This is a genomic window from Pseudomonas sp. ARP3, from assembly GCF_001029595.1.
GTDB lineage: Bacteria > Pseudomonadota > Gammaproteobacteria > Pseudomonadales > Pseudomonadaceae > Aquipseudomonas > Aquipseudomonas rhodesiae.
In genome coordinates, this window is the sequence record NZ_LEKF01000010.1 from 55,926 (window position 1) to 164,544 (window position 108,619).

127 protein-coding genes and 5 tRNA genes (2 of these 132 only partly in view) are annotated in these 108,619 nt (G+C 59.0%); 86 read left to right on the forward strand and 46 right to left on the reverse strand.

Translation table 11 applies throughout. The features are described 5' to 3' along the window. The 5 genes from ABX75_RS13550 to ABX75_RS13570 all read left to right on the forward strand — a co-directional run. A protein-coding gene (locus tag ABX75_RS13550; protein ID WP_034099189.1) for an alpha/beta hydrolase crosses the window boundary here: on the forward strand, positions 1 to 785 show its 3' portion. Its footprint begins 49 nt before the window's first position; the window shows 785 of its 834 coding nt (coding positions 50-834); the start codon falls outside the window, past its left edge; it ends in the stop codon at positions 783 to 785. 41 nt (positions 786 to 826) lie between these two features. Beyond that, positions 827 to 1,261, forward strand: a complete 435-nt coding sequence (locus ABX75_RS13555; RefSeq protein ID WP_034099188.1) for a thioesterase family protein — start codon at positions 827 to 829, stop codon at positions 1,259 to 1,261. Positions 1,262 to 1,316: 55 nt separating this feature from the next. Continuing rightward, positions 1,317 to 2,282, forward strand: a complete 966-nt coding sequence (locus ABX75_RS13560) for a tRNA-dihydrouridine synthase (protein ID WP_034099186.1) — start codon at positions 1,317 to 1,319, stop codon at positions 2,280 to 2,282. Positions 2,283 to 2,817: 535 nt separating this feature from the next. Continuing rightward, entirely contained in the window at positions 2,818 to 3,972 is a 1,155-nt protein-coding gene (locus tag ABX75_RS29405; RefSeq protein ID WP_177329683.1) for a hypothetical protein, read from the forward strand. Between the two features lie 87 nt (positions 3,973 to 4,059). Then, positions 4,060 to 5,004, forward strand: a complete 945-nt coding sequence (locus ABX75_RS13570) for a hypothetical protein (protein WP_177329684.1) — start codon at positions 4,060 to 4,062, stop codon at positions 5,002 to 5,004. 34 nt (positions 5,005 to 5,038) lie between these two features. Here the strand turns inward: ABX75_RS13570 and ABX75_RS13575 are convergent, their stop codons facing one another. Further along, positions 5,039 to 8,317, reverse strand: a complete 3,279-nt coding sequence (locus ABX75_RS13575) for an EAL domain-containing protein (RefSeq protein ID WP_047882086.1) — start codon at positions 8,315 to 8,317, stop codon at positions 5,039 to 5,041. A gap of 70 nt (positions 8,318 to 8,387) precedes the next feature. Further along, positions 8,388 to 9,278 (reverse strand): LysR family transcriptional regulator, encoded by an 891-nt coding sequence (locus ABX75_RS13580; protein ID WP_034099178.1) that lies wholly within the window; start codon positions 9,276 to 9,278, stop codon positions 8,388 to 8,390. Positions 9,279 to 9,426: 148 nt separating this feature from the next. On the opposite strand from ABX75_RS13580, the gene leuC reads away from it, so the two are divergent. The 19 genes from leuC (at position 9,427) to ABX75_RS13675 (ending at position 28,335) form a co-directional block, all read left to right on the forward strand. Further along, positions 9,427 to 10,845: a 3-isopropylmalate dehydratase large subunit gene (leuC, locus tag ABX75_RS13585; protein ID WP_034099176.1), complete on the forward strand. Its 1,419-nt coding sequence runs from the start codon at positions 9,427 to 9,429 to the stop codon at positions 10,843 to 10,845. A 10-nt stretch (positions 10,846 to 10,855) separates the two neighbouring features. Continuing rightward, on the forward strand, positions 10,856 to 11,500 hold the full coding sequence (leuD, locus tag ABX75_RS13590; protein WP_034099174.1) for a 3-isopropylmalate dehydratase small subunit: 645 nt from the start codon (positions 10,856 to 10,858) through the stop codon (positions 11,498 to 11,500). Between the two features lie 136 nt (positions 11,501 to 11,636). Beyond that, positions 11,637 to 12,401, forward strand: coding sequence for a class I SAM-dependent methyltransferase (locus ABX75_RS13595; RefSeq protein WP_034099172.1), 765 nt, complete (start codon positions 11,637 to 11,639; stop codon positions 12,399 to 12,401). Between the two features lie 53 nt (positions 12,402 to 12,454). Then, a complete protein-coding gene (gene leuB / locus ABX75_RS13600) occupies positions 12,455 to 13,537 on the forward strand; it encodes a 3-isopropylmalate dehydrogenase (protein ID WP_034099170.1) in 1,083 nt (360 codons plus the stop codon). Positions 13,538 to 13,601: 64 nt separating this feature from the next. Beyond that, positions 13,602 to 14,714 (forward strand): aspartate-semialdehyde dehydrogenase, encoded by a 1,113-nt coding sequence (gene asd / locus ABX75_RS13605; RefSeq protein WP_034099168.1) that lies wholly within the window; start codon positions 13,602 to 13,604, stop codon positions 14,712 to 14,714. Positions 14,715 to 14,951: 237 nt separating this feature from the next. Beyond that, entirely contained in the window at positions 14,952 to 15,962 is a 1,011-nt protein-coding gene (locus ABX75_RS13610; protein WP_034099166.1) for an aspartate-semialdehyde dehydrogenase, read from the forward strand. Between the two features lie 164 nt (positions 15,963 to 16,126). Beyond that, on the forward strand, positions 16,127 to 18,664 hold the full coding sequence (locus ABX75_RS13615; protein ID WP_047882087.1) for a FimV/HubP family polar landmark protein: 2,538 nt from the start codon (positions 16,127 to 16,129) through the stop codon (positions 18,662 to 18,664). A gap of 158 nt (positions 18,665 to 18,822) precedes the next feature. Next, a complete protein-coding gene (gene truA, locus ABX75_RS13620) occupies positions 18,823 to 19,647 on the forward strand; it encodes a tRNA pseudouridine(38-40) synthase TruA (protein ID WP_034099162.1) in 825 nt (274 codons plus the stop codon). A 63-nt stretch (positions 19,648 to 19,710) separates the two neighbouring features. Then, a complete protein-coding gene (locus ABX75_RS13625) occupies positions 19,711 to 20,343 on the forward strand; it encodes a phosphoribosylanthranilate isomerase (protein WP_034114430.1) in 633 nt (210 codons plus the stop codon). 244 nt (positions 20,344 to 20,587) lie between these two features. Next, positions 20,588 to 21,508, forward strand: coding sequence for an acetyl-CoA carboxylase, carboxyltransferase subunit beta (gene accD, locus ABX75_RS13630; RefSeq protein WP_034099158.1), 921 nt, complete (start codon positions 20,588 to 20,590; stop codon positions 21,506 to 21,508). Further along, positions 21,505 to 22,812: a bifunctional tetrahydrofolate synthase/dihydrofolate synthase gene (folC, locus tag ABX75_RS13635; RefSeq protein WP_047882088.1), complete on the forward strand. Its 1,308-nt coding sequence runs from the start codon at positions 21,505 to 21,507 to the stop codon at positions 22,810 to 22,812. Before accD ends, folC begins: the two co-directional genes overlap by 4 nt. Then, positions 22,796 to 23,464: an SPOR domain-containing protein gene (locus ABX75_RS13640; RefSeq protein ID WP_034099155.1), complete on the forward strand. Its 669-nt coding sequence runs from the start codon at positions 22,796 to 22,798 to the stop codon at positions 23,462 to 23,464. The genes folC and ABX75_RS13640 overlap by 17 nt, the downstream gene beginning before the upstream one ends. A 218-nt stretch (positions 23,465 to 23,682) precedes the next feature. Beyond that, positions 23,683 to 24,240 (forward strand): CvpA family protein, encoded by a 558-nt coding sequence (locus ABX75_RS13645; protein WP_034099153.1) that lies wholly within the window; start codon positions 23,683 to 23,685, stop codon positions 24,238 to 24,240. A 41-nt stretch (positions 24,241 to 24,281) separates the two neighbouring features. Then, on the forward strand, positions 24,282 to 25,787 hold the full coding sequence (gene purF, locus ABX75_RS13650; protein WP_034099151.1) for an amidophosphoribosyltransferase: 1,506 nt from the start codon (positions 24,282 to 24,284) through the stop codon (positions 25,785 to 25,787). Between the two features lie 65 nt (positions 25,788 to 25,852). Continuing rightward, positions 25,853 to 27,064, forward strand: a complete 1,212-nt coding sequence (locus ABX75_RS13655) for an O-succinylhomoserine sulfhydrylase (protein WP_047882089.1) — start codon at positions 25,853 to 25,855, stop codon at positions 27,062 to 27,064. Between the two features lie 11 nt (positions 27,065 to 27,075). After that, on the forward strand, positions 27,076 to 27,840 hold the full coding sequence (locus ABX75_RS13660; protein WP_034099148.1) for an SDR family oxidoreductase: 765 nt from the start codon (positions 27,076 to 27,078) through the stop codon (positions 27,838 to 27,840). Between the two features lie 107 nt (positions 27,841 to 27,947). Beyond that, a tRNA-Val gene (locus ABX75_RS13665) sits at positions 27,948 to 28,023 on the forward strand. A gap of 55 nt (positions 28,024 to 28,078) precedes the next feature. After that, a tRNA-Asp gene (locus tag ABX75_RS13670) sits at positions 28,079 to 28,155 on the forward strand. A gap of 103 nt (positions 28,156 to 28,258) precedes the next feature. Then, positions 28,259 to 28,335, forward strand: a tRNA-Asp gene (locus tag ABX75_RS13675). Positions 28,336 to 28,490: 155 nt separating this feature from the next. On the opposite strand, the gene ABX75_RS13680 is transcribed toward ABX75_RS13675, so the two are convergent. After that, entirely contained in the window at positions 28,491 to 29,774 is a 1,284-nt protein-coding gene (locus tag ABX75_RS13680; protein WP_034099147.1) for an FAD-binding oxidoreductase, read from the reverse strand. A 184-nt stretch (positions 29,775 to 29,958) separates the two neighbouring features. On the opposite strand from ABX75_RS13680, the gene ABX75_RS13685 reads away from it, so the two are divergent. The 7 genes from ABX75_RS13685 (at position 29,959) to ABX75_RS13715 (ending at position 35,444) form a co-directional block, all read left to right on the forward strand. After that, a tRNA-Val gene (locus ABX75_RS13685) sits at positions 29,959 to 30,035 on the forward strand. A gap of 158 nt (positions 30,036 to 30,193) precedes the next feature. Beyond that, a complete protein-coding gene (locus ABX75_RS13690; RefSeq protein ID WP_034099146.1) occupies positions 30,194 to 30,619 on the forward strand; it encodes a hypothetical protein in 426 nt (141 codons plus the stop codon). Positions 30,620 to 30,741: 122 nt separating this feature from the next. After that, positions 30,742 to 32,355 (forward strand): histidine kinase famiy protein, encoded by a 1,614-nt coding sequence (locus tag ABX75_RS13695; protein WP_040268871.1) that lies wholly within the window; start codon positions 30,742 to 30,744, stop codon positions 32,353 to 32,355. Between the two features lie 254 nt (positions 32,356 to 32,609). Continuing rightward, positions 32,610 to 33,326 (forward strand): DUF969 domain-containing protein, encoded by a 717-nt coding sequence (locus ABX75_RS13700; RefSeq protein ID WP_034099143.1) that lies wholly within the window; start codon positions 32,610 to 32,612, stop codon positions 33,324 to 33,326. Then, entirely contained in the window at positions 33,323 to 34,273 is a 951-nt protein-coding gene (locus ABX75_RS13705) for a DUF979 domain-containing protein (protein WP_034099141.1), read from the forward strand. The genes ABX75_RS13700 and ABX75_RS13705 overlap by 4 nt, the downstream gene beginning before the upstream one ends. Positions 34,274 to 34,280: 7 nt before the next feature. Further along, positions 34,281 to 34,910, forward strand: a complete 630-nt coding sequence (gene pcp / locus ABX75_RS13710; protein ID WP_034099139.1) for a pyroglutamyl-peptidase I — start codon at positions 34,281 to 34,283, stop codon at positions 34,908 to 34,910. A 75-nt stretch (positions 34,911 to 34,985) separates the two neighbouring features. Further along, positions 34,986 to 35,444, forward strand: a complete 459-nt coding sequence (locus ABX75_RS13715) for an anti-virulence regulator CigR family protein (RefSeq protein WP_034114424.1) — start codon at positions 34,986 to 34,988, stop codon at positions 35,442 to 35,444. On the opposite strand, the gene ABX75_RS13720 is transcribed toward ABX75_RS13715, so the two are convergent. From ABX75_RS13720 to ABX75_RS13730, 3 genes are read right to left on the reverse strand one after another with little or no spacing between them, the layout of a single operon-like run. Further along, positions 35,445 to 36,848 (reverse strand): heavy metal sensor histidine kinase, encoded by a 1,404-nt coding sequence (locus ABX75_RS13720; protein ID WP_047882090.1) that lies wholly within the window; start codon positions 36,846 to 36,848, stop codon positions 35,445 to 35,447. It abuts the gene before it with no gap. Next, positions 36,845 to 37,516 (reverse strand): heavy metal response regulator transcription factor, encoded by a 672-nt coding sequence (locus ABX75_RS13725; protein ID WP_034136881.1) that lies wholly within the window; start codon positions 37,514 to 37,516, stop codon positions 36,845 to 36,847. Before ABX75_RS13725 ends, ABX75_RS13720 begins: the two co-directional genes overlap by 4 nt. A 42-nt stretch (positions 37,517 to 37,558) precedes the next feature. After that, positions 37,559 to 37,810: a DUF2790 domain-containing protein gene (locus ABX75_RS13730; RefSeq protein WP_034099132.1), complete on the reverse strand. Its 252-nt coding sequence runs from the start codon at positions 37,808 to 37,810 to the stop codon at positions 37,559 to 37,561. A gap of 200 nt (positions 37,811 to 38,010) precedes the next feature. On the opposite strand from ABX75_RS13730, the gene ABX75_RS13735 reads away from it, so the two are divergent. Further along, positions 38,011 to 38,688, forward strand: a complete 678-nt coding sequence (locus ABX75_RS13735; protein WP_034099131.1) for an HAD-IA family hydrolase — start codon at positions 38,011 to 38,013, stop codon at positions 38,686 to 38,688. Positions 38,689 to 38,707: 19 nt separating this feature from the next. On the opposite strand, the gene ABX75_RS13740 is transcribed toward ABX75_RS13735, so the two are convergent. Beyond that, complete coding sequence (locus ABX75_RS13740; RefSeq protein WP_047882091.1) at positions 38,708 to 39,004, reverse strand: hypothetical protein; 297 nt, start codon at positions 39,002 to 39,004, stop codon at positions 38,708 to 38,710. Between the two features lie 551 nt (positions 39,005 to 39,555). Continuing rightward, entirely contained in the window at positions 39,556 to 39,750 is a 195-nt protein-coding gene (csrA, locus tag ABX75_RS13750; protein ID WP_003192511.1) for a carbon storage regulator CsrA, read from the reverse strand. Between the two features lie 262 nt (positions 39,751 to 40,012). Between csrA and ABX75_RS13755 the strand changes: the two genes are divergently transcribed. Further along, positions 40,013 to 40,378, forward strand: coding sequence for an SPOR domain-containing protein (locus ABX75_RS13755; protein ID WP_047882151.1), 366 nt, complete (start codon positions 40,013 to 40,015; stop codon positions 40,376 to 40,378). A 32-nt stretch (positions 40,379 to 40,410) separates the two neighbouring features. Here the strand turns inward: ABX75_RS13755 and ABX75_RS13760 are convergent, their stop codons facing one another. The 3 genes from ABX75_RS13760 to ABX75_RS13770 all read right to left on the reverse strand — a co-directional run bounded on the left by ABX75_RS13760 (position 40,411) and on the right by ABX75_RS13770 (position 42,612). Beyond that, a complete protein-coding gene (locus ABX75_RS13760) occupies positions 40,411 to 41,100 on the reverse strand; it encodes an endonuclease (RefSeq protein ID WP_034099128.1) in 690 nt (229 codons plus the stop codon). A 4-nt stretch (positions 41,101 to 41,104) separates the two neighbouring features. Next, positions 41,105 to 41,356, reverse strand: a complete 252-nt coding sequence (locus tag ABX75_RS13765) for a DUF1654 domain-containing protein (protein ID WP_177329685.1) — start codon at positions 41,354 to 41,356, stop codon at positions 41,105 to 41,107. Between the two features lie 167 nt (positions 41,357 to 41,523). After that, positions 41,524 to 42,612 carry an asparaginase gene (locus tag ABX75_RS13770; RefSeq protein ID WP_034099126.1) on the reverse strand — a complete coding sequence of 363 codons (1,089 nt, stop codon included), beginning with the start codon at positions 42,610 to 42,612 and terminating at the stop codon, positions 41,524 to 41,526. A gap of 543 nt (positions 42,613 to 43,155) precedes the next feature. On the opposite strand from ABX75_RS13770, the gene ABX75_RS13775 reads away from it, so the two are divergent. Genes ABX75_RS13775 through ABX75_RS13805 form a run of 7 tightly spaced genes read left to right on the forward strand, consistent with a single transcriptional unit; the run spans position 43,156 to position 50,125 of the window. Beyond that, on the forward strand, positions 43,156 to 44,115 hold the full coding sequence (locus ABX75_RS13775) for a sugar ABC transporter substrate-binding protein (protein ID WP_034099124.1): 960 nt from the start codon (positions 43,156 to 43,158) through the stop codon (positions 44,113 to 44,115). A 59-nt stretch (positions 44,116 to 44,174) separates the two neighbouring features. Further along, the gene (locus ABX75_RS13780; protein WP_047882093.1) at positions 44,175 to 45,728 is read left to right on the forward strand and encodes a sugar ABC transporter ATP-binding protein; all 1,554 of its coding nucleotides are present in this window, start codon (positions 44,175 to 44,177) and stop codon (positions 45,726 to 45,728) included. Further along, positions 45,725 to 46,702, forward strand: coding sequence for an ABC transporter permease (locus ABX75_RS13785; RefSeq protein ID WP_003174987.1), 978 nt, complete (start codon positions 45,725 to 45,727; stop codon positions 46,700 to 46,702). Before ABX75_RS13780 ends, ABX75_RS13785 begins: the two co-directional genes overlap by 4 nt. 3 nt (positions 46,703 to 46,705) lie before the next feature. After that, a complete protein-coding gene (locus ABX75_RS13790) occupies positions 46,706 to 47,728 on the forward strand; it encodes a LacI family DNA-binding transcriptional regulator (protein ID WP_034114417.1) in 1,023 nt (340 codons plus the stop codon). Positions 47,729 to 47,751: 23 nt separating this feature from the next. Further along, positions 47,752 to 48,669, forward strand: coding sequence for a ribokinase (rbsK, locus tag ABX75_RS13795; RefSeq protein WP_047882094.1), 918 nt, complete (start codon positions 47,752 to 47,754; stop codon positions 48,667 to 48,669). Then, positions 48,666 to 49,070, forward strand: coding sequence for a D-ribose pyranase (gene rbsD / locus ABX75_RS13800; RefSeq protein ID WP_034099117.1), 405 nt, complete (start codon positions 48,666 to 48,668; stop codon positions 49,068 to 49,070). Before rbsK ends, rbsD begins: the two co-directional genes overlap by 4 nt. A 26-nt stretch (positions 49,071 to 49,096) precedes the next feature. Then, a complete protein-coding gene (locus ABX75_RS13805) occupies positions 49,097 to 50,125 on the forward strand; it encodes a nucleoside hydrolase (protein WP_047882095.1) in 1,029 nt (342 codons plus the stop codon). A 33-nt stretch (positions 50,126 to 50,158) separates the two neighbouring features. Here ABX75_RS13805 and ABX75_RS13810 read toward each other — a convergent pair whose 3' ends face one another. Further along, positions 50,159 to 50,371 (reverse strand): hypothetical protein, encoded by a 213-nt coding sequence (locus ABX75_RS13810; protein ID WP_034099115.1) that lies wholly within the window; start codon positions 50,369 to 50,371, stop codon positions 50,159 to 50,161. 171 nt (positions 50,372 to 50,542) lie between these two features. Between ABX75_RS13810 and ABX75_RS13815 the strand changes: the two genes are divergently transcribed. Then, positions 50,543 to 50,851 carry a hypothetical protein gene (locus ABX75_RS13815; RefSeq protein WP_034099113.1) on the forward strand — a complete coding sequence of 103 codons (309 nt, stop codon included), beginning with the start codon at positions 50,543 to 50,545 and terminating at the stop codon, positions 50,849 to 50,851. 146 nt (positions 50,852 to 50,997) lie between these two features. After that, a complete protein-coding gene (locus tag ABX75_RS13820) occupies positions 50,998 to 51,318 on the forward strand; it encodes an I78 family peptidase inhibitor (RefSeq protein ID WP_034099112.1) in 321 nt (106 codons plus the stop codon). Between the two features lie 72 nt (positions 51,319 to 51,390). Here ABX75_RS13820 and ABX75_RS13825 read toward each other — a convergent pair whose 3' ends face one another. Both ABX75_RS13825 and ABX75_RS13830 read right to left on the reverse strand, forming a co-directional pair. Continuing rightward, positions 51,391 to 51,603: a cold-shock protein gene (locus tag ABX75_RS13825; RefSeq protein WP_003234260.1), complete on the reverse strand. Its 213-nt coding sequence runs from the start codon at positions 51,601 to 51,603 to the stop codon at positions 51,391 to 51,393. 289 nt (positions 51,604 to 51,892) lie between these two features. Continuing rightward, complete coding sequence (locus tag ABX75_RS13830; RefSeq protein WP_021491187.1) at positions 51,893 to 52,207, reverse strand: hypothetical protein; 315 nt, start codon at positions 52,205 to 52,207, stop codon at positions 51,893 to 51,895. Between the two features lie 366 nt (positions 52,208 to 52,573). Between ABX75_RS13830 and thrS the strand changes: the two genes are divergently transcribed. The 9 genes from thrS to ABX75_RS13875 all read left to right on the forward strand — a co-directional run bounded on the left by thrS (position 52,574) and on the right by ABX75_RS13875 (position 60,030). Continuing rightward, entirely contained in the window at positions 52,574 to 54,496 is a 1,923-nt protein-coding gene (gene thrS / locus ABX75_RS13835) for a threonine--tRNA ligase (RefSeq protein ID WP_034114413.1), read from the forward strand. Further along, positions 54,496 to 55,047, forward strand: coding sequence for a translation initiation factor IF-3 (gene infC, locus ABX75_RS13840; protein WP_169850653.1), 552 nt, complete (start codon positions 54,496 to 54,498; stop codon positions 55,045 to 55,047). The genes thrS and infC overlap by 1 nt, the downstream gene beginning before the upstream one ends. A 60-nt stretch (positions 55,048 to 55,107) precedes the next feature. Then, positions 55,108 to 55,302 (forward strand): 50S ribosomal protein L35, encoded by a 195-nt coding sequence (gene rpmI / locus ABX75_RS13845; RefSeq protein WP_002553160.1) that lies wholly within the window; start codon positions 55,108 to 55,110, stop codon positions 55,300 to 55,302. Between the two features lie 30 nt (positions 55,303 to 55,332). Beyond that, a complete protein-coding gene (gene rplT / locus ABX75_RS13850; RefSeq protein ID WP_002553161.1) occupies positions 55,333 to 55,689 on the forward strand; it encodes a 50S ribosomal protein L20 in 357 nt (118 codons plus the stop codon). A gap of 109 nt (positions 55,690 to 55,798) precedes the next feature. Continuing rightward, the gene (pheS, locus tag ABX75_RS13855; protein WP_034099107.1) at positions 55,799 to 56,815 is read left to right on the forward strand and encodes a phenylalanine--tRNA ligase subunit alpha; all 1,017 of its coding nucleotides are present in this window, start codon (positions 55,799 to 55,801) and stop codon (positions 56,813 to 56,815) included. Between the two features lie 26 nt (positions 56,816 to 56,841). Beyond that, the gene (gene pheT, locus ABX75_RS13860) at positions 56,842 to 59,220 is read left to right on the forward strand and encodes a phenylalanine--tRNA ligase subunit beta (RefSeq protein WP_047882096.1); all 2,379 of its coding nucleotides are present in this window, start codon (positions 56,842 to 56,844) and stop codon (positions 59,218 to 59,220) included. A 3-nt stretch (positions 59,221 to 59,223) separates the two neighbouring features. After that, positions 59,224 to 59,526 (forward strand): integration host factor subunit alpha, encoded by a 303-nt coding sequence (ihfA, locus tag ABX75_RS13865; protein ID WP_002553164.1) that lies wholly within the window; start codon positions 59,224 to 59,226, stop codon positions 59,524 to 59,526. Beyond that, on the forward strand, positions 59,507 to 59,863 hold the full coding sequence (locus ABX75_RS13870; protein WP_003174972.1) for a MerR family transcriptional regulator: 357 nt from the start codon (positions 59,507 to 59,509) through the stop codon (positions 59,861 to 59,863). The genes ihfA and ABX75_RS13870 overlap by 20 nt, the downstream gene beginning before the upstream one ends. A 90-nt stretch (positions 59,864 to 59,953) precedes the next feature. Then, positions 59,954 to 60,030, forward strand: a tRNA-Pro gene (locus tag ABX75_RS13875). A gap of 69 nt (positions 60,031 to 60,099) precedes the next feature. Here ABX75_RS13875 and ABX75_RS13880 read toward each other — a convergent pair. The 3 genes from ABX75_RS13880 to ABX75_RS13890 all read right to left on the reverse strand — a co-directional run bounded on the left by ABX75_RS13880 (position 60,100) and on the right by ABX75_RS13890 (position 62,113). Continuing rightward, on the reverse strand, positions 60,100 to 61,281 hold the full coding sequence (locus ABX75_RS13880) for a tyrosine-type recombinase/integrase (RefSeq protein WP_256203860.1): 1,182 nt from the start codon (positions 61,279 to 61,281) through the stop codon (positions 60,100 to 60,102). Beyond that, complete coding sequence (locus ABX75_RS29695; RefSeq protein WP_238560692.1) at positions 61,167 to 61,568, reverse strand: hypothetical protein; 402 nt, start codon at positions 61,566 to 61,568, stop codon at positions 61,167 to 61,169. The genes ABX75_RS13880 and ABX75_RS29695 overlap by 115 nt, the downstream gene beginning before the upstream one ends. Before the next feature lie 83 nt (positions 61,569 to 61,651). Further along, on the reverse strand, positions 61,652 to 62,113 hold the full coding sequence (locus tag ABX75_RS13890) for a hypothetical protein (RefSeq protein ID WP_047882099.1): 462 nt from the start codon (positions 62,111 to 62,113) through the stop codon (positions 61,652 to 61,654). A gap of 181 nt (positions 62,114 to 62,294) precedes the next feature. On the opposite strand from ABX75_RS13890, the gene ABX75_RS13895 reads away from it, so the two are divergent. Continuing rightward, a complete protein-coding gene (locus ABX75_RS13895; protein ID WP_221440259.1) occupies positions 62,295 to 62,486 on the forward strand; it encodes a hypothetical protein in 192 nt (63 codons plus the stop codon). 33 nt (positions 62,487 to 62,519) lie between these two features. On the opposite strand, the gene ABX75_RS13900 is transcribed toward ABX75_RS13895, so the two are convergent. The 21 genes from ABX75_RS13900 to ABX75_RS13985 all read right to left on the reverse strand — a co-directional run bounded on the left by ABX75_RS13900 (position 62,520) and on the right by ABX75_RS13985 (position 72,107). Then, positions 62,520 to 62,843: a hypothetical protein gene (locus ABX75_RS13900; RefSeq protein ID WP_047882101.1), complete on the reverse strand. Its 324-nt coding sequence runs from the start codon at positions 62,841 to 62,843 to the stop codon at positions 62,520 to 62,522. Between the two features lie 49 nt (positions 62,844 to 62,892). After that, positions 62,893 to 63,081: a hypothetical protein gene (locus tag ABX75_RS29035; RefSeq protein ID WP_144419299.1), complete on the reverse strand. Its 189-nt coding sequence runs from the start codon at positions 63,079 to 63,081 to the stop codon at positions 62,893 to 62,895. Between the two features lie 87 nt (positions 63,082 to 63,168). Continuing rightward, positions 63,169 to 63,696, reverse strand: coding sequence for a hypothetical protein (locus ABX75_RS13905; RefSeq protein WP_047882102.1), 528 nt, complete (start codon positions 63,694 to 63,696; stop codon positions 63,169 to 63,171). 10 nt (positions 63,697 to 63,706) lie between these two features. Further along, positions 63,707 to 64,291 carry a hypothetical protein gene (locus ABX75_RS13910; protein ID WP_047882103.1) on the reverse strand — a complete coding sequence of 195 codons (585 nt, stop codon included), beginning with the start codon at positions 64,289 to 64,291 and terminating at the stop codon, positions 63,707 to 63,709. Between the two features lie 44 nt (positions 64,292 to 64,335). Continuing rightward, the gene (locus tag ABX75_RS13915; protein WP_047882104.1) at positions 64,336 to 64,527 is read right to left on the reverse strand and encodes a hypothetical protein; all 192 of its coding nucleotides are present in this window, start codon (positions 64,525 to 64,527) and stop codon (positions 64,336 to 64,338) included. A 289-nt stretch (positions 64,528 to 64,816) separates the two neighbouring features. Continuing rightward, positions 64,817 to 65,305 (reverse strand): hypothetical protein, encoded by a 489-nt coding sequence (locus ABX75_RS13920; RefSeq protein WP_047882105.1) that lies wholly within the window; start codon positions 65,303 to 65,305, stop codon positions 64,817 to 64,819. A 69-nt stretch (positions 65,306 to 65,374) separates the two neighbouring features. After that, complete coding sequence (locus ABX75_RS13925; protein ID WP_047882106.1) at positions 65,375 to 65,845, reverse strand: hypothetical protein; 471 nt, start codon at positions 65,843 to 65,845, stop codon at positions 65,375 to 65,377. Next, complete coding sequence (locus ABX75_RS13930; RefSeq protein ID WP_047882107.1) at positions 65,842 to 66,084, reverse strand: hypothetical protein; 243 nt, start codon at positions 66,082 to 66,084, stop codon at positions 65,842 to 65,844. Before ABX75_RS13930 ends, ABX75_RS13925 begins: the two co-directional genes overlap by 4 nt. Beyond that, entirely contained in the window at positions 66,081 to 66,947 is an 867-nt protein-coding gene (locus tag ABX75_RS13935; protein ID WP_047882108.1) for an ATP-binding protein, read from the reverse strand. Before ABX75_RS13935 ends, ABX75_RS13930 begins: the two co-directional genes overlap by 4 nt. A gap of 10 nt (positions 66,948 to 66,957) precedes the next feature. After that, entirely contained in the window at positions 66,958 to 67,098 is a 141-nt protein-coding gene (locus ABX75_RS29410; RefSeq protein ID WP_154670146.1) for a hypothetical protein, read from the reverse strand. Next, positions 67,095 to 67,589, reverse strand: a complete 495-nt coding sequence (locus ABX75_RS13940; RefSeq protein WP_047882109.1) for a hypothetical protein — start codon at positions 67,587 to 67,589, stop codon at positions 67,095 to 67,097. The genes ABX75_RS29410 and ABX75_RS13940 overlap by 4 nt, the downstream gene beginning before the upstream one ends. A gap of 53 nt (positions 67,590 to 67,642) precedes the next feature. Continuing rightward, on the reverse strand, positions 67,643 to 67,870 hold the full coding sequence (locus ABX75_RS13945; RefSeq protein ID WP_047882110.1) for a hypothetical protein: 228 nt from the start codon (positions 67,868 to 67,870) through the stop codon (positions 67,643 to 67,645). Beyond that, a complete protein-coding gene (locus ABX75_RS13950; RefSeq protein WP_047882111.1) occupies positions 67,867 to 68,115 on the reverse strand; it encodes a hypothetical protein in 249 nt (82 codons plus the stop codon). Before ABX75_RS13950 ends, ABX75_RS13945 begins: the two co-directional genes overlap by 4 nt. Positions 68,116 to 68,134: 19 nt before the next feature. Then, positions 68,135 to 68,569, reverse strand: coding sequence for a hypothetical protein (locus ABX75_RS13955; RefSeq protein ID WP_047882112.1), 435 nt, complete (start codon positions 68,567 to 68,569; stop codon positions 68,135 to 68,137). 20 nt (positions 68,570 to 68,589) lie between these two features. Further along, entirely contained in the window at positions 68,590 to 68,769 is a 180-nt protein-coding gene (locus tag ABX75_RS13960; RefSeq protein ID WP_047882113.1) for a hypothetical protein, read from the reverse strand. Between the two features lie 169 nt (positions 68,770 to 68,938). Continuing rightward, the gene (locus ABX75_RS29415; RefSeq protein WP_158619143.1) at positions 68,939 to 69,082 is read right to left on the reverse strand and encodes a hypothetical protein; all 144 of its coding nucleotides are present in this window, start codon (positions 69,080 to 69,082) and stop codon (positions 68,939 to 68,941) included. 236 nt (positions 69,083 to 69,318) lie between these two features. Continuing rightward, positions 69,319 to 69,567, reverse strand: coding sequence for a hypothetical protein (locus ABX75_RS13965; protein WP_256203858.1), 249 nt, complete (start codon positions 69,565 to 69,567; stop codon positions 69,319 to 69,321). 653 nt (positions 69,568 to 70,220) lie between these two features. Further along, a complete protein-coding gene (locus ABX75_RS13975) occupies positions 70,221 to 70,436 on the reverse strand; it encodes a hypothetical protein (protein WP_047882116.1) in 216 nt (71 codons plus the stop codon). Between the two features lie 78 nt (positions 70,437 to 70,514). Continuing rightward, complete coding sequence (locus tag ABX75_RS13980; protein WP_053060088.1) at positions 70,515 to 71,021, reverse strand: hypothetical protein; 507 nt, start codon at positions 71,019 to 71,021, stop codon at positions 70,515 to 70,517. After that, positions 71,014 to 71,286 carry a hypothetical protein gene (locus ABX75_RS28085; protein ID WP_053060089.1) on the reverse strand — a complete coding sequence of 91 codons (273 nt, stop codon included), beginning with the start codon at positions 71,284 to 71,286 and terminating at the stop codon, positions 71,014 to 71,016. The genes ABX75_RS13980 and ABX75_RS28085 overlap by 8 nt, the downstream gene beginning before the upstream one ends. Before the next feature lie 35 nt (positions 71,287 to 71,321). After that, a complete protein-coding gene (locus ABX75_RS13985) occupies positions 71,322 to 72,107 on the reverse strand; it encodes a LexA family transcriptional regulator (protein WP_047882117.1) in 786 nt (261 codons plus the stop codon). Positions 72,108 to 72,215: 108 nt separating this feature from the next. On the opposite strand from ABX75_RS13985, the gene ABX75_RS13990 reads away from it, so the two are divergent. The 34 genes from ABX75_RS13990 to ABX75_RS14150 all read left to right on the forward strand — a co-directional run bounded on the left by ABX75_RS13990 (position 72,216) and on the right by ABX75_RS14150 (position 99,884). Continuing rightward, complete coding sequence (locus ABX75_RS13990; protein ID WP_040267806.1) at positions 72,216 to 72,410, forward strand: Cro/CI family transcriptional regulator; 195 nt, start codon at positions 72,216 to 72,218, stop codon at positions 72,408 to 72,410. Positions 72,411 to 72,439: 29 nt separating this feature from the next. Beyond that, a complete protein-coding gene (locus ABX75_RS13995; RefSeq protein WP_040267807.1) occupies positions 72,440 to 72,634 on the forward strand; it encodes a hypothetical protein in 195 nt (64 codons plus the stop codon). A 19-nt stretch (positions 72,635 to 72,653) separates the two neighbouring features. Next, on the forward strand, positions 72,654 to 72,899 hold the full coding sequence (locus tag ABX75_RS14000; RefSeq protein WP_047882118.1) for a hypothetical protein: 246 nt from the start codon (positions 72,654 to 72,656) through the stop codon (positions 72,897 to 72,899). A gap of 87 nt (positions 72,900 to 72,986) precedes the next feature. Then, a complete protein-coding gene (locus tag ABX75_RS14005) occupies positions 72,987 to 73,208 on the forward strand; it encodes a hypothetical protein (protein WP_047882119.1) in 222 nt (73 codons plus the stop codon). Beyond that, positions 73,205 to 74,002: a replication protein gene (locus ABX75_RS28440; RefSeq protein WP_082136157.1), complete on the forward strand. Its 798-nt coding sequence runs from the start codon at positions 73,205 to 73,207 to the stop codon at positions 74,000 to 74,002. The genes ABX75_RS14005 and ABX75_RS28440 overlap by 4 nt, the downstream gene beginning before the upstream one ends. Continuing rightward, the gene (gene dnaB / locus ABX75_RS14015; RefSeq protein ID WP_047882120.1) at positions 73,995 to 75,377 is read left to right on the forward strand and encodes a replicative DNA helicase; all 1,383 of its coding nucleotides are present in this window, start codon (positions 73,995 to 73,997) and stop codon (positions 75,375 to 75,377) included. Before ABX75_RS28440 ends, dnaB begins: the two co-directional genes overlap by 8 nt. Next, on the forward strand, positions 75,377 to 76,027 hold the full coding sequence (locus tag ABX75_RS14020; protein WP_047882121.1) for a hypothetical protein: 651 nt from the start codon (positions 75,377 to 75,379) through the stop codon (positions 76,025 to 76,027). Before dnaB ends, ABX75_RS14020 begins: the two co-directional genes overlap by 1 nt. Then, positions 76,027 to 76,392, forward strand: coding sequence for a hypothetical protein (locus ABX75_RS14025; RefSeq protein ID WP_047882122.1), 366 nt, complete (start codon positions 76,027 to 76,029; stop codon positions 76,390 to 76,392). The genes ABX75_RS14020 and ABX75_RS14025 overlap by 1 nt, the downstream gene beginning before the upstream one ends. Then, on the forward strand, positions 76,389 to 76,865 hold the full coding sequence (locus ABX75_RS14030; RefSeq protein WP_047882123.1) for a hypothetical protein: 477 nt from the start codon (positions 76,389 to 76,391) through the stop codon (positions 76,863 to 76,865). The genes ABX75_RS14025 and ABX75_RS14030 overlap by 4 nt, the downstream gene beginning before the upstream one ends. Beyond that, a complete protein-coding gene (locus tag ABX75_RS14035) occupies positions 76,862 to 77,278 on the forward strand; it encodes a recombination protein NinB (protein WP_047882124.1) in 417 nt (138 codons plus the stop codon). Before ABX75_RS14030 ends, ABX75_RS14035 begins: the two co-directional genes overlap by 4 nt. Further along, entirely contained in the window at positions 77,278 to 77,445 is a 168-nt protein-coding gene (locus tag ABX75_RS29420) for a hypothetical protein (protein ID WP_177329686.1), read from the forward strand. The genes ABX75_RS14035 and ABX75_RS29420 overlap by 1 nt, the downstream gene beginning before the upstream one ends. Further along, positions 77,442 to 78,044 (forward strand): recombination protein NinG, encoded by a 603-nt coding sequence (locus ABX75_RS14040; RefSeq protein ID WP_047882125.1) that lies wholly within the window; start codon positions 77,442 to 77,444, stop codon positions 78,042 to 78,044. Before ABX75_RS29420 ends, ABX75_RS14040 begins: the two co-directional genes overlap by 4 nt. After that, the gene (locus tag ABX75_RS14045; protein ID WP_047882126.1) at positions 78,041 to 78,403 is read left to right on the forward strand and encodes an antiterminator Q family protein; all 363 of its coding nucleotides are present in this window, start codon (positions 78,041 to 78,043) and stop codon (positions 78,401 to 78,403) included. Before ABX75_RS14040 ends, ABX75_RS14045 begins: the two co-directional genes overlap by 4 nt. Beyond that, a complete protein-coding gene (locus ABX75_RS14050; RefSeq protein WP_047882127.1) occupies positions 78,400 to 78,579 on the forward strand; it encodes a hypothetical protein in 180 nt (59 codons plus the stop codon). Before ABX75_RS14045 ends, ABX75_RS14050 begins: the two co-directional genes overlap by 4 nt. Positions 78,580 to 78,853: 274 nt before the next feature. Continuing rightward, positions 78,854 to 79,138 (forward strand): holin, encoded by a 285-nt coding sequence (locus tag ABX75_RS14055; RefSeq protein ID WP_053060090.1) that lies wholly within the window; start codon positions 78,854 to 78,856, stop codon positions 79,136 to 79,138. Then, a complete protein-coding gene (locus tag ABX75_RS14060) occupies positions 79,135 to 79,653 on the forward strand; it encodes a glycoside hydrolase family protein (RefSeq protein ID WP_047882128.1) in 519 nt (172 codons plus the stop codon). Before ABX75_RS14055 ends, ABX75_RS14060 begins: the two co-directional genes overlap by 4 nt. Next, entirely contained in the window at positions 79,650 to 80,114 is a 465-nt protein-coding gene (locus tag ABX75_RS14065; protein ID WP_047882129.1) for a lysis system i-spanin subunit Rz, read from the forward strand. The genes ABX75_RS14060 and ABX75_RS14065 overlap by 4 nt, the downstream gene beginning before the upstream one ends. Beyond that, positions 80,104 to 80,730 (forward strand): hypothetical protein, encoded by a 627-nt coding sequence (locus ABX75_RS14070; protein ID WP_047882130.1) that lies wholly within the window; start codon positions 80,104 to 80,106, stop codon positions 80,728 to 80,730. The genes ABX75_RS14065 and ABX75_RS14070 overlap by 11 nt, the downstream gene beginning before the upstream one ends. Then, positions 80,693 to 82,153 (forward strand): terminase large subunit domain-containing protein, encoded by a 1,461-nt coding sequence (locus tag ABX75_RS14075; protein ID WP_047882131.1) that lies wholly within the window; start codon positions 80,693 to 80,695, stop codon positions 82,151 to 82,153. The genes ABX75_RS14070 and ABX75_RS14075 overlap by 38 nt, the downstream gene beginning before the upstream one ends. Position 82,154: 1 nt before the next feature. Beyond that, a complete protein-coding gene (locus ABX75_RS14080) occupies positions 82,155 to 82,508 on the forward strand; it encodes a hypothetical protein (protein WP_047882132.1) in 354 nt (117 codons plus the stop codon). A 1-nt stretch (position 82,509) separates the two neighbouring features. Continuing rightward, on the forward strand, positions 82,510 to 84,204 hold the full coding sequence (locus ABX75_RS14085; protein WP_047882133.1) for a portal protein: 1,695 nt from the start codon (positions 82,510 to 82,512) through the stop codon (positions 84,202 to 84,204). Further along, on the forward strand, positions 84,204 to 84,497 hold the full coding sequence (locus tag ABX75_RS14090) for a hypothetical protein (protein ID WP_047882134.1): 294 nt from the start codon (positions 84,204 to 84,206) through the stop codon (positions 84,495 to 84,497). Before ABX75_RS14085 ends, ABX75_RS14090 begins: the two co-directional genes overlap by 1 nt. Further along, on the forward strand, positions 84,494 to 85,204 hold the full coding sequence (locus ABX75_RS14095; RefSeq protein ID WP_053060091.1) for a hypothetical protein: 711 nt from the start codon (positions 84,494 to 84,496) through the stop codon (positions 85,202 to 85,204). Before ABX75_RS14090 ends, ABX75_RS14095 begins: the two co-directional genes overlap by 4 nt. 18 nt (positions 85,205 to 85,222) lie before the next feature. Beyond that, complete coding sequence (locus tag ABX75_RS14100; RefSeq protein WP_047882135.1) at positions 85,223 to 86,215, forward strand: major capsid protein; 993 nt, start codon at positions 85,223 to 85,225, stop codon at positions 86,213 to 86,215. 34 nt (positions 86,216 to 86,249) lie between these two features. Then, positions 86,250 to 86,690: a Bbp16 family capsid cement protein gene (locus ABX75_RS14105; protein ID WP_047882136.1), complete on the forward strand. Its 441-nt coding sequence runs from the start codon at positions 86,250 to 86,252 to the stop codon at positions 86,688 to 86,690. A 9-nt stretch (positions 86,691 to 86,699) separates the two neighbouring features. Next, on the forward strand, positions 86,700 to 87,080 hold the full coding sequence (locus tag ABX75_RS14110; RefSeq protein WP_053060092.1) for a hypothetical protein: 381 nt from the start codon (positions 86,700 to 86,702) through the stop codon (positions 87,078 to 87,080). Between the two features lie 59 nt (positions 87,081 to 87,139). Beyond that, positions 87,140 to 87,739: a hypothetical protein gene (locus ABX75_RS14115; RefSeq protein ID WP_047882137.1), complete on the forward strand. Its 600-nt coding sequence runs from the start codon at positions 87,140 to 87,142 to the stop codon at positions 87,737 to 87,739. Further along, positions 87,736 to 90,081: a hypothetical protein gene (locus ABX75_RS14120; protein ID WP_047882138.1), complete on the forward strand. Its 2,346-nt coding sequence runs from the start codon at positions 87,736 to 87,738 to the stop codon at positions 90,079 to 90,081. The genes ABX75_RS14115 and ABX75_RS14120 overlap by 4 nt, the downstream gene beginning before the upstream one ends. Continuing rightward, the gene (locus ABX75_RS14125) at positions 90,068 to 90,535 is read left to right on the forward strand and encodes a phage protein Gp13 family protein (protein WP_047882139.1); all 468 of its coding nucleotides are present in this window, start codon (positions 90,068 to 90,070) and stop codon (positions 90,533 to 90,535) included. Before ABX75_RS14120 ends, ABX75_RS14125 begins: the two co-directional genes overlap by 14 nt. 11 nt (positions 90,536 to 90,546) lie before the next feature. Next, on the forward strand, positions 90,547 to 91,008 hold the full coding sequence (locus tag ABX75_RS14130; protein WP_232566321.1) for a hypothetical protein: 462 nt from the start codon (positions 90,547 to 90,549) through the stop codon (positions 91,006 to 91,008). After that, a complete protein-coding gene (locus ABX75_RS14135) occupies positions 91,009 to 93,102 on the forward strand; it encodes a hypothetical protein (RefSeq protein WP_047882140.1) in 2,094 nt (697 codons plus the stop codon). Beyond that, positions 93,099 to 94,856 carry a hypothetical protein gene (locus ABX75_RS29425; RefSeq protein WP_256203859.1) on the forward strand — a complete coding sequence of 586 codons (1,758 nt, stop codon included), beginning with the start codon at positions 93,099 to 93,101 and terminating at the stop codon, positions 94,854 to 94,856. Before ABX75_RS14135 ends, ABX75_RS29425 begins: the two co-directional genes overlap by 4 nt. Beyond that, entirely contained in the window at positions 94,853 to 97,402 is a 2,550-nt protein-coding gene (locus ABX75_RS14145; protein WP_144419301.1) for a hypothetical protein, read from the forward strand. Before ABX75_RS29425 ends, ABX75_RS14145 begins: the two co-directional genes overlap by 4 nt. A gap of 70 nt (positions 97,403 to 97,472) precedes the next feature. Next, positions 97,473 to 99,884 (forward strand): hypothetical protein, encoded by a 2,412-nt coding sequence (locus tag ABX75_RS14150; RefSeq protein WP_047882142.1) that lies wholly within the window; start codon positions 97,473 to 97,475, stop codon positions 99,882 to 99,884. A 31-nt stretch (positions 99,885 to 99,915) separates the two neighbouring features. Here ABX75_RS14150 and ABX75_RS14155 read toward each other — a convergent pair whose 3' ends face one another. From ABX75_RS14155 to ABX75_RS14190, 8 genes are all read right to left on the reverse strand, one after another. Beyond that, positions 99,916 to 101,097, reverse strand: a complete 1,182-nt coding sequence (locus tag ABX75_RS14155) for a hypothetical protein (RefSeq protein ID WP_047882143.1) — start codon at positions 101,095 to 101,097, stop codon at positions 99,916 to 99,918. Between the two features lie 42 nt (positions 101,098 to 101,139). Beyond that, positions 101,140 to 102,339, reverse strand: a complete 1,200-nt coding sequence (locus ABX75_RS14160; protein ID WP_047882144.1) for a hypothetical protein — start codon at positions 102,337 to 102,339, stop codon at positions 101,140 to 101,142. Positions 102,340 to 102,861: 522 nt separating this feature from the next. Next, positions 102,862 to 103,776 (reverse strand): transporter substrate-binding domain-containing protein, encoded by a 915-nt coding sequence (locus tag ABX75_RS14165; protein ID WP_034099846.1) that lies wholly within the window; start codon positions 103,774 to 103,776, stop codon positions 102,862 to 102,864. A gap of 95 nt (positions 103,777 to 103,871) precedes the next feature. Further along, complete coding sequence (locus tag ABX75_RS14170) at positions 103,872 to 105,263, reverse strand: aldehyde dehydrogenase family protein (protein ID WP_034114364.1); 1,392 nt, start codon at positions 105,261 to 105,263, stop codon at positions 103,872 to 103,874. Positions 105,264 to 105,324: 61 nt separating this feature from the next. Beyond that, entirely contained in the window at positions 105,325 to 106,140 is an 816-nt protein-coding gene (locus tag ABX75_RS14175; RefSeq protein ID WP_034099100.1) for a CoA ester lyase, read from the reverse strand. Further along, the gene (locus ABX75_RS14180; RefSeq protein ID WP_034099098.1) at positions 106,137 to 106,982 is read right to left on the reverse strand and encodes a MaoC family dehydratase N-terminal domain-containing protein; all 846 of its coding nucleotides are present in this window, start codon (positions 106,980 to 106,982) and stop codon (positions 106,137 to 106,139) included. The genes ABX75_RS14175 and ABX75_RS14180 overlap by 4 nt, the downstream gene beginning before the upstream one ends. Before the next feature lie 25 nt (positions 106,983 to 107,007). Next, positions 107,008 to 107,937 carry an electron transfer flavoprotein subunit alpha/FixB family protein gene (locus ABX75_RS14185; RefSeq protein ID WP_034099096.1) on the reverse strand — a complete coding sequence of 310 codons (930 nt, stop codon included), beginning with the start codon at positions 107,935 to 107,937 and terminating at the stop codon, positions 107,008 to 107,010. A gap of 16 nt (positions 107,938 to 107,953) precedes the next feature. After that, positions 107,954 to 108,619: the 3' portion of an electron transfer flavoprotein subunit beta/FixA family protein gene (locus ABX75_RS14190; protein ID WP_034099095.1), read on the reverse strand. It continues 84 nt past the right edge of the window; 666 of the gene's 750 nt are visible here — the last part of the coding sequence; its start codon lies off the right edge, out of view; the stop codon is at positions 107,954 to 107,956.

Below are 108,619 nucleotides of genomic sequence, written 5' to 3' on the forward strand. Positions count from 1 at the left end.
TGGCGCCGCGAACGGTGGCCAACAGAATGCGGCGTGTGTTCATGACCCCGCGCGAATTGCCGCCCCGTGATTGGGAGTTGCCGCTGCTGGCGCAGGCGCAGCGTGTCACGTTGCGTTTCGGTTTGTCGGCGCTGCGCTGGGGCGAAGGGCCCGCCGTGCTGCTGATGCACGGCTGGGAAGGCCGGCCAACCCAATTCGCCAGCCTCATCAATGCACTGATCGACAACGGCTACTCCGTGATCGCCCTGGACGGCCCGGCCCATGGCCATTCGCCGGGGCGTGAAGCCCATGTGCTGCTGTTTGCCCGAGCCATGTTGGAGGCGGCCGCCGAGTTGCCGCCGCTGCACGCGGTTATCGGCCATTCCATGGGCGGGGCGAGTGCCATGCTCGCCGTGCAATTGGGATTGCGCACCAATGCGTTGGTAAGCATTGCTGCGCCGTCGCGCTTTCTGGATGTGCTGCGCGGCTTTACCCGTATGGTGGGCCTGCCGACGCGGGCGCGGCTGGCATTTATCCAAGAGGTCGAACTGACGTTTGGCATGCCGCTCAAACATCTGGATGTCGCTCACTACGATATGGCTATTCCCGGGCTGATTGTGCACGCCGAGGACGATACGTTTGTGCCTGTCAAGGCCGCCAAGGCCATTCACGAGGCCTGGTTCGACAGCCGCTTGCTGCAACTGGAGCAGGGTGGGCATCAGAAAGTACTGGCCGATCCACGGGTGATCGACGGTGTGCTGACGTTGTTGGCCGGCGCTCGGTTACAGGAGCGACAAAGCGCCTGATACACTGCTGCCCCCTGACATTAATCGACCGGGAGCAGCGCATGGGCTGGGATTTGGCAACGCCGTTTATCATCGACCTGCAGGTCGCCCCTGAAGACATTGACGGTCTGGGGCACGCCAACAACGCAGTGTATGTCGCCTGGCTCGAACGCTGCGCCTGGCGCCATTCGCAGCGCTTGGGGTTGGACCTTGCCGAGTACCGTCGATTGGATCGTGCCATGGCGGTGGTGCGTCATGAAATCGACTACCTGGCGGCCGGGTACGAAGGCGATGAGTTGCAGTTGGCCACTTGGATCGTCGATTGGGATCAGCGTCTGAAGATGACCCGCCGTTTCCAACTGGTCCGCCCCCGGGATGGCGCCACCTTGCTGCGGGCGCACACCACATTCGTCTGCATTGAGCTGTCCAGCGGCAAGCCCAAGCGCATGCCGGCGGAGTTTCTCGATGGCTATGGCCCCGCCCTGACAGGGGGTTAACGGTTGCAGTGGGAAACCCAGTAAACTGCGCCACGATTTTTCTTGAGTGTTTTCCATGCAAATTGCTTTGGCGCCCATGGAGGGGCTGGTCGATAACATCCTGCGTGACGTGCTGACCCGCGTCGGCGGGATTGACTGGTGCGTGACCGAATTCATCCGCGTCAACGACCGCCTGCTCACCCCAGCCTATTTCCATAAGCTCGCGCCTGAACTGCTGCACGGTGCCCACACCGCAGCGGGTGTGCCATTGCGTGTGCAATTGCTCGGCTCCGACCCGGTTTGCCTGGCGGAAAACGCCGCGTTGGCCTGTGAACTGGGCTCCGAAGTGATCGACTTGAACTTCGGCTGTCCAGCCAAGACCGTCAATAAATCGCGCGGCGGTGCCGTGCTGCTCAAGGAACCAGAGCTGCTTAACCAGATTGTCGAGCATGTGCGCCGCGCGGTGCCGGCGCATATCCCGGTGACTGCCAAGATGCGCCTGGGCTTCGACAGCCCCGACGGTGCGCTGGTATGCGCCACAGCCCTGGCCGAGGGCGGCGCCGCCCATATCGTGGTGCACGCCCGTACCAAGACCGATGGCTACAAGCCGCCCGCGCATTGGGAGTGGATTCCTCGTGTGCAGGACGTGGTCAAGGTGCCGGTGTTTGCCAATGGCGATATCTGGAGTGTTGAAGACTGGCGGCGTTGTCGCGAAGTCAGCGGCGCCGAAGACATCATGCTCGGCCGTGGCTTGGTGGCGCGTCCTGATCTCGCGCGGCAAATCGCGGCTGCTCGCGCAGGTGAGGACGTGGTTGAGATGACTTGGGCACAGCTGCAACCGCTGCTGCAGGATTTCTGGGTGCAATGCGTGGCGCAATTGACCGAGCGCCAGGCGCCAGGTCGCCTGAAGCAGTGGCTGGCGATGTTGACGCGTAACTACCCCGAAGCGGTGGCGTTGTTTGCCGCCTTGCGGCGTGAGACATCGCTGGAGCAAGTCAGTCTTTTGCTCGGTGTGGCTCATCCGCCGGTTTATCAGCCCTGACGGAGGAGTGGGTCGGCGGTATGGCGTGAATGGCTGCATGTTTCCAGGAAATGCTCCGTATCGAAAGATGCGGGGCATTTTTTGTTTATGGGCGGCATCAGTGGGGCGGCGTCAAGTGAGATGTATTTTTTATATTTAACCAAGCTGATGTATCGCCGGGTGTCTTTTTATTTAAGTTCATACACATGTGTCAGTTTGTCTTGATTTGTTTCTTGCGAGGCTGTTAGCAGAATCAATTACTGGGCGGTATCCGGAATTATTTCGCTGAGTTGCGCGCGCGTCGATTTATTAATATGTATTTCCGTTAATGCCTTCGCTTGGCGGCTTGATTCGCGGACTTCCGATAAAAGCCATGAGGCATTATCTGAAAATTCGGTTTGATTTCCTTATATGAAATGCGATTCAAGGAACCCGACAGCGTTATTTTCCACGAAAGTAGGGACTGTGAAGCAGCCTTGTTGCTTGCTGGTCAATAAGACTATTGCTTTCCTGTTCCTATAACGGGGTCAGGTTGCGTTAATTGAGGAATTTATGAATGTCTCTAACGATCAATAATCCTACTTTTGTAAAACCTGATACATCGATTCTCGATCAACCGTCGTCCAAGCCGACGAGCGCTGATGCTAAATCCACCCCGCCTAGTAGCACTTCCCGTTCCGATGTTTCGACGACGCGCTTTGAAAATTCTAGCGTTAAAAATAACGAGTTGATGTTCAGTGCGGGTGCACTCTCTAAGATGTTTGACATGATCGAACAGTTCTTTAGGTCTATGCGGGAAGTGTTTGTTGGGCGAAATAATGCGCCTGATCTTATGTCTGGTTTGAAGCATTCGCCGGGTCTTACGCCGGACGTCACCAAAGCGCCTGTGAAGCCGGATGCTGCTGACCAACCGGCGACGCCAGGCGCAGATAAGCGATTGGTAAAGCCGGATATGGAAAAGCAATCGGTGAAGCCGGATGCTGCCGCCCCATCCGTGACACCAGGCTTGGAAAAGCGTCGGGTAACCCCTCAGACAACGGACCTCTCCGGTAAGGCTGACGCAGAGAAGTCGATGGTTTTAGCGGACGCCCGCAACACCCCAACACCGGTGATGCCGCAAGTGCCCCGGCCTGAGGTCGCAGTGACCAACGATGCAAAGGCGAACGTACAGGTGAATGTCAACGTCAGCCATTGTCACTGCCCCGACCACGGCGTATTGCCTGATAGTGGGATCAGGCCAAGGGTTGTCCCAGGCGTGCGCGTTGGGCCCAATCCCGATGTAACGCCTGGCGTAACGCCAAAACCCGCGCCGAGAGTTAAGCCTGAGGTGAAACCGGACACGAAGCCAGACGTGAAGTTGGAAGTGAAACCGGACACGAACCCGGCCGTGAAGTTGGATGTGAAACCGGACACGAACCCGGCCGTGAAGTTGGATGTGAAACCGGACACGAACCCGGCCGTGAAGTTGGATGTGAAACCGGACACGAATCCGGCCGTGAAGTTGGATGTGAAACCGGACATGAAGCCGGCCGTGAAGTTGGATGTGAAGCCGGACGCGAAACCCAATGTGACGCCACCCGTCAAGCCGGACACCCTCGTCGAAGTTAAACCTGACAAAACGGAACCTGATTTGACCAGCCCTGGCCCAGCGGAAAATACATTCGATAACAGGGACTGGCGTTTCAATAGGCGGCCTGCATTCAGGCGTTGAAAACAACAGGCTAGGATCGTTCACGTAAAACAATGACTTCTCCGGTGTCGGCTCGGTTCGGTGAGGTCATTGTTCAAGGAGTCAGTTATGCCATGTCCTTTAATTAATAATGTTGCGCGTGTGATAGATGTGCGTCAGGTCCTTGGTGTTGATACTTTCAATGCAGTGAATGAAGACGTCTCGCACGGTTCTTCCAGAAATAACATAAAGTTTGATGCGTCGCCCAGCGCCGTCGCGAATGTAAAAAATAGTGCTGTCCAAAATGCGGATGCGGTCAATTCATTGGTGGCATTGTTTGCTTCATTTTTTAACCAATTAATTGGCTTGATATCCAATAAAAAAGAAACAGCCGTACCTGACGTTCCACGTCCCCCTGACGTTCTGCCAAAGGTCGTACCTGATCCGACACCGCCCGCTCCCGGACCCGCCACGGATATCCCGGGTCTTTCAAGCAAGCGTAATGGTGCCAAGCCGGAGAATATTTGGAGTGGTTTTCGTCAGGGCCCCGATGGCAATTGTGTCACTGTCTCGGCGATTAAGGCGGCGATGCATCGCTTCGGTCAAAGCCCAACGGATATTTATAAAGAGGTGAAAAAAACCAGTACGGGTTATCACGTGGTCATGCGGGACGGCTATGAACTGACCTTGAGCGACCAAGAGTTGAGAGAGGGCGCACAAGGCGCGAAGTTTATTGGCCCGGACAAAGGAATGCTCAAGGATGCGCAGTTTCTGTTTGCGGTGAGCGCCAAGCGTGCTCAACGGGACAATAACGACGGCACGGCGGGCAGGAGTTACCGTGCAGCGATCCACAGCTTGAACAACGGTGAGGATGAAACCATGGCAGGTGAGGGGTTTGAACGGCTTGGATTGAAAAAGCACATGAAAAGAGTCTCCGTGCGTGAGCTCGCCCGTGGACAAATAGGCATGTGTAATCGAGCCGGGCATTCGGTGGCGGTTATCAACGGACGTGAAGAGTTGTGGGGGCGACAGGGTTCGACACCGAGACGGGGCGTTGCAGTAGCCTTGGTCTAGGGGTCGCTTACCTGCGCTGAAGGGCGGGTGTCGGCTATACCAGCAGCCGTCTGAAGCCTTCGATCGGCAGCGGACGACTGTGTAAATACCCCTGGTACAAATGGCAGCCCAGCATCTGCAGGAATGCCAGTTGTTCAGGGGTTTCCACTCCCTCGGCAATCACCTCCAGATTCAAACTGCGCGCCATGGCCACAATGGCGCGGATGATTTCGGCATCGTTGGGATCGTGGGTGGCATCGCGGACAAACGATTGGTCGATTTTCAGCGCGTCCACCGGCAAGCGCTTGAGGTAAGTGAGGGATGAATAGCCGGTGCCGAAGTCATCCATCGCAAAGCTCACGCCGAGTTTTTTCAGGCGGCGCATCTTGCTGATGGTGTCGTCGAGGTTCTGGATCACGATGCCTTCGGTGATTTCCAGTTTCAGCAGGCTGCAGGGCAAGGAGTGCTGCTGCAGACTGCGCTCCACCCGCTCGACAAAATCGCTCTGGCGGAACTGCCGCGGGCTGATGTTCACGCACAGGCTGAAGTCCAACGGGTCGATCTTGCCCTCCTGAAGCAATTGCCCGAACGCCGCGCAGGCCTCGTCGAGAATCCAGGTGCCGACTTCAAGGATCAAGCCACTGTCTTCCAATACCTTGATAAATTCCGCCGGCGACTGCGCGCCCAATTGCGGGTGCTGCCAGCGCACCAAAGCTTCGGCGCCGACGATACGGTTGCCGCGCGCGTCCACTTGCGGCTGGTAATGCACGCTGAACTCGCCGCGGGAAAGGGCCAGGCGCAGGTCGGTTTCCATGCGCAGCCGTTCGCTGGCGGTCTTCTGCATGCTGTTGTGGAACATTTGCGTGGTGTTGCGCCCCGAGTCCTTGGCGCGGTACAGCGCGATGTCGGCGCGCTTGAGCAGGTCGGCCGGGGTCGAACCGTGGTCGGGGATCAGCGCCACGCCGATGCTGGGAGTGACTTGCAGGCGGTGACCGTCCAAAAACATTGGCTCCGAGAGCAACTCACGCAGGGTATTGGCCAGGTTCTGAACCTGATGGCTGACTTCGTTGCGTGAGCCTTCCAGACCGCTAAGCAACACCACGAACTCATCGCCGCCCAGGCGCGCTACGGTGTCTTCCATGCGCACGCTGGCTTCAAGCCGCGCGGTGACGATTTTCAACACGGTGTCGCCCACCGGGTGGCCGAGGGAATCGTTGATGTGCTTGAAATGGTCCAGGTCCAGAAACAACAGCGCTCCGCGCAGGTTGTGGCGCTTGAGCAATGCAATCTGCTGGCTCAGACGATCCATCAGCAGCGCGCGGTTGGGCAGGTTGGTCAGTGGGTCGTGATAGGCCAGGTGGCGGATCTGCGCCTGGGCGTTTTTCAGCAGGCTCACATCCCGCGCCGTCAGCAGCAGGCACGGGGTTTCATTCAGCGTAATGGGCTCCACCGAGACTTCCACTGCCAGTAATTCGCCGCGTTTGTTGTGCCAGAGCATCTCCAGATGATGGATGCGACCCTTGATCTGCAGCTCGGCCAGCAGCGCCGAGCGTTGTTTGTCGTCGGCCCAGATGCCGATCTGATAGAGGGTCAGACCGATGGCCTCTTCAGCACGGTAGCCGGTCAAGCGGCAGAAACCATCGTTGACTTCTAGATACCGGCCGGTGTCGCGTTCGGTGATCGAGATAGCGTCCGGGCTGGAATGGAACGCCTTGGCGAACTTTTCTTCGCTGGCCTTCAACGCCGCCTCCGAACGTTGTTGCTGGGTGATATCGCGCAAGGTCGTGACGATGCACGGTTGCTCCCCCACTTTGATCAGGCGGCTGGAAATCACGCAGGTCAGCGCGCGGCCGTCTTTGTGATGGGCCACCACCGCCACATTGTTCAGCGCTTGCTCGCGGATTACTCGCTCGATGCGCTCAAGGCGCTGGCTCGAATCGTTCCATAGGCCGATTTCATCGGCGCTTCTGCCGATGACCTCGGCGACGCTCCAGCCGAAGGTCTGGGTAAACGCCGGGTTGATCTCGATGAACGCGCCGCTATCCAGGCCGGTGACGCAGATTGGGTCGGGGCTGGCCTGGAACAGACTGGCGAATTTCTCTTCGGAGGCGCTCAGGCGCTGTTCCCGTTCGACCTGATCGGTGATATCCAGCAAGGTGCCGGCCATGCGCAACGGCGCGCCCTGGGCGTCGCGGTACAGGCGGGCGCGGCTTTCCAAATAGCGTGAGGAGCCGTCTTCCATCGGCACGCGGTAGGTCAGCTGATAGTTGCCGGCCGGGCCTTCGCGCAGGGTGCGGTAGGCATGGCGCATATTTTCGCGCTCTTCATCGGGCATGCCTTCGAAAAACGCATCGAAGGACTCGTGGAACGGCTCCGGCGGCAGGCCATGCAGTTGGGCGGCGCGGGCCGAGCCGTAGAGCATGCCGCTGGGGATGTGCCAGTCCCAGGTGCCCAATTGCGCGGAATCAAGGGCCAGGTCGAGACGCTCTTGGCTGTCCTTGAGGGCGTCCTCGGCCATTTTGCGTTCGGTGGTGTCGAGGAACGTGCTGATCAGGTAGGCCTCACCGTCCAGTTCGACCTTTTGGGCGCTGAGCGTGCCGTCGTGGATCTGGCCGTTACTGGCGCAGAACTGCACTTCCATGGTGATCGGTTCACCCTTACGCTGGGTGGCTTTGACCAGCTGCGCGCGTTGTTCGGGATGGCGCCATAGGCCCAGCTCCAGGGTGGTGCGGCCAATCGCATCGGCCAGAGGCCAGCCGAACAGCATTTCAAAATACTGGTTGGCCTCGCTGATCAAGCCGTCGGCCTGGCGGGTCAGCAGCACCATGTTCGGGCACAGGTGGAACAGCGTGGCGAAGCGCTTTTCAGAATGGCTGAGGGCGCGCTCCCGCTCGCGCTGTTCGGTGATTTCGCGGATCACCCCGATCATGCGGCCCCGTCCGGTGTTATCCGGCACCACACTGCCGTTGATCTCCAGCCAATGAAAGCTGCCGTCTGGCCACTGGATGCGGTGGTGCATGGCTTGCTCGAACGGCTCGCCGGCCAAGACTGCGTGGAAGGCGCGCACCACCCGGGAGCGATCGGCGGGGTCCAGCAGTTCCAGGTATTCCAAGTCCTTGGGCAGTGGCTGGCGCGGGTCGAAGCCGAACAGCGCCTGGGTGCCCCGTGACCAACTGATGCGCCCGCTGTCGATTTCCCAGCACCATGCGCCCAGGCGCGCGGCATTGAGCGCCGCCAGCAACTGCGGGGCGCTCTCCCAGCTTTGCTCCGCCTCACGCGGGTCGAGGGCGTAGATGCGGGGCAGCGGTGGCATGGAATCGACGGGGGTGCGCATTATCAAAGGGCCTTGGCTCACTCAATGGGCAAACAACGCGGTCCTGCTCAATAAACCGGGACGCAGTAGGTCATGCCGATATCCCCGGGAGATCGACCTGTGCATCCAGCAAGCTCATAAAGGCCCGCGCAGCGTTCGACAGCGTCCTTTCGGTGTGCACGATATAGCCTAGCTGCCGACTGAGCTGTATGCCTGGCAAAGCGACACTGGCCACCTGATCGTCCAGCATGGTACGCGGCAGCACGCTCCAGGCCAGGCCGATGGACACCATCATCTTGATAGTTTCCAGGTAGTTGGTACTCATCGCGATATTCGGCGTGAGCCCCTGAGCCTCGAACAAACGGCTGACAATATGGTGGGTAAAGGTGTTACCGCCAGGGAATACCGCCGGGTGGCCGGCAATGTCGGCCAGGCTGACAGGGCTATCGCCGGCCAGGCTGTGTTCCGGCGCTACCACGAAATCCAGCGGGTCGTCCCAAACGGAGGTGGCGCGCACTAGATGATGAGGGTCGGGCGCCAGGGTGATCACCGCCACTTCGGCACGGCCATGGAGGATTTCTTCGTAGGCCACTTCCGAATCCAGAAACTGAATATCCAGGGCCACGTTAGGGTACTGCCGGGTAAATGTGCGCAGTACCGGCGGCAGGCGATGCAGGCCGATATGGTGGCTGGTGGCAAGGGTCAGGCGCCCGCTGACTTCGCCGGTGAGATTGGTGAGGGCGCGGCGCGTGTCGTCCAGCACATTCAGAATCTGATACGCGCGCGGCAGCAGGGCACGCCCGGCTTCGGTCAGGCCAACCTCGCGGCCCAGCCGGTCGAACAGCCGCACGTTGAGCTGTTGCTCCAGGCCAGCAATGCGCTTGCTGATGGCGGGCTGGGTCAGGTGCAGGCGCTCGCCGGCCCCGGAAAAGCTGCCAGTCTCGGCGATGGCAATAAAGGCATTGAGGTTGGCCAGGTCCATTGTTGTATTCCAGTTGGTAATCCAAAGCATAAAAAATATGAATTTGAGTTATTTAATGTAGCGCCATACCATCAGCCTCACAAGCCAAAGGGTTATTGATACGTCTCAAAACCCGGGGCATAGAAAGACCGCTGATGAGGACCGACTGATGGCCGGCAAAACGCTTTACGACAAGCTTTGGGATTCCCATGAAGTGAAACGGCGCGACGACGGTTCGTCGCTGATCTATATCGACCGTCACATCATCCATGAAGTGACCTCGCCCCAAGCGTTCGAAGGCCTGCGGCTGGCCGGGCGCAAGCCTTGGCGCGTCGATTCCATCATCGCCACCCCGGACCACAACGTACCGACCACTCCCGAGCGCAAGGGCGGCATCGACGCCATCGCCGACCAGGTGTCGCGCCTGCAGGTGCAAACCCTCGACGACTATTGCGACGAATATGGCATCACCGAGTTCAAGATGAATGACGTGCGTCAAGGCATCGTGCACGTCATCGGCCCGGAGCAGGGCGCCACGCTGCCGGGCATGACCGTGGTGTGCGGCGACTCCCACACCTCCACTCATGGTGCGTTCGGCGCGCTGGCCCATGGCATCGGCACTTCCGAGGTGGAACATGTGTTCGCCACCCAGTGCCTGGTCGCCAAGAAAATGAAGAACATGCTGGTGCGCGTCGAAGGCCAATTGCCTTTTGGCGTGACCGCCAAGGACATCGTGTTGGCTGTGATCGGCAAGATCGGCACCGCCGGCGGCAACGGCCATGCCATCGAGTTCGCCGGCAGCGCCATTCGCGATCTGTCCATCGAAGGCCGCATGACCATTTGCAACATGTCCATCGAAGCCGGTGCCCGCGTGGGCATGGTGGCGGCGGACGAAAAAACCATCGAGTACGTCAAAGGCCGGCCGTTCGCCCCGCAAGGCGCCGACTGGGCCGCGGCGGTCGAAGCCTGGAAAGACCTGGTGTCCGACGCCGATGCGGTGTTCGACACCGTGGTCGAGCTGGATGCAACCCAGATCAAGCCGCAGGTCAGTTGGGGCACTTCGCCGGAAATGGTCTTGGCGGTGGATCAGAATGTGCCGGACCCAGCCAAGGAAACCGACCTGGTCAAGCGCGGCTCCATCGAGCGTGCCTTGAAGTACATGGGGTTGACCGCCAACCAGGCGATCACCGATATCCAGCTGGACCGCGTGTTCATCGGCTCCTGCACCAACTCGCGGATCGAAGACCTGCGCGCCGCGGCGGTGATCGCCAAGGGCCGCAAAGTCGCCTCGACCATCAAGCAAGCCATCGTGGTGCCGGGCTCGGGCCTGGTCAAAGCGCAAGCCGAGGCCGAGGGCCTGGACAAGATCTTCCTTGAGGCCGGTTTTGAATGGCGCGAGCCGGGCTGCTCCATGTGCCTGGCGATGAACCCGGACCGTTTGGAGTCGGGCGAGCATTGCGCGTCGACCTCCAACCGTAACTTCGAAGGGCGTCAGGGCGCCGGTGGCCGTACCCACCTGGTCAGCCCGGCCATGGCCGCTGCTGCTGCCGTCAACGGTCGTTTCATCGACGTTCGCGAATTGATCTGAGGAATACCCGATGCGAGCTTTTACCCAACACACAGGTCTTGTCGCGCCGTTGGACCGTGCCAACGTGGACACCGACCAGATCATCCCCAAGCAGTTCTTGAAATCGATCAAGCGCACCGGCTTCGGCCCCAACCTGTTCGACGAGTGGCGCTATCTGGACGTGGGCTATGCCTATCAGGACAACTCCAAGCGCCCGCTGAACAAGGATTTCGTCCTCAACGCCGAGCGTTACCAGGGCGCCAGTGTATTGCTGGCCCGGGAAAACTTCGGCTGCGGTTCCAGCCGTGAGCACGCGCCGTGGGCCCTGGAAGAATATGGCTTTCGCAGCATCATCGCGCCGAGCTTTGCCGACATTTTCTTCAACAACAGCTTCAAGAACGGCCTGTTGCCGATCATCTTGAGCGACGCCGAAGTGGACGAGCTGTTCCAGCAAGTGGAAGCCACTGTGGGCTACCAATTGACGGTGGACCTGGCCGCGCAGACCGTGACCCGTCCGGACGGCAAGGTGTATCACTTTGAAGTGGATGCCTTCCGTAAGCACTGCCTGCTCAATGGGCTGGACGATATCGGCCTGACCTTGCAGGACGGTGATGCGATTGCGGCGTTTGAAGCCAAGCACCGAGCCAGCCAGCCTTGGTTGTTTCGTGACGCGTAAATTGATGTAGGCAGGGCCGGCTTCATCGAGGGCAAGCCCCCTCCCACCTTTTGAGTTGTGAATACATTCAAATGTGGGAGGGGGCTTGCCCCCGATAGGGCCGGTACCAGCAACACAACCCTTGAAGGATGCCACCATGACCGCCACCGCCCACACCCAAGTCGTGCAAAAACAATTCGGCGAACAGGCCTCGGCCTACCTGAGCAGTGCCGTGCACGCCCAAGGCACCGAATTCGCGCTGCTCCAGGCCGAGCTTGCCGGGCAGGGCCACGCACGGCTGCTGGACCTGGGCTGCGGTGCCGGTCATGTGAGTTTCCATGTGGCTCCATTGGTCAAGGAAGTCGTGGCCTACGACCTGTCCCAGCAGATGCTCGACGTAGTGGCCGCCGCCGCGCAGGAGCGCGGTCTCACCAATATAAGCACCGTAAACGGTGCCGCCGAGCGCTTGCCGTTCGCTGATGGCGAGTTCGATTTTGTGTTCAGTCGCTATTCGGCCCACCACTGGAGTGACCTCGGCCTGGCCCTGCGCGAAGTACGCCGGGTGCTTAAACCAGGGGGCGTGGTGGCCTTTGTCGATGTGCTGTCACCCGGCAGCCCGCTGCTGGACACTTACCTGCAAACCGTCGAAGTGCTGCGCGACACCAGCCACGTACGCGATTATTCTGCCGCTGAATGGATGCGTCAGCTCAGCGAAGCGGGTTTGCACGTACGCAACAGCAGCCGCCAACGGCTGCGTCTGGAATACACCTCTTGGGTCGAGCGCATGCGCACGCCACAAGCCTTGCGCACCGCGATTCTTGAGCTGCAGCAAGCGATGGGCCAGGAAGTGCGCGATTACTACGAGATTCAAGCCGACGGCACCTTCAGTACCGACGTGCTGGTAGTGTGGGCCGAGCGCTGATTAATTTTTCCGACCTGTCCCGCGGATGGGTCGCCCGATGAAATGAGGCAAGCATGAGCAAGCAGATTCTGATTCTCCCTGGCGACGGTATTGGTCCGGAAATCATGGCCGAAGCGGTCAAAGTTCTGGAGCTGGCCAACACCAAGTACAGCCTGGGCTTCGAATTGAGCCACGACGTGATCGGCGGCGCCGCCATCGACAAGCATGGCGTGCCGCTGGCCGATGAAACCCTGGAACGTGCTCGCGCCGCCGATGCCGTGCTGCTGGGCGCCGTGGGCGGACCGAAATGGGACAAGATCGAACGCGACATCCGTCCGGAGCGCGGTTTGCTGAAGATCCGCGCGCAACTGGGCCTGTTCGGCAACCTGCGCCCGGCGATCCTTTATCCGCAGCTGGCTGATGCGTCGAGCCTCAAGCCGGAGGTGGTGTCGGGTCTGGATATCCTGATCGTGCGTGAGCTGACCGGCGGTATCTATTTCGGCGCCCCACGCGGCGTGCGCGTGCTGGACAACGGCGAACGTCAGGCATACGACACCTTGCCCTACAGCGAAAGCGAAATCCGCCGGATCGCCCGTGTCGGTTTCGACATGGCCCGCGTGCGCGGCAAAAAGGTCTGCTCGGTGGACAAGGCCAACGTACTGGCGTCCAGCCAACTGTGGCGCGAGATCGTCGAAGAAGTCGCCAAGGACTACCCGGACGTGGAACTGAGCCACATGTATGTCGATAACGCCGCGATGCAGCTGGTGCGCGCGCCCAAGCAGTTCGACGTGATCGTCACCGACAACCTGTTCGGCGACATCCTGTCCGACCAGGCCTCGATGCTCACCGGTTCCATCGGCATGCTGCCGTCGGCGTCTTTGGATACCGACAATAAGGGCATGTATGAACCTTGCCACGGCTCGGCGCCGGACATCGCAGGGCAGGGCATTGCCAACCCGCTGGCGACTATCCTTTCGGTGTCGATGATGCTGCGTTACACCTTCAACCTGAGCGACGCGGCGGATGCCATCGAGAAGGCCGTGAGCCTGGTCTTGGATCAGGGCTTGCGCACTGGCGACATCTGGTCGCAGGGTTGCACCAAAGTCGGTACGCAAGAAATGGGCGACGCAGTAGTCGCCGCGCTGCGGAATCTGTAATCTCTCGGGCCCGCTTGCAGTTGTTGCTGCAAGGCGGCCCACTTTTTAACAAGGTGTAGTTGCGATGAAACGTGTAGGTCTGATCGGTTGGCGCGGTATGGTCGGTTCCGTGCTCATGCAGCGGATGCTGGAAGAGCAGGATTTCGATCTTATTGAGCCGGTGTTTTTCACCACGTCGAACGTGGGTGGCCAGGGTCCGTCCGTGGGCAAGGACATTGCTCCGCTCAAGGACGCCTACAGCATTGACGAGCTGAAGACCCTCGACGTGATTCTGACCTGCCAGGGCGGCGACTACACCAGCGAAGTCTTCCCCAAGTTGCGCGAGGCCGGCTGGCAGGGTTACTGGATCGACGCCGCGTCGAGCCTGCGCATGCAGGACGATGCCGTGATCATCCTGGACCCGGTCAACCGCAAGGTCATCGACCAGCAACTGGACGCCGGCACCAAGAACTACGTCGGCGGCAACTGCACCGTCAGCCTGATGCTGATGGGCCTGGGCGGCCTGTTCGAAGCAGGGCTGGTCGAGTGGATGAGCGCCATGACCTATCAGGCGGCGTCCGGCGCCGGCGCGCAGAACATGCGCGAGCTGATCAAACAGATGGGCGCCACCCACGCCGCCGTCGCCGATCAATTGGCCGATCCGGCCAGCGCGATCCTCGACATCGACCGCCGTGTGGCCGAAGCCATGCGCAGCGAAGCCTACCCGACCGAGAACTTCGGCGTGCCGTTGGCCGGCAGCCTGATTCCCTGGATCGACAAGGAGCTGCCCAACGGTCAGAGCCGTGAAGAGTGGAAGGCCCAGGCCGAGACCAACAAGATCCTCGGTCGCTTCAAGAGCCCGATCCCAGTCGACGGTATCTGCGTGCGCATCGGCGCCATGCGCTGCCACAGCCAGGCGCTGACCATCAAACTGAACAAAGATGTGCCGATCGCCGATATCGAATCGCTGATCAGCCAGCACAACCCCTGGGTCAAGCTGGTGCCGAACAACCGCGAGATCAGCATGCAGGAGCTGAGCCCGACCAAGGTCACCGGCACCCTGAATGTACCGGTGGGTCGTCTACGCAAGCTGAACATGGGCACCCAGTACCTGGGCGCATTCACCGTCGGCGACCAGTTGCTATGGGGCGCGGCCGAACCGCTGCGTCGCATGCTGCGGATTCTGCTGGAGCGTTGATCGCCTGAGGCGGTAAGAGAAACCCGCGTTCTGGTGACAGGCGCGGGTTTTTTGTTGGGAGTTCGGGTGCTATCGGGGGCAAGCCCCCTCCCACAGTGGCATGTGTTCGCAACTCAAAGGTGGGAGGGGGCTTGCCCCCGATAGCGCCATCCGCTCCACCACACCCCCACACCAATTGCCTCGCCCCCAGCCACCCGGTAAAGTGCCGCTCCCCCCGCAATGCCCGAGGCAACCCCCATGACCCAGACCTTTGAAGTCGCCGTGATCGGCGCCACCGGCACCGTCGGTGAAACCCTGGTGCAGATTCTCGAAGAACTGGCGTTTCCGGTGGGCACCTTGTATCTGCTGGCGGGCAGCAACTCCGCCGGGGCCTCGGTGCCGTTTCGTGGCAAGAACGTGCGGGTCAGAGAGGTAGACGAGTTCGATTTCAGCAAAGCGCACCTGGCGTTTTTCGCCGCCGGCCCGGCCGTGACCATGAGCTTCGCTGCGCGCGCCACGGCCGCGGGTTGCTCGGTGATCGACCTGTCGGGCGCGTTGCCCGCCGAGCAGGCGCCGCAGGTGGTGCCTGAGGCCAATGCCCATCTGCTCGATGGACTGGGCAAACCGTTCCTGCTGAGCAGCCCGAGCCCATCCGCCACATACCTGGCGGTGGCCCTGGCGCCGTTGCGTGGCTTGCTGGATATCCAGCGCGTTAACGTCACAGCTAATCTGGCGGTGTCGGCACAGGGGCGCGAAGCCGTCAGTGAACTGGCCCGGCAAACCGCCGAATTGCTGAATGCGCGGCCATTGGAGCCAAAGTTTTTCGATCGCCAGATGGCCTTTAACCTCTTGGCGCAAGTCGGCACGCCAGATGCTCAAGGTCATACCGCCCTGGAAAAGCGCCTGGTACACGAACTGCGCGCCGTGCTGGATTCACCATTGCTAAAGATTTCCGCAACCTGCGTTCAAGCCCCGGTGTTTTTTGGCGATAGCCTGACTGTCTCGCTGCAATTGGGGGCGCCGGTCGATCTCGCTGCGGTGAATCGCATTCTCGATACCTCGCCTGGGATAGAGCTTGTAGAGGAGGGCGATTATCCAACGGCAGTCGGCGATGCGGTGGGCCAGGATGTGGTCTATGTCGGGCGTGTGCGTGCCGGTGTGGATGACCCGGCGGAACTAAATCTGTGGCTGACGTCAGATAACGTACGCAAAGGCGCGGCGCTCAACGCCGTGCAGCTGGCGCAGTTGTTGATAAAAGGCCTTGTGTAAAAGATACTTGGCGGCAATTTGTAGATTGATTCTAACCAGGCGCTATGCTTGGCCCCAAGCAGGAACAATTGCGTGTCGGTGACCTATCGGCTCGCCATGCCTTTTATGGCAGCGGTTACCAACCTTCTCGCAGGCCGGGGAGCGTTCAAACAAAGGATGAGGCTATGGTTCAAGTTCGCAAACTGGTGTTAGCAATAGCGGCCGCCTCGGCGCTGTCCTCCGGTATGGCGCAGGCGCTCCAGTTGGGGGAAATGACCCTCAAGTCGAAGCTGAACCAGCCCTTGTCGGTGGAAATCGAATTGCTCGATGTCGGCGGCCTCACGGCGTCCGAGATCACGCCGAGCCTGGCGTCGTCACAGGCGTTTGTGGATGCCGGCGTCGATCGTCAGGCGTTTCTCGATGACCTGACGTTCACCCCGGTGGTCAATCCCAATGGTCGCAGTGTGGTGCGCGTCACCTCCAGCAAGCCATTGCCCGATTCCTACATCCGTTTCCTGTTGCAGGTGCAATGGCCCAATGGCCGTTTGATGCGTGACTACAGCGTGCTGCTTGACCCGGCCAAGTTCGATCAGCCGGCCGCCACCACCGCAGCCCCGGCGCCGCGCCTGAGTGCGCCGGCCGTGAGCAAGCCCGCCCAGCACACCACCACCTCCCGCGATACCCTGTGGGAAATTGCCGAAAAGCATCGCAATGGCGCTTCGGTCCAACAGACTATGCTGGCTATCCAGGCACTTAATCCGAGCGCGTTCGTCGACGGCAATATCAACCGGCTGAAAACCGGCCAGGTGCTGCGCCTGCCGGACACGGTCCAAAGCACTGCACTGCCGCAACCCCAGGCGATCGCCGAAGTCAGGGCGCAGAACGAGGCCTGGCGTCAGGGCCGTCGCACGGCGGCCAACCAGGCCGCCGGCAAGCAGCAGCTGGACGCCACCAAACGCACCCAGACGGGCAATGCCCCGGCGACCACCAATGCCAAGGACAACCTGAGCCTGGTCTCTGCCGAAGCGGCCAAGAAAGGCGGCAAGGGTAAGGCTGGCGACAGCCAGGCCCTGAGCGACAAGTTGGCGATGACCCAGGAGCAATTGGACACCACGCGCCGCGACAACGAAGAGCTGAAAAGCCGCGCCGCCGACCTGCAAAGCCAACTGGACAAGTTGCAAAAGCTGATTCAACTGAAGAACGATCAGTTGGCTCGCCTCCAGGCTGAAAAAGCGGACCCTGCCGCCGCAGCGCCGGCGATGTCGGCCCAACTGGCCGCCGACCCCGCTGCCACCCCGGCTGCTCCTGCTGCATCGACCACACCGACCACACCGACCACACCGACTACACCGACCCCAGTGGCCCCGGTGTCTGAACCGATCAAGACGGATGCGGCACCGGCCGCCACCGAAGGCAAGTTCAATGAGCTGCTGACCAACCCGATCGTCCTGGGTGTGGTCGGCGGTGCCGCGGCCTTGATTGCACTGCTGCTTTTGCTGCTGGTATTGCGCCATCGCAATGCTCGCCGCGAAGAAGAAAAGCACCTGCGCATGGCGCGAGCCCTGGCCGAAGAACCGGAATTCACCTCCAATATCGACCAGGACCTGCCGCCGGACAGTTTTGAAGGCCTGGAGGTGCCACCACCGAACGTCAAACTGGCTGCTGCGCCCGCGCCTGCTGCGGTGAGCGCGCCGGTGGTGGCACCGTCGGTTGCGTCCGTGCTGTCGCCCCTGGCCGCGGCGGTCGCGCCGCAAAACGCCAATGACGCCTTGGCGTTGGCTCAGTCCCATATTGATCGCGGCCTGCTCAATCAGGCCGCCGATGTACTGGAGCAGGCGATCAAGCATGAGCCCAAGCGCAGCGATCTGCGCCTGAAGCTGATGGAGGTCTACGGCCTGCAAAACGACAAAGACGGCTTCGTCACCCAAGAGCGTCAACTGGTGGCCAACGGTGAAAACCACGCCCATGTCGAGCAGCTCAAGGCGCGCTTCCCGGCGATGGCTGTGCTGGCCGCGGGGGTCAGCGCCGCGGTGGCCGCCGCTGCCCTTGACGCTCAGTACGTCAAGGAGTTGCTGGAAGATAAGCCCGCGCAGCAGCCGGAAGCGTTCGATACGGATTTCGATCTGAGCCTGGACGAGCTGGAGTCGGCATCCCCGGCCGAACTCAAGGACGATCAGCAGACCTTCGAATCCCTGCTCAAGGAGCAAACCCAAGCCCAGGCCGCCCCGGATGAGCTGGCGGATTTCGACTTGCAGCTGGACGCGCCAGCGTCGGCGCAGTCGGACGACGATTTCCTTTCGGGTCTGGAAAGCGAGATGAAGGACGTGCCGGCCGTAGAGCCGCCAACGTTGACGCCTGCGGCCCTGGACGACTTCGACCTGCCGGAGGACTTCGACTTGTCCTTGGCGGACGAACCCGAGGCAGCGGCCAAGCCGGATGCGTTCGCCTCGGAGCTGAACGACGTCAACGCTGAGTTGGATCGCCTGTCCCAGAGCCTTGAGCACCCGTCCTTCACGGCGCAGGACGCCGCGCTGGGTGATGATGAGCCAGAGTTTGACTTCCTCTCCGGCACCGATGAAGTGGCGACCAAGCTCGACCTGGCCCAGGCCTATATCGACATGGGCGATGCGGATGGTGCGCGGGACATCCTTTCCGAAGTGCTCACCGAGGGCGACGAGGTGCAGCGCGGCGAGGCCAAAGAGATGCTCGGCCGGCTGGCTTGATGACGGGCCATTGACGCAGCGGCGGCCTTCGGGTCGCCGTTTTGCTTTGCAGCCCACCAAACACATGGCGTATGTGGCGTGCGGCCTTATAATGGCCGCCTTTGCGCAACTCATCAGGCTCTCAGTTCTTGGCAAATATAGATAACGCGGCCGCCGAAATGGCGGCCGCAGGCTTTTACCGCATCGCCTTGGGCGTTGAATACAAAGGTTCGCGCTATCGCGGCTGGCAGCGCCAGGCGTCCGGCGTGCCGACGGTGCAGGAAACCCTGGAGAATGCGCTGTCCAAAGTCGCCGACTCGGCGGTGTCGCTGATGTGCGCCGGGCGCACCGATGCCGGCGTCCACGCTTGCGGCCAGGTGGTGCATTTCGATACCCAGGCCGAGCGCTCAATGAAGGCATGGGTCATGGGCGCTAATATCAATTTGCCCCATGACGTCAGCGTCAGCTGGGCCAAAGTGATGCCCGCGCATTTTCACGCGCGTTTCAAAGCCATCGCCCGGCGCTACCGTTACGTGATCTACAACGATCAGATCCGTCCGGCCCACCTCAATGAAGAGATCACCTGGAACCACCGCCCGCTGGACGCCGAACGGATGGCCGAGGCGGCGCAGCATTTGGTCGGCGTGCATGACTTCAGTGCGTTTCGTGCCGGCCAGTGCCAGGCCAAGTCGCCGATCAAGGAAGTTCATCACCTGCGTGTGACCCGTCACGGCAAGATGATTGTGCTGGATATCCGTGCCGGTGCGTTCCTGCACCATATGGTGCGCAATATCGCTGGCGTGTTGATGACCATCGGCGCCGGCGAGCGTCCGGTGGAATGGGCCAAGGAAGTGCTGGAAAGCCGCATCCGGCGAACCGGGGGTGTGACGGCGCACCCGTTCGGGCTGTATCTGGTGCAAGTGGAGTACCGGGACGAATTCGAGCTGCCGGAGCGTTTTATCGGGCCACACTTCCTGACCGGCTTCAGCGAACTTGGCGGCTGACGCCCGGAAAAGCTTTTGTTACCATCCGGGACTTTCGCGGTCCAACCCCGAGGTTTCTACGACATGTCAGCCGTTCGCAGCAAGATTTGCGGGATTACCCGCATAGAAGACGCGCTGGCAGCCGTCGAGGCGGGGGCAGATGCCATCGGCCTGGTGTTTTATGCCAAAAGCCCGCGGTCGGTGAATGTGTTGCAGGCGCGGGCCATCATTGCCGCCTTGCCGCCGTTCGTGACCACCGTGGGGTTGTTCGTCAACGCCAGCCGTTGCGAACTCAACGAAACCTTGGATGCCGTGGCGCTGGACATGCTGCAATTCCATGGCGACGAGACCCCCGAAGAATGTGAAAGCTATCAGCGGCCTTACATCAAGGCGCTGCGAGTCAAGGCCGGCGATGACATCGCCAGTGCCTGCGCCGCCTATGCCGGTGCGCGGGGCATATTGCTGGACACCTACGTCGAAGGTATTCCGGGCGGCACGGGCGAGGCGTTCGATTGGTCGCTGATTCCGCAAGGGCTAAGCAAACCGATCATCCTGGCCGGCGGGCTTACCCCAGCGAATGTCGGTGCGGCCATCCAGCAAGTCAGGCCCTATGCGGTAGATGTCAGCGGTGGGGTGGAGCAGGCCAAAGGCATCAAGGATCACAGCAAGATTCGCGCGTTCATGCAGGCCGTGCGCGACAGCAATGGCGGGATGTGACGGCTGGCAGTCTGCCGCCGTCCATAACTACCACTGTGTAAAACAGCCCGACGCCGCCTGTGGGTGGCTCGGAAACGAAGTGGCAACCTTGCGTTGGCAGGTTGTCTGGAAGGCTGAGGGCACTGGCTGGAAATGGCAGGTCGAACGTCTGACCCCGTCCAGTCTGTGTCATCGCCACATATGAATTTAGCTCAAGGGCATACGCGGGGCTGAGTTCAAGCCACCGGTACTGGAGAAAGAAAGCATGAGCAACTGGTTAGTAGACAAACTGATCCCTTCGATCATGCGTTCCGAGGTGAAGAAAAGCTCGGTTCCTGAAGGTCTGTGGCACAAGTGCCCATCCTGCGACGCGGTGCTGTACCGCCCCGAGCTGGAAAAGACCCTGGACGTTTGCCCCAAGTGCAACCACCACATGCGTATTGGCGCCCGCGCCCGCATCGACATTTTCCTCGACGCCGATGGCCGTAATGAGTTGGGCGCCGACCTGGAACCGGTCGACCGCCTCAAGTTCCGCGACGGCAAGAAGTACAAGGACCGTCTGACCGCCGCACAAAAGCAGACCGGCGAGAAAGACGCGCTGATTTCCGTCAGCGGTAAGCTGCTGGGCATGCCGGTCGTCGTGTCGGCGTTCGAATTCTCCTTCATGGGCGGTTCCATGGGCGCCATCGTTGGTGAGCGCTTCGTACGCGCCGCCAACTATGCGCTGGAAAACCGTTGCCCGATGATCTGTTTCGCCGCCTCCGGTGGTGCGCGTATGCAGGAAGCCCTTATCTCCCTGATGCAAATGGCCAAGACCTCCGCAGTGCTGGCGCGTCTGCGCGAAGAAGGCATCCCGTTTATCTCCGTGCTGACCGACCCTGTCTACGGCGGCGTTTCCGCCAGCCTGGCGATGCTGGGTGATGTGATCGTCGGCGAGCCAAAAGCCCTGATCGGCTTTGCCGGCCCGCGCGTGATCGAGCAGACCGTGCGCGAAAAGCTGCCCGAAGGTTTCCAGCGCAGCGAGTTCCTGCTGGAGCACGGAGCCATCGACATGATCATTCCGCGCGGCGAACTGCGTCCGCGCCTGGGTAACCTGCTGGCGCAAATGATGGGCTTGCCTACGCCGGTATACGTTGCGCCCAAGGTCGAGCCGATCGTGGTGCCGCCGGTGCCTGCAAACCTATGACCCAACGAACCCTGGGCGAATGGCTCGCCTACCTTGAGCAGTTGCATCCTTCCGCCATCGACATGGGCCTGGAGCGCTCGCAACAGGTAGCGGCCCGCCTCGGGTTGGGCCGGCCGGCACCGCGCGTAATCACGGTGACCGGCACCAACGGCAAGGGCTCTACCTGTGCCTTTGTCGCCGCGTTGCTGCAGGCCCAAGGCCTGAAGGTGGGCGTGTACAGCTCGCCGCACCTGCTGCGCTACAACGAGCGGGTGCAGATCAATGGCGTCGAAGCCACCGATGCGCAGCTGTGCGACGCCTTCGCCGCGCTTGATGCCGGGCGTGGCGATATTTCCCTGACTTACTTCGAAATGGGCACTCTGGCGGCGTTCTGGCTGTTCGAGCGTGCGCAGCTGGATGTGGTGGTGCTGGAAGTGGGCCTGGGCGGGCGCCTGGACACGGTTAACGTGGTGGATGCCGACCTGGCGCTGGTCACCAGTATTGGCGTGGATCACGCCGATTATCTGGGCGACACACGGGAATCCGTGGCGTTCGAGAAGGCCGGAATCTTCCGCCAGGGCAAGCCTGCGCTGTGCGGCGATCTTGACCCGCCGCAGCCATTGCTGGACAAAGCGCGCACGCTGGATTGCCCGTTTTTCCTGCGAGGCCGTGAATTCAAACTTGAGATTGGCGAGCGGCACTGGCAATGGCAGGGGCGTGATGCGCGTGGACAGGTCGTGACGCTGGGTGACCTGCCGCTGTTGAATCTGCCGATGGAAAACGCTGCGCTGGCGCTGCAAGCCTATCTGCTAATGGATCTGCCGTGGAATGCCGAGCAGATTGCTGCGACCTTGTTGTCGACCCGAGTGACCGGGCGCCTGGATCGTCGTGTGGTCCAATGGCAAGGCAAGCGCTTGAATCTGCTGCTGGACGTGGGGCATAACCCCCACGCCGCCGAATACCTGGCGCGCCGCTTGGCGCGCACGCCGCCGATCGGGCGACGTCTTGCGGTCTTCGGGTTGCTGGCCGACAAGGATCTTGATGGGGTGATTGCGCCTCTACTGAGCAGCGTCCAGGCGTGGGCGGTAGCACCGTTGGATACGCCGCGCAGTCGTCCGGCCGCGGAATTGGCGGCGGCGCTACAGAACCTTGGTGCACCGGTGACGTCGTATACAAGCGTCATCGCAGCCCTTGAGGCGCAGTGTGCGGTGGCAATGCCCGAGGACGAGATTCTGTTGTTCGGATCATTTTATTGTGTTGCCGAGGCGCTTGAGTGGTTGGCCCGGCGCTCCACGGAGGAAGCTGCACATGGCATTACTGGATAGCGCTTACAAGCAGCGGATGGTCGGCGCGCTGGTGCTGGTGGCGTTGGCCGTGATTTTCCTGCCGATGCTGTTTTCCCGCCAGGACGAACAGCGCCAGGTGGTGGTCGAGGCCCCGGCTGCGCCTCAGGCGCCGGCAGTGCCGCAGGTACAGGTTGAGCCGGTGGTGGTGCCTGAGCCGCAAGCTTTGCCGGAAGAAGAACCTGTGCCAAGCGAGGAAGACCTGGCGACGCAACAGGCGCCGTCGATGCCGGTGCAGCCAAGCGTGCCGGTGGTCAAGCCTGTTCCGGCACCTGCGCCAGCGACCGCAGCTGCCAAGCCTGCGGCGCCCGCGCCGGCACCCAAGCCGGTGGCGCCACAGCCCGCCGCCCCGGGCAAGCCGGACGTGGGGCAGAGCCGTATCGATGCCAATGGTCTGTCGATCAGCTGGTCAATCCAGGTGGCCAGCCTGGGCAATCGCGACGGTGCCGACGCCTTGCAGAAAAAGCTGCGGGCTCAAGGGTACAACGCCTATATCCGCAGTGCTGACGGCAAGAATCGGGTATTTATCGGGCCGTTAATCGAGCGTGCCGAAGCCGATCGTTTGCGCGATTTGCTCGATCGTCAACAGGGTCTGAAAGGTTTTGTGACCCGTTTCCAGCCTGAGCGTGGCTGATTCAAGCCGACCAATCGGTCTGAGTGTGGGAGGGGGGAATCTGATGGCGGTGTAGCAGTCGACGAATGACTGGCCCGCTATCGGAGGCAAGCCTCCTCCCACATTGGTTTGTCATGGGCGTCGCAAACCATTGATTTGCTAAGCAGCTGCAATCACCGCTTACCGACAGCCTGACGCTCTGCTAAAATGCGCCGCCTTATCCGTCCGTAGGCTCAAACGTGCCATTTACCTGGGTTGATTGGGCGATTGTCGCAATCGTCGCCATCTCCGCTTTGATCAGTCTCAGCCGCGGCTTCGTCAAAGAAGCCCTGTCGTTGCTGACCTGGATCATCGCAGGAGTCGTAGCCTGGATGTTCGGTGGTTCACTGTCGGTTTACCTGGCCGGTTACATCGAGACACCTTCGGCTCGCGTCATCGCGGGCTGCGCCATCATGTTCATCGCCACGCTGCTGGTGGGGGCAATGGTCAATTATCTTATTGGCGAGTTGATACGCGTCACCGGCCTCTCCGGGACCGATCGATTTCTCGGCATGGCCTTCGGCGCCGCGCGTGGTGCGTTGCTGGTGGTCGTGGCGGTCGGGCTGTTGAGCCTGGGGCCGGTACAGCAGGATGCATGGTGGCAGGAGTCGGTACTCGTGCCAAAATTTCTATTAGTTGCAGATTGGTCCAAGAACCTCATATTGGGGTGGAGCAGTCAGTGGCTGGCCAGCGGCATCAGCGTACCCGCTGATATGCCGTTCAAGGAGCACCTCTTACCGGCCAAAACGCCTCAGTAAGCGGTACTCAGTCAAGATCCATTAAGTAGGGGTTGCGTCGCATGTGTGGCATCGTCGGTATCGTCGGTAAGTCGAACGTCAATCAGGCGCTGTATGACGCGCTAACCGTCCTCCAGCACCGCGGCCAGGATGCTGCCGGTATTGTGACCAGCCACGACGGCCGGTTGTTCCTGCGCAAGGATAATGGCCTGGTACGTGACGTGTTTCATCAGCGTCACATGCAGCGGCTGGTCGGTCACATGGGCATTGGCCATGTGCGCTACCCGACTGCCGGCAGCTCCACTTCGGCCGAAGCCCAACCGTTTTACGTCAACTCGCCTTACGGCATCACCCTGGCGCACAACGGTAACCTCACCAACGTTGAGCAACTGGCCAAGGAGATTTACGAATCTGACTTGCGCCACGTCAACACCAGCTCCGATTCGGAAGTGCTGCTCAACGTGTTCGCCCACGAGTTGGCTCAGCGCGGCAAGCTGCAACCCACCGAAGAGGACGTGTTTGCCGCGGTCACCGATGTGCATAACCGTTGCGTAGGTGGCTATGCGGTAGTGGCCATGGTGACTGGCTACGGCATCGTCGGTTTCCGCGACCCCCATGGCATCCGCCCGATCGTGTTCGGCCAGCGTCACACCGACGAAGGCGTCGAGTACATGATCGCCTCGGAAAGCGTATCCCTGGACGTGTTGGGCTTCACCCTGATTCGCGACCTCGCGCCGGGTGAAGCGGTGTACATCACCGAAGATGGCAAGCTGCACACCCGTCAGTGCGCCGTGGCGCCGAAACTCACGCCGTGCATCTTCGAACACGTATACCTGGCGCGTCCGGATTCGATCATCGACGGTGTGTCGGTGTACAAGGCGCGCCTGCGCATGGGTGAGAAACTGGCCGAGAAAATCCTGCGCGAGCGTCCCGAGCACGATATCGACGTGGTGATCCCGATTCCGGACACCAGTCGTACCGCTGCGCTGGAACTGGCTAACCACCTGGGCGTCAAGTTCCGCGAAGGGTTCGTCAAGAACCGCTACATCGGCCGTACGTTCATCATGCCGGGTCAGGCGGCACGCAAGAAGTCGGTGCGTCAGAAGCTCAACGCCATCGAGCTGGAGTTCCGCGGCAAGAACGTGATGCTGGTGGACGACTCCATCGTACGTGGCACCACCTGCAAGCAGATCATCCAGATGGCCCGCGAAGCCGGAGCGAAGAACGTGTACTTCTGTTCCGCCGCACCCGCCGTGCGCTACCCGAACGTGTACGGTATCGACATGCCGAGCGCCCATGAGCTGATCGCCCATAACCGCACGACCCAGGACGTGGCTGATCTGATCGGCGCCGATTGGCTGATCTATCAGGACCTACCGGACCTGATCGAAGCGGTCGGTGGCGGCAAGATCAAGATCGACCAGTTCGACTGCGCCGTGTTCGACGGCAAGTACGTGACCGGGGACGTCGACGAGGCGTACCTGGACAAGATCGAGCAGGCGCGTAACGACTCGTCGAAGATCAAGACCCAGGCGGTCAGTGCGATCATCGATCTGTACAACAACTGAGTAGACACCGGCCCTGAGGGGCCGGTTTTGTATCTTAAATACCGTATTGAGTAAGGAGTGGCAGCATGAGTCAGGAATGGGATGCCGGTCGGCTGGACAGCGACCTCAATGGCGTAGCTTTCGATACCCTGGCTGTGCGCGCCGGCCAGCATCGCACGCCGGAAGGTGAGCACGGCGATCCGATGTTCTTCACCTCCAGCTATGTGTTTCGTACCGCTGGCGATGCCGCTGCGCGCTTTGCCGGTGAAGTGCCGGGCAATGTGTACTCGCGCTACACCAACCCTACCGTACGCGCATTCGAAGAGCGCATTGCGGCCCTGGAAGGCGCCGAGCAGGCGGTAGCCACCGCGACCGGCATGGCAGCCATCATGGCGGTGGTGATGAGCTTGTGCAGCGCCGGCGACCATGTGCTGGTGTCACGTAGCGTGTTTGGCTCGACCATCAGCCTGTTCGAAAAATACTTCAAGCGCTTCGGCGTCGAAGTGGACTACGTGCCTTTGGCGGACCTGTCCGGCTGGGACGCGGCCATCAAGGCCAACACCAAATTGTTGTTCGTCGAGTCGCCGTCCAACCCGTTGGCCGAGCTGGTGGACATTGCCGCCCTGGCCGAAGTGGCGCATGCCAAAGGTGCAATGCTGGTGGTCGATAACTGCTTCTGCACGCCAGCCTTGCAGCAGCCGCTGAAGCTGGGTGCGGACGTTGTGGTGCATTCGGCGACCAAGTTCATCGACGGCCAGGGTCGTTGCATGGGCGGTGTAGTGGCTGGTCGCGGCGAACAGATGAAGGAAGTGGTGGGCTTTTTGCGCACCGCCGGCCCGACCCTGAGCCCGTTCAACGCCTGGATCTTCCTCAAGGGCCTGGAGACCCTCAGCCTGCGCATGAAGGCCCACTGTGCCAACGCTCAGGCTTTGGCCGAGTGGCTGGAGCAGCAGGACGGCATCGAGAAGGTTCACTACGCGGGCCTCAAGAGCCATCCGCAGCACGAGTTGGCCCAGCGCCAGCAGCGTGGTTTCGGCGCTGTAGTGAGTTTTGAGGTCAAGGGCGGCAAGGACGGCGCCTGGCGCTTTATCGACGCGACTCGTTTGATCTCCATCACCGCCAACCTGGGTGACAGCAAAACCACCATTACCCATCCGAGCACTACGTCCCACGGACGCTTGGCACCGCAGGAGCGGGAAGCGGCCGGTATCCGTGACAGCCTGATCCGCATCGCGGTCGGCCTGGAAGACGTGGCCGACCTGCAGGCCGACCTGGCTCGCGGGCTGGCGGTCTTGTGATCGAGTGGGCCATGGAAGCCGCGGTAGCCAGTAACGGCCGTGTTGCGCTGGTGACCGGCGCGGCGCGGGGCATTGGCCTGGGTATCGCGGCGTGGTTGATCAGTGAGGGTTGGCAAGTTGTGCTGACGGACCTTGATCGTGAGCGCGGTGCCAAGGTGTCCAAGGTGTTGGGCGATAACGCCTGGTTTATCAGCATGGACGTGGCCGACGAGAAACAGGTCGCCCAAGGGGTTGCCGAAGTGCTCGGGCAGTTCGGGCGCCTGGACGCCCTGGTGTGCAATGCAGCGGTTGCCGATCCGCATAACATTACGCTGGAAAGCCTGGATCTGGCGTACTGGAATCGTGTGCTGGCGGTTAACCTCAGTGGACCGATGTTGCTGGCCAAGCATTGTGCGCCCTACCTGCGTGCCCACGGTGGCGCAATCGTCAATCTGGCCTCGACCCGTGCGCGGCAATCGGAGCCGGACTGTGAAGCCTATGCGGCGAGCAAGGGCGGGCTGCTGGCGCTGACCCACGCGCTGGCTATCAGCTTGGGGCCGGAAGTGCGGGTCAATGCCGTCAGCCCTGGCTGGATCGATGCGCGTGATCCTGCGGTGCGGCGCGCCGAGCCGTTGAGTGACGCCGACCATGCTCAGCATCCGGCCGGCCGGGTCGGCACGGTGGAGGATGTGGCGGCGATGGTGGCGTGGTTGCTGTCGCGTCAGGCCGGGTTTGTTACCGGGCAAGAGTTCGTCGTGGACGGTGGCATGAGCAAGAGGATGATTTACAGCGAGTAGGGCGCAGGGCTGTCTTGAAGCAATTTTGTCTTTTTCGGAAAAACTTCAAGCGGGCTATTGACTTAGGTCTGCTACCTGCGTAAATTTCGCGGCCTCAACGAAGCAAAGGGTGATTAGCTCAGCTGGGAGAGCATCTGCCTTACAAGCAGAGGGTCGGCGGTTCGATCCCGTCATCACCCACCACTTCTTGAGAGTTTTGCCTTCGGGCAGGACGCAACGTTAAAGGTTGCACCGACGCGCAGCGGTAGTTCAGTCGGTTAGAATACCGGCCTGTCACGCCGGGGGTCGCGGGTTCGAGTCCCGTCCGCTGCGCCATATTTTCCAGGTCTGATACATCGGGCCTGAGATTGAACAGCCAAGGTTGATCAGTCAGACGTTTAATGACGGTAGAGATGTTGCTCTGCCGGTCAAGCGATACGCAGCGGTAGTTCAGTCGGTTAGAATACCGGCCTGTCACGCCGGGGGTCGCGGGTTCGAGTCCCGTCCGCTGCGCCATATCTGCGTCAAGGCCCACTGAACGCCTTGAAGCACAAAACAAGCTAAAAGCTGTTTTGATCCGATAGCAAAAACCCTGGTCGAAAGACCGGGGTTTTTTGTTTGTGCGATTTGGAACGAATGCTGGAGCCGGCGAACCGGCTCCAACGACCTATTCAGAAACCCAGCTTGTCCCGCAGCCCGTAATACCAGGCCCCCATTGCCGCAAACGGCGTACGCAACAGTTGCCCGCCTGGGAACGGGTAGTGCGGTAGGTCGGCGAATGCGTCAAAACGCTCCGCCTGGCCTCTCAAAGCCTCCGCCAGTACCTTTCCTGCCAAGTGCGTGTACGTCACGCCATGGCCGCTGCAGCCTTGGGAATAGTAGATGTTGTCGCCCAGGCGCCCGACTTGCGGCAAGCGCGACAGCGTCAGCAGGAAGTTGCCCGTCCAGGCGTAGTCGATCTTCACGTCCTTGAGTTGTGGGAAGGCCTTGAGCATTTTCGGTCGGATGATCGCCTCGATGTTGGCTGGATCACGCGCGCCGTACACCACGCCACCACCGAAGATCAGGCGTTTATCGCTGGTCAGGCGATAGTAGTCGAGCAAGTAATTGCAATCTTCGACGCAGTAATCCTGCGGCAGCAGCGACTTGGCCAGCTCATCGCCCAGCGGCGCAGTGGTGATGACTTGGGTGCCGCACGGCATCGATTTCGCCGCCAACTCCGGCACCAGGTTGCCCAGATAGGCATTGCCCGCGACTATGATGAACTTGGCTCTGACCTTGCCTTCGGCCGTATGCACCACCGGATTCGCGCCACGCTCAATGCGCACCGCCGCCGATTGCTCGTAGATCGTGCCACCCAGGGATTCCACGGCGGCGGCTTCGCCCAATGCCAGGTTGAGCGGATGAATATGGCCGCCGCTCATGTCCAGCAAACCCCCTACGTAGTTCTCGCAGCCCACCACCTCGCGGATACGGCGCTCGTCCAGCAGCTCCAGTTGTGTATGGCCGTAGCGTTCCCACAAACGCTTTTGCGACTCTAGGTGGGCCATGTGCTTACTGTTGAGCGCGGCGAAAACTCCACCGTCTTTCAAGTCGCACTGAATCTGATACTTGGCCACTCGTTCGCGAATGATCCTGCCACCTTCGAACGCCATTTGCCCCAGCAACTGCGCCTGCTTGGGCCCAACGCTGCGCTCGATCACGTCAATATCGCGGCTGTAGCTGTTGACGATCTGTCCACCATTGCGGCCCGAGGCGCCGAAACCCACTTTCGCGGCCTCCAGTACCGTCACGCGAAAGCCGTGCTCCAGCAGGAACAGCGCGCTGGACAGGCCGGTGTAGCCGGCGCCGATTACGCACACATCGGTTTCGACCTCGCCTTGCAGCACTGGGCGAGGGGGAACGGCGTTGGCGGAAGCGGCGTAATACGACTGGGGGTAGGGGGTGTTCGCCATCCTGGAACCTCTGTTTTATATTTTTTACGAGTGCGTCGATCCTACCTGAGTTGAAAATCGGCTGCCAGCCATGCAAAAACTGCGAGTGATGTGGCCCTCGATAAAAAATTCGCATATTCATAGGGTTAGCTACGAAAAAGATGTTGACACACCTTCGGAATTCCGTAGAATGCCGCCTCACAGCAGGCACGTAGCTCAGTTGGTTAGAGCACCACCTTGACATGGTGGGGGTCGTTGGTTCGAGTCCAATCGCGCCTACCAAACAAAATCCGCTCTGCTGGGCGGTCTAGAAGGGCTCACCGAAAGGTGGGCCCTTTTTTGTTGTCTCGAATTTACTGCAATGTAGACGGATAGCGAGACTAAAGTCCCCTGTAAACAAGCCGATAAAGTGAGCACTTTCTCGTTATAGGACATTCGACATGCTTATCAATGCTGGCAATTCGAGCACGGTAGTCGTCCCGCAGACCACGTCTATCACCAGCGAAACGACTAAGGACGAAAACACTGGGCCTTTGACCATTCGTATGGATCCAAAAGCTAAGGGGGCTGCTGCCGCAAACGGCGCGGACCAGGCCTCATCCGGCCCGCAGGAGTCCGATCAGGTCAAACAGTTGAAAAAACAGATCGAACAATTGCAAAAGCAGCTTCAGCAGGCGCAGCAGACGTTGCAGAGAGCCCAGTCCAGCAAACAAAGTGAAGAGGCCAAGGCCGTGGCTGTCGCCGCAGCTCAAACACAAGTTATGACCATCAGCGCGGCATTGCAGACCGTTACCGCAGCGCTTTTGCAGGCCGTCATGGCCGAGAGCGGCAGTGGGAAGGGCTCAATGGTCAGCACGACGGCGTGATCTGATCGTGAAGAGTTGGTGTAGCAAAGGAGCCACGGGGCGCCAAACTATTTTTTGACTCCGGTTGTCTATGAGGCAGGAAGTCCGTTTTCTCCTCTATCAAGCCGACAGGATTTAGCCCCGTGACTCATCAACCAAAAGATCTCCACACCCGCGTGGATAACTCTGAAACCGGTGATATCACATCGGCAGGTAAGAACATTTTCTTTGCTGCCGTCGGCACCACGCGTATGCCCATGATCGTCACCGATCCCAATCGCGAAGATAACCCGATCATATTTGCCAACCAGGCTTTCCTGGATATGACCGGTTACAGCGCCGACGAAATCTACGGGCGCAATTGCCGCTTTCTGCAAGGGCCGGACACCGACCCCGAGGTGGTGGGCCAGATCAAGCAATCTATCAGTGAAGAAGAAGACATCTCGGTCGAGTTGCTTAACTACCGCAAGGACGGCTCGACGTTCTGGAACGCCTTGTTCATTTCGCCGGTATACAACGAATCCAATCAGTTGATGTACTTCTTCGCCTCGCAGCTGGACGTCAGTCGCCGCCGCGATGCCGAGGACGCGCTGCGTCAGGCGCAGAAAATGGAAGCCCTGGGCCAGCTCACCGGCGGTATTGCTCACGACTTCAACAACCTGCTGCAGGTCATCGGCGGCTATGTCGAGATGGTCGACCGCGCCGTGCGCAAGCCTGTGCTGGACGAAGATCGGGTGATTCGCAGCCTGAGTATGACCAAAGGGGCGGTGGAGAAAGCGTCTACGCTGACGCAGCAGTTGCTGGCGTTTTCCCGCAAGCAAAAGCTGCAGGGGCGTGTGATCAACCTCAATCATTTCGTCGAGCTGGCCAGACGCTCCGCTGAGCGTGTGATGGGTGACAACATCGATTTTCGCACCGACCTGCAAACCGACCTGTGGAACTGCCGAATCGACCCGACCCAGGCCGAGCTGGCCATCCTCAATATCGTGATCAATGCGCGCGATGCCCTGGTGGAGCGTGAGCAGCCAGCCTTAGCCATCGAGACCCGCAATATCCAAGTGCGCGAACTCAGCTCCATGTCCTACGACGGGCTGATGCCGGGACGCTATGTCAGCATGGCCTTGACGGACAATGGCTGCGGGATGCCCGACAGTATTCTTACGCGGGTTATGGACCCGTTCTTCACTACCAAGGATGAAGGCAAGGGCACTGGCTTGGGCTTGTCGATGGTCTACGGTTTTGCCAAGCAATCCGGCGGTGCGGTGCGGATTTATTCAGAGGAGGGCCTTGGCACCACGGTGCGCTTGTATTTTCCAGCGGATGAGGCCGGCATCTCGGCCCATGAAGAGCCCAAGGTATCGGAAGCCCGCAGCGGTTCGGAACGTATCCTGATCGTCGAGGACCGCCCTGATGTGGCCGAGCTGGCGCGCATGGTGCTGGAGGACTACGGCTATCACACCACCATCGCCTACGGCGCTGCCGAGGCATTGGACGTGCTGGCCAGGGAAGAACATTACGACTTGCTGTTCTCCGACGTGATCATGCCCGGCGGCATGAATGGCGTGATGCTGGCGCGGGAGGTCTGCCAGTTGTACCCCGACATGAAAATCCTGCTGACCACTGGCTACGCGGAAAACGCCATTGAACGCACCGACCTGGGCGGCGCGGAGTTCGAGGTGATCTCCAAACCGTGCTTGCCCAATGTGTTGGCCAAGAAGGTCAGGTACGTGCTCGATGGCCCCAACGGCGTGAGCTGAGCCTTGCGTAGGGGGCGTCGCCGACGACGCGCCCCCATCCCCTCCGATACCCACAAAATTTATTGGATCGCAGCAACAATTTTTCTTGTTGGACACCTCCCGCCTCCAGGCAGCAAAGTTGCCGCCACTGACGCTCGACCTTCCGGGTCAACAATAAAAAACCGAGCCGACTGCACGCCATCTCTTGCTGTGAACCCTTTGTTCACATCCTGCTGTAATGGCGCCGCAGCGCGCATTTAAAGGACCTCCCCGTCATGCAAACTGTTGTGAATCTATGGCCGTTGATCGGCGTACTTGTCATCGTGGTTGGCTTTATCTTGCGCTTCAATCCGCTGCTGGTGGTCACAGGTGCTGCGATCGCCACCGGGCTTGCTGCTCATTTTCCCCTGGAAAAAATCCTCGCCTCCATGGGGGATGGCTTCCTTCAGACCCGTGCCCTACAGCTGATTCTATTGTTACCGTTGGCGGTCATCGGACTGCTGGAGCGTCATGGGTTGCGTCTGCATGCGCAGAACTGGATCGCACGCTTCCAGCGCGCCACGGTCGGGCGCTTGTTGATCATCTATCTGTTTGTACGCGAATCCACTGCGGCCATGGGCTTGACCAGCCTGGGCGGGCATCCGCAGATGGTGCGGCCGCTGCTGGCGCCGATGGCCGAAGGCGCGGCGGAAAAGCGCTACGGCAAACTGCCGGACAAAGTGCGCCACAAAGTCCTGGCCATGTGTGCGGCCACGGACAACGTTGGGCTGTTCTTCGGTGAAGACATCTTCGTGGCGTTCGGCGCCATCGCGCTGATGCACACGTTCCTGCTGGGCTCGGGGATTGATGTGGAGCCGCTGCACATTGCGGTATGGGGCATTCCCACGGCGATCTGTGCATTTATCGTGCATGGGATCCGGCTGCACCGCTTCGACCGACGGCTCACCCGCGAGCTGACGCCCAGCGTGAAGGCTGTGGAGGCGGCGCAATGATTATTTCGATTCAATACCTGTACTGGCTGGCCGGGGTGCTGCTGTTGATTACGGCAGGCATGATTGTGCTGGATCGCAGCCACCCCAAGCGTTGGTCCAGCGCGCTCTTTTGGCTACTGTTCGCGATTCCGTTTCTGGTGGGTGAGCGTCTGCCCTCGGTGGTGATCGGCGCCGGCGTAGTGGTAATGGCATTGATCGCCGGTTTCGGCGGTGTGGGGCGTGGCTCCCATGCTGAACTGCATGACAAGGCCACCCGCGCCAGCGCTGGTCGACTGGGGCATAAGTTGTTTATTCCCGCGTTGGCTATTCCCCTGACCACGGTGATCGGTTCGGTCTTGCTCAAGCACACCGAAATCGGCGGCGTGCCGTTGCTGGACCCGAAAAACACTACCTTTGTGTCCCTCGGTATCGGCTGTCTGATCGCCCTCGGCCTGGCCTGTTGGCTAACCCGCGATACTCCGGTGCAAGCCTTGCGGGAGTCGCGTCGCCTGACCGAAGCCCTGGGCTGGGCCATGGTCTTGCCGCAGATGCTGGCCATGCTCGGCCTGTTGTTTAACGAGGCTGGGGTGGGCACGGCGGTCGCCCATGTCACCACTACCTACATCAACCTGGATTTCAAGTTGGTGGCGGTGATGGTCTATGTGCTGGGGATGGCGTTGTTCACAGTGATCATGGGCAACGGTTTCGCGGCGTTCCCGGTGATGACCGGCGGCGTCGGTGTGCCGGTGCTGGTGGGGATCTACGGCGGCAACCCAGCGGTCATGGCTGCCATCGGTATGTTCTCCGGCTACTGCGGTACGCTGATGACCCCGATGGCCGCCAACTTCAATATCGTCCCGGCGGCCTTGCTGGAACTGCCGGACAAGAACGCGGTGATCAAAGCGCAATTGCCGACCGCCCTGATGATGCTGGTAGTCAATATCGTCCTGCTTTACCTGTTGATGTGAGGCCACTATGCACACTGTGTTGCTAACGGGGTTTGAGCCCTTCGATCAAGACCCGGTGAACCCGTCCTGGGAAGCCGTGCGCCAGTTGGATGGCCTGCAACTGCGCGACGACGTGCGGATCGTTGCGCGGCGGCTGCCCTGTGCCTTTGCCACGGCCCCGGAATGCCTGCTGCAAATGATCAACGAACTGCGCCCGGCGATGGTTATCGCCACGGGGCTGGGGCCTGGGCGTAGCGATATTTCCATCGAAAGGGTGGCGATCAATCTCAACGATGCGCGTATCGCCGATAACCTCGGGGCGCAGCCGATCGACACGGCGGTTGTAACGGATGGCCCGGCGGCGTACTTCACCACGCTGCCGATCAAGGCGATGGTGCGGGCGGTGCGCGAGGCTGGGGTAGCCGCTTCGGTGTCCCATACAGCGGGTACGTTCGTGTGCAACCAGGTGTTCTATCGCCTGCAGCATGCGCTCGCCGGCTCCGGTGTGCGCAGCGGCTTTATTCATGTGCCGCGCTTGCCAGGGGGCAGCGAGCCGTCCATGGCGTTGACGACCCTGATCGAAGGACTGCGCGTCGCGGTGACGGCAGCCTGGCAGACCTCGGTGGATGTGGTGGAGGCGGGCGGTCAGGTAAGTTGATCGGGCGCTGCTTTCAATGCGTCGCGGTGTAATTTCAACTACAGTTGAAGGACGTTTCTGCCCTGGAAAATCGCCATGATCAAGTGCTCGAAATATGCGTCTGTTGCGCTAATGCTTGCGTTGTCTGCCGGGAGTGCTCTGGCGTTGGCCGATCCTGGCAACGGCCATGGGAATGGCAAGGGCGGCGGTAACGGCAAAGGCAATAACCCTGGCGGTCAGAACTACGACAAACCCAAAGGCAAAGGTGCCTCGGGCAGTCATGGGCCCAACGTGGATCGCAGCGGCGTATTGAATGTGCTGGGCGGTTATCGGAACTATTGGAGCCCCGGCCCGGCCTTGCCGCCGGGGATCCAGAAGAACCTGGCACGCGGCAAACCGCTGCCGCCGGGTATCGCGAAAAAACTCGATGGCCGTTTGCTGGGTCAGTTGCCACATTACGATGGCTACGAATGGCAGCAGGCGGGCACTGACTTGATCCTGGTGGCCATTGCTTCGGGCATCATCTACGAAGTACTCAATGGGGCGTTCAACTGATCAGTCCGCTTCACGCCCGGGGAACAACAGCTCGAAACAGGTGACACCGTTCTGGCTGCTGACGCTGTAGCGGCCATTGTGCAACTGCATGATGGTCGCCACGATCGACAGGCCCAACCCGTTGGAGTGAGCCGAACGTTCCCGCGACTCATCCACTCGATAAAAACGCTCGAACAGACGCGGCAGGTGTTCGGCCGCAATCGTCTCCCCCTGATTGCTCACCCGCAGGATGAGGCCCTCAACCGCGGGCATCGCCTCGATACGCAGCTCTGAATGTGCGGCGCCGTACTTGATCGCATTAGCGCACAGGTTCGCCAGGGCGCGCCGCAGTAGCATGGGCTCGGCCCAGATTTCCCCTTGGCCAGCGGTGAGAATGCGCATCCCCCGATCACTTGCCAGCCCCTCGAAGTACTCCGCGATGCGTTCCACTTCATCTGCGGCGCTGAGTGCCTGGCGTTGGCGCAGGGCGCTGGCCGGGTCAGTGCGTGCGAGGAACAGCATATTGTCGAGCATGCGCGCCAGCCGTTCGAGTTCTTCGACATTCGAAGCCAAAAGTTGCTGGTAGCTATCGACGCTGCGCTGTTGATGCAGGGCAACCTGGGTTTCCCCCAACAAGTTGTTGATAGGCGTGCGTAGTTCATGGGCCATGTCGGTCGACACCTGGCTCAATTGCGCAAAACCCTTGGCCAGGCGTTCGAGCATGGTGTTGAAGGCATTAATCATCGGCAGCAGTTCTTTCGGTGCGCCCCGGCTGTCGAGACGTTCGGCCAGGTTGCCGACGCCGATTCCCTGAGCATGTCGCACCAACCGTCGCAACGGCAGCAGGCCGCGATACACCAGCAGATAGCCGGCAAGCGCCAGAACCAGCGCGGCTATACCTGCCAGGATGTACACGCTCAGTCGATAGCTAGCGAGCACGGCGGTACGTTCGGTCATCAAGCGCCCGCTGGTGACTTGCAGGCTACCCAAGTCGCCGGAATCGATCGAAGCAGCAAGGGTGGCCAAGGGGACGCCGTTGATACCGGGCAGATGCTGCACGTCGGCAAGCTCAAGGACATGGCCTTTGGGCACCGGTGTAACCGCCGGTAAGTCGATATTTCCGGGATTCACCAGCAGCAATGGCTGTTGCCCGGGAGCTGCAATACTCAGCACCGACTCGCGGTTGCCCAGCATGTTCTGGAACAATTCCGGTTTGTTCCTGATCAGCTCCAGGGTGTTGCTGTCGTTGAGCAGGTTGCGCAGTTGATCGACCCGCGAGATCAACGCGGCGTCGTCGCGGCGGATCAGCTCGCGCTCCAGTTCCCGGTACAGCGCCACGCCGAGGGTGGCCAGCAGAGCAAAGGCGAGCAGGGCGAACACCAGCGCCAGTCGCAGGGTCAGCGAATAATGTCGGCGAGGCGTCATGGCTGGGTGTCGAAGCGGTAGCCGATGCCGCGCACGCTATGGATCAGCTTGAGCTGGAACGGGTCGTCGATCTTCAGGCGCAAGCGGCGCACGGCTACATCCACCACATTGGTGTCGCTGTCGAAGTTCATGTCCCATACCCGCGACGCGATCAGCGAGCGTGACAATACCTGGCCCTGGTGCGTGGCAAACAGGTGCAGCAGGGCAAATTCCTTGTTGGTCAGGGTAATGCGTGTGCCGGCGCGGGTGACGCGTCGTTTGAGCACTTCAATGTGCAAGTCGGCGATGTGCAGTTGGTCTTCTTCACGGGTTGGGCCGCGACGGGTCAGGGTGCGTAGGCGGGCTACCAGTTCGGCGAAGGAAAAGGGTTTGATCAGGTAATCGTCCGCACCCAGCTCCAGGCCCTTGATGCGGTCGGCGATATCGTCACGGGCGGTAAGAAAAAGCACTGGTGTGTCGGCTTCTTTGCGCAGGCGACGCAGTACTTCCCAGCCGTCCATTTTCGGCATCATCACATCCAAGACGATCACATCGAACGGCGTTTCCAGCGCTTGGTGCAGGCCGTCCACGCCATCGCGGGCAAGGCTGACGGAATAGCCCAGTTCCTGAAGGCCATTGAGCAGGTAATTGCCGGCCTTGGGTTCGTCTTCTACAACAAGGATATTCATGGAAAAGGCTCGGATTCGGTACGTCGCGCCAGTGTAATCCGATCAATTGTCATTGGGGCATCCGATAGCCTGGACCTGATAGTCCAGCACATGTTCGCGACCTTGGTGGTCAAGATAGCGCAATTGCGCCGGGACAATGCCGCATTGGTTGCCAGTGTCGCTGCTCGACAGCACTTTGGCGACGTCCAGATGTACATAGGCGCCAGTCGCGTCATGGATTACGCCGGTGTTGTCGGCGGCGAATACGGAGCCGGTGGCAAGCAGTGTGGCGACGCCGAGGATCAACAGTTTCATCACGTTCTTACTCCGAAGGGTGGCTGCCAGGCTCTGGCAGTAAGTTCACGGTAAACAGCCGCCCCTAACAGCCCGCCAACAGAATGATGACAAGTTCGTAATGAAACCCCTGGCTCAGGCGTGGTGGCGTTTACAGCCATCGGGTAGCCCCGTAGATTGCAGCGGTCGATCATGCGTTACCGCCCACGAGGAAGCCCCCAGTGTCCATCCGTGCTTCAGCTGTATTTGCCCGTTCTTACCGTGCTTTCCTGTTTGATATGGACGGTACCCTGCTCAACTCCATCGCCGCCGCCGAGCGTGTGTGGAGCCGCTGGGCCGAACGTCACGGTCTGGATGTGGCGGCGTTTTTAACCACCATCCATGGCGCCCGCGCCATCGATACCATCACGCGCCAGGGGTTACCCGGCGTCGACCCGCACGCTGAAGCGCAATGGATCACCGAAGCTGAAATCAACGATGTGCATGGCGTGGTTGCGATTTCCGGTGCTGCGGCGTTTCTCGACAGCCTGCCTGCCGATCAGTGGGCGTTGGTGACGTCGGCGCCCAGGGAACTGGCAATGCGCCGGCTGCAAGCGGCGGGCATTGCGCCGCCGACGGTGATGGTGACGGCAGAAGATGTCGCCATCGGTAAGCCGAATCCGGCCTGTTATGTGCTGGGCGCCCAGCGTTTGGGCGTTTCGGTGCAGGAGTGTCTGGTGTTTGAGGATGCGTCGGTGGGCATTCGCGCAGGTGAGGCGGCGGGCGCGGATGTGATGGTGGTGACTACGACCCACCTCAAGCCGTTGGCGACACAACACCCAACCATTGGTGGGTATGAGCGGCTGCAGGTGCGGCGGAATGCCGAGGGCTGGTTGACCTTGCACAACGAGGCGGGTTGATACAAGAAAGCCAAGACCTTTACGGGTCTTGGCTTTCTTGCCACACAATCGCGTTGGGCGGCGCATGCATGCGTTCGCTCCTCATGCCGCGTCGTGACACCACCATTTCGCGAAGAATCTCATTAGCCAGTCGTGCAATCGCTTCGGCGCCGCGATAGTGCGCGCGTACGATCCCGGTGATTGCGAAATGATCTGTCTCCGGGCCGCTGAGCACCACGGACAAGGTGCCGTCAGCGTGTAGCGTGCAGGCAACCGAATAACTGGGTAAGCGAGCTGCAAGGGCGGATTCGATTTCTGATCGGCTGAGGGTATCCATCGATTTCAGGCCTTCAACTAACGGGTAAACACACCAAGCATAGGCCGCGATGCGACACTGTAAATACCGGCAATCTGCTAGCTGATACGTGACTATGGGCGTGACGTTTTTCCAGGGCTGCGCTGACAGAATCTGCGGTGTACGACCTTTTGTATAGGCTTGAGGCAGAACATAAACAGGTAACCGCATAGCAGTAGCGTCAGGTCCAGCACCGAATGCTGATCGGTGGGAGCGCTGCCTGCAATTTCAAACCTGATTACAAATTCCAGGCCGATAAAAGCCAGCCCTATCAGCAAGGCGATCAGCCAGGATCTGGAAAAGCGCGGCGATGCGGTATCAGACCTCATGTACGTGCTCCCGAGTGCACATGGAGGAAGTCAGTCAGGAGTTTCGGCTGTAAATGACGTAACAAGTTCCGGTCCCGAAGATTGTTTCATCTTGTCGCGTGGACCGACTTGCTGGCGATACTGGCCACGTCCGAAACGCAGGCCGTTGGGAAGAGTTTTCGCCAGCCGTTACCGTGCACGAAAGGGCTGGCTACTGAGGGCGTTTCAAGGCGTCTGGTTTTTGTCCGGAGCAGTCAGGCCAGCCTGGATACGTTGATAGATCTCTTCGCGATGCACGGCAACGTCTTTCGGTGCGTTGATGCCGATTCGTACTTGCTGGCCGCTGACGCCCAGGATGGTGATCGTGATGTCATCACCGATGTTTATGCTTTCACCAACTTTGCGGGTGAGTATAAGCATGGACTTCTCCTTGATTACTTTTAAGGACACATGTTTCAGACAGGGCAGGTGTCGGATGTGTATAGCTTACTGCTAAGCGCTTCCCTGTGACTGCCTCTTTAGGACGCATAGAGGCAACATTAATTCCCATGGGCGCATCATACAGGTCTGCGATACATCATTCGCATTGTTTAATCCAACGTTTATGACGGCCAGAATAGACAGTGGATGATAAAGTCGCCTCTTTAATCCTTAAAGGAGCAGGGCAGTGCGTAAAGTAGTGATGGCAATGATGGTGTTGGCGCTGGCCGGCTGTGGCGAAGGCAAGCCCGTCGATACCCCCAAGGCCAAGCCTGCCGTGAGCGAAAGCCAACCACAGACCGGCGCGATTGCTGTGCAGGAGTGGGATGTACGGGTAGGTCCACCGGACCACAAGCTGCAGGCGATCACTGACCTCACCGCCTGGTTGCTGGAACATGGTTTCAATTTTTATATCGTGAAAGTGGACGGCAAGGACGAAGTGCTTCTAGGGCCGTTCGCAACCAAGGAGGAAGCAGAAGCCAAGCAGGCACTGCTCACTGAAAAACTCGCGCGGGCCAAGAAGAACGACACCGAGTCCCAAGTCATCGAGCACAAGGCCGACCAGTAACGGGCCGATTGGGCGGGGGCTCCCGCCCATGTTCAACCGCATGCTTTGAGGTTCACCGGGCCGACAAACTCATTACCGCGCCCCATCACGCAAGCCACGGTCTGGTTGCGTTGGCGCTCCCAGGCCTGTACGGGGTAGGTCTTGTTCCAGGCTTCATACAATTGGCGATCCTGTTTCGACAAGCGCAAACCGTACTGCTTGCTCATGTAGAAATAGGTACGCGCGATCATTCCGCGAATCGATGGGCGCGGCATGACCTTCTTGGCCTTGAAGTCCACCTGTGTCAGGCATGAACCGTATTGCCCACTCTGTACCGGCAGCCAACCAAAGCTGAAGTTGTTACGGTCGCCGTTTACTTCGCCAATGCTAGGCACCAGGTTGTGCAAATCCGCTTCGGCGCGCTTGAACACATCATCATGGCGCGTGCAGTTCTTGCGACCGCCGTTCTGCCAGCACTGGCGCTGATGGCCTATCTGCCATGCCGGCACTATATGTTCCCATTCAATTCGCGCGGCGCGGTTGGCGTTTTTGCGTGGAATGTACCCGCAGGCTTTCAGGTCCACGCGATTGCCGGTGTACTTGCAGCCGCAATAGAACTCGGTGGATTGCGGGGCGTAGAGCTTCCAGGCAATTTTCTTGGCTTCGCTGAAAGTGCGCGGCGCTTGGGCATGGGCGGAAATGGCAAAAAACAGGCAACAGACAGCAATAAAACGGGCACTCATTGACTCAATCTTCCTTCGGCACAACCCAGAAAATCTGTACGCCGCCGTCGTCGCGGTAGGCGAGGGTGACATTATCGTTTTCAGCGATTTCCTCGAGCAGGCGCTGCCATTGCTCTTCAGGCTCATCCGGCAGGCGGAAGATGAGGGCGGCCTTGGATTTCTGAGCCTGGGTCGAGTTAATGATCTTTTGCACACGAACGGCCAGGCGTTCATAGGCATCAGGTGCTGTCGGCAGTGCTGCAGAAGATTTTGCCACGGAATATTCCTTATTTAGCTGTACGTGCATACAGTATTTAACTGTAGGCAATTTCGCAACTGCTTAAATTTCTGGAAGTTCTTCTGTCAGCAATTCGGGATGTTTGATGGGGGGAGGGGAGGAGGGGCTGTAGGAGCGAATTCGCTCCTACAGAAGATGTTTAGAAATCAATATTCCCAGAACATCCGTTGCAGCTCCTTGCTGTCCTGGGTCTTGGTCAGGGCGACCATTGCCAGAATCCGCGCTTTCTGTGGGTTCAAGTCCAGGGCTGCGACCCAGTCGTACTTGTCGTCAGGCTGTTCGGCGTTACGCAGCACCATGCCACCCGCGTTGACGTGGGAAGAACGAATGATCTGCACGCCTTGCTTGCGCAGGTCCACCAGAGTCGGCACCACTTTGGAAGACACCGAGCCGTTACCGGTACCGGCATGGATGATGGCTTTCGCGCCAGCTTGGGCCAGGGCCTTGTAAGCAGTGTCGCTCACGTTGCCGTAGCCGTAGGCAATTTCCACATCGGGCAGGCTCTTGATGGTTTTGATGTCGAACTCCGAGTCCATGGTGTGGCGCTTGGCCGGCAGGCGGAACCAGTAGGACTTGCCTTCAACCACCATACCCAGGGGACCCCATGGGCTCTTGAAGGCTTCGGTCTTGATGTTGATCATCTTGCTGACGTCACGACCGGACTGGATTTCGTCGTTCATGGTCACCAGTACGCCTTTGCCGCGTGCATCTTTGCTGCCGGCCACGGCCACTGCGTTATACAGGTTGAGCATGCCATCCGCCGACATGGCGGTGCCTGGGCGCATCGAGCCGACCACTACGATAGGCTTGTCGGTTTTCTCTACCAGGTTCAGGAAGTAGGCGGTTTCTTCCAGGGTGTCGGTACCGTGGGTGATCACGATGCCATCCACGTCTTTGCTGTCGGCCAGCTCCGCAACGCGGCGACCCAGTTGCAGCAGGTTCTCGTTGTTGATGCTTTCGGACGCAATTTGCATCACTTGTTCGCCGCGCACATTGGCGATCTGACTAAGCTCAGGAACACCGGCGATCAATTGCTCGATACCGACCTTGGCCGCCTGATAGGTGGCGCTGTTAGCGGCACTGGCGCCGGCGCCGGCAATGGTGCCGCCGGTGGCGAGAATCACCACGTTGGACAGTTTGGTCTTGGCTTCAACTTCTTTTGCCTGGGCGGCAACGGGGAACAGCAGCAGGAGGGCTAAGGCGCCCGGAACAAAGTTCTTCAGTGCGGATTTCATTATTTTTCTCTCTGATTTTTTGATGAGTGCTGTAGCAGGTTCATCCAGAACACTCGGGCGATGCTAAATGCCGCGAGGTACTGGGTAAGAGCAGGATCTGTACCAGCCTTATGGCTTGTGTATTTTTAAATTAACTTATTGATTAAAAAGGAATTTGTAGAAGTTTTTAGTGTGGGCGACGAGCTTATTGTCCGGCTTTCCGAACAACTGCCTGGGTTGGCGTTCGGTAGCCCGAAAACACTGACGGAAAAATCCGCCGTGATCAGACATGAGCTGTCGTTTCGGAGATCTGTAAGGGGAGGCGATGTTTAGAAGCAGCGCATGTTGCCAAGCTTTCGTATTAGCGGAGCATCAAAGACGCATACCCCCGTTGACAAATTTCGACAAGGTTCTCATAGTTTGAATAACGCAAACGTTTGCGAGATGTTTCCGATGCGCTTGGCGTAACGTGACAGCTCGTATCAGCCTCCCAGGTGGGCGGGCTGCCGAAGCCTTCTTCGGTGCAAGCGTTGCTCACAATAATCATAAGATCGGAGTGACCCCATGAAGCTGCCATTTGCTGGACGTCTTCTTGCTATCGCTGTGCTTGCTGCCGCATCCGCCGCTTTACCGCTCTCCTCTGCATTCGCTGACGAGGCCGCCGCCAAACCGAAAGTCGGTCTTGTAATGAAGTCCCTGGCCAACGAGTTTTTCGTCACCATGCAGGAAGGTGCCAAGGACTATCAGAAAGCCCACCCCGCCGATTTCGACATGATCACGAACGGCATCAAGAATGAAACCGATACTGCTGCCCAGATCGATATCGTCAATCAGATGATCCTGTCCAAGGTCAACGCCATCGTCATTGCGCCAGCCGACTCCAAGGCGCTGGTCACCGTACTGAAAAAAGCCTCCGACGCTGGGATCAAGGTGGTCAACATCGACAATCGTCTCGACCCCGGTGTGTTGAAAAGCAAGAACCTGGACATTCCCTTCGTTGGCCCGGACAACCGCAAAGGTGCCAAGCTGGTGGGCGATTACCTGGCCAAACAAATGAGCGCTGGCGACAAGGTCGGCATCATCGAAGGCGTTCCGACCACCACCAACGCCCAGCAGCGCACCGCCGGTTTCAAAGACGCGATGGATGCTGCTGGCATGAAGATCGTATCCACCCAGTCGGGTAACTGGGAGATCGACCAGGGCCAGAAAGTCGCCTCCGCAATGCTGAGCGAATACCCAGACCTCAAGGCGCTGCTGGCCGGTAACGACAACATGGCTTTGGGTGCTGTCTCTGCCGTACGTGCAGCCGGCAAAGCGGGCAAGGTGCTGGTAGTGGGCTACGACAATATCGAAGCCATCAAGCCGATGCTGCAGGACGGCCGCGTGCTGGCTACCGCCGACCAGGCCGCTGCCCAGCAAGCCGTGTTCGGTATCCAGAACGCGCTCAAGCTGGTCAAGGGTGAAAAAGTCGATGCCAAAGATGGCGTGATCGAAACCCCGGTCGAACTCGTCCTCAAGAAGTAATTCTGGCAGCACCCAAACAGCGTCCGCTCGCCCCCGGGCGGACGCTCGGAGATTTTCCTATGTCATCTTCCGCCCCGAACGCTGTCCTCTCGGTCAGCGGTATCGGTAAGACGTATGCCCAGCCAGTTCTGTCCGACATCACTCTGACGCTCAATCGCGGCGAAGTGCTGGCGCTGACGGGTGAAAACGGCGCAGGCAAAAGCACCTTGTCGAAAATCATCGGCGGGCTGGTCACTCCGACCACCGGGCACATGCAGTTCAACGGCCAGGATTACCGCCCAGGCAGCCGCACCCAGGCCGAATCGCTGGGTGTGCGCATGGTCATGCAGGAACTCAACCTGCTGCCGACCCTGACTGTCGCCGAAAACCTGTTTTTGCATAACCTGCCCAGCCACGGTGGCTGGATCAGCCGCAAGCAACTGCGTAAGGCTGCCATCGAAGCCATGGCCCAGGTCGGCCTGGATGCCATCGACCCAGACACCCTGGTCGGCAGCTTGGGGATCGGGCACCAGCAAATGGTCGAGATCGCGCGCAACCTGATCGGCGACTGCCATGTGCTGATCCTCGACGAACCCACGGCTATGCTTACCGCCCGTGAAGTCGAGATGCTGTTTGAGCAGATCACCCGTTTGCAGGCCCGCGGCGTAGCGATTATTTACATTTCCCATCGGCTGGAAGAGCTGGCTCGTGTCGCCCAGCGCATCGCGGTCCTGCGTGACGGCAAACTGGTGTGCGTCGAGCCGATGGCCAACTACAACAGCGAGCAACTGGTCACATTGATGGTCGGTCGCGAACTGGGCGAACACATCGATTTGGGCCCGCGCACCATCGGTGGCCCGGCGCTCACGGTCAAAGGTCTGACGCGCTCGGACAAAGTCCGCGACGTCTCGTTCGAAGTTCGCGCCGGTGAAATCTATGGCATTTCCGGGCTGATCGGCGCGGGCCGTACTGAGCTACTGCGCCTGATCTTCGGCGCTGACCAAGCCGACAGCGGCACCGTGGCCCTGGGCTCGCCAGCCCAGGTGGTGAGCATTCGTTCGCCGGTGGATGCCGTGGGCCATGGCATCGCGCTGATCACCGAAGACCGCAAGGGTGAAGGCTTGCTGCTGACCCAGTCCATCAGCGCCAACATTGCTCTGGGCAACATGCCTGAAATTTCCGCGGGCGGCGTCGTTAACAGTGGCGATGAAACCGCGTTGGCCCAACGTCAGATCGATGCCATGCGCATTCGCAGTTCCAGCCCGGCGCAGTTGGTGTCGGAATTATCCGGCGGCAACCAGCAGAAGGTGGTGATTGGTCGCTGGTTGGAGCGCGACTGCTCGGTGATGCTGTTCGACGAGCCTACGCGCGGTATCGACGTCGGCGCCAAATTCGACATTTACGCCTTGCTCGGCGAGTTGACCCGGCAGGGCAAGGCGTTGGTAGTGGTGTCCAGCGACCTGCGCGAACTCATGTTGATCTGCGACCGCATCGGTGTGCTGTCCGCCGGTCGCCTGATCGACACCTTCGAGCGCGACAGTTGGACCCAGGACGAATTGCTCGCCGCCGCCTTTGCCGGCTATCAGAAACGTGATGCGCTGCTCAACGATGCAGTGCTTAGGGATACCCCATGAAAACGACCACTTCTCCCGGTAAAACCGGCGGCAACTTCTACGGCCTGGGGACTTACCTGGGCCTGGCAGGTGCCTTGCTCGCGATGATTGCGCTGTTCTCGGTATTGAGCGATCACTTCCTGTCCTATGACACGTTCAGTACGCTGGCCAACCAGATTCCGGACCTGATGGTGCTGGCGGTGGGCATGACCTTCATCCTGATCATCGGCGGTATCGACCTGTCGGTAGGCTCGGTGCTGGCGCTGGCGGCATCGGCGGTCAGTGTGGCGATCCTCAGCTGGGGCTGGAGCGTTTTGCCGGCCGCCGTGCTGGGCATGGGCTGTGCGGCGCTGGCCGGTACGCTCACCGGTTCGATCACCGTGGCCTGGCGCATTCCGTCGTTTATCGTGTCCCTCGGTGTGTTGGAAATGGCCCGCGGCGTCGCGTACCAAATGACCGGTTCACGCACCGCCTACATCGGTGACTCCTTCGCCTGGCTGTCCAATCCGATTGCCTTTGGTATTTCGCCGTCGTTCATCATTGCTTTGCTAGTGATCATTGCGGCCCAACTGGTGTTGACGCGGACCGTGTTCGGTCGCTACCTGATCGGTATCGGCACCAACGAGGAAGCGGTACGCCTGGCGGGGATCAATCCCAAGCCCTACAAGATCCTGGTGTTCAGCCTTATGGGCCTGTTGGCCGGCGTAGCCGCGTTGTTCCAGATCTCGCGCCTGGAGGCGGCTGACCCGAACGCGGGTTCCGGTCTGGAGTTGCAAGTGATCGCGGCGGTGGTTATCGGCGGCACCAGCCTGATGGGCGGGCGCGGTTCGGTGATCAGCACGTTCTTCGGCGTCTTGATCATCTCGGTCCTGGCTGCCGGCCTGGCGCAGATCGGGGCCACGGAGCCGACCAAGCGCATCATTACCGGTGCCGTGATTGTGATCGCTGTGGTGCTCGATACCTATCGCAGCCAGCGTGCCAGTCGGCGAGGCTAAACCATGGCAACGATCAAGGATGTGGCAGCGCTTGCGGGTATTTCCTACACCACGGTGTCCCATGTGGTGAACAAGACGCGCCCGGTCAGCGAGCCGGTGCGCCTCAAGGTCGAGGCGGCGATCAAGCAGCTCGACTACGTGCCCAGTGCCGTCGCGCGTTCGCTCAAAGCCAAGACCACCGCAACCATAGGCCTGCTGGTGCCCAACAGCCTCAACCCGTATTTCGCGGAATTGGCCCGTGGTATCGAGGACTATTGCGAGCGTAATGGCTATTGCGTGATCCTCTGCAACTCCGATGACAACGCTGAAAAGCAGCGCAGTTATTTACGGGTATTGCTGGAGAAGCGTATCGACGGTTTGATCGTCACCTCAGTGGGCGGCGACGACAGTGGGCTGGCTGCAGGCTTGAGCGCGGTGCGAACGCCCATGGTGATCGTCGACCGGGCGTTGGATGGCATTGATGTCGATCTGGTGCGTATCGACCACGAAGAGGGCGCTTACCTGGCCACCCGGCACCTGCTCGACCTCGGTCATCGGGATATTGCCTGTATCGGCGGCCCGGCCCACACCCGCGTGGCACAAATGCGTCTGGCAGGGTATCGCCGGGCGTTGCACGAGGCTGGCGTGGAAGTACCGGCCGAGCGCATCCGCGAAAGCGATTTCACCAGCACCGGCGGTTATGCCGCCGCCGTGCAACTGCTGGCTGAAAAACCGCCCAGCGCGATTTTCGCCAGCAACGACATGATCGGTTTCGGTGTATTGCGCGCGGCGGCCGAGCGTAATATTCGCGTGCCCGGCGAGCTGTCGGTGATCGGTTTCGACGACATTCAAATGAGCCGTTACGTCTACCCGGCGCTAACCACGGTGGGGCAGTCCATCGTGCAGCTGGGCGAGACGGCTGCCGAGCTTTTACTGCGACGGATCGCCAACCCTCAACTGCCAATCGATCAACGTATCGTGACCCCAAGCATTGTGTTGCGCGAGTCGACGGCCCCCGTCGCCGGTGTGTTTGCCCAATACCGCTGAACCGAATTGATGAGTACTGATGTATGCCCGCAAAAGTAGTGGTAATAGGCAGCTTGAACATGGACCTGGTGACCCGCGCCAGCCGCTTGCCGCGCGCCGGTGAAACGCTGATCGGCCAGACCTTTGCCACCGTGCCGGGCGGCAAGGGCGCCAATCAGGCAGTCGCGGCGGCGCGGCTGGGTGGCGATGTGGCGATGATCGGCTGCGTCGGCACCGATGCCTACGGCAGCCAACTGCGCGAGGCATTGCTGGTCGAAGGCATCGATTGCCAGGCGGTCAGCAGCGTCGCCGGCTCCAGCGGTGTCGCGTTGATCGTGGTGGATGACAGCAGTCAGAACGCAATCGTCATCGTGGCCGGTAGCAATGGCGCTCTAACGCCGGCGTCATTGCAAGCGTTCGACGCGGTGCTACAGGGGGCCGACGTGATCGTCTGCCAGCTTGAAGTGCCCATGGACACGGTGGGGTACGCCCTCAAGCGTGGCCGTGAACTGGGCAAGACCGTGATCCTCAACCCAGCGCCTGCCAGTGCTCCGTTGCCGGCCGAGTGGTACGCCTCGATCGACTATCTGATTCCCAACGAAAGCGAAGCCAGTGCGCTGAGCGGCGTGATGGTCGATTCTCTCGACAGCGCCAAAGAGGCCGCGACTCGTCTGATCGAAGCCGGCGCCGGCAAAGTCATTGTTACCCTGGGTGCGCGAGGTGCGTTGTTTGCTGATGGCCAAGGGTTTGAGCACCTGGTGGCGCCCAAGGTCAAGGCGGTGGATACCACCGCAGCCGGCGACACCTTCGTAGGCGGTTTTGCAGCTGCGTTGTCCGCTGGCGAAAGCGAGGCCGAGGCCATCCGCTTCGGTCAGGTCGCGGCAGCGTTGTCGGTCACCCGCGCCGGTGCGCAACCATCCATTCCAACGCTGCACGACGTACAAGGTTTTGTAGCCTCATGAAAAAGACCCCACTGCTCAATATCGCCCTGTCGCGGGTGATCGCTTCTCTGGGACACGGCGACATCCTGGTCATCGGTGACGCCGGTTTGCCGGTGCCGCCGGGTGTAGAGTTGATCGACCTGGCGCTGACTCAGGGCATTCCGGACTTCATCAGTACCCTGCGCATTGTGCTCAGTGAAATGCAGGTGGAGAGCCATGTACTGGCCAACGAAATTCTACTCAAGCAGCCGCCAGCGCTGACTGAGCTGAATGCCCTGACGGCTCAGGCCGCGCTCGGCGAGCGTCGTCTGCTGAGTCATGATGAGTTCAAACAACTGAGCCGTCAGGCCCGCGCCGTGGTGCGTACTGGCGAATGCCAGCCTTACTGCAATATTGCGCTGGTGTCCGGCGTGACGTTCTAGTCTTTCCCAACGACAAGGAGTGTTTTATGCAACGTGGTCTACCCACCCTGAGAAATTTGTTTCGGAGTGTTCTGCTTTTGTCCGCACTCACTGCAGCAAGCGCCCAGGCGGCGGAAAAAATCGACCTGATCATCGACACCGACCCGGGCGCCGATGACGTTGTGGCGTTGCTGTTCGCCATGGCTTCTCCTGAGGAGCTGAATATCCGCGCGCTCACCACCGTCGCCGGCAATGTGCGCCTGGACAAAACCTCCCGTAACGCCCGGCTGGCCCGTGAGTGGGCAGGGCGCGAGGACATTCCGGTATACGCCGGTGCGCCTGCACCGCTGTTGCGCACGCCGATCTATGCCGAGAACATTCATGGCAAGGAAGGTATTTCCGGCGTCACCGTGCATGAGCCCAAAAAGGGCCTCGCGCCAGGCAATGCCGTGGATTACCTGGTCACGACCCTGCGTGCTGCCAAGCCTCACAGCATCACCATCGCTATGCTCGGCCCGCAGACCAACCTGGCGCTGGCATTGACCCAAGACCCGGAAATCACTCAAGGCATCAAGGAAGTGGTGGTGATGGGCGGTGCGCACTTCAACGGCGGCAATATCACGCCGGTCGCGGAGTTCAACCTGTTCGCCGACCCTGTCGCCGCGGAAATCGTGCTCAAGAGTGGGGTCAAGCTGACCTACCTACCGCTGGACGTCACCCACAAGGTGCTCACCAGTGAAGCGCGCCTGAAGCAGATCGCCGACCTCAAGAACAATGCGAGCAAGATCGTCGGCGATATCCTCAACGAGTACGTCAAGGGCGACATGGAGCACTACGGCATTCCCGGTGGGCCTGTGCATGACGCCACCGTGGTCGCCTATCTGCTCAAGCCTTCGCTGTTCAGCGGGCGTGAAGTCAACGTTGTGGTCGACAGCCGTGAAGGCCCGACCTTCGGCCAGACCATCGTCGATTGGTACGATGGCCTGAAACAACCCAAGAACGCATTCTGGGTTGAGAGCGGCGATGCCCAGGGTTTTTTCGATCTGCTGACCGAACGCCTGGCTCGCTTGAAGTAACGTGCTGATCGGTCGGCGTTCGCCGGCCGATTTTTACTCGCGCTCGGGGTTATCCGCCCCCATGTGATCGGCTGGGTATTTTTCGAATACCTGGCCGATGAATGCTTGCGCGGCCTGGGTACCCAATTCTTTGACCAGCAGGTCGATGCCGATGATTGCCAATTCCTCTGGGCTGCCTGGGCTGTAGGAACTCTGGCCCAAGGGCCATTTGGCTTTGATGTCGGCTTGAAGCGTTACGGTGGTCATGAAGGTCTCGCGAGGCAGAAAAAAATACTGGGCAGCGCGCTGGTGCGCGGTTTTTGCCGGGGCAGTTAACCATTTTGCATGCTGTTTGGCACTGATACTTAGGCATGATGCTTAGGTGCGGGCGCGCGCTGTGCCACACTGTCGGCTTGTTTAACAGTCGGAAAACGCTACGTGCATATCGATTTGAATAACCCTGAGAATCTGACATTGGCCGCCGTGCGCCAACTGCTGGCCAGTGCCAGCGACGACGAGCATGCCCAGTTACGGGTGACCAAGGCCGGTCTTGCCTACATTTCGAGTGGAAGGGCGGTAGGCAATGCGGATATCGACGGGTTGCTGTTTCGGCTGGAGACCTGGGCAAAAGGCTCCGGTTATGTCGGTAACGTGGCGGCCAGTGACGAAGTCTGGGTCACGCAGATTTTCAATGCGTTGCGGCAAAACTGGCCGAAGCCGTCGGATGACTATATCGACATCTACTGATCGCGTTCATATCTGGTCACGATTGATCAAGCGAATGCCCGGCTAGAGTCAGGCAGACTTGCTCCTCAACGCTTTACGTCTTGAAACCAAATCGCCACACCGCTGTCGCACGATCTCTGTCCATTTTTTTATTCATAGGAGGCTTCATGCCTTGGAAGCTCGCATCATTCGGTACTTTGTTGGCAGCACTCGCATTGGCGGGATGCAGCACCTCGGGTACCTCTGAGCCAGCCAAAAATGCCGCTGTGACCGATGCCGGTCATAGCCGCTGTGAGGCGAAGGCTGCCGAATTTACAATTGGCCAGAAAGCCTCGCCGCAACTGTTGGAACAGGCTCGTACGCGCTCCGGTGCGCAGAACGCCCGGATCCTCAAGCCCAACGACATGATCACCCTGGAGTACCGCTCCGACCGACTGAACCTGAACACCGATGATAACTTGGTGATCACTCGGGTCAATTGCGGCTGATCTTCACCGGCTTTTGCTATGCCCATAAAAAACCCCGTCACATGGACGGGGTTTTTTTAGCTCAGCGGAGAATTACTCGCCGCGAACCTGTGCAGCTTGCATACCCTTTTGGCCTTTCTCAGCCACGAAGGAAACGGTCTGGCCTTCTTTCAGGCTTTTGAAACCGTCGCTTTCGATAGCTTTGAAGTGTACGAACAGGTCGTCACCGCCACCTTGAGGAGTGATGAAGCCGAAGCCTTTTTCATCGTTGAACCATTTAACGGTGCCGGTTTGGCGATTAGACATGGTGTATCTCCAAGAAACATATATTTTCAGTAGTGCTGTGCTGCTCAGGCCAACTGGGCACACCGGGCTATCATAGTCGAAATGTTCGGCTTGGGAGCCCCCCCAAGGCATTGTTTGCTGATCAATAGCGTTGGCTTTAGACCTTCTTCTGGCTGAAAGCCCCGAACTACGGGGCTTCTGCGCTAAATATGGGGTCTTAAAAAAAGCCGTAAAAGCTGCGTAATTTGTGAGAAACAGCGGATTTCAGGTCTTTTTTTCGATCAATCGGCCGTGTGATCAGGCTGTCGATTTACTTTTTCTTCACGACTTTGCAGGACGAAATAGCCGCCACAGCTTTATTTTTAAGCTCCGGACTGGCGTTCTGATTAGTCATCAATTCCTTGATTTCAGCAGTGCTCAATTCCGCGTTGATCTTATCTGCGCCACATTCACAATGGGCTTTGGCGGTTTTGACGTCCACATTCTGGCTGGCCGCAGCGCTGCAGTCGCTGACGAAACTATCGCGCGCACCGGCTGGCCAGTTCGATGGGGCAGCAGCCTGAGCGCCAAGGGAAAGGACGGTCAGTGAAGCAGCGAGAGCGAGGGTCGAGGTAAAACGCATCATTGGATGCTCCTTTGAGTCGAGGACGAACGGCGATTCTCAGGGGGTTTGAGGCACAGCGTACAGCTCAAGTTCACTTTTGCATCTATAAAGCCTGGAAATTCGTTATCAGCAACAGCAGCTGCGGCCCGATGACCGTTCATCTGTGCTAGCATCGGCGGCCTGGCTATTTAACGGCGCGTTCAAAGCGGCCTTGCCACGTTGTTTTTTTTCACTCCAGTCACTCTGGTTCGATTATCGGTTGGCCGAAAGGCTCCTGCCGCTGTAAGGCAGGCGTTCAGCATTGAGCGGCCTGGTGTTGGATCTTGTACTGGCTCATCCCAACCCACGTGACCTTTGGTAGGGGTCACCACTAGGAGAGGAGGCGCCATGCCAACTATTACTCTTCCCGACGGCAGTCAGCGTTCATTCGATCATCCGGTTTCCGTAGCCGAGGTCGCCGCATCCATTGGCGCAGGCCTGGCCAAAGCCACCGTGGCCGGTAAGGTCGACGGCAAGCTGGTCGATGCCAGCGACCTGATTACCACCGATGCCAGCCTGCAAATCATCACGCCCAAGGATCAAGAAGGGCTGGAGATCATTCGCCACTCTTGCGCGCACTTGATTGGCCATGCGGTCAAGCAACTGTACCCGACGGCGAAAATGGTGATCGGTCCGGTCATTGAAGAAGGCTTTTATTACGATATCGCCTACGAGCGTCCTTTTACCCCGGATGACCTGGCGGCCATCGAGCAGCGCATGCACGCGCTGATCGAAAAAGACTACGACGTGATCAAGAAGGTCACGCCGCGCGCCGAAGTGATCGACGTGTTCACCGCTCGTGGCGAAGACTATAAGTTGCGTCTGGTGGAAGACATGCCGGACGAGCAGGCCATGGGCCTGTACTATCACGAAGAATACGTCGACATGTGCCGTGGCCCGCACGTGCCGAACACGCGTTTCCTCAAGTCGTTCAAGTTGACCAAGCTGTCCGGCGCCTACTGGCGCGGAGACGCCAAGAACGAGCAATTGCAGCGCATCTATGGCACTGCTTGGGCTGACAAGAAGCAGTTGGCCGCTTATATCCAGCGCATCGAAGAAGCCGAAAAACGTGACCACCGCAAAATCGGCAAGCGCCTGAACCTGTTCCACCTTCAGGAAGAAGCGCCGGGCATGGTGTTTTGGCACCCGAACGGCTGGACCCTGTATCAAGTGCTTGAGCAGTACATGCGCAAGGTTCAGCGCGAAAACGGTTACTTGGAAATCAAGACACCGCAAGTGGTTGATCGTAGTCTGTGGGAGAAGTCCGGACACTGGGCCAACTACGCCGACAACATGTTCACTACCGAGTCGGAAAGCCGCGATTACGCCATTAAGCCTATGAACTGCCCATGCCACGTGCAGGTGTTCAACCAAGGCCTGAAGAGCTACCGCGAGTTGCCGATGCGCCTCGCGGAGTTCGGTGCCTGCCACCGCAACGAGCCATCGGGTGCGCTGCACGGCATCATGCGTGTGCGCGGCTTTACGCAGGATGACGCTCATATCTTCTGCACGGAAGAACAGATGCAGGCTGAGTCGGCAGCCTTTATCAAGCTGACCATGGACGTTTATCGTGATTTCGGCTTTACCGAAGTTGAGATGAAGCTGTCCACTCGTCCGGAAAAGCGCGTCGGTTCTGACGAGCTGTGGGATCGCGCCGAGGCAGCATTGGCCGCAGCCCTTGATAGTGCGGGCCTTGCATACGACCTGCAGCCGGGTGAGGGAGCTTTCTACGGTCCTAAGATCGAATTCTCGCTGAAAGATTGCCTTGGCCGTGTCTGGCAATGTGGTACCTTGCAGCTCGATTTTAACCTGCCGATCCGTCTGGGAGCCGAATACGTCTCCGAAGACAATAGCCGTAAGCACCCGGTCATGCTGCACCGGGCGATCCTCGGTTCGTTCGAGCGGTTCGTCGGGATCCTGATCGAGCACTACGAGGGTGCATTCCCTGCGTGGCTGGCTCCGACCCAGGCAGTGATCATGAATATCACTGATAAACAGGCAGATTTTGCCGCTGAAGTTGAAAAAACTCTCAACGAAAGCGGATTTCGTGCCAAGTCCGACTTGAGAAATGAAAAGATCGGCTTTAAAATCCGCGAGCATACTTTGCTCAAGGTTCCCTATCTTTTGGTTATCGGAGATCGGGAAGTCGAGATGCAGACTGTCGCTGTGCGTACTCGTGAAGGTGCTGACCTGGGCTCGATGCCCGTCGCCCAGTTCGCTGAGTTCCTCGCGCAAGCGGTTTCCCGGCGTGGTCGCCCAGATTCGGAGTAATTATTATTAAGCGTGAAATGAGACAAGATAAACGAGCTGCACCGAAAGCCCCGATCAACGAGAATATCTCGGCACGCGAGGTTCGGTTAATTGGCGCTGACGGCGAGCAGATTGGCATCGTCTCGATTGATGAAGCGCTTCGTATCGCTGAAGAGTCCAAATTGGACCTGGTGGAAATCTCCGCCGACGCAGTCCCGCCTGTTTGCCGGGTGATGGACTACGGCAAATCGATCTTCGAAAAGAAGAAGCAGATTGCTGCGGCGAAGAAGAACCAGAAGCAGATTCAAGTAAAAGAAATCAAGTTTCGTCCAGGGACGGAGGAAGGGGATTACCAGGTAAAACTGCGCAACCTGGTACGTTTCCTGAGTGATGGGGACAGGGCCAAGGTATCCTTGCGATTCCGCGGCCGTGAGATGGCCCACCAGGAGCTGGGGATGGAACTCCTCAAGCGGGTTGAAGCTGACCTGCTCGAGTACGGTTCGGTCGAACAGCATCCTAAGATGGAAGGACGCCAGCTGATCATGGTCATCGCCCCGAAAAAGAAGAAGTAATCAACAGGGCACGGCAGGCCTTCTGATTATGTTTATCAACTGAATGCGGAGTATCCGAACATGCCAAAGATGAAGACTAAAAGTGGTGCTGCTAAGCGGTTTCTGAAAACTGCTAACGGTATCAAGCACAAGCACGCTTTCAAGAGCCACATCCTGACCAAAATGTCGACCAAGCGTAAGCGTCAACTGCGCGGTAGCAGCTTGCTGCATCCGTCTGACGTGGCAAAAGTCGAGCGCATGCTGCGCCTTCGTTAATTTTTGGATCAAGAATAGAGGAAGTAACTCATGGCTCGTGTAAAGCGTGGCGTCATTGCCCGTAAACGTCACAAAAAAATTCTGAAACTTGCTAAAGGCTACTACGGCGCGCGTTCACGCGTATTCCGTGTTGCCAAGCAAGCGGTAATCAAGGCAGGCCAATACGCCTACCGTGACCGTCGTCAGAAAAAACGTCAGTTCCGCGCTCTGTGGATCGCTCGTATCAACGCTGGTGCTCGTGTTAACGGTCTGTCCTACAGCCGTTTCATCGCTGGCCTGAAAAAAGCGTCCATCGAGATCGACCGTAAGGTTCTGGCTGATCTGGCAGTGAACGAAAAAGCGGCGTTTGCTGCGATTGTCGAGAAAGCTAAAGCCACCTTGGCTTAAGTACCCCCGACAGTCACCGCGGGCTGCTCCTGCAGCCCAAGGTGTTAAACGTCATAAATAGGGGAAGAGCCTTAAAGCTCTTCCCCTATTTCGTATCTGGAGTCTGTACATGGAAAACCTGGACGCGCTCGTCGCTCAAGCTCTCGAGGCTGTGCAAAGCGCTGAAGATATCAATGCCCTGGAGCAAATCCGGGTTCACTACCTTGGCAAAAAGGGTGAATTGACTCAGGTGATGAAGACCCTGGGAAATTTGCCGGCTGAAGAGCGTCCGCAAGTCGGTGCGCTGATCAACGTCGCCAAGGAGCGTGTCACAGAGGTTCTCAATGCGCGTAAGGCGTCGCTCGAGGAGGCCGATCTTGCGGCCAAGCTCGCCGCCGAATCCATTGACGTCACCTTGCCTGGCCGTGGTCAGGCCTCGGGCGGTCTGCATCCGATCACACGGACTCTGGAACGTATCGAACAGTTCTTCACCCATATTGGCTACGGCATTGCCGAAGGCCCTGAGGTCGAAGATGACTATCACAACTTCGAAGCACTCAACATCCCAGGCCACCACCCGGCCCGGTCGATGCATGATACCTTCTATTTCAACGCCAATATGCTGCTGCGCACCCATACCTCGCCGGTACAGGTCCGCACCATGGAAGCGAACAAGCCGCCGATCCGCATCGTCTGCCCAGGCCGTGTGTACCGCAGCGACTCCGATATTACCCACTCGCCGATGTTCCATCAGGTCGAAGGCCTGCTGGTAGATCGCGATATCAACTTCGCCGACCTTAAAGGCACGATCGAAGAATTCCTGCGGGTGTTCTTCGAGAAAGAGCTGGCGGTGCGTTTCCGTCCCTCGTTCTTCCCGTTCACCGAGCCGTCCGCTGAGGTCGACATGGAGTGCGTGATGTGCAGCGGTAAAGGCTGCCGCGTGTGCAAGCAGACCGGCTGGCTGGAAGTCATGGGCTGCGGCATGGTTCACCCGAATGTGTTGCGCATGTCCGGGATCGACCCGGAAGAGTTCTCGGGCTTTGCCTTCGGCATGGGCGTAGAGCGCCTGGCTATGCTGCGTTACGGGGTGAACGACTTGCGTCTGTTCTTCGACAACGACTTGCGATTCCTCGCGCAATTTCGCTAGTCGTAACGAATCTTTAGGAGAGCAGGATGAAATTCAGTGAACAATGGCTGCGTGGCTGGGTAAGCCCGCAGGTAGATCGCGACGAGCTGGTTGCTCGTTTGTCGATGGCCGGCCTTGAGGTCGATAGCGTTACGCCGGCCGCCGGTGTTTTCAGTGGCGTGGTAGTGGGCGAGGTGCTGAGCACCGAGCAGCACCCGGATGCTGACAAATTGCGTGTGTGCCAAGTGAGCAACGGCGCGGAAACCTTTCAGGTCGTGTGCGGAGCGCCCAATGTGCGCCCGGGCCTGAAGATTCCTTTCGCCATGATCGGCGCCGAGTTGCCGGACGATTTCAAAATCAAGAAGGCCAAGCTGCGCGGCGTCGAGTCCAACGGCATGCTGTGTTCCCAGGCGGAACTGCAGGTGGGTGAAGGTAACGATGGTTTGATGGAGCTGCCGGCCGATGCGCCGGTGGGTCAGGACATCCGCGTCTACCTGGAGCTGGAGGATGCCAGCATCGAGGTCGATCTGACCCCGAACCGCGGTGACTGCCTGTCCCTCGCCGGTCTGGCCCGTGAAGTCGGGGCTCTGTACAACGTGCCGGTCACTCGCCCCGTAGTGGCTGCCGTGCCTGCGGTGCATGACGAAGTGCGCCCGATCGAAGTGCTGGCACCGAATGCTTGCCCACGTTATCTGGGTCGTGTGATCCGGAATGTCGACCTGTCCAAGCCTACCCCGTTGTGGATGGTCGAGCGTCTGCGTCGCGCTGATGTCCGTAGCATCGACGCTGCCGTCGATATCACCAACTACGTGATGCTGGAGCTGGGCCAGCCGTTGCACGCATTTGATCTCGCCGAAATCAACGGCGGCATTCGTGTGCGCATGGCCGAAGAAGGCGAAAAGCTGGTACTGCTCGACGGCCAGGAAGTGGCCCTGCGTGCCGATACACTGGTCATCGCCGACCACTCTCGCGCCCTGGCGATTGCGGGCGTGATGGGTGGCGAGCACAGCGGCGTGTCCGCGACCACCCGCGACGTATTCCTGGAAAGTGCGTTCTTCGATCAGATCGCCATTGCTGGTAAAGCTCGCTCCTACGGCTTGCACACCGATGCTTCGCACCGCTACGAGCGCGGTGTGGACTGGAAGCTGGCCCGTGAAGCCATGGAGCGCGCCACTGGCCTGCTGTTGGAGATTACCGGCGGTGAAGCCGGCCCAATCACCGAAACTGTCAGCGAAGAGCATCTGCCAAATGTGGCGCCGATTACCCTGCGCGCTAAAAGCGTTGAGCAGATGCTTGGCCTGGTGATCGAGCCTGCGGAAATCGAGCAGTTGTTGTCAGCCCTCGGCCTTGGCATTGCTAAGGGCGGGGAAGGGCAGTGGCAGGTAGAAGTGCCAAGCCATCGCTTCGATATCAGCCTTGAAGTCGACCTGATCGAAGAACTGGCGCGCCTGTACGGTTATAACCGTTTGCCGGTCCGTTACCCGCAGGCTCGTCTTGCTCCTCAGCCCAAGGCTGAGGCGCGTGCGTACTTGCCTGAGCTGCGTCGTCTGCTGGTTGCTCGTGGTTACCAAGAAGCGGTGACCTACAGTTTCATCGATCCAAAGCAGTTTGAACTGTTCAATCCAGGCGTCGAGCCGCTGTTGCTGGCCAACCCGATCTCCAACGATATGGCCGCCATGCGTTCGTCTCTGTGGCCAGGCTTGGTGAAAGCGCTTTCTCACAACCTGAACCGCCAACAAGATCGCGTGCGCCTGTTCGAAAGTGGCCTACGTTTTGTAGGGCAGTTGGATGGCTTGAAGCAAGAGCCGATGCTGGCCGGTGTGGTCTGTGGCAGCCGGTTGCCGGAGGGCTGGGCCCAAGGCCGCGAAGCCGTGGACTTCTTCGACGTTAAGGCTGACGTAGAAGCCGTGCTGGGCTTTGCCGGTGCGTTGGACGCGTTCACCTTTGTTCCGGGTAGCCACCCGGCGCTGCATCCGGGCCAGACTGCGCGCATCGAGCGTGAGGGACGTTTGGTCGGTTTCGTCGGCGCTATTCACCCGGAACTGTCGAAAACTCTCGGCCTTGATCGCCCGGTATTTGTATTCGAGCTGGTGTTGGCTGAAGTGGCGACTGGCAAGATGCCCAAATTCAGCGAGTTGTCGCGTTTCCCTGAAGTGCGCCGAGACTTGGCGCTGATCGCCGATCGCGATGTCGCCGCTACTGCCGTTCTGGATGTAATCCGTGAAAATGCAGGGGAATGGCTGACGGACCTCAGGCTATTTGACGTCTATCAGGGTAAAGGTATTGATCCGCATAGAAAAAGCCTCGCAGTCGGCTTGACCTGGCAGCATCCATCGCGCACTCTTAATGACGATGAGGTGAATACCACGACACAAAATATCCTCACCTCGCTTGAACAAAGGTTAAACGCCACGTTAAGGAAGTGACGTATGGGGGCTTTGACGAAAGCTGAGATGGCGGAACGTCTGTACGAAGAGCTGGGTCTTAACAAGCGCGAGGCCAAGGAATTGGTCGAGCTGTTTTTTGAAGAGATCCGCCATGCTCTGGAAGACAACGAACAGGTCAAATTGTCTGGTTTCGGCAATTTTGACCTGCGGGACAAACGCCAGCGGCCTGGCCGCAATCCAAAAACGGGAGAAGAAATCCCGATCACGGCTCGCCGTGTGGTCACCTTTCGTCCAGGGCAGAAGTTGAAGGCCCGAGTTGAGGCTTATGCTGGAACCAAGTCATAACGACGAACTACCCGTCATCCCAGGCAAGCGCTACTTCACCATTGGTGAAGTCAGCGAGCTGTGTGCGGTAAAGCCGCACGTGCTGCGCTATTGGGAGCAGGAGTTTCCTCAACTCAACCCCGTCAAACGCACCGGGAACCGTCGGTATTATCAGCGCCAGGATGTGCTGATGATCCGACAGATCCGCGCGTTGCTGTACGACCAAGGGTTCACCATCAGTGGTGCGCGTCAGCGCATGTCCGGTGATGAAGCCAAGGACGACACCACTCAGTACAAACAACTGATCCGCCAGATGATCTCCGAACTCGAAGATGTGCTGGTGGTTTTGAAGAAGTAAATCCGGCTTTTAAAATACTTCCACATTTCAAAAGCTTGCGGTATATTCCTGATCGCTTCGTTGCGAAGCGAACCCAGTAACACGCCTAGTCGGGGCGTAGCGCAGTCCGGTAGCGCACTAGCATGGGGTGCTAGGGGTCGAGTGTTCGAATCACTCCGTCCCGACCATATTTTTCAATGACTTAGCCCAAATTTATCGAGTTGGGCTTTTTCATGCCCAGGGACTTTTGCGGGGGATCATCCCAATTTCCTCCTCAAGATGGTCAGCGCTGGCCCGCGAGAGTCAGTTGCCGATACTTTGTTCGCAGCCTCAATCAGATGCTGCAGCTCCGGGGTAGAATAGTGGCTCGTAATGCTGCCGTTCCTATGCCCCAACAACGCTTTCCGATCTTCCTCTGTCACGCTCGCTGCACGTAGCCTTCTGCCAAAGGTGTGCTTCAAGTCGTGAATCCTGATCGACCTGAATCCGGGGTGTGCTGGCGATTGGTGGGCCTTCTCCCACTTGTCCGCTGCGCGCACCCTGGCTTTCTTCCAGGCCGAATCGTTCATCCTATGCATCGACGTTGGCCCGAACTGATCTGGTTGCCCATACGGGAACACCAGGTCTTTGTGTAGGCCTCGCTGGCCATCGATGATGGACATCGCCACGTTGTTCAAGATCACCAGTCGTTCATCGCCGTTCTTCACCCCTGCTTTTTCACTCCGCCCGCCGAATCCGGCAGGTATCAGAAACACGCTGGTGTTCAAAGCCGGCACCCGTATTTCCCAATCCCACCGCAGTTTGCACACTTCCTGCTCCCGGCAACCCGTGTTCACCTTATAGAGGGCCATCCTCAGCAGGTGGTCGGGCAGCTCAGGGAACAAAAGGGCCTGCTCTTCCCAGGACATCGGGTAGGGCTTGCGGCTCGACTTCTTCTCCTCGAGCATCGATACCATCGGCACGCTCTCCAGCCACGGCCGCTTTTCAGCATCGCGCCACTTGCGATGGCACAGGTTCAAGATCCTGACGACTCGCTGCAGGGCGATGTTGACCGTCCTGTTTGATACGCCTGGCTTGACCTTCCCCTGTGCCGTCTTGGTCGGCTTTTGCCGGTCACGCACAAACGGCGCCAGGGTGCCATCGTCGATGTGCGTGATCGGCAGATCGCCGATGTACGGGTCAAGCTGCTCGATGTGCGAGGCTGAAAGGCCGATCGATGGCTGATCCTTGAACTCAACTAGGAACCGGGTTGCAGCCTCGCGCCAGGTTCGCACCTGACGCACGCCATAGATCTTTTCCTGCCGCAGCTTTTCCAGCCGATGAATCAAGTACTGCTCCGCTTCCTCCCTTTCGCTTGCTCCAGTGCTTTCTTGAAGTCGGCTACCTCTGACGACTTTGTCGATGTGCCAAATCCCGTTCCTCTGGTAGAGGCCCGACATTGTTTTTCGCGCCATTGTTTTGCTCCTTGGCGCCCACTGCGGGGCGGATTGTTGTCCTGATCGGCCTGCTTTTCAATTGCCATGCGTTCGATGTAGGCGTCTGCCCACTGGTCCAGCTCATGACGGTCGAAGGCAACGCCCTGTTTTCCAATGGGGAATTCGCGGACGTGAGGGCGGACGGTGTTCTTGAATTCTTCCCGGCACATGCCGAGGTAAGCAGGGGCGTGCATCGCCCGGATGAAGCGCGGCGCGGTCTCTAGGACAGGCGCCAGCTTTGTGTTGGCCATAGGAATGCCTCGCCACGCCGTTGCCGGGTGGATTGATTGGATGGGGTGGGGTGTCCTTGCCGCGCTGGGCGGCAGAAGGTGGGTTAGCGGGTGGCTTTGGCAATTACCGCTTCGGCGTGGGCAAGGGCCGCGTGGCACTTGTCGAGCCGGGCGGCGCCGAGTTTTGCCAGGCCTACCAAGTTGGATAGGCTTTCGAGCAGCTCTTCCTGCATTGCACGTTCCTCCCGGCCGACATCCCAGAAGCGCTGGCCCCAGTGATCTGCCGGCGGCGGGTTGGTGTTTTGGGCGCCGAAGGCAAGAGCCCCGAAAATCGTGTCGCACAGATCGCGCTTGTAGGCGTTGTCGCCGTCGATGCCCAGGCCGCGCCGGCGCAGTGCGCTGACCACCTCGTTTTTATCGAGACCCCGATCTTCAAGGACGATGTCCCGCTCTGGCTCGCCCGGGGTGACAATTACCAGGGCCAACTTGGCGCCCGGCAGGCAGTACCCGCTGAGTTTGACCAGTGCGTCGTTGGCTGCTTCGTGGAAACGCTGAACTGCTGACATAGGAATACCTCGCCCGCCGCTCACCGGCAGGCATGTAGGGGGATGGAGTGATGGCGTTGTGCCTAGATATCTGTGTTGTTGGGATGGGTGTAAAACGGGTATTCATTCCACCCAATTGCCAGGAGGGCGTGTGTCACACCAAATAGATGTTCCGATTGCCCACGCATATCGGGGTCACACGATGTTCCTCAAGTTCGACTGGAGACGTCCGAACGACGATGCACCGGTTGCCGCGAAGATCATCGAGCCCGCGTCAATTGATGGGTTGGGCGAAGTTGCTGCTGAACTGACCGGGCCCTGGCCTGACTATCCGGCGGCGCTCGATGAGGCAATGGCTGCTGCTGAGCGCTGGGTTGATAGTCAATTGCCCTGACGCCATTCGACGGCAGGTATGCAGGGGATTGGGTTAAGGAAGCGTGCTGCCGATTTGTGCTGCTACGACGGTGATTGCCTGGCAGAGCGCGCCACATCTATCCGCGTCGTCGGTCCAGCCGATGTTCTCGCCGAAGCCGCCGCGCTCGACCATCACGTACCGCAAGTTGGTGAACCAGAGGATGCTGAGTTGGAGGTGTACCGCCATTCGGATGGCCTGGCCTTCGTCGCTTAGTGGCTGCCATTGCTCCCGCCCGGAGTCTGGATCGTCGTAGTGGAAGGCATCGCTACCGCGCCGATACTCCAGATCGAAGCCCATGGCCTTGGCTGACAGCTTTAGCAGCTCGTGGTCTGTCATGGCCTATCCACCTTGTAGATGAAGACGTAGGCGAGCCAGAGGGTGGCGATCATGGCGTCACCTTGATATCGACGTCGTCGTGAATCCATTCGATATCGAGCAGGTCATCGTCGTCGATCTGCATTTCCCGATGGTCATTGCTTGCCAGCAGCTCCTCCACCTCGTCGTCATCGACGTTCTCAATGACCTTTCGGAAGTTCACGACTGCCTTGCCGGTGAGCACGACTGTTCTTTTCATGGGCGAGTTCGTCCTTGCCGCTATAGCGGCTGACTTTGAAGGGGGAGGGGTTACAGGTTTTGTGGGTGGAGTACGGATGTACTCCTATCAGGATTTGGCGGCACGCTTGCGGAACTCGTAAACCATGCTGCGCAGATCTACCAGTGACTCCTGCAGGTCGCCGCGTGCGGAGTCAATATTCTCAAGAAGCTCGCCTTCGCCGTCGTCGCCACCCTCATCGACGGCCAGAAGAGCCAGGCCGTATGCCTGAAACTTCGACAACACGTCATCGGCTGATTTGGCCATGTACTCGGCATGCTCAATGGCATAGGACTCTGGTGAGCGATCGGGCTTCTCGGCCGCCAGAGGGTTAGGCGAATAGCGCAAGGCTGACTTGTATGTGGCGTCGAGCGCGTCATCCAAATCACCGCCCGCCTTCTTGGTCTCGTTGAAGGCGATGATCATCTTGGCGCGGACGTCGTAGCAGCGCTCCACAGGCATACAGGCCAGTTGTTCGCCTTCAATTGCGGTCAGGCGCTGTTGCAGGGCGTCACGCTCGCGGATTGCTTGAGCGTGCTTACCGCGCCAGTGCAGCACGGCGTCCAGTTCTTCAACCGTTTGAATTACCTTGCTCATATTCAAAACCTCAATTGTCTGTGCCGGTGTAGGTGCGCCATGGCACCTTCACGCCGTTGACCAGAAATCCCCAGTCACCACGCCACTTGCTTGTGATGAAGAGGGTGTAGACGCCGCCTGGTGATATCTGGTCGATGCGATGGTACTCGCCGTGATTGAGGCGGGCGGTGTCGCCCGGGCGCCGATCGATGTATTCAGTTGCCTGGAATGCTGCGTCGAACGACTGCCGCAGGTCGGCGGCCTTAATCAGGAGCTGGTGAACTGCTGGATCATCAGCCTTGAGTATGCGCTGTTCCGTGTACCAGCCGCGCAGGATGATCGTGCGGGCGTTCCATGGGTGATCATGCAGGTCCCGGTCTTCGTCGGGCCGCATGATGTGGTGGATGCGAAACGACCACGGGCACCACCACAGTGCCGGCTTGTGCGACTCGCGGGAGTAGGGGTTGAACAACCACCAGCGACCCATGTACATCTCGGCGCGGTCGGCGGACATAATGTGCTGGTACGGGGTGCGCTGGGCGCGATTGATTAGCCAGGCGGCAACCGCCGGGCGCGCAAGCAGCTTGGCGACCAGGCGCCAGAACAGATTGATCACGGGGAGTCCTTGCCGGGCCATGCCCGGGCGGTGGAGTGGGGGAGTTATCGCGAAAGCTCTTTGGCGCGCTTCTTCGACCAAGCCAGCACATCCAGCACAACGCTTTTGCTGAACATGCTGCGCTGGCGGTAGTAGTCCACGGCATCACGCGATACGGAAAAGCACACGCCAGCCTTGAAGCCTTGCTTGCGCAGCTCGTCGTGTACGTTCTTTTCTATGAACTCATGAGGGGTCATAGGGCCACCCATTCGTTCTTGGCGTTGTAGTGGCCGCGCCATTCTCCGAGCGAGAACACCAGGGTTCCCGGCGTAGTCAGCCATGCCGATTCAATTGGCCCGCCTTTCAGTCGAAAGCTCGACTTGAAGGCCCGCAGGACGCGCTTACGGATGCGCCTACGCGACAGATCGTTACACTTGATGCGGTGGGGGGGGGGTAGACATATCGCACCTCCAGGCGTGCGCCTGCCTCGCCGGCTGGCGCTGTTCAGTGATATGGGGTATTACGGGTGACCGGCATGGTGCCGGATCAGTCGTTGTCGCCGTCGTCTTCGGCGTTCATCTGGAGCGATTCGGCAAAGCCTGCTTGCCGTAATTTGCGCGCCACGTTTTGCGGTATATCTATTCCGTGGCGCTTAATTTCGAGCATCGAGGCGGACCTCTCGGCGCCCAGCGAGTGGGCATGTGCGATCAGTCGCCAGATGGTCGTGCGGTCTTTCGTCTCGCCCAGTTCGGCGGTGAGCGCTGCCAGTCGGTCGCGCATTCCTTGGCGGAAGTAGTGACGGATGATGTCGGACGGCCCTTTGACTTTCGGCGGCGCCGGCGGCAGATCCTCGGCCCGCCCATTCAGCACCAGCAGTTGCACCGCCTCGCTGACCTCTTCGACCTCATGCCAAAGCATCAACTCGTCGAGCATCTGCCGGGTGCCGTATGGGACCGTGTGCCGCAATTCCTGCTCGCCCAGTTCCTGCCGCTTCTCGGCAAGCCTGGCCGTTCGTTCTTCCTGGCTCACAGCCATGGCCTACCTCTTCTATTCCGCTGGCCGGCAGTGCGAGCCAGGCTTGACGTTTGCGTTGCTGGGTGCGGGCTATGCGGCGCATGAATCGACCTTCACCTGGCGCCAAGCACCGACCGCTTCGAAGATTCGCGCGGCGTGTTCCTCGTCCAGCGACAGGGTGTCGGGGATGGCGATCCAGCCGGAGGCCACCATCTGGCTTTGGTTGGCCTCGGCGCGCAGCTTCATATAGCAATGCTCGATCACGTCTTCCAGGTGATCGGACAGGTAGACCCCGTCCGGCGCCAGTTCCACCGACTTGCTGTAGCGGTCGCCGCGAGCGTCAATGCACATTGCGCTCATGTAGATCGTCCAGCGGTGAGGAATGCCGCACACGGCCTGGCCAATCTTCCCTGGCGCGATGTTCTTGAGTGACCGGTAATTGATCATGCCCTGGCGGCCGCTGGGATCGATGTTCACCACCGCGACGTGATTGGATGCCAGCAGCGAGCGGCACGACCGGGCAATTCGGGCTTGCAGGTTATGCGGCTTGCGCTTGCTCATAATGCCTCCGCGAGTTTGCGCAGCGCGTTACGCTCGGCCCGGGTGATGGGCGGCTTGCGGCGCTTGAGGATGGTTTCGGGATCGATCTTGGTGGAGCGGGGTGGTGGCAGCGGTTTGCGTGGCGGGCTTGGCAACTGCGCGACTGTCCCGCCTGCGGCCAAGAACTCCGCCGTGCGCTCCGATATCGAGTAAGCGTCCTGGCGGTGCTGCTCGACCAGGCTGAGGTGGTTGCTGATCATGCTGGCTGTCTCGCTTTGTTCAGTTCAGCCTTGCGGATCTCCTTGGCGGCGACCAGCGATGGCTTGAGGTTGTCGAAGCCGTGGACGATTACGCGCCCGGCGTTGTAGGCCGACTCCAGCGCGGCCATGTCAGCCGCTTGACGGATGTCGGCGATCGCATCAACAAGTAGCTCCTTGGCTCGCTCCTCCGGGCTGATACCGGAGTTCAGCCAGCTCAGCAGGCGCTTGCCCGTTTCCTCGCTGATCAGTTCAGGCTGGTCAAACAGCTTCGTCCGGTCTTTGCTGGCTGTGGCCGTGTGCCCGTCGTGGGTGAGGTCCAGCACCACGGTGAATTCGTAGTCGGTGCCGTCGCGCTGCTCTGACTTCATGCCCAGCTTGAGGATCTTCTTACCCTCGCCTTGAACCGTTTCCGTCTTGCTGCGCATGGTGCAGATGATGTGCATCGAGCTGGTGAGGATCTTGTCCGTCAGCTTCCGGTGGCGCGGCGTGGTCTCGTTCCAGGCCGCCCACGTGTTGCCCCGGAATTTCTGGTGGGCCACTGTCTCGTTCTGCTCCAGGCAGCCCCCGGAACCTGTCCACTCATGCGAGTAGCTATCGATGATCAGCGTGTCGTACCCTGCCAGCTCAGCGGCGACGATCACTTCGATGTAGCGCTCTGGCGAGTACGGTGCGTGCAACTCCATTGCGTCGAAGTCGACCAGGTCCGCGTACAGCGATGCGCTGCCGTGTTCGGTGTCTAGCACCGCGATACGCCCGCCAAGCCCCTGGGCCAGGAGAAGGGCGGAGTAGGTTTTGCCTGATCCAGACGGCCCGGCAAGTGCCAGCCGTAGCTTGGCCTGCTTGCGTTCGGCTTTCTTGAACATTTGAGCTTCCTCAGCTTGGTTGGTTGTCCCACTGCCGCTGGATGCGGCGGGCTTCGTCTTCGTACTCTTTGCGCTGCTCACCGGTGAACCGATCAGGCGAGAAGGCGCCGACCATCATCCAGTCGAACTGGGCGGCCATTGCCGGGCTCATACAGCTCTCCTGTGGCTTAACCCCATCAACTGGGCAGCCTGGGCCATGGTTTGTGGCTGGATCACGCCGAGGTTGCTAGCTACTCGCTTGAGCACCACCAGGTCATCCAGTGTTCGCGCCTTGTCGATGTAGCCGGCCAGCGTCACCAGCTTCGACTTGCAGTCCGTCAGCGCCATGCCGAGATGCACAACGCTGAGTTGCCGCACGTCCCGACCCACCGCGGCGCTAACCGACTCGAAAACCTGCTCCAGCTTTCTATTGGCGTAGCTCGCCTCGACCTGTGCGCGCTTGCGGTCATCGACTGCAGCTGCAAGCCTGGCTTCCAGGTCAAGCACCAATTCGGCCGACCCGCCGAGCTTGGCGATTCGCTCGCGCTCCACCTGCTGCTGGGCAACCGCCAGTTCTTCGCGCTCAATCTTGGCCGTTGGCGCTGCGTGTGCGATGGTCCGCAGATCCGCCGCGGTGCGAGGTAATACGTTTTCTTGAGACATAGAGCCTCCATCACGGCAGCGGAATGCGCCGTGCTTGGTGTCTGGAAAGGGTGTTAAGCGGCAGTGGATTGAGTGGACGTGTAGTCGTCGTAGATCTCGTCGATACGCGCCTGAAACTCTCGCTGCTCTGTGTCGCTGATAGTGCGCAGAAGGAAGGCCAGGGTTATCGCCGAGCGTGCGGCGGCGCTTGCGTTCGGCTTCCCTACGTCCCTGCGAAGGTCGGCAAGCTCGGCGTTGATCCAGCCGACAGCGGTGTCGTGGTCACGCTGCTGTAGGCTCATCGGGAGCGCTCCAGGCTCCGGGCGAGGGCACAGGCTTCGTTGTGGTTGCGACGGAAGCCCATGACCTTGTTAGTCTGGCTGTCCACCACATGGAAGAAGTCGCGGCCCGCAGGCTTCACCACCATGCGGAAGGTGACCACGGGCATCGGACGATCAATCAGCCGGTAGAAATCAGCAGTGGCGAGAAGGGAGCGCTGATGCAGGCCGTCGACGATGTCGCGGCGCGATTGAATGCTGTGGTGCATGGTCGCCTCCAGGGTGGCGTTAGTCGGTATACGCGATGTATTTGAAGTGGCCGGTGTCTTTGTTGAAGTGCTCAAACCTGCCGCCGAACGTTCCGCGCACCTTTTCCTCGACTTCCTTGACCTCGGTGCCAATAGGGAAAACCCCCTCCTTAATCATCGAGCTGCTGGTGTAAAGCTTGTCCACCCAGTCGATCTTGGTGGGGTCTAGCACGCGAGGCTTTGTTTGGATGTATGGCACCGGGCCGCCCATGCTGATGGACGAGATATCGCGAACGCACAGCGGGTCATCAGCGGCGCGCCACCCACAGTCATGACAGTGCATGTCAGCGTTCTCATGGCGCCAGCACGGTGCCGATATGTGGCAACTACAATCCTTGACTGGCTCCAGCTCGATTACACCTTGGCAGCCATCGCGGGCGCACACGTCACCCTCGGAATATCCGAAATCGCTCATGGCGACCTCCAGTGTTTGGGTTAGGCGGCAGAATTGGGCTGATGAGGTCGCCAGTACTCAATGAGGCTGTCGGCGCCCCAATAGCAGTTCTCGGCCTGCTTCTGGGCAAACTCTTTTCCATCAAGATATTTGACGTCTATGAGCCCAGCAGCATCGCTTGGCCTGCCATGCCCTCGACTCCAGTAATTCCACTTGCTCATGAATCTCTCCATTCGTTGGTTCACCTGTATTCGTTCAACACTCATTCCTCCCGCTGGTTGCCGATGGGCGCGGGGGAGGAGTGCTGACGTAATAGAGGCGGAATAAAGAAAGCCCGGTTGGACGTCCGGGCTTTCGGATGCAGTGGTTTGTATTTTTTGGGCGGGGCCATCAGCGCCAGAACGCAGACAGACCCGATCTAGAACGCCAGCGCTCACGATGGAAGCGCAAGGGACCGGTTGGCAGGCCGTCATCAGGTGGCGGTTCTGGCCGCGCATGGCTGAGCGCTGCGCCGATCAGGAACAGAAGGAGCATGGTGATCTCCGGTTGGGTTGGGTGATGCAGGTGGGCGGTTATAGGCCGCAGTTTCGTCCGCATCGGATATAGCTCGAATCCCTCCGAGTGTTGCCCGTCTTCGCCGCGACAAAATCCGCTCAGGCTCAGGACAAGGTGGCCACCCTGCTATCACGCAGAAGGCCGAGCTATATCCGATGCGCTCTCATAGAGAGGATCGGGCAGTTATAGCCAAGCTGGCTTTTGGCGCTGGTTGTTCAATTCAGGTGGATGGCGAGCATGCCGCGATCCATTACAGCCAGTTCTTCGGTGCTGTTCATGATTCGGCGAAGTTCGGCAACACCGCCGGCGATACCAGTGACCGCTGCGACGACTTGCAGTTGGCCTTTCTTGTCAGCGCTGCGCAGGGCAGTGCGGATTCGTTCGTCTTGCTTTGGATCGGTCAGGTTCATCGCTTTGCCCTCCGGGCGGTTGTTTTCCCGATGCCCACCGCTCTGGATGGGCATCAGTGAAAAGGTCCGCAGTGAATACTCACGCAGGGATACTGATTGGCTGTTGGTCGATGATCGTGATTGAGCCTCGATCGGTAACCGCCACCCTGGCTGTTAACCCTGGGTGCATCTCGGCCAGCCTTGGGTGGGCCTTGAAGTCAGTGACCCTGCCTGTTCGGCTGCCCAGGCCGAGGTAGATCACATCACCTATTTGAATTTCGCTTCCGCGCTTCGTTGGCATTTCGTCTACTCCTTCCGATTTTCCGGATGACCCTGTCGCCAAGGTCACCGAGGAAATCTGTTGTCTCCACCACGCGCATCGCCCGATTCATATCTCTGGCCGGCGTCACACATTTCGTGGACGGTGTTCTTCGCCGACCGGCTTGCGTGGTTTCGCGTACTCACATCTGGTGAGCACGGCCAGTTCCAGAGCTGGCATGGAGATCGAATTTATTGCTCGCGCTGTGCCCATTGCTGGGGATCGATCTGCGAGGTTCCCGTGCTGTTAAAGAGCGGCGGGCTGTGAGGCCCTGGCGAGTCCCTGTTGGGTGACTCGATGGAGTGAACAATACCGCCGGTATTCTATATGGTCAATACCGCCGGTCATGTATTTTTCTTCAGGCACAAAAAAACCCGCTCAGTGGCGGGCTTGTTGTAGGCGCTATGGGTCAGTCTGGTTCCTGGGCTCTGAGCCTGGCCAGGGCCTGTTTGATGTGCCCGGCATTCTCGCCGATGGTTTCCAGGGCGCCGCGGACATTCTGGTCTACATGATGGCCTCCGTGGTTAGCCGTCCACAACGACAGCTCCATGATGGCTGCCTCCAGGGCGAGCTGGTTCTCGTAAATTCGCTCGAGCATATCGGGGAGGGAGTAGGTCGCAGGCATTGAATAGCTCCAGGAATGGGAGCAGGAAGGATAGCAGGGAGGGCAGAAACAAGAAGCCCGGCGCTGGGCCGGGCTGTTTTACGAACCAGATTTTGCGGGGGGAGGCGAGATCGTCGCTGGCGAACTCTTGCTGCCTTCCGGCGCAACCACCTCGGAAGTCGATGTCGACGAACTTTTGCCTAGCTGGAAAGAACTCAACATATTTGATGTGAGAGCCGTATTGAATCCAGCCACGCCTAGCACTATGGCGAGCACAGTGGAGACTGCCGTCACGATCAAAGTGGTTTTCATTGAGCCGATGCTGGTCTTCGTCTCTCCGTTGTCCTTGCCGATCTGTGCAAGAACACCGTCAAGGCGCTTATCTCGCTCAGCCTGAGCAGCCAGAAAACCTTCTATTTTCGCAGAAACAGATTCCACGCGAGCATCCATCTTTGCCTCGATGGTCTCGATTTTTGCGTTGAATTCTTCGCGAGTAATGTCGTTCATTGGCTCAGTATGGCCGCTGGGGGTTGCTCTGTCATCCTTGACATATTTTGTCCTCGGGAGGTGAATGTCGCCGAAAAGCCTGCCGTCATAGTTATTCATTTTTTTCTTTGCCCGGATTCTGGGCAACCCAATCAGCTATGAACTTTGCCCGGTGCTCTCTCACGAATCCACAATTGCTGCATTCCAAGGCTAGATTGTAAGCCGGCTCGTTGCCAAATGTGACCTGAAGCGGCATGAGAAATACCTCCGTGCTTTCCTCATCAGCAAAGGGAACAATCCACTTTGGATTGCCGCAGCAAGGACACTTTGCGTTATCGGTTTTTTCTACCAAAAACCTGATGGCGTCTTCGAATAATATTTTCATCACAATCCCTTTTGATACGCCAAAAGCATTAACTGCTACAGCATCCCGCCGCGCCAAACCACGCGACCGATGATGCGAACCTCGTTTATCTCCCCGTCACGCAGCGTCTCGTCGCCGTAGCGCGCTTTGTCTGGGTTATCGCTACGAATGATCCAGCCATCGAAATCCGACTTCACCAGGCGCTTAACGATCGTGCCTTTCGATTCGCTCTGCATGGCGAATATCTGGCCGTCCTTGGGCTCAATCTTCGACTCATCCACCAGCAGTACGTCGCCGTCGTTGATAGTCGGCTCCATGCTGTTGCCGCTGGCGTAGATCACGTCCAGGTGCTTCTGGTTGAGGTTGTTGGCGCGCAGCCAGGCCGACTTGAACGCCATTACGCCGCGGATCTCAACGTGTGGATTGTCGTCGCCGTCACCGGTTGAGCCGCGCGCTGTAAGTTGGAGGACGCCGGTGTAGCCGGGCTCATCCTTCAAATCGAAGCTGCGCGGGGGAGTGCGGCCGTCAATCACCTGCTGAGTGTCTCTTCCTGGCAGCGCCTGAGACATTTTTTCGATCTGGGCCGCGAGAGTTGGGCTTATCTCTGATACAGGAACGCCCAAGGCACGCGCAAATACCACCGCCGCATTCACGCTCAGAGCAGTGCGGCCGTTCATGAAGTGGCTGACAGCACCTTGCGTGACGCCATCACCCAGTTCGGCCGCAAGCTTTTCCTGGGTGAGCTTCAGCTCCCCGCGCTTGGCCTGGAACAGGGATTTCAGCCGGGCGCTGTCTTGCAGCTGCCATTCGGATAACGGAAGCCGTCGGGAGTCTTTTTTCATCTGCTGATGGTATTACCCACGGTATTTACTTAACCAATATCGCCGGTATTGACTATGAACAATACCGGCGGTCATACTTGTGGTGAAATCTACGCAGAGGACGCCGCAATGCGCCGAATCACACTCACCGAATTTGCCAAAGAACACGGCCATACCAAGGCCGCCCAGATGCTTGGTTGCACCCAGGGCGCGTTGAGTAAAGCGATCCGTGTCGGCCGCGATGTGTTCGTGACCCTCGAAGAGGACGGCAGCTTGTCCGCCCAAGAGCAGCGTCCGTTCCCATCTCAGAAATCAGCTGCATAACCCTTTCGAACAACCAAGGAGCCTCACCAATGGCATACGACGACACACGCCACCTGAAAGACCGGGAGATCAAGTCCCGCTATGACGATGAAACCTATGAAGCCTTAAAGGCTGTGGCTCGCCTGCACAAGCTGCAGCTGGCCGTGTTTGTGCGCATGTGCGTCGAGGAGAAGTTGGAAAGCATCGTTGAACCGAATGCTACTGGTAAACACATGCAGGCCTGAAGGCCCTGAAGGAGGCTATGTGCCTGAAACCACGATCTGCCACGGGATCGATGGGCGCCTCTACGAGAAGCTTGAACGTTTGGCGAAGGATGCGGGCATGACGCCCGACGAATACGCCGCAAAGCTTGGAGCAGAGCGTTTTTTCGAGAAGACCAGGCCAAGAGGCGCCGGAAAGATCCGGCATCTGCCAACAACAAGGCGAGAACCGCCGAAGCCCGGAATAGGGCCTGAAAAAGGAGGGCCTGATGAAGACCCCAGCCAATAAACCCAAACCGCAGGCACAAAAAAGCCGGGGCGCAATCCCGGCTCTTTTTACAGCGCTTGCAAATAACGTTTCAACGTGGAGCTGATTATGCATACGTCGAACACTGATGTACAGGCCCTGAATAATCCCGCGCCACGTTTTCTCCAATCGCAAAACGTGGCGCGCAGCAACTTCCACCTCAACGCCGCAATGAGCGCAGCGAAGCAGATTCGCTTCCAGTACTCCAAGCCATCCAAAAATAAGCTCGTGCGCGAATGCCTTGATCAGTTGCAGGCATTCCTGGCTTCGTCTAAAGGCGTCCGCCCATGAGTAATGTCATTCAACTAAGCGCAAAAAGCCCCGGGGGGTTTACCCGGATGGACAACGATCTTTATGAGGCCCTGATCCGGGCCGACCTCTCTGGGCGTGAGCTTCGTGTTGCCTTGGCCATTCACCGGCAAACAGCTGGGTACAACCTCGACAGTGCCCGTATTGCTGCCTCCTACATCGCTGAGATGGCGAACATCCACCGTGAGGACGTTTCCCGCATCATCGGCGAGTTACTGCGTCAGCGGGTCATCTACCGCGACGGTGGGAGCAAGGCGCCGATCGGTATTTCCCCCGTTCGTGAGTGGCGAATCGACGCAAAAAACAACCGGAAAAACACAGCCAAAAAAGAGCCACAGTGTGGCGTTTCCACCACGTCCTTAGTGGCGTTTCCACCACACAATAAAGACACAAATACAACTACTACCTCTGACGAGGTAGTCGTCGACGCCGAGCGTCAACCGGAAGCGGCGCCGGAGAAAATCTCGAAGGTGAAAACCGACGCATGCCCACACCGGGCCATCGTCGACCTGTATCACGAAATCCTTCCTGAGCTGCCTGCCGTAACCTTGATCAACAAAACCCGCCAGCAGCACCTGCAAGGCCGGTGGCGTGAGCACGAAGCTCATCGCGACCTGGCGTTCTGGCGTGAGTACTTCCAATCCGTGAAAGCCTCGAACTTCCTGATGGGCAAGGTGGAAGGCCGTTTCGGCACCAAACCGTTCCGCGCCTCGTTCGATTGGCTCATCGCCCCCCGCAACTTCGTCAAGGTCGTCGAGGGGAATTACCATGCGTGATCCCTACAGCATCGAGGCCGAACACGGCCTCCTGGGCGCGATGATGCAGCGTTCCGAGCTGATCGACACCTTGAGCGATGACCTGTCGGCCGAGTCGTTCTACTTCGCCGAAAACGCTGATGTGTATCGCGGGATCATGGCGGTTCGTTCGGCAGGGCAGGCGGTGGATTTTCTTTCGGTCGGCAATCACATCGGTTCGATGGCCGACGGTTCGCCAGCCTTCGCCTACTGCGCCGAGATCGTGAAGAACACGCCAAGCGTGGCCAACGCATCCACCTACGCGGGCATCGTTCGTGATCGAGCCATCAGCCGCGCCCTGTATGACCTGGGTAGCCAAGCGATGGAAATTGCGCACGGCGACCAAGACACACAGTCCAAAATCGCCGCGATTCAGGCCTCCGCCATGGCGATCGACAGCGGTTCTGATGCTGATGAGGTTGTAAGGGCGTCCGACGTACTCGTTGACCAGCTTGAAGTCTGGCAGGAGCGTCACGACCGGCATGAGAGCGGGCAGACCCTGATCGGCTTGTCTACTGGGCTGAAGGACCTTGACGAGAAGCTGGGCGGCCTACAGCCGGAGCAACTGATTATCGTCGCCGGTCGGCCGGCCATGGGCAAGACAACTCTGGCTATGGGTTTCGTTATCGATGCCGCCGTACGCCAGGCAAAGTCAGGGTTGGTCGTGAGTCTGGAGATGAGCAAGGGTCAGTTGATCGACCGCGCAACAGCCTCAGAGGGAAAGATCCCACTAAACCTGATCAAGAACGGTACTGCCTGCCAGGGGCACGGCGATAGCCTGGGCGTTGCGGTGGCCAATCTCAAAAAAGCCAAGCTGTTCATCGCTGACCGCGCCGGCGCCACAGTTGGACGCATTCGATCGCTGGCCCGCCGCCACAAGATGCGCTACGGGCTCGACATCCTGATGATCGACTACCTCCAACTCATGGAAGGCGAGGGCGGCAACCGTACCGAGGAGGTCAGCAGCATCAGTCGTGGCTGCAAGCTACTGGCCCGCGAGCTGGGAATCCCCGTTGTGCTGCTCAGCCAGCTTTCTCGCAAGTGCGAGGAGCGTCCGAACAAGCGCCCGGTGCCGTCCGATCTTCGAGAGTCTGGCGCTATTGAGCAGGACGCCGACGTGATCCTGTTCGTGTACCGCGACGAGGTCTACCACGAAAACAGCGAACAGAAAGGCATCGCCGAAATCATTGTGGGCAAAGGCCGGGATGTCGAAACGGGAACCGTTCGGGCCGCTTTCCTTGGCCAGTACAACCGCTTCGAGGACCTAGCTGCTGGATGGAAACCAGAGCCAGCGGCAGCCCCCTCACCAAAAGTCGCATCCCTTTCCAGTCGCTACGCCAAAAAGGAGACTTTCTGATGAGAGACAAGCAAACGATTTTCCGCTACGGCGGTTACGAAATGCGCTCCCACTCGGAAACTCGATGGGCAGCAATTATGGATGTGATGGGTGTTTCCTGGGTGTATGAGCCGCGCACCGTGATCACCCGCCACGGCGGATACATGCCTGACTTCTTCCTTCCTGCAGTCGGTGCGTTCGTCGAAGTTAAGGGGCCGACCCCTAGCCAGGTTGAGCGCGAAAAAGCGCTGGACGCTCAACAGGTCACCGGCTTTCCGGTGGTTTTTGCTTACGGCCGCGCCGAGATTATTGGCGGTGAGCTGTTCCACGGGATGCTGAGCTATTTCAGTGAGCGCGGTGAGGTCAGCTATTCAACCGCCGAGATTGGTGCAGCTGTTCGCAGCTGGTTCGGCATTCGCACCTACGCCGCTTATCTTTCGGCCGGCGAGCATCAGCGCCGACCTGATTGCGTTCTTCTTGGAGACATCATCGAAGAGGTCATCACGGGCTGGATGGATCGTCAGGCGCGCGAGACTTACCTGAAGGGCCTACACGGGCCAATCAACCAGCGGAAGCTTTCCCAGCATCGACAGGCCAGCCGCGCCGAATGGGCGCTTTCCCAATTCTCCCAAAAAATCATCCAGTGCTGTAACGCACGGGAGGCTGCGTGATGACCGATTACACCGACATCCAGAAAGCTGCCGCATACGCCGCCCAGGACACAATAAGGTTTGCCGACGAAGACGAGGAAATGCGTGCGTTCCAGCAGTTCCACGAAGAGGTAAGCCCGGAAACGGTGCTGGCCCTGATTGCCGACATCGACGAAGCCCGAAACGGCATGAAGCACTCATGCGCGATACGCCTGAAAAAGCAAATCGAACAGCTCGAAAAAGAGCGCGACCAGCTCAAGTCCGAGAACGAGGCGCTGCGCAATGCGTTGCGGCCATTGCTGGCCCATTGGGACGACGTCCGGCCTGGCGAATCGCTCAATGTCGATGCCGCCCGCGCCGCCATGGGAAAGGGAGAGCAGTCATGAACCCGATCATCACTCACCAGATGCAACCGTGCCCGTACAGCTGCGTGTCGACCTGTCTAGCCATGATCGTTGGGCGCCCGGCACCGCAAATCATCGAAGACATGCACCATCCTTATCGCAATGGCGATCTCACCTTGCGGCAAATGCTGGAGCGCCTCGGCGTTGAATACACGGCTTTCTTCAGCCTGGACTGCCCGCCGCTGGCTGACGAGGGTGTGTACCTGTGCACGTCACCTTCGCTCAATATCGAAGGCGGCAACCACCAGATCCTGATCGAGGTCACCGACGAGAACTACTTCGTCCTTGACCCGGTACAAGGGCGCGAGAACCGTAAATATTACGTGGCGCGCGGGAAGGGTGAGGACATTCCGCTGGCGATCGACCTTGGCGGCTTCGTCGTCGACGCCTTTATCTCGCGTGACCATCTTTTGGTCCAGCGCATCGGCAAGCCTTTGGCGGAGGTTGCAGCATGACCAGCCTCCAGATCCGCAACGAATCAGACCGCAACAGGGCCATGGGTCATATCGCCAGCCTGGACCTGAGCAAGCCCAAGAAGCTGGCCATCACCGAAGTGGACCGCAGCGGGGAGCAGAACAAGGCCCTGCACGCGGCTCTGGCCGATATCGCCGCCCAGGTCGAGCACGCCGGGAAGAAGTGGGATGTCCTGATCTGGAAGCGCCTGCTGACCGCCGCCTGGCTGCGTGAGTCGGGCGATCAGCCGCAGATGATCCCAGCGGTAGACGGCAACGGCTTCGACGTCATCTACGAGCGTACCAGCAAGCTCACCGTGAAGCAGTGCGGAGAGTTGATCGAGTGGGTGCACGCGTTCGGCGCCGAGCACCAGGTGCGCTGGACGCAAAAGGACAACTGGGGAGGGCGGTACTGATGAGTGCGTCAGAACAATTCTGGATTGTGATTTTCTTCGCCGTCGTCATTGGCGTGATTGCTGGCCACTTCATCGACAAGCGCCGCCAACGGTCAATCGAGGATTTCGAACGTAAGCGCCGCGAGCGGAAAGCGGAAGTTGAGCGCGCCGCGAGGAAAGCGCTATGAGCATCGAGCGAAAGCCGGCCAAGCCGAAGAAATGCCGCGTAGCTACGTGCAGGGCCTCATTCGTCCCCGCACGCATCGGCCAAGCTGTGTGCAGCCCGGCGTGCGCAATGATCGACGCGCCCAGGCATGAGCCGAAGGCGCGCAAGGCCTTGGCCGATATCGAGCGCAAGGACATCAAGGTCCGCAAGGAGAAGCTGAAGACTAGGGCGGACCACCTGCGCGAAGCCCAGGCCGCGGTGAACGAGTACGTGCGCCTGCGCGACGCGCATCTGCCGTGCATCAGCTGCGACTCCACACCGAACGACAGCGACCTCATGACCGGCAGCCGCTGGGACGCTGGGCATTACCGATCTGTCGGCGCCTGTCCTGAGCTGCGCTTCGAGCCGCTGAACATCCACCGGCAGTGTGTGAAGTGCAACCGCAACCTATCCGGCAATGCCGTGGAGTACCGCATTCGCCTGGTGCAGCGCATCGGCGCCGAGAAGGTTGCATGGTTGGAGGGTCTGCATCCGGCCTGCAAGTACACCGTGGAAGAGATCAAGGCCATCAAGGCCAAATACCGGGCAATGTCCAGAGAGCTGAAGAGGGCTGCAGCATGAATCATGATGCCGAAGAGCTTTTGACTCAGTGGGGCCGCTGGAGCCGTCAACAGGTAGGTGTTCCACGGTGCACATCACCCTCATACGTCCTGATGCGGGACAACGTTGAGCAGATGGATTGCCTGCCATCCGCCTGCATCACAGACGAAGACGCCATGATGATTGATCGCCTGGTGTCAGTGATGGCCAGGCGCTGGCCAATGATGGCCGCATGCATCACCGTGTATTACCGCGGCTTCGATATGACTATGGCTGACGTAGGAAAGGAAGTAGGCCTGGCCCGGCTAAAGGTTCGCGAACTGATCATTGCCGGGCATGCCTACATCGACGGATGCCTTGAAATGCGGGAGGCGGCATGAAGCTCGCCAGCCGGGTTATGGTTGCTGGCGTATGGTGGAAGTTGTTCTCTGTTGAGTTCCAGACGCCCGACGGGAAGTTTTCCACCTACATCTACGCAATAGACGCAGAGCACGCCAGTTATCGCCTGGAAGAGCTGAAGGCTACGGCTGTATTGGGTGGAGAGGTCATTGGGTAATGGTTATTTCTTGACGTGTTAACTCAGTAATGGCACATTAGCGCCATGTTGCGGTTTTACCGCTTCAAACAAGCCCGGCCATTGAGTCGGGCTTTTTTGTGAGCAAAATTTGGCACGCCGTGCTTCGCGGGAGGCAACCGGCTTTGAACTCCGGCCCACTGTAAACGGTGACTGTTCGACTCAGTGGCGTGCCGCCAATTCTCAAGCCTCGCCACTGTGCGGGGCTTTTTCGTATCTGGAGGCCCCTATGGCAGCCCCAGGCAGGAGCAGAAACATGGCCAACCCGACGCCCGAGAGCATCGTAGAGGTGGTGGGTGCGTCAGTGGCCAACAAGGGGATGCTTGCCGGCGGCGCTGTTGGTCTCTACGGCTGGCTTTCCCAAGTCAACTGGATCGGCATATCGGGCGTTGGCATTGCGGTGCTTGGCATGCTGATCAACGTTTACTTCCAGGCGCGGCGTGATCGACGAGAGGCCGAAGCCATTGCCGCAGACGCCAGAAGGGCAGACGCCGAGAGCGCCGCCCGCATCAAGGCCCTGATGGATAAGTGCGGAATATGAGCCCCGTCATTCGCCAGCGCATCGCCGTCACAGTGCTGAGTCTGAGCGCTGCCGGTTTCGCAACCTGGCAGGCGAGCGAGGGCTACACGCCTGTCGCTGTGATCCCCACCAAGGGGGACGTTCCTACCATCGGCCACGGCTCGACCCGCCACGAGGACGGTTCGCCGGTCCGCATGGGCGACACCATCACCCCGCAGCGCGCAGAAGTCCTGGCCCGCAACCTGAACAGCCAGGCCGAGAAGCAGTTCGCTGCATCGCTCCCTGGTGTCGCGTTGCACCAAGCCGAGTTCGATATCTACATGGACTTCGTGGGCCAGTACGGCATTGGCACCTGGCGCGCTGGCTCGCCGCGCCGCGACCTGCTGGCCGGCAACTACGTCCAGGCCTGCCATGACCTGCTCAAGTACAAGTTCGCTGCTGGCTTCGACTGCTCCACACCGGGCAACAAACGGTGCTGGGGCGTCTGGGCTCGCCAGCTTGAGCGTCATGCCAAGTGCATGGCTGCCCAGCAATGATTCGCTACCTGATCGCCGCGCTCGCTGCATGCCTGGTGCTGATCTACGGCGGATGGAGTCACATCCAGGGACAGGCCAAGGACATGGCCGTTGCGAAGGATCGCATTGACACCCTTGAGCGCGCGGCCGAGTCACGCAAGAACACTCAGCGCCTATTGGCCAAGCTCGATACCGAACACACAAAGGCCCTGACCGATGCCCAGACCGCTAACAACCAGCTTCGTAATGCTGTCGCTACTGGCGCTCGCCGGCTGTCCGTCAAGGCCACCTGTCCAGCTGTGCGAAACACCAGCACCACCGCCGGCCTGGGTGATGCAGAAGCGCGAGCCGAACTTGACCCAGCGGCTGGTCAACGAATTGTCGCCATCGCCAACGACGGTGACGAAGGACTGATAGCCCTGCGCGCGGCACAGGACTACATCAACACCGTCTGCTTGAAGGATTTCAGCAATGACCGATAAGCAGCCCACCGACTGGGAGCGCATTGAACAGCTCTACCGGGCAGGACTGCTGTCCATCCGTGAGATTGCATCAAGTTGCGGTGTTTCACACGTTGCCATCCAGAAGCGCGCAAAGCGTGACAGCTGGGTTCGAGACCTTGCCGCGAAGATCAAGGCCAAGGCTGATTCATTGGTTACCAGAGACACGGTTACCAGTGTGGTTACCAAAGAACAGTTGGTAACCGAGCGCGGAATCGTTGAAGCGAATGCTCAAGTCATTGCAAACATCCGTATTGCTCATCGCACTGATATTGGGCGCTCCCGTCGTCTTGCCAACAAGCTGCTGGATGAACTGGAAGGGTTGACCGACAACCGTGACCTGTTCGAACAGCTTGGCGAGATGTTGCGCAATGAGGACGACAAGGGACAGGACAAGCGCAACGACCTTTACATGAAGGTTATTGATCTGCCTTCCCGCTCCAAGACCATGAAAGAGTTGGCCGAGACGCTGAAGAACCTGATTGCCCTTGAGCGTCAGGCCTACGACGTTGGCGCCGAGAAGCCAGGCGATGACCGCAGTCAACTGACGGAAGAAGAACTTGATCGCAGAATCGCCAAGCTCGCAGTCCAGGGCTGACAAGCTTGAGCTATTGGCGTTGCTGGAGGAAAAGGCGCGCCGGGATGCACAGAGGCGTCACCTGCTCCAGTTTGAAACGCTCTATGAGTGGCAGCGCAAGTTCGTAAAGGCCACGGCCGATCACACGTCGTGCATGCTGATGGCGGCCAACCGCGTTGGTAAGACGCGCACTGGTTTAACGATCGATGCCATGCATTTGCTGGGTGATTACCCTGAGGACTGGGAAGGCCACGCATTCGACCATGCGCCGATGTGTTGGCTGCTGGGGTTCTCTATGGAGAAAACCCGCGACCTGCTCCAGACGCCATTGTTCGGCACGCTGGAGGGTGGCAAGTGGACTGGTGGGTTGATACCCGCTGATCGAATCATTGCGCATCTGTCCGCCACCGGCACATCCGGCGCCATGCGGCAGATCACTGTCCGGCACAAATCCGGCAGCCAATCGACAGTGCAGTTCTGGTCCTACAGTCAGGGCCAGCACGCAATCATGGGCGACAGCGTCGACTGGTACCACATCGACGAAGAGCCGCGCGACAAAGCGATCTACCCGCAAGTTCTGACCCGTACCGCAACTGGTGACGGTGGTCTTGGTGGTCGCGGAATTTTGACGTTCACCCCTGAGAACGGGCGCACCGAACTGGTTGTTCAGTTCATGGACTGCCCGGCCGAGGGCCAATACATCCAGCGCGCCACCTGGGCTGACGCACCTCACTTGACTGCTGATACTCAGCGCAAGTTGTTAGGTATGTACCCAGAGTGGCAGCGCGATATGCGTTCGAAGGGGCTTCCGTTGCTTGGCACTGGCTTGATATTCGACTTCGGCGATGAAGCCATTAAGTGTCAGTCGTTCCCTTGTCCGCCGCACTTCTACGTTATCAACGGCATGGACTTCGGCTGGGATCACCCGCAGGCGCACATTCAACTGTGGATCGATATCGAATCCGATGTGATCTACCTGGCCCATGCCTGGAAGAAGTCACGCGTCACGCCATCAACCGTGTGGGGCACCGTCAAGGCTTGGGCAGCAAACATCCCGACCGCATGGCCTTCTGATGGATTGCAGTCCGAGAAATCATCGGGAGAGCAGCAGAAGAAGGCCTATGTGGACGCCGGCTGGCAGATGCTCGATGTGCACGCTACATGGGCGGACGGCGGTGTTGGCGTGGAGATTGGTCTCGTCGAGTTGTACGAGCGCATGACCACCGGCCGCTTCAAGGTTTTCTCCCATCTGTCGGACTTCTTCGACGAGAAGATGAGTTACCACCGGGATGAGAACGGCAAGATCGTCAAGCTCAACGACGACATTCTTTCAGCCGTTCGATACGCATACATGATGCGCCGCTTTGGTCAGCAGCGCTGGCAGCTGGAGTCCAATGACTCAGGCAAATTCCAATCCGAATACGACCCTTACGCGAGTAACTGACATGTGCGGAAAGAGCATCAAGAAGCTGATGAACAAGGCCATTGACCTTGACCCCCTGCGCGGCGGTGACGTGATTCTCGAGGGCCTGGGCCTGCCCAACCTCACCGGGGAGAACACTGGCATGCTGGGCAAGGCTGACCGCGAGAAGGCAGCAGCCAAGGCAGCGGAGGAAGCTGCCGGCTCAGTTGCAGGCGCGGCAGCTCCAACCACGTCCAGTGACTCTGTGCAGGCTGCCGTGGAGGCTGAGCGCAAGCGCCGGTTGGCGCAGTCTGGCCAGGGCGGCACTATCTTGACCGGCTCGTCTGGCGTGCTTGGCAATGCCAACACCAGCCAGAAAACGTTGTTGGGGGTGTAAGTTGGCCGACTCCCTGCGCGAACGCTGCGAGAAGCGCTACACCGCTCTCAAGAGCGAGCGCGACAGCAACTGGCTATCCGAGTGGAAAGAACTGGGCGACTTCATCAGCCCTCGTTCCGGCCGCTGGTACAACACCGACACCAACGACGGCAAGCGCCGCGATCAGAAGATCATCAACCCGCAGGCAACGTTTGCGGCCCGCACGCTGGGCGCTGGCATGCACACCGGCATGACAAACCCGTCGTCGCCGTGGGTGAAGTTCGGCACGCCTGATCCCGGCTTGATGGACTTCGCCCCGGTCAAGGCATGGCTGTTCGCCGCCGAAAATGCCATGCGCGAAGTCATGGCCCGGTCGAACCTGTATAGCGTTCTGCCCAACCGCTACAGCGAAGAAGGCATCTTCGGCACTGCGCCGATGGTTGTGATGCCTGACGACAGCGACCTGCTGCGCTCCTACCCGCTGGCCGTCGGCAGCTATATGCTCGCCAACAACAGCCGCAACCAGGTGGACACGCTCTACCGCGACTTCCGCATGACTGCCCGCCAGATGGAACAGCAGTTCGGCAAGGACAAGATGGACACCGCGTCCAAGAACCTGCTGAGCAGTAAGCCCGACGCCTGGATCGATATCTGCCACGGCATTGAGCCCAACGACACACGCGAGAAGGGTCGCAAGGACAACACCAACATGCCGTTCCGGTCCGTGTACTGGGAGAAGAGTGGCGACAAGGATTCGATGCTGCGCGAATCAGGCTTCAAGGTGTTCCCGGTCATGGCCCCGCGCTGGGATGTGCTTGGCGAGGATGTGTATGGCACCGGCCCTGGTTCCATGTGCATCGGCACCACCAAGGCCATCCAGCTGATGGAGCGCCGCAAGGCAGAGCTGCTGGAGAAGGGCGTGCGCCCACCGATGGGCGCGCCGGCCAGCCTCAAAAATCAGCGCGCCTCAATCCTGCCGGGCAGCATCACCTACCTGAACGATATGCAGGTTGGCGCCAAGTTCGCTCCGCTGTATGAGGTTCAGCCCGCTTGGCTGGGCCAACTGCGTGGCGAGATTGCCGCCGACAGCTCGATCATCGACACCGCGTTCTTCGTCGATCTGTTCTTGATGATCAGCCAGATGGACAGCGTGCGCACCGCGTACGAGATCGCCACCCGGAAGGAAGAAAAGCTGCTGATGCTGGGCCCGGTGCTGGAGCGACAGACCGATGACTTGCTTGATCCGCTGGTCGACATGTACTTCAACCAGATGCTGGAGCAGTCGATCCCGCGCTGGATGGGCCAGCTACCAGGTGCGCCGCTGTTGCCGCCGCCACCCAAAGAACTGGCGAATATGGACTTGCGTATCGAGTTCACCAGCATCCTGGCCCAGGCACAAAAGGCTATCGGCGTGTCCAGCATTGAGCGCGCTATTGGCTTCGCCGGCACTGTGGCCACCGTCACCCAAAGCACCGAGGCGCTGGACCTGCTCGACTCCGACGAAGCCATGCGCCAGTACTTCGAACTGATCGGCGTGCCTCCAACGCTGGTGCGCGCTGATGACATGGTGGTGCAGATCCGTGAGCAGCGCGCCCAGGCGCAACAAGCGGCACAGATGCAGCAGGAGCTGGGTAGCGTCATCCAGGGTGCGCAGATGCTGAGCCAGACCGATACCGGCGGCGACAACGCCTTGACCGCACTTGCGGGATCTGTGTGATGGCCGAACAACAGCCCACCGAACAGCAACTTCAGGCAATCGCTGACTTTAAGTGGTTGATGAGCGACCACCGCGGGCGCCGCTTTATGTGGCGAACCCTCGGCGATTGCAGGTTATTTGAGCCCTCAATCGGTCCCACCGACGCAATCACGAATTACAACGAAGGCCAACGCAATGTTGGCCTTCTTCTTTTGAGCCAGGTGAACGACCTGACCCCATCGCTGTACGCGGTCATGGCTGCCGAGAATGCGCCGCAGCCAATCCCCGAACAAACCCAGGAGACAGATGAATGAGCCCTTTGATGATGAAGCTGCTTGGCCGCGTGTACATGAACGAGGCCCCGGCCGATGGCGGGCAGGGTGGCGGCACTGATGCTCCCGCTCCTACAGCGCAAGCCCCGGCCGGAACGGCTGATGGCTCTGTATTGACCCCGCCCGCTCCTACAACTGATGCGGCGCCGAAGCCCGAAGAATCCAAGCCTGATGATGCTGAAAAGCCCAAGGACGCGGATGGGAAGGAAAAGCCAACTGGCGCGCCTGAGGCCTATGAGGACTTCACCCTGCCCGAAGGCATGGAAATGGATACCGAGGTCCTGGGTGAATTCAAGAACCTTGCCAAGGAACTGAACATTCCACAGGCCAAGGCCCAGCAACTGATCGACTTCCAGACCCAGTTGGCGAACAAGCAGGCCGAGCAATACCAGGCCGCCGTCACCAAGCAGTCGCAGGACTGGGCTGCAGCAATCAAGAACGACCCTGAGATCGGCGGCGAGAACTACGACAAGAGCGTAGAGAGCGCCATCAAGGTCATTCAGTCCTTCGGCGACCCGGCATTGACCGAGTTGCTGAATACCTCCGGGCTGGGCAACCACCCGGCGCTGTTCAAGTTCTGCCACCGCATCAGCGCGGCTATCTCGGAAGACAAGTTCGTCTTGCCTGGCAGCCAGACCACCACCGGCCGTAAGTCGAACGAAGAAGTGTTCTACGGCAACGCCAAATAACCAACGGAGTATTACCGCATGGCCATTATCGCCACTACCGCGCTGACCCTTGCCGATTGGGCAAAGCGTCAAGACCCGGACCAGAAACAAGCCCGCATCGTTGAGATGCTGACGCAGACCAACGAAATTCTCACCGATATGCTCTGGATCGAGGGCAACCTTCCGACCGGTCACCGCACCACCGTGCGTACCGGCCTGCCTACTGGCGCCTGGCGTGCACTGAACGCCGGTATCCCGTCCGAGAAATCGACCACCGCCCAGGTTGATGAGACCTGCGCAATGCTTGAAGCGCTCGGCACCGTGGACGAAAAACTGGCAATGCTGAACGGCAACACCGCCGCGTTCCGCCTTTCCGAAAACGCCGCTTTCGTCGAGGGCATGAACCAAACCATGGCTTCCGCTGTGTTCTACAGCAACAGCGCTCTGAACCCTTCGCAACCGCTGGGCTTGTCGCCGCGCTACAGCGACAGCACCGCGAAGAACGGCCAGAACATCATCAAAATGGGTGGTTCGGGTTCCGACAACACGTCTATCTGGCTGGTTGTTTGGGGTGATCAAACCGTACACGGCATCTACCCCAAGGGTTCAAAGGCGGGCCTGGACCACCAGGATATGGGTATCGAGCTGGTGGACGACGGAACCGGGAAGAAATTCCGCGCCTTCCGCGATCACTACGGCTGGGATAATGGTGTTGCGCTGCGTGACTGGCGCTACGCGGTGCGCATTTGCAACATCGATCTTTCCGACCTGCTCGCCGACACCGACGGCTCTGTGGTCAAGCTGATCGAGAACATGATCCGCGCAGTTCACCGCATTCCGAACCTGAAGATGGGGCGTGCAGCGTTTTACATGAACCGCACCATTCGCGAGTGCCTGGACATTCAGGCAATGAACAAGAAAAACGTTCAGCTCAAGATCGACGAATACGACGGCGAGTTCCGCACCAGCTTGCGCGGCGTTCCCTTCCGTACCGTCGACGCCCTTCTCAACACCGAGGCGCCAATAGTCTAAGACTGCTGGTCCCTGGCTCATTGGAGACAGAACCATGATCACTGACAAGTTGAACACCTTTGCCGCTGCTCAGGTGGTAACCGCCTCGGCGGCATCCACCGACGTCATCGACCTTGGGCCGCTGACCCATGGCAACACCCGCCGCGATATCGGCGCCGGCGAACCGCTTTACCTGGTGGTGGCCATCTTGGTAGCAGCCGCAGCTGCTGGCGCGGCGACTACCAACATTCAGTTGCAGACCAGTGATGACAACGCTACTTGGGTCACGTTGTTCGATTCTGGCGCTCTGGCATTGGCCGACCTCGCGGCCGGCAAGCGCCCGGTACAGGTTGCGGTTCCGCGCGGCGTGCGCCGCTATCTGCGCGTGAACTACGTGATCGGCACCGGTCCACTCACTGCTGGCACGTTCTGGGCTGGCCTGGTTAAAGATGTGCAGGACACTGCCGTCTACGCCAGCGGCTCTGTGATTCTGTAAGGGGGATTTATGGAAGTTACGGCGAAAGAAAAAGGCTTCTACGGCGGAAGCATTAAGGAGGTCGGCGAGACCTTCCTTATCACCAAGCCGGAACACCTGGGCAGCTGGATGCAGCCTGGTAAAGAGCTGGACAAGGTGGTGGTGCAGAAGTACACCGGCTACGTGGCTGCGCGCGGCGCAGCCGGCAAGTTCGTCATCAAGGATGCGGCGGGCCAGATGGTTGGCACCTTTACCGGCAACAAGTCAGAGGCCGAAGCGGAAGCGGCTCGCCTGAATGCTGGCGGTGAGACCACCAAGCCGGAACACCTGGGCCAGCAGGACGCAGAAAACAACGACCAGGCCGACGAGGGCGACGACGCAGGTAATGACACCGACCTGCCAGACGCCTGACCACCAGCAACAACCCCTCAGGGCCCTTCGGGGCCCTTTTCTTTTTCTGAGGTTCCCGAATGTCCAGCGATATCGAAATCTGCAACATCGCGCTGTCGCGGGTGGCGGTTACCAAGGCCATTGCCTCGCTCACCGAACACAGCAAGGAGGCCGAGCAGTGCCGCGTGTTTTACGGGCCCCTGCGCGACTTGGTGTTGCAGGCCTTCCCTTGGCCGTTCGCGGAATCGATTGTTGCGCTTGCTGACCTGGGCAGCCCTGCGCCTGGCTGGGCGTATCGCTACCGATATCCTGCAGACTGCCTGAAAGTGCGTGACATTGTTCAGCCTGGGTTTCGCAGGTCGCTGACCAGCGATATGCAAATCCCCTACAAAATCGGCTACGACGCCGGCGGCCGGGTGATCCATACCGACCAGCCCGAGGCTGTATGCCATTTCACATTCAGGGTAGAAGACCCCACGTTCTTTGATCCGCAGTTCGCCGATGTGCTGGCTTGGCGCCTGTCGATGGACTTGGCGCTACCACTGGCAGCCAAGACCGACCTTGTGCAATTCGCCGCTCAGCAATACCAAATGGCGCTGACCATTGCCGAGGGCTCAGCCTTCGAAGAATCCCAGGACGATCAAGAGCCCGAATCCGAATTCATCACGGTGAGAGCATGAGCAGCGTACTGCAACCCACCTTCGCGGCGGGAGAGCTGTCGCCGTCGGCCAGCGCCCGTACCGACATTGCCCGGTACTACACCGGGCTCAAGCTCTGCCGCAACTTCATGGTTATGCCCTACGGCGGCGTGCGCAACCGTGCGGGCACAAAGCTGGTAGCCGAGGTCAAGGACTCGACGAAGTTCTGCCGGCTGTTTCCTTTCCAGTTCAACGATGTGCAGACCTATGTGCTTGCGTTCAATGAAATGAACATGCGAGTGATCAAGGATGGCGGTCAGGTAGTGATAAGCGCGGCGGGCCCGACCCAGGGACAGCCTTATGAGCTGGCCATGCCGTATGTCAGTGGAGACCTCGATCAGATTGGCTTCACTCAGTCTGCTGACGTGATGACCCTGGCGCATCCAACCTACAAGCCTCGGGAGCTGGCGCGCCTGGGGCATGACAACTGGACCGTGTCCGAAATCAATCTAGCTCCGCGCATTGCCGCGCCGGCCTCGGCAAGTGCAACAAGTGGTGGCGGCGCAGGGGTGCAGCAGGTCTGGCGGTATCAGGTAACTGCGGTGCTGGACGACAACAGCACGCTCGACGAGTCGCTTCCGGTGACCAGCAACTCGATCACCGTGTTCAACGATACCTTGACCGGCCAATTGACGTGGGACGCGGTGCCAGGGGCCACTTACTACATCGTCTACAAGGACAACGTAGGGGCGGGCATCTACGGCTTTATCGGGCGTTCGACTGGCACCAGCTTCTCTGACCGCAACGTTCAGGCTGTCAAAACGGATACGCCGCCCAATGGCAATGACCCATTCGTGGGGACTGGCAACTACCCTGGCGCCGTTGGCTACTACCAGCAGCGGCTGGTGTTTGGCGGGAGCAACCTCAGCCCGCAGACGATCTGGACCAGCAAGACCGGGCTGTTCAAGAACTTCGGCTACTCGACGCCGAACAAGGACGATGACGGAATCACCGCCACGCTTGTCAGCGACAAAGTGAACCGTGTGCGCCATCTGGTTGGCCTGCGCAAGCTGTTGGTGTTCACCTCGGGCAGCGAGTTCACCATTTCAGGCGGCGACACTGGACTGACCCCAAAGACCATGCAATCGGTCCCTGAAGGCTATGACGGCTCATCGATCGTCAGGCCTGTGGTGGTGGGCAACAGCGCCGTGTACGTGCAGGCGCGGGGCAACCGGGTCTCATCGTTCGGGTATTCGATCAATGCTGACGGGTTCGCGGCTGAAGACTTGACGCTGTTCAGCGCTCACTTGTTCCGTGGCCGGACCTTGACCAACGTTGCATACCAGAAAATCCCTGACTCCATCGTCTGGTACGTGCGCGACGACGGTGTGTTACTGGGGATGACATTCATGCCTGAGCAGCAGTTGGTGGGCTGGCACTGGCATGACACTGACGGCTTTGTCGAGTCCATCGCCTGCATCCCGGAAGGCCAGGAAGACGCCTTGTACATGGTCGTGCGCCGCACCATAAACGGCGTGCAAAAGCGATTCATCGAGCGCATGGCCAGCCGGCAGATCCCCAGCATTGAGGATGCATTCTTTGTTGACTGTGGCCTGACCTATGACGGGCGGAATGCCGACACCACCAAGACGATGCGGCTTTCTGGCGGCACTACCTGGGCCTATCCCGAGGTTGTGACCATGACCAGCCTGGGGCACGCCCCGTTCACCGCAGGCAGTGTGGGCGTCAACTATTCCCTGAAGCGCACTGTCACCGCCGAAAATGGCGATACCAGTACGGATACCGTTCGAGTTGAGGTTGTTGGTTACACCAACACCAGCTCAGTAACGGTCAAGCTATTGATCGTCTGCCCTGATTCGCTGCGGAGCCAAGCAACCCCGACGTGGGCGCGCCAGATCAAAACCGTATCCGGCCTCGGGCACCTGGAAGGGAAGAAGGTTTCCATTCTCGCCGACGGCAGCGTACACCCGCAGCGCGTTGTAACTGGTGGCAGCGTGGTTCTTCAGGAATATGCCGGGATTATCCACGCGGGCCTCCCGTATGTTTCCGACTTTGAAACTTTGGACCTTGAGCTTAAAAACGCCAACGAAACGGTTCTGGACAAAAAGATAGCCGTAACGTCGGTGACGGTTCTGGTCGAAGAGTCTCGTGGGATCATGGCGGGCCAGGACAAGGATCACCTGTACCCACAGAAGACCGATCGAGACCAGTATGAGCCGCCAATTGAGTTGCTTACGGGGCAGGCTGAAATCTCCATAACAAACAACTGGCAGGGCAAGGGCCGTGTATTTATCCGCCAGGAAGATCCATTGCCATTGTCCATTCTTGCCGTGATACCGGAGGTGACCATTGGCGGTCGCTGACGTTTTGCCGATTGAACTTGAGGACATCCCAGAAATTCTGCGCGACGTGCGCCAGGCCGATATCGACGAGATTGTTGAGGGTCTGGGCATTTCTCTGGAGCGCGAGCTGCTGGCGGGCATCAATGAAAGCCTCAATGCCCGCAAGATCGTGGTCAACGGCCATATCGTCGCTGTGTTCGGGGACGCGGTGCACAGCGTGCTTGGTTCAATCGGCGTGCCCTGGTTGATCAGCACTACACACGTCGAGCCACACGCCCGGGCCTTCCTCAAGGTCTGCAAGCCCGAAGTACAGGAAATGCTTACCCGGCATCGCCATCTCATCAACTACGTCGACGCCCGCAACACCTCGGCCATTCGCTGGCTGAAATGGCTGGGCTTCGACTTCGGCGAGGCCGTCCCGTATGGGCCTAAGCGCCTGCCGTTCTACCCCTTCACGCTGAATCGAGAGGAATAACCATGTGCTGGATGGCATTGATACCAGTCGCTATTGGCCTGGCCGGCAGCATGATGCAGGCCCAGGGGCAAAAGCAGAACGCTGGGTTTCAGTCGGATATGATGCAGCAGAACGCGGCATTCAAACGGCAGACCGCAGATGAAACAATCAACGCTGGGAATACCTCGGCGGACTGGCAGCGCGTGCGGACCGGGCAGGCTATTGGCACCCAGCGCAGCGTGCAGGCTGCCAACGGGATCGACGTGAATAGTGGCAGCGCTGCGCGGTTGCAGGACGACACCGCCATGCTCGGCGAGCTGGATGCCCTGACGATCCAGAACAACGCCGCGCGCGAAGCATACGGCTATCGCGTACAGGCCAAACAAGACCTGCTGAACGCCAACCAGACCGTACAGAACGGCAACACTGCCGCCACAGGCTCAATCCTCGGTGGCTTGGGTAGCGCCTTTGGCTCATTCGCGGGGGCTCGATAAATGCCACGGGTACCGACATACGACACGGCGCAGGTACAGCAGCAGCCGACCAGACCTATTCAGTTGCAGGGCGTTGCACCTGACACCACGTCTATTGCCCAGGGGCTACAGACGCTTGGGCGCGGCGCACAGATGCTCATGGATAAAGAGCGCGAGAAGGCCGATACCGCGCTGCTGATGGATGCCGATAACCAGCTCACCAAGTGGCAGCAGCAGAGCATGTACGGCGAGAATGGCGCCTACACCCGCAAAGGCCAAAACGCCCTGGACGTTACCAACCAGACCCTGGATCAGTTTGACAAGGCTCAGGCCGATATCGCTAAAACCCTGACCAACGATCAGCAGAAGGCCAGATATGCGCAGATCGTCAACAGTCGGCGTAACTCCCTGTCCAATGATTTGAACCGCTACGAGTACGGCGAACGTCAGAACTATTACGGCCAGGTCGAAAAGGCCCAGCTCGAAACGTCCATGCAGGGCGCGGCGCTGGAGTATCAAGACCCGGCCAAGGTCGACCAGTACCGGCAGAAGGTTGATGCGGTGCTAACCAGTCGCGCCGAACGCCTCGGCCTTTCGCCTGAGGCCGCCCAGGCCGAGCGCCTGGAAACCAACAGTGGCATGTCCACCGCGGTTATCCAGCGGATGCTGATCGACTCGCCGCAGAAGGCCAAGAGTTACTACGAGTCCTACAAGGACACAATGACGGCCGAGGATCAAATCCGCACGAGCAACGGTATTGACCAGGGCTTTCGTCGTCTTGAGGCAGAGGCTCGCCAGCGCCAGGTGGAAGCACGCCAGATGCAGGCCATCAACCGCATGGAACTGAGCAGCCGCGTGCAGGATGCCAGTGCAGCCTATTCCCAAGGCCTGGACTTCGAAAATCCGCCATCGAAGGTAGACTTTGCCGCAGCCTACGGGCCCGAGAAGGGTGCCAAGGAATACGATCGGTTTTCAAAGGTCCAGGCGCTGGCCCCCGCTATACGGGAATTCGCGACCGCCGACCCACAGGAGCGACAAGCAATCCTGGGCAAGTTCCAGCCGGCTCAGGACGGCACCGCCGGCGAAGGCTTCAAGGAAGACAGCCAGCTTTATCAGCATCTGACCAACGTGGGCGTGCGCCTGATGAAACAGCAGCAGGACGATCCTGCCGCATACGTGGCCAAGTACAGCCCGACCGTGCAGCAGGCGTTCGCCGCTGCGCAGCAGGACGGAACACCAGAGGCCTATCAGGCTTACGCGCGCACCACGCTGGCCGAGCAGCAGCGCTTGGGCGTCAAGCAGCCCAAGCTGTTGCCGGACGCCGCCGCCGACCAGATGGCTGCCAACTTCAACACCCAGGTCAACGGCGGAGAGAATGCCGCCACGATGATCGAGCAGCAGCAAGAGTTATGGGGCAAGGACTTCCCGACGGTACTGCAGCAGATGGGTAATAAACTCCCGGCCGAGGCTCAGGTTATTGCCACCGGTTTGCCAAAGGATGTAGCTGAACGCATGGCCTCGGTGGCTGCAATCAAAGACAGCGACCTGAACGCAGGGCTACAGAAAGGCCAGAAGGACGACATTGTCCAGTCAGTTCAGCAAGCACTGGTGCCTTTTGCCGAGTCTCTGCAAGGCCAGTCCGGCGGCATAAACACCTACAGCACGATGTACAAGGCGGCGTTGCGCACGGCCACGTCATACGTTCTCCAGGGCGAAAGCCCGAAGGACGCCGCCAAGCGCGTAGTGGGCGGGATGGTCAACGATAAGTACGACTTCTTCGGCACGTACCGCGTACCCAAAACCCAGGACACCCAGGCCGTCAGCCGTGGCGCCACTCAGGCCATGCGCCAGATCAAGCCTGAAGAACTGATGCCGCTGCCGGGTATCGCCGGCGTCACCGAGGAACAGAACCGCAAGCAGTTGCACGACGCCCTGCAATCAAGCGGCCAGTGGGTGCCGAACGAGGACGAGACCGGTCTTTCGTTGACCCTGAACGGCTACCGCGTGCGCGGCGCTGACGGCCAGCTCATCACCCGCACCTGGGCCGACCTGCAACAGAAAGGGTTGCGCGAGCCCGATCAGTATCGCGTGGCGCCAATGGGGTTCATGCCATGACTATCTATGCAGGTGATGCGCCGGTTCTTGATCGGCAGACGATGCTCGACATACCGGCCGATGCTGGCGAGGTGTGGGACGCGTCCTTTGGTGGTGCATTCTCTACGAACCCGTCGAGCGCCATCATTCGTACCGAGCAACTCGGCCAGGCCCAGGAAGGTCTGCGCCTGACCGGTGACACCGAATCCATTCTGGTGCCGCCGCGCAATGAGCCTGACACTCCGCTTATGGATGCGCAGGTCGCACGCGAAAAGGTTTCAGGCATGGGCCTGGACATAAAAATCCCCGAGCAAGGCATCCGCCAGGGCGCCCTCGACATCCTTATCGACCGCCACCGGGAGCAGGCAGCCCGCCAGCAGGTCATGACCCGGGCGAACGGTGGATCATTCGGTACTCAACTCGGTGCCAGTGTTGCCGCTTCGCTGCTGGACCCTCTCAACATTGCTTCGGCATTCGTGCCCGTGGTGGGCGAAGCGCGTTATGCGGCAATGCTCGGGCGCGCGGCTTCGCCTTTGGCCCGTGCCGGTGTGCGCGCAGGCGTTGGTGCTGTTGAGGGCGCAGTGGGCGCCGCAATCATTGAGCCGCTACCGTTGATCGCCGCCGGTATGGACCAGACGGAATACGGCTTATCCGACTCCCTGGCCAATATCGCCATGGGCGGCCTTCTGGGTGGCGGGCTGCATACCGTCGGCGGTGCTGTTTCTGATGCGTTACGCCGGCGGATTGCCACAGAGCCGACGCCACAGGTCGAGAGCGTGTTGAACTCCGCTGACCGCCAGCCCCCGCAGCCTCTGCGCGCCGCCGACTTTGAGCGCATCTTTGACCAGGATCCAGAAACCGCTTTGCGCGGTGCGCTTGCCCGCGATCTTGAGGCCGACGGCGCAACGCTGTACCGCAATGCCGAGCGCCAGGCTATCGACGAGATACGCCCGACTTTGACGGGTGAGCGTGTGGACAACGTGGCAGACCTACGCGTCGAACGTGTTGCGCTGACTCAGCGCGCGATGGGCCTGGATGCGACATTTAAGGACTTGACCAAAGAATTCCAGGGCCAGCGCATGACCCGCAAGCAGGCAGAACGCGCAGCCCGCGACACCATCGCCGCCCAGCGCGAGCAGATCGGCGCCCGACAGGCTGAAATCAACACCACCCTGGAGCGAAACCGAGCCGGTGAGTTTGATCGGCGTGACCTCGGTTTGATTGAGCGGGGCGAGGTGCCAGAGCGTTTGCGCCCGCAGATAGAGGCTCGCGCCAAGCAAATCATGCAGGGTTATCAGCAACGGCCGCTGGACTCTGCCATCCGCACCGCGCGTGAAACTGCTCAGGATGCCGACTGGATCGTGCGCGACAGCGCCTTGCGCACCGCGGTTGCCCAGGCCGTCAGCGGTCGTGATATCGACGTGCAAGCGCTGTTCGATCTGGAGGCACCAGGCAAGGCCGCTGGCGCCATGGAGTACGTCAAGCGTCCACTGGCGCGCCGGGTTGATCCAGAGGGCCAGGCCGAAAGCCTTCGCGCCGATACCTCTCCAAAGTCTCAACCCCAGGACGACTTCGAAGCCACTCGCCAGCAGTTCGACGAGGACGAAGCCCTGGTCAAGGAAATGCTGGATCAGCTTCCGGAGAAAGACCGGGCCGATGTTCTGGCCGCCAGCCGTGACGAAGCTGACGCCGCCCAGGCCCAGGCCGACCGCGCAGAACAATACTCGAAGGCATACCGCGCTGCCGCTGTATGCGACATAAGGAACGGACAATGACCCCTTGCATCGACGCTGTACGGGCTGCCGCTGGCAATCTGGAAGACAGAGAAATTGCCGAGATCTTCGAACTGTTGCGGGGGAGAGCCAAGGAGCTGATAGCCAGGGAGGGCGCCTTGGGCATGGAGCAGGCAACGTTGCGCGCGGCTGATGAGCTGGGCAAGCAGGCCCAGCACGCGGCACTGATCGAGAAGCGCAATGCCTTGCTCAACCTGCGTCGGCGCGGCGAGATTGTTTCGTTCGTCCGCGGCAGCTTTGCCGACCGGCCAGACCTGGGCATTGAATCGCTGCTGGTGGGTACAAACCTGGCGCGCCAGGGCTCGCGCATGTCGGTCGCCGCCGAGCAGAAGGCGCTGGGCGATGCCTATATCGGTGGGTTCATCCATGATTTGGAGCGCCAGGACCTGGTGGCAATCCTGGCCAAAGGTGATTCGGATGTTGATATCGCCGATGCGCTCTGGAAGATCGGGACCAAGCAGGACACCTCAAAGCTCAACGACCAGGTGGTCAGCATTGCCCGAACCATTCAGAAGTACCAAGAGGCGGCGCGCATTGATGCGAACCGCGCAGGTGCCAACATCGGCAACTTACCCGGGTACATCGCCCGCCAAAGCCACGACGGCGAGAAGATCGGTTCTGCAGGCTTTGATAAATGGCTTGAGGAAATTCAGCCGCGGCTGGACGCCCGCACGTTCGACGATGTAGCCAACCCCACCCAGTTCCTGCGCGGCGTGTACGACGGCCTTGTCTCTGGCGACCACCTCAAGGCGCCGGGTGATAAACCAGCAAACGGCTTCAAGGGGCCGGCCAACATCGCCAAGAAAATCAGCCAAGAGCGAGTTCTGCACTTCAAGGACGGCGTGGCCTGGCATGAGTACAACACGCTGTTCGGTACCGGAAACCTGCGCGAGGCAGTGTTGCGTGGTCTGGATATGGCCGGGCAGAACACCGGGATCATGCGCCGCCTGGGCACCAACCCAGAGGCCAACCTCAACATGGCCATGGATATCCTGGCCGAGGACGTGCGCAAGTCGGGAGACCCGAAGGCGCTGACCAACTTCAATACCGCGCGCGGCAACATGATCGCTAACCGCTTTGCCGAGGTCAGCGGCGCAACACGGATACCTGGAAATGCATGGGCGGCCAGGATATCTGCCAACGTCCGGGCCTGGCAGTCGCTGTCAAAGTTGGGCGGCGCGCTGCTGTCGAGCTTCGCCGATCTGCCGGTGGCCGCCAGTGAAATGCGGTACCAGGGCAAGAGCTTCCTGGGTTCGCTGGGCGAAATGACCGCCGGCCTTGCCAAGGGGCGCGGAAGCCTTGAGCAGCGTGAAATCCTGTCGAGCTTCGGGGTTTATGGGGATTCGATGCGAGGGGAGATCATGCGGCGGTTTTCTGCCGATGACTCTGTGGGCGGGAAGATGTCGCGGGGAATGTCGCTGTTCTTCAAGCTGAACGGCCTGTCCTGGTGGACTGACGCCAACAAGGCAAGCGCTGGGCTGATGATGGCGCACAACCTGGCCCAGAATAAAGGCAGGGCCTGGGGCACGATGGACGCGGGCCTGCGCCGCACGCTGGGACTGTACGACCTCGACGCGGGCAAGTGGGATCTGTTGCGCGGTATGGATACCCGCATGGCTGACGGCCGCGACTACATGACCACCGATGGCATCCCAGGCATCCCCGACGAGCGCATCAGCGCATACCTCGCTGAGCAAGGGCGCAAGGTCTCCGCGTCGGCTATCCGTGAAACACGCGAAGGCCTGGAACGCAGCCTGCGCGCCTACGTGAACGACCGGGTCAGCTATGCGGTGCTGGAGCCGGATGCCCGCACACGTTCGATCATGAACCAAGGCACCAGGCCGGGCACGATCATGGGCGACCTCAACCGGTTCATGACCCAATTCAAGAGCTTCCCTGCTGCTTATATGCAGAAGACGTTGGGCCGGGAGCTGTATGGCCGAGGCTATGCGCCGACGCCACTGGGTGAGGGATACCGGGGCAGCAAGGATCTTATTGCCGCCCTACGCAACGGAAACGGTGAGCGCTTGGCCATGGCCCAGTTGCTGCTGTGGACCACGGCGTTCGGGTATTTGTCCATGTCGGCCAAGGATGCGGTCAAGGGCCGCCAGCCCCGGCCGGCGGATGATCCCAAGACGTGGATTGCTGCAATGACCCAAGGCGGTGGGTTCGGGATCATGGGCGACTTCATGTTCGGTGAGGTCAGCCGCTTCGGCAACAAGCCGCTGGAAACGCTCGCCGGCCCAACCTTGGGCACCGCTGCCAACGCGCTGGACCTGTGGGCGAAGATCAGATCCGGCGACGACGCCGCATCGTCTGCGCTGCGCCTGGCCCAGAACAACACACCATTCCTCAACCTGTTCTACACCCGCATCGCCATGGACCACCTGTTCCTTTGGTCTGTGCAAGAAGCCATGAACCCCGGATCGCTACGTCGGACCGAACAACGCATCCAGCAGGAAAACGGCCAGAAGTTCCTGGTCAAGCCATCGCAAAGCTACCTCGACCCATTAGGCATCACTCGATAACAGAAAAGCCCGCCACTGAAGCCCGCCACTGAGCGGGCTTTTTTTCGCCCAGAGAAAAGGAGTCACAACCGTGACCGTCAACACAACAGAGAGTAGCGCGCTATTTGCAACCAACGGGGTAACGACCAATTTCCCTTTCTACTTCAAGTTCCTGGCAAATGAGGACCTGATTGTCACTTACATCGATCCGCAAGGGGTAAGCACTCAACTGCTCTTCGGCACGCAGTACACCGCCAACGGGGCAGGGAGCGAATCGGGCGGGAGCGTCGTGACCAGCACCGCCTTGGCAGGCCCTGGCCAGTTGGTGGTAGCGCGGGAAATGGACGTGCTGCAGTTGACGTCCTTGCGTAACCAGGGGAAGTTCCTGGCAGAAATCCATGAGGACGTGTTTGATCGGCTGACCATGCTGATTCAGCAAGGGTTCTCACTGTTCAAGCGAGCGCTTATTCGGCCGCTTGGTCTCGATTACTTCTTCGCAGAGAACCGCCGGATCACCAGCGTTGCAAATCCCATCGGACAGCAGGATGCGGCGACAAAGCAATCTGTCGAGACCTACCTTTCCTCTATTCTGGCGACCGGTCAGGGCCCTGTTAACAACGCCGCAAACGTGCTGTATGCGCCATCGCTCAGTGGAATCACAACCACGGTTGCCGCCGCACTGGACGACCTTCAGCGAGTTACCCAGGGCGTTGCCTTCGTGGCCAATCCGGCGAGCTTTGGCGCAATTAACGATGGTACGCGGCATCCTCTTTCCGATCGATTCGCAACTCTAGCGGCGGCCCAGGCGGTTTACCCGCACGCTACGTCACTCACCAACACCATAGACTGGGCGGCGTTTCAGGCCGCACTCAATACCGGGCTGCCTGTTCGCTACAGCCGCATTCCGTTTATCAACAAGGAGTTGAAAGCAGTTCCTGGCAACGTAAGCATTGCTGCCGAACCCGGGGCGTTCATCGACGCCACGGCAAGCGACTTTGTAGGAACGAACGCCCTCAGCTGCACTGGGTCAATCACGCAGATTGCATCCCTGGCGTCCAACGTCACCGCCGGCTCTCACGTTCTGTCCTTCGCGACGGCGCACGGCCTTGTTTCTGGCGACTGGATTTGCATCTGGAATCCTGTAGGCACCAGCTTCTCTGCGTTCCGCAGCTATTACCACGCGGGAGAATGGGTGCGCGTGGACAAGGTGCTTACTTCGACCAGCGTGAATCTGGCGGGCAATCTCTATGCCGACTACCTGGCCGCCGGCGTGCAAATCTACAAGCTCGCCAAAAACGACGTGACGCTCATTGATGTGTACGTTCGCAGCAGCACCACGGTTACCAACACAATTTTCCTTGAGTCGATCACCAGGCTGAGAACTCGCGGCCTCCGCGCCAACGCCCTGGGCGAAGCTGGAATCGTGATATCGAAAACACCTGACGGCGTGCTACTGGATGGATCAGCTTTCAATCCGGGCACCACTGGAGACGATTACGGGATCATCACAGCGAACTCACAAAACATCCTGGTATCTGGTGGCCAGTACCATGCACGCCGCCATGGCGTGGCTATGGGCGGCTACGCAGGCGCTGGCTGCGTGCCCTGCCGAAACGTGATTATCAGTGAGGCGACAATTACGAACGATGCCACGTCGGGCGTGCATGCGGCGGATATGCACGGCAACTCCGAAAACTGCTGGTTTGTAAATAGTCATACCCGTGGCGGCGGAACCTGGCAGGGCAAGAATAATGGCTATGTTGGTGGCAGTATCAGCGCCATGGATCTCGGCTGTGTGATCTATTCGTCGGAAATGCTCGGCGGGAACTTCACGTTGGACGGTGTCGCGCTTTCCACGTTTACCAATCCGCAAGGCACTGGTCGCGGGATCATTGATGTCGGCGGTCAGAACAATGCCCTGACGGCCAACACTGACGGGCCTGTAAACCTTCTCGTTAAAAACTGCACGCTGAATGGTAAAAACCTCACCAACATAACGTTCTTCCTGCTGTTTCGAAATGCGGGGTCGGTGAACAAAATCAGTGTCGATATTAACGGCATGAATTTCAACGTGAACAATATGGGCTTTGTAATTCGAAGCGCGCTTGATTCCGGTACTGCGTCCTCGGATGGGTTCTCGATACAGAATCTGTCAGGAAACTTACCGCAGGGTGTTGCCTTGCATGGCGCCTCTACCGGCACCTACCCAACACTGCCGCACAGGTTGCCAGGGCTTACCTACACGCAAACCGTTACGACGTCCACGGGGGCAAGCTTCGTGACAGGCACGCCCATTGCCTACCGTTACACCTACCCCAAGGTGCCGGCAGTAGTGGTGAGCACATCGAAAATTACGTTTATCGGCTCTATCACGCCAATTGCGGGCGCTGATCCAGATACCGAAACGGGGTTCACGCCATCTATCAGAACGCCGAACGCCAGCAATTTCACCGCTGCCGTTCCGGTAAAGTTGAATTGCAAGATTGGATTGTCTGAGTTTTGAGTAACAGGCGGCCGGACGCCCGGCCGCTGCTTCAGCTTTCTTGCTTATCGATGGCTGTATCTGCCTTAAATTCGCTGGATGCCATTCCCAACGCCACCGCTACCAGTGGGTAGGCAAAGTACTTTCCGAATATCAGCAGCACGATCGTGGACGCGAGCATTCCCAGGCAGAGCGCTGTCCCATGAGACCTGTCGCCATATACCAATGCGCTTACCGCGAATCGTTTTGTAGGCGAATAGAGCAGGAAAAGGAAGTAGAGGAAACCAAAAATGCCTAATTCCTGCCAGGCCGACAGAATGTTGTGGATGTAGTAGCCGGGCTCGTAATTCCCATAGTCCCCAATAATTGGGCTAGCAAGTATCTTCTCAAATCCCTCTCTAGATATTTCGTCTCTTACGTTTGATGACTCGTCTTTAGACAGGTCCATAAGCTGGGTGATTCTGTTGTCTGCAATTTCTGGATCAATCGACACTAGGGCTACGAGCGCTATCGCCGCCAACGCAATTGCCGCAATGGGAGTTATGATTCTGTACTTTGAAGCGGAGGCCTCGAAGACAAGGAATAATATAACGAACCCTACAAACTCGCTTCTTGCGCTGTTCAAATAAAGGCAGATCATGCCAAGCGCAAATATTGCATTTCTGCAAAGCCTTGACTTAGCCTTTCCAATTGTCAAGGCAAGAGGGCAGATGTACGCAATTGCAAATGTCTGATAGCTTGCAACACTTTCTGGCGTTTCTGACAAAAGCTCAATTGAGAAACGCCCGCCAGAAGACAGGTAAAGTATCGTTGCACTCATTAGTAGCGTTGATGCAGTTATCGTCTTCTTAAATGTTTCATCTGTAATGTTTATGTTTTTGAATATATGGAAGCATACAAGCATATTTATGAATAGCAGGAAGTTTGATTGCGCGTTCTCTGTGTGGTACTCATTGATATAGCTTATGGCGGAAACTAATCCAAACAAAAATATGAATACATAAAATAGCAGGTCATGTTTTTTTATGGTCATTTCTTTTGTTGTTGTTATTACGGAATTCACCAAAAAAACAGAGAGGAGCACCGCGCCGACAAAGCTGATGTAACCGCCCAGGACGTGCGGTATGTAACCGATGCCGGTGCCAACATGGTAAAAAAAAGCACCGGGGAATAGCAGCACGAAAGCAAGCACTGCAAACTTTTCAATTCTGGTTGGCGTTATAGTCGTCAGCATGTCCGTTGCTCCTTGGTGTTCCGTAGGTAGCGCGAGCCTTAATTATTGCAGGTTGCTCGCGTAGCTTGTTGAGCAGCCTGGCTTGGTCACTTTGTAGATTGACCCGTATTCATCCGCCTTAGCTGGGGATATTTTTGATAGCGCTGTATCGGCTGCCGTCCAGGACCTCAGATTTGACGTGGTCAAATATAGTGAGCCTTTAAACGGAACCATAGCGGTAATGCGCTGGCCGAAGAATGCCGGGTTCAGATCGTCGTCCGGTCGGTACGAATGCGGGATGAAGGGCTCGTCTTCTTCTACGCTGAAAAACCGGTTGAAGAATTCCCACTTCCCGGCGGCATGGTCGTATCGCCACACTTCACCCTTCGGCCAATACCCAACAAACAAGTCTCCGCAGTAAGAGGCCATCGTCTGCGCCTCATAACCCATACGCTTGTCTGAAAGCTCTGCAATTTTCGGTGGCGTCATGTCGGATGGTTTTAGCTCAGCGCCATCAAACTCATACAGACGGCCCGTCGGCCACTCTCCCAGAAGAACCCGCCCTTGATAGTTTATTGAACTGTAAAACTGTATTCCCCTAGGGGCGGACAATACTGGCGGCTCGGAACTGGCGCATGAATAAATGTCGTCATGCATTGACATTCTGCACCACTTACCATCTTTGAAAAGTAAGGCATCTCCATAGTTTGTTATGGATAATAAGGAGTCTTTCTTTTTTGCGTAAACATATGGGTAAGTGCCCTTTAGAAAATCAATCGTTGGGCACGCGCCATCACCCAGCAGCGGACAGGCTGAAATAGTTCCGGCATAAGAGTCGTAGTCGAATATATAGCTGTCGGTTTTGTATGCGTTGTCAGAGGCTATTTTTGAAGTGTTGTATATCCCCAACCAGTTTCTCTTATAGCTGATGCTGTTCCCTCTGTCCTCAAAGTAAAGATTCCCGCCGCTTACAAAGGCATATCCGGTATGAAAATCTTTTGATGGTTTTTTCAATTTCTTTATTGAAAAGCTTTTGTTGCTTTCAATAAATTTATGAGTGCCGCCAGGCGCACTTTGGGAATATGTTTGCCAGTGATCAACCGGCGAAGATATAAAGCGCTTCTCTGTTTGGTCCGACGAATTGTTCATCGCTTCGTCAGCAAAGGCCCACTGAAAACTGGCGATAGAAAAAGCCAGAGTAAAAAACTTAAAGCAATAACGCGCACTTCTTAGCACTGCATAGTCTCTCAATCGGTCATTCATGCTTCATCGCACTCGGCCTTGCCTTGTGAAAATGGGCAAGGTTGGTCGTGCGTCGTCCCCCAAAGGCATCCCGCGCGACTGCGCGCCCAGGATCATGGCGGCGGATTCTACAAGCGAATGCCTGGCGTGTCTTAATTTGGCTTGGTATTTGGTCGGCAGGATGCCTGGGGCAGGGACTTTCAGGGCGAAAGCCTGTAGGGAGATTTGCGGGGATTCGTGAATCTTTGTTCAACATCGTTAGGCGTCGATTGCAGTGGGCGCCTACGTAAGGTGTTGCTATTTAAGGCTTTTCGGGACTTCCGCCAGCATGGGGTGCTAGGGGTCGAGTGTTCGAATCACTCCGTCCCGACCATATAATTCAAGGGGTTGCGAGATTTTATCTCGCGACCCCTTTTTATTTTTAGGCGTTTTTACCCCTACAAAAGCTCTGGCTCTTGGTGGAATTTTCAGCTGATACAAAGGTCATGGCGCGAGGAGAGTGCCTCGCTGTGTCCTGGTCGCTTGAGCAGAAGGGGGCGACCGTTAAAGAGCCTTTTCCGGCGCCGGTTGGTCGTTGGGTTGGGCGATGATTGTTTTGAGTTCTGCGCTCATGGGGAATTTGAGATTCAAGCCTTTGGGAGGGATGGGCTGAGTAAACCATTTATCGTAGATGGCGTTGATTTCGCCCGAGACGAAAAGTGACTTGATCGAGTCATCCACGACTTTTTTGAGATCCGGATCACCCCGACGCATTGTGCAACCATAGATTTCGTTGGATTGCGGGGTGCCGGTCACCACCCAATCTTCCGGTTTCTTTGCCTTGGCCATCTCGCCCGCCAGCAATGCGTCGTCCTGCATAAACGCAATGGCGCGGCCGGACTCGAGCATTTGGTAAGACTCTCCAATGTCTTTGGCAGAGATGACGTTCATGTTCATCTTTTTCTCGGCATTTATGACCTTGAGCATCCGTTCGGCAGTGCTGCCAGCAGTGGTCACTACGTTCTTGCCATTGAGATGGTCAAAGTCTTTGTAGATCGAATCCTTTCGGACCAACAGTCGAGTGCTGGCTTCGAAGATGCCGACTGAAAATTCGACTTGCTGCGCCCTCTCTGCGGTATTGGTTGTAGAACCGCACTCCAGATCGACAGTACCGTTTTGCACAAGCGGGATGCGCGTTTGTGACGTCACCAGGTTGTACCGTACGTTCAGCTCGGGCATCTCAAGTTCCTGCTTGATAGCGTCGACAATTTTCAATTGGATGTCATGCGAGTAGCCAACTGGTTTGCCGGAAGCGTCGGCGATGTAGGAGAACGGAATTGAAGAGTCTCGGTGCCCCAGGGTTATGGTCCCCGAGTTCTTAATTTTTTTAAGTGTACCGGTAAGTTCGGCAGCCATCGCTGGCGTGAAGGTTAACGCCGCAGTCAGCGTAACGCCCAGCATTGCAGGGAAGACTCGCATCAAAAGCTCCTCATAAAGGTGGGGCGAGTCTTTTTCTGACTCGCCCATCTTTGGCTCAGCGGACGTTTTCGCTGGGCCTGGCGACTTGCTTGTTGTTAGTGACGGTCCAGCCAGACGGTCTGTGCATTACAGAATTCGCGCACACCGAAATGCGAAAGCTCACGGCCAAACCCGCTTTTCTTTACGCCGCCGAAGGTGACGCGTGGGTCGGTTGCGCAATAGCCATTGATGAACACGCCTCCGGTTTCCAGTTCGCCGGCCAGCTTCTGGGCCAGTTGGACATTGCGTGTGTAGATGGTCGAGGCGAGCCCAAATTCACTGTCGTTAGCCAGTTCCAATGCATGTGCGGCGTCCCGCGCGGTGATGATCGATGCCACGGGCCCAAACAATTCCTGTTTGAATGAGGTCATCTGGTCGGTGACATCACCAAAGACCGTAGGCTCGTAGTAGTTGCCAGGGCCTTCGGCCTTTCTGCCTCCCAACAACAAGGTCGCACCTTCTTCCAGGGTGTCTCGGACCTGACGATCCAGTTCATCGCGCAAATCAAAGCGGGCCATGGGCCCTATGTAAGTGTCTGTGGCCAGTGGATCGCCGATGACCAACTTGGAGGTGGATTCGACAAACTTGCGGGTAAATTCCTCGACAACGCCTTGTTCGACAATTAAGCGTTTAGCCGCCGCGCAGACTTGTCCGGTGTTTTGGTAGCGGCCAATCACAGCGGCTTTGACAGCTTCGTCCAGGTCGGCGTCGTTGAGCACTATGAAGGGATCTGAGCCACCCAGTTCCAACACACATTTTTTCAAAGCTGCACCCGCCTGTGCCCCAATAGCCATGCCCGCTCGGACGCTGCCAGTGAGCGTGACCGCGGCGATGCGAGTGTCTGTTATCGCAGTGGAGACACCGTCGGGCGTGACATTGATGACTTCGAACACACCTTCAGCAAAGCCGGCGCGCTTGAACGCGTCTAGTAGCAGATAGGCGCATCCCATCACGTTCGGCGCATGTTTGAGGACGTAGGTATTGCCGGCAATCAACGCCGGGACGGCGCCACGCAGCACCTGCCAGATCGGAAAGTTCCAAGGCATCACGGCGAGAATCGGACCCAGTGGACGATATTCAATTCGTGCCTTTCCGCCCTCAACCTGAGTGGGTTCGGCGGTTAGCATGGCGGGGCCGTGCTCGGCGTACCACTCACAGAGTTGCGCACACTTTTCAATCTCACCGCGCGCCTGAGTGTTGGGTTTGCCCATCTCTTGAGTGATCATCTTCGCCATCGCTTCTGCGTTGTCGCGCAATGCCCTTGCCAAAGCGATCAGTGCTTGCGAACGCATTTCGACGGGTTGGCTACGCCAGGTGGAAAACCCCTTGTTAGCACGTGACAGTGATGCCTCCAGTTCCGATGCGGATTCGAAGGGGTAGTGGCCGATCTGCTCACCATTGGCGGGATTGATTGAAATGGCATGGGTAAGGCTGGAAACGTTAGTCATGACACCGTCCTGTAGGATGGGAATGGATTCATAGCTTCTAAGCAACGGCGCCGGTGTTGAATCAGGTCGCGCGAGCCAAAATGGATTGCGCGCGACCAATGACCGGCGCATCGACCATTTGCCCATCCAGCACGAAAACGCCTTCACCTGAACGAGCGGCTTCGATAATGCGTTGCGCCCAGTGCAATTCTTCCTGGCTTGGTTTTAGCGCCTGATGAATGATCGCGACTTGGGTTGGATGGATACAAAGCGCGCCACCAAAGCCCATGTCGCGTGCAAAATGAACCGCGCGTAGTAGCCCAGCGGTGTCCTGGATCGACGGAAATACTCCATCCAACGCTGGAGCGAGCACTGCAACCCGGGTGGCGAGCAAAACGGCGTAGCGCGCATGGCTAAGGATTTCTTCGGCGGCATGGCTGCCAGTAGTCAGGTTCAGGTCCAGACCCAGATCCAGACTACCGAACGACAACCGCTCAACGCCTTGAGTGCCGGCAATTTCGTTGAGTGCTGACAAGCCCTTCGCGCTCTCGATGATTGGCCAAATCGGTTTTTCGGTACCGGCAGCTGTGGTGACCTGTTTCGCGCTTTCTGCTTTGGGTAGCAGAATTCCGATAACGCCGGCGTGGCGTCGGCAAAGATCCAGATCCGCAACATGCGCCCAGTGATCCGGGGCATTCACTCGGACCAGAATCCGTGCATCCGGGGCTTCGCTCAGGAACGCGTCGAGATTATCCCTCGCCTGCTCCTTGAGGTTTTCTTGCACGGCATCTTCCAAGTCAACGATGACTCGATCCGCCCCGGTGGCAATAGCTTTTGAGATGCGCTCTGGTCGAGTAGCCGGCACAAACAGGGCGGAGCGAACAATTGATTTGCTCATGGCGTTGCTCCATTGCTGAACTCGATCTCTCCGATCTGTGCTGTGCCGTCCTGATTGCCAGCCCAGACCTGTGCCTTGCCGTTTTCGATTAGACGTCCGCCCACCTGGAAAGGCTTAGGCGAAATCAGAGGTCGTACTCCGCGGAATGCGAAACGCTCCAGGCGCGCAGTTGGATGCGCTTTGGTAAAGGCACGCAAATTCAACGTGGCGATCAATGGACCATGTACCACCAGCCCCGGATAACCTTCGGTCTCTGTCACATACGGCCAGTCATAGTGAATACGATGACCATTGAAGGTCACTGCGGAATAGCGAAACAGCAGGGTTGGAGTGGGCTCTATCCGTTCCTGCCATTGGCCTTCAGGTAGCTTTTCGGTACCGTTCAGTTTGGGCGGGGAAGGTTCACGGTAAACAATGTCCTGATCGTCTTGAAGGGCGCGTTTGCCGTCCTGGAAAAACTCATGGCGTACTGTGACGAACAATAAGGAACCCGTGCGACCGTGCTTCTCCTCGACGTTGAGGATGGTCGATACACAGGTCACTTCAGCATCCACTTTTAATGGCTGGAAAAACTCAATTCGGCTTCCCGCCCACATGCGATTGCGGTTATGGGCCGGCGGCAAAAATCCCCCAAGCGCTGGATGGCCGTCCGGCCCCAGTTCGCTGGCACCCACCGGCTCCTGAAAAAATGCCCAGTGCCACAGGGGCGGCAGCGGCTCACCGGGTTGTGGTGCCGACTCGCCCAATGTCGCGGCAATGCGTCTGACCAGAGTGAAACTGATCCGGTCCTGGCTTTCCTGACGTCGTCCAATCCAGGCGGAAAAATCGGAACTGCTGCTCATATTCTTTGCTCCAGTCGGTCAGTGATCAGGCCAGGGTGGCCATTTCTGGAATCGCTTCAAAAAGATCCGCCACCAGGCCGTAATCGGCCACCTGGAAGATCGGCGCTTCTTCGTCCTTGTTGATCGCAACGATCACTTTGGAGTCTTTCATGCCGGCCAAGTGCTGGATCGCGCCGGAAATACCGACGGCGATGTACAGCTGTGGAGCAACGATCTTGCCGGTCTGACCGACCTGCATGTCGTTGGGTACGAAACCTGCGTCCACTGCCGCGCGGGAAGCGCCAACAGCAGCGCCCAGCTTGTCGGCCAGGGCGTACAGGTGCTTGAAGTTATCGCCGTTCTGCATGCCGCGGCCGCCGGAAACGACGATCTTGGCAGCGGTCAGTTCCGGACGATCGGACTTGGCCAGTTCTTCACCAACGAAGCTGGAAGTACCGGCGTCGTGAGCAGCAGCCACCGATTCAACGGCAGCCGAACCACCTTCAGCGGCAACCGGGTCGAAACCGGTGGCACGCACGGTGATCACTTTCACTGCAGCGTTGGACTGTACGGTCGCGATGGCGTTACCGGCGTAGATCGGACGCTGGAAGGTGTCAGCGCTGACCACGGCGATGATCTCGGAGATCTGGTCAACGTCCAGCTGCGCGGCAACGCGTGGCAGGATGTTTTTGCCGGTGGAAGTAGCGGCAGCCAGGATGTGGCTGTAGCCCTTGCCCAGTTCAGCGACCAGAGGAGCAACGTTTTCCGGCAGCTGGTGAGCGTAGGTAGCGTTGTCGGCAACCAGCACTTTAGCCACGCCAGCCACTTTCGCAGCGGCTTCAGCCACGGCGCCAGCGCCCTGGCCTGCAACTAGAACGTGGATGTCAGCGCCGATTTTGACGGCAGCAGCCACGGTGTTCAGCGTGGCCGGGGCCACTACTTTGTTGTCGTGTTCAGCGATTACCAAGATAGTCATGATTAGGCTCCTAAGCTCAAAGCACCTTCGCTTCGTTTTTCAGTTTCTCGACCAGTTCAGCCACCGACTTGACCTTGATACCCGCGCTGCGTGCAGCAGGCGCTTCGACTTTCAGGGTTTTGTTGGTGGAGGCGGTGGAAACGCCCAAAGCGTCCGCAGTCAGCACGTCGAGAGGCTTCTTCTTGGCTTTCATGATGTTGGGCAGCGACGCGTAGCGCGGCTCGTTCAAACGCAGGTCGGTGGTGACGATGGCCGGCAGTTTCAGGGAAACTGTCTGCGCGCCGCCGTCGATTTCACGGGTAACAGCCACGCTGTCGCCGCTGATTTCGACTTTCGAAGCGAACGTGCCCTGACCGTAGCCGCTCAATGCAGCGAGCATCTGGCCAGTCTGGTTGTTGTCGCTGTCGATGGCTTGTTTGCCAAGGATCACCAGCTGTGGCTGTTCCTTGTCGACAACAGCCTTGAGCAGCTTGGCAACGGCCAGGGAAGTCAGATCTTCGGCGGATTCGACGAGGATGGCGCGATCGGCACCCTGAGCCAGCGCGGTGCGCAGTTGCTCTTGAGCGGTGGACGGGCCGATGGAGACGACAACGATTTCGGTCGCAACACCCTTTTCTTTCAGGCGTACGGCTTCTTCCACGGCGATCTCGCAGAACGGGTTCATCGACATTTTCACGTTGGC

Bases quoted from the DNA above. Each gene is read 5' to 3' on its own strand.
- ABX75_RS13555 (WP_034099188.1), top strand. From the start codon at position 827: ATGGGCTGGGATTTGGCAACGCCGTTTATCATCGACCTGCAGGTCGCC.
- ABX75_RS13560 (WP_034099186.1), top strand. From the start codon at position 1,317: ATGCAAATTGCTTTGGCGCCCATGGAGGGGCTGGTCGATAACATCCTG.
- ABX75_RS29405 (WP_177329683.1), top strand. From the start codon at position 2,818: ATGTCTCTAACGATCAATAATCCTACTTTTGTAAAACCTGATACATCG.
- ABX75_RS13570 (WP_177329684.1), top strand. From the start codon at position 4,060: ATGCCATGTCCTTTAATTAATAATGTTGCGCGTGTGATAGATGTGCGT.
- ABX75_RS13575 (WP_047882086.1), bottom strand. From the start codon at position 8,317: ATGCGCACCCCCGTCGATTCCATGCCACCGCTGCCCCGCATCTACGCC.
- ABX75_RS13580 (WP_034099178.1), bottom strand. From the start codon at position 9,278: ATGGACCTGGCCAACCTCAATGCCTTTATTGCCATCGCCGAGACTGGC.
- leuC (WP_034099176.1), top strand. From the start codon at position 9,427: ATGGCCGGCAAAACGCTTTACGACAAGCTTTGGGATTCCCATGAAGTG.
- leuD (WP_034099174.1), top strand. From the start codon at position 10,856: ATGCGAGCTTTTACCCAACACACAGGTCTTGTCGCGCCGTTGGACCGT.
- ABX75_RS13595 (WP_034099172.1), top strand. From the start codon at position 11,637: ATGACCGCCACCGCCCACACCCAAGTCGTGCAAAAACAATTCGGCGAA.
- leuB (WP_034099170.1), top strand. From the start codon at position 12,455: ATGAGCAAGCAGATTCTGATTCTCCCTGGCGACGGTATTGGTCCGGAA.
- asd (WP_034099168.1), top strand. From the start codon at position 13,602: ATGAAACGTGTAGGTCTGATCGGTTGGCGCGGTATGGTCGGTTCCGTG.
- ABX75_RS13610 (WP_034099166.1), top strand. From the start codon at position 14,952: ATGACCCAGACCTTTGAAGTCGCCGTGATCGGCGCCACCGGCACCGTC.
- ABX75_RS13615 (WP_047882087.1), top strand. From the start codon at position 16,127: ATGGTTCAAGTTCGCAAACTGGTGTTAGCAATAGCGGCCGCCTCGGCG.
- truA (WP_034099162.1), top strand. From the start codon at position 18,823: ATGGCGGCCGCAGGCTTTTACCGCATCGCCTTGGGCGTTGAATACAAA.
- ABX75_RS13625 (WP_034114430.1), top strand. From the start codon at position 19,711: ATGTCAGCCGTTCGCAGCAAGATTTGCGGGATTACCCGCATAGAAGAC.
- accD (WP_034099158.1), top strand. From the start codon at position 20,588: ATGAGCAACTGGTTAGTAGACAAACTGATCCCTTCGATCATGCGTTCC.
- folC (WP_047882088.1), top strand. From the start codon at position 21,505: ATGACCCAACGAACCCTGGGCGAATGGCTCGCCTACCTTGAGCAGTTG.
- ABX75_RS13640 (WP_034099155.1), top strand. From the start codon at position 22,796: ATGGCATTACTGGATAGCGCTTACAAGCAGCGGATGGTCGGCGCGCTG.
- purF (WP_034099151.1), top strand. From the start codon at position 24,282: ATGTGTGGCATCGTCGGTATCGTCGGTAAGTCGAACGTCAATCAGGCG.
- ABX75_RS13655 (WP_047882089.1), top strand. From the start codon at position 25,853: ATGAGTCAGGAATGGGATGCCGGTCGGCTGGACAGCGACCTCAATGGC.
- ABX75_RS13660 (WP_034099148.1), top strand. From the start codon at position 27,076: ATGGAAGCCGCGGTAGCCAGTAACGGCCGTGTTGCGCTGGTGACCGGC.
- ABX75_RS13680 (WP_034099147.1), bottom strand. From the start codon at position 29,774: ATGGCGAACACCCCCTACCCCCAGTCGTATTACGCCGCTTCCGCCAAC.
- ABX75_RS13690 (WP_034099146.1), top strand. From the start codon at position 30,194: ATGCTTATCAATGCTGGCAATTCGAGCACGGTAGTCGTCCCGCAGACC.
- ABX75_RS13700 (WP_034099143.1), top strand. From the start codon at position 32,610: ATGCAAACTGTTGTGAATCTATGGCCGTTGATCGGCGTACTTGTCATC.
- ABX75_RS13705 (WP_034099141.1), top strand. From the start codon at position 33,323: ATGATTATTTCGATTCAATACCTGTACTGGCTGGCCGGGGTGCTGCTG.
- pcp (WP_034099139.1), top strand. From the start codon at position 34,281: ATGCACACTGTGTTGCTAACGGGGTTTGAGCCCTTCGATCAAGACCCG.
- ABX75_RS13715 (WP_034114424.1), top strand. From the start codon at position 34,986: ATGATCAAGTGCTCGAAATATGCGTCTGTTGCGCTAATGCTTGCGTTG.
- ABX75_RS13720 (WP_047882090.1), bottom strand. From the start codon at position 36,848: ATGACGCCTCGCCGACATTATTCGCTGACCCTGCGACTGGCGCTGGTG.
- ABX75_RS13725 (WP_034136881.1), bottom strand. From the start codon at position 37,516: ATGAATATCCTTGTTGTAGAAGACGAACCCAAGGCCGGCAATTACCTG.
- ABX75_RS13730 (WP_034099132.1), bottom strand. From the start codon at position 37,810: ATGAAACTGTTGATCCTCGGCGTCGCCACACTGCTTGCCACCGGCTCC.
- ABX75_RS13740 (WP_047882091.1), bottom strand. From the start codon at position 39,004: ATGGATACCCTCAGCCGATCAGAAATCGAATCCGCCCTTGCAGCTCGC.
- csrA (WP_003192511.1), bottom strand. From the start codon at position 39,750: ATGCTTATACTCACCCGCAAAGTTGGTGAAAGCATAAACATCGGTGAT.
- ABX75_RS13755 (WP_047882151.1), top strand. From the start codon at position 40,013: ATGGCAATGATGGTGTTGGCGCTGGCCGGCTGTGGCGAAGGCAAGCCC.
- ABX75_RS13760 (WP_034099128.1), bottom strand. From the start codon at position 41,100: ATGAGTGCCCGTTTTATTGCTGTCTGTTGCCTGTTTTTTGCCATTTCC.
- ABX75_RS13770 (WP_034099126.1), bottom strand. From the start codon at position 42,612: ATGAAATCCGCACTGAAGAACTTTGTTCCGGGCGCCTTAGCCCTCCTG.
- ABX75_RS13775 (WP_034099124.1), top strand. From the start codon at position 43,156: ATGAAGCTGCCATTTGCTGGACGTCTTCTTGCTATCGCTGTGCTTGCT.
- ABX75_RS13780 (WP_047882093.1), top strand. From the start codon at position 44,175: ATGTCATCTTCCGCCCCGAACGCTGTCCTCTCGGTCAGCGGTATCGGT.
- ABX75_RS13785 (WP_003174987.1), top strand. From the start codon at position 45,725: ATGAAAACGACCACTTCTCCCGGTAAAACCGGCGGCAACTTCTACGGC.
- ABX75_RS13790 (WP_034114417.1), top strand. From the start codon at position 46,706: ATGGCAACGATCAAGGATGTGGCAGCGCTTGCGGGTATTTCCTACACC.
- rbsK (WP_047882094.1), top strand. From the start codon at position 47,752: ATGCCCGCAAAAGTAGTGGTAATAGGCAGCTTGAACATGGACCTGGTG.
- rbsD (WP_034099117.1), top strand. From the start codon at position 48,666: ATGAAAAAGACCCCACTGCTCAATATCGCCCTGTCGCGGGTGATCGCT.
- ABX75_RS13805 (WP_047882095.1), top strand. From the start codon at position 49,097: ATGCAACGTGGTCTACCCACCCTGAGAAATTTGTTTCGGAGTGTTCTG.
- ABX75_RS13810 (WP_034099115.1), bottom strand. From the start codon at position 50,371: ATGACCACCGTAACGCTTCAAGCCGACATCAAAGCCAAATGGCCCTTG.
- ABX75_RS13820 (WP_034099112.1), top strand. From the start codon at position 50,998: ATGCCTTGGAAGCTCGCATCATTCGGTACTTTGTTGGCAGCACTCGCA.
- ABX75_RS13825 (WP_003234260.1), bottom strand. From the start codon at position 51,603: ATGTCTAATCGCCAAACCGGCACCGTTAAATGGTTCAACGATGAAAAA.
- ABX75_RS13830 (WP_021491187.1), bottom strand. From the start codon at position 52,207: ATGATGCGTTTTACCTCGACCCTCGCTCTCGCTGCTTCACTGACCGTC.
- thrS (WP_034114413.1), top strand. From the start codon at position 52,574: ATGCCAACTATTACTCTTCCCGACGGCAGTCAGCGTTCATTCGATCAT.
- rpmI (WP_002553160.1), top strand. From the start codon at position 55,108: ATGCCAAAGATGAAGACTAAAAGTGGTGCTGCTAAGCGGTTTCTGAAA.
- rplT (WP_002553161.1), top strand. From the start codon at position 55,333: ATGGCTCGTGTAAAGCGTGGCGTCATTGCCCGTAAACGTCACAAAAAA.
- pheS (WP_034099107.1), top strand. From the start codon at position 55,799: ATGGAAAACCTGGACGCGCTCGTCGCTCAAGCTCTCGAGGCTGTGCAA.
- pheT (WP_047882096.1), top strand. From the start codon at position 56,842: ATGAAATTCAGTGAACAATGGCTGCGTGGCTGGGTAAGCCCGCAGGTA.
- ihfA (WP_002553164.1), top strand. From the start codon at position 59,224: ATGGGGGCTTTGACGAAAGCTGAGATGGCGGAACGTCTGTACGAAGAG.
- ABX75_RS13870 (WP_003174972.1), top strand. From the start codon at position 59,507: ATGCTGGAACCAAGTCATAACGACGAACTACCCGTCATCCCAGGCAAG.
- ABX75_RS13880 (WP_256203860.1), bottom strand. From the start codon at position 61,281: ATGTCGGGCCTCTACCAGAGGAACGGGATTTGGCACATCGACAAAGTC.
- ABX75_RS29695 (WP_238560692.1), bottom strand. From the start codon at position 61,568: ATGGCCAACACAAAGCTGGCGCCTGTCCTAGAGACCGCGCCGCGCTTC.
- ABX75_RS13890 (WP_047882099.1), bottom strand. From the start codon at position 62,113: ATGTCAGCAGTTCAGCGTTTCCACGAAGCAGCCAACGACGCACTGGTC.
- ABX75_RS13895 (WP_221440259.1), top strand. From the start codon at position 62,295: ATGTTCCTCAAGTTCGACTGGAGACGTCCGAACGACGATGCACCGGTT.
- ABX75_RS13900 (WP_047882101.1), bottom strand. From the start codon at position 62,843: ATGACAGACCACGAGCTGCTAAAGCTGTCAGCCAAGGCCATGGGCTTC.
- ABX75_RS29035 (WP_144419299.1), bottom strand. From the start codon at position 63,081: ATGAAAAGAACAGTCGTGCTCACCGGCAAGGCAGTCGTGAACTTCCGA.
- ABX75_RS13905 (WP_047882102.1), bottom strand. From the start codon at position 63,696: ATGAGCAAGGTAATTCAAACGGTTGAAGAACTGGACGCCGTGCTGCAC.
- ABX75_RS13915 (WP_047882104.1), bottom strand. From the start codon at position 64,527: ATGACCCCTCATGAGTTCATAGAAAAGAACGTACACGACGAGCTGCGC.
- ABX75_RS13920 (WP_047882105.1), bottom strand. From the start codon at position 65,305: ATGGCTGTGAGCCAGGAAGAACGAACGGCCAGGCTTGCCGAGAAGCGG.
- ABX75_RS13925 (WP_047882106.1), bottom strand. From the start codon at position 65,845: ATGAGCAAGCGCAAGCCGCATAACCTGCAAGCCCGAATTGCCCGGTCG.
- ABX75_RS13930 (WP_047882107.1), bottom strand. From the start codon at position 66,084: ATGATCAGCAACCACCTCAGCCTGGTCGAGCAGCACCGCCAGGACGCT.
- ABX75_RS13935 (WP_047882108.1), bottom strand. From the start codon at position 66,947: ATGTTCAAGAAAGCCGAACGCAAGCAGGCCAAGCTACGGCTGGCACTT.
- ABX75_RS29410 (WP_154670146.1), bottom strand. From the start codon at position 67,098: ATGAGCCCGGCAATGGCCGCCCAGTTCGACTGGATGATGGTCGGCGCC.
- ABX75_RS13940 (WP_047882109.1), bottom strand. From the start codon at position 67,589: ATGTCTCAAGAAAACGTATTACCTCGCACCGCGGCGGATCTGCGGACC.
- ABX75_RS13945 (WP_047882110.1), bottom strand. From the start codon at position 67,870: ATGAGCCTACAGCAGCGTGACCACGACACCGCTGTCGGCTGGATCAAC.
- ABX75_RS13950 (WP_047882111.1), bottom strand. From the start codon at position 68,115: ATGCACCACAGCATTCAATCGCGCCGCGACATCGTCGACGGCCTGCAT.
- ABX75_RS13955 (WP_047882112.1), bottom strand. From the start codon at position 68,569: ATGAGCGATTTCGGATATTCCGAGGGTGACGTGTGCGCCCGCGATGGC.
- ABX75_RS13960 (WP_047882113.1), bottom strand. From the start codon at position 68,769: ATGAGCAAGTGGAATTACTGGAGTCGAGGGCATGGCAGGCCAAGCGAT.
- ABX75_RS29415 (WP_158619143.1), bottom strand. From the start codon at position 69,082: ATGCTCCTTCTGTTCCTGATCGGCGCAGCGCTCAGCCATGCGCGGCCA.
- ABX75_RS13965 (WP_256203858.1), bottom strand. From the start codon at position 69,567: ATGCCCATCCAGAGCGGTGGGCATCGGGAAAACAACCGCCCGGAGGGC.
- ABX75_RS13975 (WP_047882116.1), bottom strand. From the start codon at position 70,436: ATGCCTGCGACCTACTCCCTCCCCGATATGCTCGAGCGAATTTACGAG.
- ABX75_RS13980 (WP_053060088.1), bottom strand. From the start codon at position 71,021: ATGAATAACTATGACGGCAGGCTTTTCGGCGACATTCACCTCCCGAGG.
- ABX75_RS28085 (WP_053060089.1), bottom strand. From the start codon at position 71,286: ATGAAAATATTATTCGAAGACGCCATCAGGTTTTTGGTAGAAAAAACC.
- ABX75_RS13985 (WP_047882117.1), bottom strand. From the start codon at position 72,107: ATGAAAAAAGACTCCCGACGGCTTCCGTTATCCGAATGGCAGCTGCAA.
- ABX75_RS13990 (WP_040267806.1), top strand. From the start codon at position 72,216: ATGCGCCGAATCACACTCACCGAATTTGCCAAAGAACACGGCCATACC.
- ABX75_RS13995 (WP_040267807.1), top strand. From the start codon at position 72,440: ATGGCATACGACGACACACGCCACCTGAAAGACCGGGAGATCAAGTCC.
- ABX75_RS14005 (WP_047882119.1), top strand. From the start codon at position 72,987: ATGCATACGTCGAACACTGATGTACAGGCCCTGAATAATCCCGCGCCA.
- ABX75_RS28440 (WP_082136157.1), top strand. From the start codon at position 73,205: ATGAGTAATGTCATTCAACTAAGCGCAAAAAGCCCCGGGGGGTTTACC.
- dnaB (WP_047882120.1), top strand. From the start codon at position 73,995: ATGCGTGATCCCTACAGCATCGAGGCCGAACACGGCCTCCTGGGCGCG.
- ABX75_RS14020 (WP_047882121.1), top strand. From the start codon at position 75,377: ATGAGAGACAAGCAAACGATTTTCCGCTACGGCGGTTACGAAATGCGC.
- ABX75_RS14025 (WP_047882122.1), top strand. From the start codon at position 76,027: ATGACCGATTACACCGACATCCAGAAAGCTGCCGCATACGCCGCCCAG.
- ABX75_RS14030 (WP_047882123.1), top strand. From the start codon at position 76,389: ATGAACCCGATCATCACTCACCAGATGCAACCGTGCCCGTACAGCTGC.
- ABX75_RS14035 (WP_047882124.1), top strand. From the start codon at position 76,862: ATGACCAGCCTCCAGATCCGCAACGAATCAGACCGCAACAGGGCCATG.
- ABX75_RS29420 (WP_177329686.1), top strand. From the start codon at position 77,278: ATGAGTGCGTCAGAACAATTCTGGATTGTGATTTTCTTCGCCGTCGTC.
- ABX75_RS14040 (WP_047882125.1), top strand. From the start codon at position 77,442: ATGAGCATCGAGCGAAAGCCGGCCAAGCCGAAGAAATGCCGCGTAGCT.
- ABX75_RS14045 (WP_047882126.1), top strand. From the start codon at position 78,041: ATGAATCATGATGCCGAAGAGCTTTTGACTCAGTGGGGCCGCTGGAGC.
- ABX75_RS14050 (WP_047882127.1), top strand. From the start codon at position 78,400: ATGAAGCTCGCCAGCCGGGTTATGGTTGCTGGCGTATGGTGGAAGTTG.
- ABX75_RS14055 (WP_053060090.1), top strand. From the start codon at position 78,854: ATGGCCAACCCGACGCCCGAGAGCATCGTAGAGGTGGTGGGTGCGTCA.
- ABX75_RS14060 (WP_047882128.1), top strand. From the start codon at position 79,135: ATGAGCCCCGTCATTCGCCAGCGCATCGCCGTCACAGTGCTGAGTCTG.
- ABX75_RS14065 (WP_047882129.1), top strand. From the start codon at position 79,650: ATGATTCGCTACCTGATCGCCGCGCTCGCTGCATGCCTGGTGCTGATC.
- ABX75_RS14070 (WP_047882130.1), top strand. From the start codon at position 80,104: ATGACCGATAAGCAGCCCACCGACTGGGAGCGCATTGAACAGCTCTAC.
- ABX75_RS14080 (WP_047882132.1), top strand. From the start codon at position 82,155: ATGTGCGGAAAGAGCATCAAGAAGCTGATGAACAAGGCCATTGACCTT.
- ABX75_RS14090 (WP_047882134.1), top strand. From the start codon at position 84,204: ATGGCCGAACAACAGCCCACCGAACAGCAACTTCAGGCAATCGCTGAC.
- ABX75_RS14095 (WP_053060091.1), top strand. From the start codon at position 84,494: ATGAGCCCTTTGATGATGAAGCTGCTTGGCCGCGTGTACATGAACGAG.
- ABX75_RS14100 (WP_047882135.1), top strand. From the start codon at position 85,223: ATGGCCATTATCGCCACTACCGCGCTGACCCTTGCCGATTGGGCAAAG.
- ABX75_RS14105 (WP_047882136.1), top strand. From the start codon at position 86,250: ATGATCACTGACAAGTTGAACACCTTTGCCGCTGCTCAGGTGGTAACC.
- ABX75_RS14110 (WP_053060092.1), top strand. From the start codon at position 86,700: ATGGAAGTTACGGCGAAAGAAAAAGGCTTCTACGGCGGAAGCATTAAG.
- ABX75_RS14115 (WP_047882137.1), top strand. From the start codon at position 87,140: ATGTCCAGCGATATCGAAATCTGCAACATCGCGCTGTCGCGGGTGGCG.
- ABX75_RS14120 (WP_047882138.1), top strand. From the start codon at position 87,736: ATGAGCAGCGTACTGCAACCCACCTTCGCGGCGGGAGAGCTGTCGCCG.
- ABX75_RS14130 (WP_232566321.1), top strand. From the start codon at position 90,547: ATGGCATTGATACCAGTCGCTATTGGCCTGGCCGGCAGCATGATGCAG.
- ABX75_RS14135 (WP_047882140.1), top strand. From the start codon at position 91,009: ATGCCACGGGTACCGACATACGACACGGCGCAGGTACAGCAGCAGCCG.
- ABX75_RS29425 (WP_256203859.1), top strand. From the start codon at position 93,099: ATGACTATCTATGCAGGTGATGCGCCGGTTCTTGATCGGCAGACGATG.
- ABX75_RS14145 (WP_144419301.1), top strand. From the start codon at position 94,853: ATGACCCCTTGCATCGACGCTGTACGGGCTGCCGCTGGCAATCTGGAA.
- ABX75_RS14155 (WP_047882143.1), bottom strand. From the start codon at position 101,097: ATGCTGACGACTATAACGCCAACCAGAATTGAAAAGTTTGCAGTGCTT.
- ABX75_RS14160 (WP_047882144.1), bottom strand. From the start codon at position 102,339: ATGAATGACCGATTGAGAGACTATGCAGTGCTAAGAAGTGCGCGTTAT.
- ABX75_RS14165 (WP_034099846.1), bottom strand. From the start codon at position 103,776: ATGCGAGTCTTCCCTGCAATGCTGGGCGTTACGCTGACTGCGGCGTTA.
- ABX75_RS14170 (WP_034114364.1), bottom strand. From the start codon at position 105,263: ATGACTAACGTTTCCAGCCTTACCCATGCCATTTCAATCAATCCCGCC.
- ABX75_RS14175 (WP_034099100.1), bottom strand. From the start codon at position 106,140: ATGAGCAAATCAATTGTTCGCTCCGCCCTGTTTGTGCCGGCTACTCGA.
- ABX75_RS14180 (WP_034099098.1), bottom strand. From the start codon at position 106,982: ATGAGCAGCAGTTCCGATTTTTCCGCCTGGATTGGACGACGTCAGGAA.
- ABX75_RS14185 (WP_034099096.1), bottom strand. From the start codon at position 107,937: ATGACTATCTTGGTAATCGCTGAACACGACAACAAAGTAGTGGCCCCG.